At 64.0% G+C, this 114,147-nt stretch carries 105 protein-coding genes and 1 other RNA gene (1 of these 106 only partly in view); 72 read left to right on the top strand and 34 right to left on the bottom strand.

Translation table 11 applies throughout. The features are described 5' to 3' along the window. The 5 genes from VGL01_RS12940 to VGL01_RS12920 all read right to left on the bottom strand — a co-directional run. A protein-coding gene (locus VGL01_RS12940; RefSeq protein WP_331569863.1) for a glycosyltransferase crosses the window boundary here: on the bottom strand, positions 1–1,018 show its 5' portion. It extends 20 nt beyond the left edge of the window; the window shows 1,018 of its 1,038 coding nt (coding positions 1–1,018); the start codon lies at positions 1,016–1,018; its stop codon lies off the left edge, out of view. A 6-nt stretch (positions 1,019–1,024) separates the two neighbouring features. Further along, complete coding sequence (locus VGL01_RS12935) at positions 1,025–2,179, bottom strand: DegT/DnrJ/EryC1/StrS aminotransferase family protein (protein WP_331569861.1); 1,155 nt, start codon at positions 2,177–2,179, stop codon at positions 1,025–1,027. Positions 2,180–2,229: 50 nt separating this feature from the next. Then, a complete protein-coding gene (locus tag VGL01_RS12930) occupies positions 2,230–2,601 on the bottom strand; it encodes an SMR family transporter (protein WP_331569859.1) in 372 nt (123 codons plus the stop codon). Between the two features lie 64 nt (positions 2,602–2,665). Further along, positions 2,666–4,414 carry a glycosyltransferase family 39 protein gene (locus VGL01_RS12925; protein ID WP_331569857.1) on the bottom strand — a complete coding sequence of 583 codons (1,749 nt, stop codon included), beginning with the start codon at positions 4,412–4,414 and terminating at the stop codon, positions 2,666–2,668. Positions 4,415–4,565: 151 nt separating this feature from the next. Next, positions 4,566–4,940, bottom strand: coding sequence for an Mth938-like domain-containing protein (locus tag VGL01_RS12920; RefSeq protein WP_331569855.1), 375 nt, complete (start codon positions 4,938–4,940; stop codon positions 4,566–4,568). A gap of 297 nt (positions 4,941–5,237) precedes the next feature. Between VGL01_RS12920 and VGL01_RS12915 the strand changes: the two genes are divergently transcribed. The 6 genes from VGL01_RS12915 to moaE all read left to right on the top strand — a co-directional run bounded on the left by VGL01_RS12915 (position 5,238) and on the right by moaE (position 11,572). Then, positions 5,238–6,476: a pyridoxal phosphate-dependent aminotransferase gene (locus VGL01_RS12915; protein ID WP_331569853.1), complete on the top strand. Its 1,239-nt coding sequence runs from the start codon at positions 5,238–5,240 to the stop codon at positions 6,474–6,476. Positions 6,477–6,541: 65 nt separating this feature from the next. Beyond that, a complete protein-coding gene (locus tag VGL01_RS12910; protein WP_331569851.1) occupies positions 6,542–7,867 on the top strand; it encodes a homoserine dehydrogenase in 1,326 nt (441 codons plus the stop codon). An 18-nt stretch (positions 7,868–7,885) separates the two neighbouring features. Beyond that, a complete protein-coding gene (thrC, locus tag VGL01_RS12905; protein ID WP_331569849.1) occupies positions 7,886–9,337 on the top strand; it encodes a threonine synthase in 1,452 nt (483 codons plus the stop codon). Between the two features lie 98 nt (positions 9,338–9,435). Continuing rightward, a complete protein-coding gene (gene glp, locus VGL01_RS12900; protein ID WP_331569847.1) occupies positions 9,436–10,728 on the top strand; it encodes a gephyrin-like molybdotransferase Glp in 1,293 nt (430 codons plus the stop codon). 31 nt (positions 10,729–10,759) lie between these two features. Then, the gene (gene moaD, locus VGL01_RS12895) at positions 10,760–11,017 is read left to right on the top strand and encodes a molybdopterin converting factor subunit 1 (RefSeq protein ID WP_331569845.1); all 258 of its coding nucleotides are present in this window, start codon (positions 10,760–10,762) and stop codon (positions 11,015–11,017) included. A gap of 27 nt (positions 11,018–11,044) precedes the next feature. After that, complete coding sequence (moaE, locus tag VGL01_RS12890; RefSeq protein WP_331569843.1) at positions 11,045–11,572, top strand: molybdopterin synthase catalytic subunit MoaE; 528 nt, start codon at positions 11,045–11,047, stop codon at positions 11,570–11,572. Here the strand turns inward: moaE and VGL01_RS12885 are convergent. Then, positions 11,569–12,150 carry a group III truncated hemoglobin gene (locus VGL01_RS12885; RefSeq protein WP_331569841.1) on the bottom strand — a complete coding sequence of 194 codons (582 nt, stop codon included), beginning with the start codon at positions 12,148–12,150 and terminating at the stop codon, positions 11,569–11,571. The two genes, moaE and VGL01_RS12885, sit on opposite strands and share 4 nt — an antisense overlap. Positions 12,151–12,359: 209 nt before the next feature. On the opposite strand from VGL01_RS12885, the gene VGL01_RS12880 reads away from it, so the two are divergent. The 4 genes from VGL01_RS12880 (at position 12,360) to VGL01_RS12865 (ending at position 16,529) form a co-directional block, all read left to right on the top strand. Then, positions 12,360–12,872, top strand: coding sequence for an Rrf2 family transcriptional regulator (locus tag VGL01_RS12880; RefSeq protein ID WP_331569839.1), 513 nt, complete (start codon positions 12,360–12,362; stop codon positions 12,870–12,872). 71 nt (positions 12,873–12,943) lie between these two features. Continuing rightward, positions 12,944–15,541, top strand: a complete 2,598-nt coding sequence (gene clpB / locus VGL01_RS12875; RefSeq protein ID WP_331569837.1) for an ATP-dependent chaperone ClpB — start codon at positions 12,944–12,946, stop codon at positions 15,539–15,541. Between the two features lie 125 nt (positions 15,542–15,666). Beyond that, positions 15,667–16,167 (top strand): MerR family transcriptional regulator, encoded by a 501-nt coding sequence (locus VGL01_RS12870; RefSeq protein WP_331569835.1) that lies wholly within the window; start codon positions 15,667–15,669, stop codon positions 16,165–16,167. Next, a complete protein-coding gene (locus VGL01_RS12865; protein WP_331569832.1) occupies positions 16,101–16,529 on the top strand; it encodes a carboxymuconolactone decarboxylase family protein in 429 nt (142 codons plus the stop codon). The genes VGL01_RS12870 and VGL01_RS12865 overlap by 67 nt, the downstream gene beginning before the upstream one ends. On the opposite strand, the gene VGL01_RS12860 is transcribed toward VGL01_RS12865, so the two are convergent. The 6 genes from VGL01_RS12860 to trxA all read right to left on the bottom strand — a co-directional run bounded on the left by VGL01_RS12860 (position 16,496) and on the right by trxA (position 23,032). Then, positions 16,496–17,878 carry an MATE family efflux transporter gene (locus VGL01_RS12860; RefSeq protein ID WP_331569830.1) on the bottom strand — a complete coding sequence of 461 codons (1,383 nt, stop codon included), beginning with the start codon at positions 17,876–17,878 and terminating at the stop codon, positions 16,496–16,498. The two genes, VGL01_RS12865 and VGL01_RS12860, sit on opposite strands and share 34 nt — an antisense overlap. A gap of 2 nt (positions 17,879–17,880) precedes the next feature. Then, positions 17,881–19,635, bottom strand: coding sequence for a glycosyltransferase family 39 protein (locus tag VGL01_RS12855; protein ID WP_331569828.1), 1,755 nt, complete (start codon positions 19,633–19,635; stop codon positions 17,881–17,883). 198 nt (positions 19,636–19,833) lie between these two features. Further along, positions 19,834–20,100 carry a type B 50S ribosomal protein L31 gene (locus VGL01_RS12850; protein WP_331569826.1) on the bottom strand — a complete coding sequence of 89 codons (267 nt, stop codon included), beginning with the start codon at positions 20,098–20,100 and terminating at the stop codon, positions 19,834–19,836. Positions 20,101–20,285: 185 nt separating this feature from the next. Next, entirely contained in the window at positions 20,286–21,134 is an 849-nt protein-coding gene (locus tag VGL01_RS12845; protein ID WP_331569824.1) for a M90 family metallopeptidase, read from the bottom strand. 118 nt (positions 21,135–21,252) lie between these two features. Then, positions 21,253–22,515, bottom strand: coding sequence for a transcription termination factor Rho (gene rho / locus VGL01_RS12840; protein WP_331569822.1), 1,263 nt, complete (start codon positions 22,513–22,515; stop codon positions 21,253–21,255). Between the two features lie 190 nt (positions 22,516–22,705). Continuing rightward, a complete protein-coding gene (gene trxA / locus VGL01_RS12835; protein WP_173257202.1) occupies positions 22,706–23,032 on the bottom strand; it encodes a thioredoxin TrxA in 327 nt (108 codons plus the stop codon). A gap of 369 nt (positions 23,033–23,401) precedes the next feature. Here trxA and ffs point away from each other — a divergent pair. The 10 genes from ffs (at position 23,402) to VGL01_RS12785 (ending at position 32,689) form a co-directional block, all read left to right on the top strand. Further along, positions 23,402–23,500: signal recognition particle sRNA small type (gene ffs, locus VGL01_RS12830), an RNA gene on the top strand. 122 nt (positions 23,501–23,622) lie between these two features. Then, positions 23,623–25,845 (top strand): DNA polymerase III subunit gamma/tau, encoded by a 2,223-nt coding sequence (locus tag VGL01_RS12825; protein ID WP_331569820.1) that lies wholly within the window; start codon positions 23,623–23,625, stop codon positions 25,843–25,845. Positions 25,846–25,930: 85 nt separating this feature from the next. Continuing rightward, positions 25,931–26,257 (top strand): YbaB/EbfC family nucleoid-associated protein, encoded by a 327-nt coding sequence (locus VGL01_RS12820; protein ID WP_331569818.1) that lies wholly within the window; start codon positions 25,931–25,933, stop codon positions 26,255–26,257. 49 nt (positions 26,258–26,306) lie between these two features. Continuing rightward, on the top strand, positions 26,307–26,903 hold the full coding sequence (recR, locus tag VGL01_RS12815) for a recombination mediator RecR (RefSeq protein ID WP_331569816.1): 597 nt from the start codon (positions 26,307–26,309) through the stop codon (positions 26,901–26,903). A 36-nt stretch (positions 26,904–26,939) separates the two neighbouring features. Then, entirely contained in the window at positions 26,940–28,145 is a 1,206-nt protein-coding gene (locus VGL01_RS12810) for a CaiB/BaiF CoA-transferase family protein (RefSeq protein ID WP_331569814.1), read from the top strand. A gap of 78 nt (positions 28,146–28,223) precedes the next feature. Then, positions 28,224–28,982 (top strand): 5'/3'-nucleotidase SurE, encoded by a 759-nt coding sequence (gene surE, locus VGL01_RS12805; RefSeq protein WP_331569812.1) that lies wholly within the window; start codon positions 28,224–28,226, stop codon positions 28,980–28,982. Further along, the gene (locus tag VGL01_RS12800) at positions 28,979–29,809 is read left to right on the top strand and encodes a protein-L-isoaspartate(D-aspartate) O-methyltransferase (RefSeq protein WP_331569810.1); all 831 of its coding nucleotides are present in this window, start codon (positions 28,979–28,981) and stop codon (positions 29,807–29,809) included. Before surE ends, VGL01_RS12800 begins: the two co-directional genes overlap by 4 nt. Before the next feature lie 5 nt (positions 29,810–29,814). Beyond that, on the top strand, positions 29,815–30,780 hold the full coding sequence (locus VGL01_RS12795; protein ID WP_331569808.1) for a peptidoglycan DD-metalloendopeptidase family protein: 966 nt from the start codon (positions 29,815–29,817) through the stop codon (positions 30,778–30,780). A gap of 11 nt (positions 30,781–30,791) precedes the next feature. Further along, positions 30,792–31,892 (top strand): RNA polymerase sigma factor RpoS, encoded by a 1,101-nt coding sequence (rpoS, locus tag VGL01_RS12790; RefSeq protein ID WP_331569806.1) that lies wholly within the window; start codon positions 30,792–30,794, stop codon positions 31,890–31,892. A gap of 17 nt (positions 31,893–31,909) precedes the next feature. After that, complete coding sequence (locus tag VGL01_RS12785) at positions 31,910–32,689, top strand: 3'-5' exonuclease (RefSeq protein WP_331569804.1); 780 nt, start codon at positions 31,910–31,912, stop codon at positions 32,687–32,689. A gap of 30 nt (positions 32,690–32,719) precedes the next feature. Here the strand turns inward: VGL01_RS12785 and VGL01_RS12780 are convergent, their stop codons facing one another. Beyond that, entirely contained in the window at positions 32,720–33,574 is an 855-nt protein-coding gene (locus tag VGL01_RS12780) for an endonuclease/exonuclease/phosphatase family protein (protein ID WP_331569926.1), read from the bottom strand. Positions 33,575–33,681: 107 nt separating this feature from the next. On the opposite strand from VGL01_RS12780, the gene rlmD reads away from it, so the two are divergent. Beyond that, positions 33,682–35,061 (top strand): 23S rRNA (uracil(1939)-C(5))-methyltransferase RlmD, encoded by a 1,380-nt coding sequence (gene rlmD, locus VGL01_RS12775; protein ID WP_414720246.1) that lies wholly within the window; start codon positions 33,682–33,684, stop codon positions 35,059–35,061. Positions 35,062–35,127: 66 nt separating this feature from the next. Here the strand turns inward: rlmD and VGL01_RS12770 are convergent, their stop codons facing one another. After that, on the bottom strand, positions 35,128–35,826 hold the full coding sequence (locus tag VGL01_RS12770; protein ID WP_331569802.1) for a Bax inhibitor-1/YccA family protein: 699 nt from the start codon (positions 35,824–35,826) through the stop codon (positions 35,128–35,130). Positions 35,827–36,072: 246 nt separating this feature from the next. Here VGL01_RS12770 and ndk point away from each other — a divergent pair, with 246 nt between their 5' ends. The 17 genes from ndk (at position 36,073) to VGL01_RS12685 (ending at position 54,957) form a co-directional block, all read left to right on the top strand. Next, positions 36,073–36,498 (top strand): nucleoside-diphosphate kinase, encoded by a 426-nt coding sequence (gene ndk / locus VGL01_RS12765; RefSeq protein WP_331569800.1) that lies wholly within the window; start codon positions 36,073–36,075, stop codon positions 36,496–36,498. A 113-nt stretch (positions 36,499–36,611) separates the two neighbouring features. Continuing rightward, a complete protein-coding gene (gene rlmN / locus VGL01_RS12760) occupies positions 36,612–37,748 on the top strand; it encodes a 23S rRNA (adenine(2503)-C(2))-methyltransferase RlmN (RefSeq protein WP_331569798.1) in 1,137 nt (378 codons plus the stop codon). A gap of 243 nt (positions 37,749–37,991) precedes the next feature. Further along, positions 37,992–39,137, top strand: coding sequence for a RodZ domain-containing protein (locus VGL01_RS12755; protein WP_331569796.1), 1,146 nt, complete (start codon positions 37,992–37,994; stop codon positions 39,135–39,137). A 99-nt stretch (positions 39,138–39,236) separates the two neighbouring features. Continuing rightward, on the top strand, positions 39,237–40,541 hold the full coding sequence (gene ispG / locus VGL01_RS12750) for a flavodoxin-dependent (E)-4-hydroxy-3-methylbut-2-enyl-diphosphate synthase (protein WP_331569794.1): 1,305 nt from the start codon (positions 39,237–39,239) through the stop codon (positions 40,539–40,541). A 25-nt stretch (positions 40,542–40,566) separates the two neighbouring features. Continuing rightward, a complete protein-coding gene (hisS, locus tag VGL01_RS12745) occupies positions 40,567–41,907 on the top strand; it encodes a histidine--tRNA ligase (RefSeq protein WP_331569792.1) in 1,341 nt (446 codons plus the stop codon). 71 nt (positions 41,908–41,978) lie between these two features. Further along, on the top strand, positions 41,979–42,608 hold the full coding sequence (locus VGL01_RS12740; protein ID WP_331569790.1) for a tetratricopeptide repeat protein: 630 nt from the start codon (positions 41,979–41,981) through the stop codon (positions 42,606–42,608). Positions 42,609–42,707: 99 nt separating this feature from the next. Further along, a complete protein-coding gene (bamB, locus tag VGL01_RS12735) occupies positions 42,708–43,853 on the top strand; it encodes an outer membrane protein assembly factor BamB (RefSeq protein WP_331569788.1) in 1,146 nt (381 codons plus the stop codon). A gap of 274 nt (positions 43,854–44,127) precedes the next feature. Continuing rightward, the gene (gene der, locus VGL01_RS12730; protein ID WP_331569786.1) at positions 44,128–45,465 is read left to right on the top strand and encodes a ribosome biogenesis GTPase Der; all 1,338 of its coding nucleotides are present in this window, start codon (positions 44,128–44,130) and stop codon (positions 45,463–45,465) included. 142 nt (positions 45,466–45,607) lie between these two features. Further along, positions 45,608–45,844: an RNA chaperone Hfq gene (gene hfq, locus VGL01_RS12725; RefSeq protein WP_035930711.1), complete on the top strand. Its 237-nt coding sequence runs from the start codon at positions 45,608–45,610 to the stop codon at positions 45,842–45,844. 76 nt (positions 45,845–45,920) lie between these two features. Further along, the gene (hflX, locus tag VGL01_RS12720) at positions 45,921–47,123 is read left to right on the top strand and encodes a GTPase HflX (protein WP_331569923.1); all 1,203 of its coding nucleotides are present in this window, start codon (positions 45,921–45,923) and stop codon (positions 47,121–47,123) included. 32 nt (positions 47,124–47,155) lie between these two features. After that, on the top strand, positions 47,156–48,511 hold the full coding sequence (hflK, locus tag VGL01_RS12715) for an FtsH protease activity modulator HflK (protein WP_331569784.1): 1,356 nt from the start codon (positions 47,156–47,158) through the stop codon (positions 48,509–48,511). Positions 48,512–48,524: 13 nt separating this feature from the next. Then, positions 48,525–49,433, top strand: coding sequence for a protease modulator HflC (gene hflC, locus VGL01_RS12710; protein WP_331569782.1), 909 nt, complete (start codon positions 48,525–48,527; stop codon positions 49,431–49,433). Positions 49,434–49,475: 42 nt separating this feature from the next. Next, entirely contained in the window at positions 49,476–49,667 is a 192-nt protein-coding gene (locus VGL01_RS12705) for a DUF2065 domain-containing protein (protein ID WP_331569780.1), read from the top strand. A 39-nt stretch (positions 49,668–49,706) separates the two neighbouring features. Continuing rightward, positions 49,707–50,861: an ATP phosphoribosyltransferase regulatory subunit gene (locus VGL01_RS12700; protein WP_331569778.1), complete on the top strand. Its 1,155-nt coding sequence runs from the start codon at positions 49,707–49,709 to the stop codon at positions 50,859–50,861. A 123-nt stretch (positions 50,862–50,984) separates the two neighbouring features. After that, on the top strand, positions 50,985–52,331 hold the full coding sequence (locus VGL01_RS12695; RefSeq protein WP_331569776.1) for an adenylosuccinate synthase: 1,347 nt from the start codon (positions 50,985–50,987) through the stop codon (positions 52,329–52,331). A gap of 15 nt (positions 52,332–52,346) precedes the next feature. Next, positions 52,347–52,919 (top strand): phosphoribosyltransferase, encoded by a 573-nt coding sequence (locus tag VGL01_RS12690; RefSeq protein WP_331569774.1) that lies wholly within the window; start codon positions 52,347–52,349, stop codon positions 52,917–52,919. Positions 52,920–53,064: 145 nt separating this feature from the next. Next, positions 53,065–54,957, top strand: coding sequence for a potassium transporter Kup (locus tag VGL01_RS12685; RefSeq protein WP_331569772.1), 1,893 nt, complete (start codon positions 53,065–53,067; stop codon positions 54,955–54,957). A 122-nt stretch (positions 54,958–55,079) separates the two neighbouring features. On the opposite strand, the gene VGL01_RS12680 is transcribed toward VGL01_RS12685, so the two are convergent. Beyond that, positions 55,080–57,422: a Tex family protein gene (locus tag VGL01_RS12680; protein ID WP_331569770.1), complete on the bottom strand. Its 2,343-nt coding sequence runs from the start codon at positions 57,420–57,422 to the stop codon at positions 55,080–55,082. A gap of 164 nt (positions 57,423–57,586) precedes the next feature. On the opposite strand from VGL01_RS12680, the gene VGL01_RS12675 reads away from it, so the two are divergent. The 3 genes from VGL01_RS12675 to VGL01_RS12665 all read left to right on the top strand — a co-directional run bounded on the left by VGL01_RS12675 (position 57,587) and on the right by VGL01_RS12665 (position 61,052). Next, entirely contained in the window at positions 57,587–58,432 is an 846-nt protein-coding gene (locus tag VGL01_RS12675) for a colicin transporter (protein WP_331569768.1), read from the top strand. 83 nt (positions 58,433–58,515) lie between these two features. Then, a complete protein-coding gene (locus tag VGL01_RS12670) occupies positions 58,516–58,731 on the top strand; it encodes a DUF465 domain-containing protein (protein ID WP_331569766.1) in 216 nt (71 codons plus the stop codon). A 62-nt stretch (positions 58,732–58,793) separates the two neighbouring features. Then, a complete protein-coding gene (locus VGL01_RS12665) occupies positions 58,794–61,052 on the top strand; it encodes an ATP-dependent DNA helicase (RefSeq protein ID WP_414720241.1) in 2,259 nt (752 codons plus the stop codon). 110 nt (positions 61,053–61,162) lie between these two features. Here VGL01_RS12665 and VGL01_RS12660 read toward each other — a convergent pair whose 3' ends face one another. Further along, positions 61,163–62,023, bottom strand: a complete 861-nt coding sequence (locus VGL01_RS12660; protein ID WP_414720245.1) for an outer membrane protein assembly factor BamD — start codon at positions 62,021–62,023, stop codon at positions 61,163–61,165. A 71-nt stretch (positions 62,024–62,094) separates the two neighbouring features. Here VGL01_RS12660 and VGL01_RS12655 point away from each other — a divergent pair, with 71 nt between their 5' ends. The 6 genes from VGL01_RS12655 (at position 62,095) to phaR (ending at position 69,238) form a co-directional block, all read left to right on the top strand. After that, the gene (locus VGL01_RS12655; protein ID WP_331569762.1) at positions 62,095–63,291 is read left to right on the top strand and encodes an RluA family pseudouridine synthase; all 1,197 of its coding nucleotides are present in this window, start codon (positions 62,095–62,097) and stop codon (positions 63,289–63,291) included. Between the two features lie 49 nt (positions 63,292–63,340). Further along, on the top strand, positions 63,341–64,165 hold the full coding sequence (pgeF, locus tag VGL01_RS12650) for a peptidoglycan editing factor PgeF (RefSeq protein ID WP_331569760.1): 825 nt from the start codon (positions 63,341–63,343) through the stop codon (positions 64,163–64,165). 339 nt (positions 64,166–64,504) lie between these two features. After that, a complete protein-coding gene (phaC, locus tag VGL01_RS12645; protein WP_331569758.1) occupies positions 64,505–66,391 on the top strand; it encodes a class I poly(R)-hydroxyalkanoic acid synthase in 1,887 nt (628 codons plus the stop codon). A 98-nt stretch (positions 66,392–66,489) separates the two neighbouring features. Further along, entirely contained in the window at positions 66,490–67,671 is a 1,182-nt protein-coding gene (locus tag VGL01_RS12640) for an acetyl-CoA C-acetyltransferase (protein WP_331569756.1), read from the top strand. Between the two features lie 101 nt (positions 67,672–67,772). Beyond that, on the top strand, positions 67,773–68,513 hold the full coding sequence (locus tag VGL01_RS12635) for a 3-ketoacyl-ACP reductase (protein WP_331569754.1): 741 nt from the start codon (positions 67,773–67,775) through the stop codon (positions 68,511–68,513). A 152-nt stretch (positions 68,514–68,665) separates the two neighbouring features. After that, entirely contained in the window at positions 68,666–69,238 is a 573-nt protein-coding gene (gene phaR, locus VGL01_RS12630; protein ID WP_331569752.1) for a polyhydroxyalkanoate synthesis repressor PhaR, read from the top strand. Positions 69,239–69,270: 32 nt separating this feature from the next. On the opposite strand, the gene VGL01_RS12625 is transcribed toward phaR, so the two are convergent. After that, positions 69,271–70,164 carry an alpha/beta hydrolase gene (locus VGL01_RS12625; RefSeq protein ID WP_331569750.1) on the bottom strand — a complete coding sequence of 298 codons (894 nt, stop codon included), beginning with the start codon at positions 70,162–70,164 and terminating at the stop codon, positions 69,271–69,273. 229 nt (positions 70,165–70,393) lie between these two features. Between VGL01_RS12625 and rimO the strand changes: the two genes are divergently transcribed. The 3 genes from rimO to VGL01_RS12610 all read left to right on the top strand — a co-directional run bounded on the left by rimO (position 70,394) and on the right by VGL01_RS12610 (position 74,299). Beyond that, entirely contained in the window at positions 70,394–71,791 is a 1,398-nt protein-coding gene (rimO, locus tag VGL01_RS12620; RefSeq protein WP_331569748.1) for a 30S ribosomal protein S12 methylthiotransferase RimO, read from the top strand. Positions 71,792–71,883: 92 nt separating this feature from the next. Beyond that, positions 71,884–73,068 carry a beta-ketothiolase BktB gene (gene bktB / locus VGL01_RS12615; RefSeq protein ID WP_331569746.1) on the top strand — a complete coding sequence of 395 codons (1,185 nt, stop codon included), beginning with the start codon at positions 71,884–71,886 and terminating at the stop codon, positions 73,066–73,068. Positions 73,069–73,111: 43 nt separating this feature from the next. Further along, complete coding sequence (locus tag VGL01_RS12610; protein ID WP_331569744.1) at positions 73,112–74,299, top strand: cystathionine beta-lyase; 1,188 nt, start codon at positions 73,112–73,114, stop codon at positions 74,297–74,299. A gap of 39 nt (positions 74,300–74,338) precedes the next feature. On the opposite strand, the gene serB is transcribed toward VGL01_RS12610, so the two are convergent. Then, positions 74,339–75,190: a phosphoserine phosphatase SerB gene (serB, locus tag VGL01_RS12605; protein ID WP_331569742.1), complete on the bottom strand. Its 852-nt coding sequence runs from the start codon at positions 75,188–75,190 to the stop codon at positions 74,339–74,341. Between the two features lie 264 nt (positions 75,191–75,454). Here serB and VGL01_RS12600 point away from each other — a divergent pair, with 264 nt between their 5' ends. Then, on the top strand, positions 75,455–76,021 hold the full coding sequence (locus VGL01_RS12600; RefSeq protein ID WP_331569740.1) for a DUF6013 family protein: 567 nt from the start codon (positions 75,455–75,457) through the stop codon (positions 76,019–76,021). 29 nt (positions 76,022–76,050) lie between these two features. Here VGL01_RS12600 and VGL01_RS12595 read toward each other — a convergent pair whose 3' ends face one another. Both VGL01_RS12595 and VGL01_RS12590 read right to left on the bottom strand, forming a co-directional pair. Next, positions 76,051–76,857: an ABC transporter permease gene (locus VGL01_RS12595; RefSeq protein ID WP_331569738.1), complete on the bottom strand. Its 807-nt coding sequence runs from the start codon at positions 76,855–76,857 to the stop codon at positions 76,051–76,053. Continuing rightward, positions 76,854–77,546, bottom strand: coding sequence for an ABC transporter ATP-binding protein (locus VGL01_RS12590; RefSeq protein WP_331569736.1), 693 nt, complete (start codon positions 77,544–77,546; stop codon positions 76,854–76,856). The genes VGL01_RS12595 and VGL01_RS12590 overlap by 4 nt, the downstream gene beginning before the upstream one ends. Positions 77,547–77,756: 210 nt before the next feature. Between VGL01_RS12590 and VGL01_RS12585 the strand changes: the two genes are divergently transcribed. From VGL01_RS12585 to VGL01_RS12575, 3 genes are all read left to right on the top strand, one after another. Then, positions 77,757–80,057, top strand: a complete 2,301-nt coding sequence (locus VGL01_RS12585) for an AsmA family protein (RefSeq protein WP_331569734.1) — start codon at positions 77,757–77,759, stop codon at positions 80,055–80,057. Positions 80,058–80,118: 61 nt separating this feature from the next. Beyond that, entirely contained in the window at positions 80,119–81,711 is a 1,593-nt protein-coding gene (locus tag VGL01_RS12580; protein WP_331569732.1) for an ABC-F family ATPase, read from the top strand. Between the two features lie 110 nt (positions 81,712–81,821). Beyond that, positions 81,822–83,261, top strand: coding sequence for an aldehyde dehydrogenase family protein (locus VGL01_RS12575; protein ID WP_331569730.1), 1,440 nt, complete (start codon positions 81,822–81,824; stop codon positions 83,259–83,261). An 84-nt stretch (positions 83,262–83,345) separates the two neighbouring features. On the opposite strand, the gene VGL01_RS12570 is transcribed toward VGL01_RS12575, so the two are convergent. Then, a complete protein-coding gene (locus VGL01_RS12570) occupies positions 83,346–83,549 on the bottom strand; it encodes a DUF1289 domain-containing protein (protein WP_331569728.1) in 204 nt (67 codons plus the stop codon). A 115-nt stretch (positions 83,550–83,664) separates the two neighbouring features. Here VGL01_RS12570 and VGL01_RS12565 point away from each other — a divergent pair, with 115 nt between their 5' ends. The 5 genes from VGL01_RS12565 to VGL01_RS12545 all read left to right on the top strand — a co-directional run bounded on the left by VGL01_RS12565 (position 83,665) and on the right by VGL01_RS12545 (position 88,026). Continuing rightward, the gene (locus VGL01_RS12565; protein WP_331569726.1) at positions 83,665–83,844 is read left to right on the top strand and encodes a hypothetical protein; all 180 of its coding nucleotides are present in this window, start codon (positions 83,665–83,667) and stop codon (positions 83,842–83,844) included. Positions 83,845–83,939: 95 nt separating this feature from the next. Further along, the gene (locus VGL01_RS12560) at positions 83,940–85,037 is read left to right on the top strand and encodes a polyamine ABC transporter substrate-binding protein (protein ID WP_331569724.1); all 1,098 of its coding nucleotides are present in this window, start codon (positions 83,940–83,942) and stop codon (positions 85,035–85,037) included. Between the two features lie 90 nt (positions 85,038–85,127). Continuing rightward, on the top strand, positions 85,128–86,282 hold the full coding sequence (locus tag VGL01_RS12555; RefSeq protein WP_331569722.1) for an ABC transporter ATP-binding protein: 1,155 nt from the start codon (positions 85,128–85,130) through the stop codon (positions 86,280–86,282). Beyond that, the gene (locus tag VGL01_RS12550) at positions 86,279–87,208 is read left to right on the top strand and encodes an ABC transporter permease subunit (protein WP_331569720.1); all 930 of its coding nucleotides are present in this window, start codon (positions 86,279–86,281) and stop codon (positions 87,206–87,208) included. Before VGL01_RS12555 ends, VGL01_RS12550 begins: the two co-directional genes overlap by 4 nt. Continuing rightward, positions 87,208–88,026 carry an ABC transporter permease subunit gene (locus VGL01_RS12545; RefSeq protein WP_331569920.1) on the top strand — a complete coding sequence of 273 codons (819 nt, stop codon included), beginning with the start codon at positions 87,208–87,210 and terminating at the stop codon, positions 88,024–88,026. The genes VGL01_RS12550 and VGL01_RS12545 overlap by 1 nt, the downstream gene beginning before the upstream one ends. A gap of 31 nt (positions 88,027–88,057) precedes the next feature. On the opposite strand, the gene VGL01_RS12540 is transcribed toward VGL01_RS12545, so the two are convergent. The 3 genes from VGL01_RS12540 to VGL01_RS12530 are packed head-to-tail and all read right to left on the bottom strand — an operon-like array spanning position 88,058 to position 93,839. Then, the gene (locus tag VGL01_RS12540) at positions 88,058–89,506 is read right to left on the bottom strand and encodes an efflux transporter outer membrane subunit (RefSeq protein WP_331569718.1); all 1,449 of its coding nucleotides are present in this window, start codon (positions 89,504–89,506) and stop codon (positions 88,058–88,060) included. 2 nt (positions 89,507–89,508) lie between these two features. Further along, complete coding sequence (locus VGL01_RS12535) at positions 89,509–92,661, bottom strand: efflux RND transporter permease subunit (protein ID WP_331569918.1); 3,153 nt, start codon at positions 92,659–92,661, stop codon at positions 89,509–89,511. 41 nt (positions 92,662–92,702) lie between these two features. Then, entirely contained in the window at positions 92,703–93,839 is a 1,137-nt protein-coding gene (locus VGL01_RS12530) for an efflux RND transporter periplasmic adaptor subunit (RefSeq protein ID WP_414720244.1), read from the bottom strand. Positions 93,840–94,048: 209 nt separating this feature from the next. Here VGL01_RS12530 and VGL01_RS12525 point away from each other — a divergent pair, with 209 nt between their 5' ends. Next, the gene (locus VGL01_RS12525; protein ID WP_331569716.1) at positions 94,049–94,657 is read left to right on the top strand and encodes a TetR/AcrR family transcriptional regulator; all 609 of its coding nucleotides are present in this window, start codon (positions 94,049–94,051) and stop codon (positions 94,655–94,657) included. A gap of 121 nt (positions 94,658–94,778) precedes the next feature. After that, positions 94,779–95,852: a hypothetical protein gene (locus tag VGL01_RS12520; protein ID WP_331569714.1), complete on the top strand. Its 1,074-nt coding sequence runs from the start codon at positions 94,779–94,781 to the stop codon at positions 95,850–95,852. A gap of 36 nt (positions 95,853–95,888) precedes the next feature. Here VGL01_RS12520 and VGL01_RS12515 read toward each other — a convergent pair whose 3' ends face one another. The 6 genes from VGL01_RS12515 to VGL01_RS12490 all read right to left on the bottom strand — a co-directional run bounded on the left by VGL01_RS12515 (position 95,889) and on the right by VGL01_RS12490 (position 101,773). Further along, positions 95,889–96,119, bottom strand: a complete 231-nt coding sequence (locus VGL01_RS12515; protein ID WP_331569712.1) for a DUF2795 domain-containing protein — start codon at positions 96,117–96,119, stop codon at positions 95,889–95,891. Between the two features lie 101 nt (positions 96,120–96,220). Further along, on the bottom strand, positions 96,221–96,484 hold the full coding sequence (locus VGL01_RS12510) for a hypothetical protein (protein WP_331569711.1): 264 nt from the start codon (positions 96,482–96,484) through the stop codon (positions 96,221–96,223). Between the two features lie 92 nt (positions 96,485–96,576). After that, positions 96,577–97,914, bottom strand: a complete 1,338-nt coding sequence (locus tag VGL01_RS12505) for a C45 family peptidase (protein WP_331569709.1) — start codon at positions 97,912–97,914, stop codon at positions 96,577–96,579. A 144-nt stretch (positions 97,915–98,058) separates the two neighbouring features. Continuing rightward, the gene (locus tag VGL01_RS12500) at positions 98,059–99,792 is read right to left on the bottom strand and encodes a ClcB-like voltage-gated chloride channel protein (RefSeq protein WP_331569914.1); all 1,734 of its coding nucleotides are present in this window, start codon (positions 99,790–99,792) and stop codon (positions 98,059–98,061) included. Positions 99,793–99,890: 98 nt separating this feature from the next. Further along, positions 99,891–100,625, bottom strand: a complete 735-nt coding sequence (locus VGL01_RS12495; protein ID WP_331569707.1) for a glutathione S-transferase — start codon at positions 100,623–100,625, stop codon at positions 99,891–99,893. Positions 100,626–100,696: 71 nt separating this feature from the next. Further along, positions 100,697–101,773 carry a YeiH family protein gene (locus tag VGL01_RS12490; RefSeq protein ID WP_331569705.1) on the bottom strand — a complete coding sequence of 359 codons (1,077 nt, stop codon included), beginning with the start codon at positions 101,771–101,773 and terminating at the stop codon, positions 100,697–100,699. 110 nt (positions 101,774–101,883) lie between these two features. Between VGL01_RS12490 and VGL01_RS12485 the strand changes: the two genes are divergently transcribed. From VGL01_RS12485 to VGL01_RS12455, 7 genes are all read left to right on the top strand, one after another. Next, positions 101,884–102,801 (top strand): LysR substrate-binding domain-containing protein, encoded by a 918-nt coding sequence (locus VGL01_RS12485; RefSeq protein ID WP_331569703.1) that lies wholly within the window; start codon positions 101,884–101,886, stop codon positions 102,799–102,801. A gap of 119 nt (positions 102,802–102,920) precedes the next feature. Then, positions 102,921–103,682 (top strand): TIM barrel protein, encoded by a 762-nt coding sequence (locus VGL01_RS12480; RefSeq protein ID WP_331569912.1) that lies wholly within the window; start codon positions 102,921–102,923, stop codon positions 103,680–103,682. Between the two features lie 26 nt (positions 103,683–103,708). Further along, positions 103,709–104,668, top strand: coding sequence for a sugar kinase (locus VGL01_RS12475; RefSeq protein ID WP_331569701.1), 960 nt, complete (start codon positions 103,709–103,711; stop codon positions 104,666–104,668). 56 nt (positions 104,669–104,724) lie between these two features. Beyond that, positions 104,725–106,011: an MFS transporter gene (locus VGL01_RS12470; RefSeq protein WP_331569699.1), complete on the top strand. Its 1,287-nt coding sequence runs from the start codon at positions 104,725–104,727 to the stop codon at positions 106,009–106,011. 4 nt (positions 106,012–106,015) lie between these two features. Next, entirely contained in the window at positions 106,016–107,014 is a 999-nt protein-coding gene (locus VGL01_RS12465) for a D-glycerate dehydrogenase (RefSeq protein WP_331569697.1), read from the top strand. A 287-nt stretch (positions 107,015–107,301) separates the two neighbouring features. Continuing rightward, positions 107,302–108,354: a LacI family DNA-binding transcriptional regulator gene (locus VGL01_RS12460; RefSeq protein ID WP_331569695.1), complete on the top strand. Its 1,053-nt coding sequence runs from the start codon at positions 107,302–107,304 to the stop codon at positions 108,352–108,354. An 89-nt stretch (positions 108,355–108,443) separates the two neighbouring features. Beyond that, positions 108,444–108,809, top strand: coding sequence for a DUF3022 domain-containing protein (locus VGL01_RS12455; protein WP_331569693.1), 366 nt, complete (start codon positions 108,444–108,446; stop codon positions 108,807–108,809). A 37-nt stretch (positions 108,810–108,846) separates the two neighbouring features. On the opposite strand, the gene VGL01_RS12450 is transcribed toward VGL01_RS12455, so the two are convergent. Beyond that, entirely contained in the window at positions 108,847–109,281 is a 435-nt protein-coding gene (locus tag VGL01_RS12450) for a PGDYG domain-containing protein (RefSeq protein WP_331569691.1), read from the bottom strand. A 73-nt stretch (positions 109,282–109,354) separates the two neighbouring features. Next, positions 109,355–109,843: a Spy/CpxP family protein refolding chaperone gene (locus VGL01_RS12445; protein WP_331569689.1), complete on the bottom strand. Its 489-nt coding sequence runs from the start codon at positions 109,841–109,843 to the stop codon at positions 109,355–109,357. A gap of 205 nt (positions 109,844–110,048) precedes the next feature. Between VGL01_RS12445 and VGL01_RS12440 the strand changes: the two genes are divergently transcribed. Together VGL01_RS12440 and VGL01_RS12435 are read left to right on the top strand one after the other, a co-directional pair. Then, complete coding sequence (locus tag VGL01_RS12440) at positions 110,049–110,510, top strand: Lrp/AsnC family transcriptional regulator (RefSeq protein ID WP_331569687.1); 462 nt, start codon at positions 110,049–110,051, stop codon at positions 110,508–110,510. A 184-nt stretch (positions 110,511–110,694) separates the two neighbouring features. Beyond that, positions 110,695–111,798, top strand: a complete 1,104-nt coding sequence (locus tag VGL01_RS12435; protein WP_331569685.1) for a saccharopine dehydrogenase family protein — start codon at positions 110,695–110,697, stop codon at positions 111,796–111,798. 38 nt (positions 111,799–111,836) lie between these two features. Here the strand turns inward: VGL01_RS12435 and VGL01_RS12430 are convergent, their stop codons facing one another. After that, a complete protein-coding gene (locus VGL01_RS12430) occupies positions 111,837–112,433 on the bottom strand; it encodes an ATP-binding protein (RefSeq protein WP_331569683.1) in 597 nt (198 codons plus the stop codon). Between the two features lie 120 nt (positions 112,434–112,553). On the opposite strand from VGL01_RS12430, the gene VGL01_RS12425 reads away from it, so the two are divergent. Continuing rightward, positions 112,554–113,111, top strand: a complete 558-nt coding sequence (locus VGL01_RS12425; RefSeq protein ID WP_331569681.1) for a cupin domain-containing protein — start codon at positions 112,554–112,556, stop codon at positions 113,109–113,111. A gap of 16 nt (positions 113,112–113,127) precedes the next feature. Here the strand turns inward: VGL01_RS12425 and VGL01_RS12420 are convergent, their stop codons facing one another. Further along, positions 113,128–113,424, bottom strand: coding sequence for a YciI-like protein (locus VGL01_RS12420; protein WP_331569679.1), 297 nt, complete (start codon positions 113,422–113,424; stop codon positions 113,128–113,130). Between the two features lie 354 nt (positions 113,425–113,778). Here VGL01_RS12420 and VGL01_RS12415 point away from each other — a divergent pair. Next, the coding region (locus VGL01_RS12415) for an acetyl-coenzyme A synthetase N-terminal domain-containing protein (protein WP_331569677.1) at positions 113,779–114,147 on the top strand (369 nt) is incomplete at its 3' end.

Below are 114,147 nucleotides of genomic sequence, written 5' to 3'. Positions count from 1 at the left end.
GCGCGATGTGTTCGCCCGAGGGAGCGGGCGTCGTGACCGCTGCGAAGGGCGTCGGCAGTGCCTCTCGTGCCTCGAGCACGGTCTGGATCAGATAGCGCGGGCGGTCGCGCACCTGCTGGTAGATCCGGCCGATATACTCGCCGAGCAGCCCTAGCGCGAAGATGATGACGCCGAGCATGAAGAACGTGATGGCGAACAGCGTGAACACACCCTGGACTTCCGCACCGATGACGAAGCGGCGAATGACGAGCAGCAGGAACAGCCCGGCCGAACCCATCGAAAGGATCACACCGATGAACGACAGCCACTGCAGCGGGACGACCGAAAAGCCCGTTACAAGGTCGAAATTCAGCCGGATGAGGCTGTAAAACGAGTACTTCGATTCGCCCGCAAAGCGTTCCTCGTGAGCGACTTCGATTTCGATCGGGTTTTGCGCGAATGTATAGGCGAGCGCGGGAATGAACGTGTTGACCTCGCCGCAGCGGTTGATCGTATCGATGATCTGCCGGCTGTAGGCGCGCAGCATGCAGCCTTGGTCGGTCATGCGGATGTGCGTGATCCGTTCGCGCAGGCGGTTCATCGCACGAGAAGCCTTGCGCCGCCAGAGCGTATCTTGCCGCTCGCGCCGGATCGAGCCGACGTAGTCATAGCCCTCGCGCATCTTCTCCACGAGCTTGCCGATCTCCTCGGGCGGATTTTGCAAATCGGCATCGAGCGTCAGCACGATCGCCCCGCGCGATTGCTCGAAACCCGCGAGAATCGCCATGTGCTGCCCGTAATTGCCGTTCAACAGAACGACGCGCGTGGTATCGGGGCGCGCACGAAACTGCTCGGCGAGCATTGCCGCCGATTTGTCGCGGCTGCCGTCATTGACGAAGATGACTTCATAGGTTGTGCGCAGCGCGTCGAGCGCGGGATACAGACGCGCGAAAAGCGCCTTGAGGCCGGCTTCTTCGTTGTAGACCGGGATGATCACCGACACTTCAGGATGCGTCGAACGATATTCCGTATAAGTCATGTCCGCTTATTTCCCGTGATGTTCGCAGATTTCATTGACGGCGGCGGTGACGCGAGCCACATCGGCTTCGGTCATTTGCGTGAAAAGCGGCAGCGTGAGCGTAGACGCGCCGTAGCGCTCGGCGTGCGGGAACATGCCCGGTGCGAAGCCGCGCGCGCGATAAAGCGTGAACAGATGGATGGCGGGGTAATGCACGCCTGTGCCAATGCCATAGGTGTCATGCATCTTCTGCATGAAGCCGGCGCGATCGATCGTGAGCCGCGCGAGCGGTAGGGCGATCTGGAACATGTGCCAATTGCCGTTTTCGAAGTCGCGCACGGGCAGCCCGGTACCGAGCGCGCTCGCGGCGCCGTTTTCGAACCCTTCGAAATATGCCCGCGCCAGCGTCTTGCGTTGCGCGACGAAGCGCTCGAGCCGCGCCAATTGCCCGAGCCCCACGCGCGCCGCCACGTCGGTCAGGTTGTACTTGCCGCCAAGCAGATCGCAGTCCATGCCGTCGTAGCCCGTGCGGGTGATGCCTTGCAACCGGTACTTGCGCGCGAGTTCGGCTTCGTGTTCGTCGTTGAGCACGAGCGCGCCCCCTTCGATGGAGGTCAGATTCTTGTTCGCGTGAAAGCTGAACGAGACGAGGTCACCGAGCTTGCCGATGCGCTCGCCGCCCCAGGTGGCGCCGATCGCCTGCGCTGCGTCCTCGACGACACGCAGCTTGTAGGCGCGCGCGATCTCGTAGAGCCGGTCCATGTCGACGGGCAGCCCCGCAAGATAGACCGGAATGATCGCCTTCGTGCGCGGCGTGATGGCCTGTTCGATGAGATTCAGATCGAGATTGCGGGTGAGCGGATCGATATCGACGAAAACCGGTGTCGCCCCGACCTCGAGGATGACGTTCGCTGTCGCGACCCATGAAATGGGCGACGTGATGACCTCGTCGCCGGGGCCGACCCCCGCGATGCGCAAGCCGATTTCGAGCGTGGCCGTGCCCGAATTGAACGTGCGCACGGGACGGCCCCCACAGAACTCGGACAATTGTTTCTCGAAAGCCGTGTTCTGAGGGCCGGTGGTGATCCAGCCGGAGCGCAGCACGTCGGCTACGCCCTGAATCGTGTCCTCGTCGATCTCGGGCCGCACGAACGGCAAAAAGGGGAGGGCTTGCTGGGTCATGAATGATGAATGCTGTGCATGGATAAAAAGAACGGGGCAGCCGGTGAGGCTCAGCTGCGCGCGAGGACCACGACGCCGACCAGAATAATGGCAATGCCTGCCAGCCGGTGTACCGACAGCGCTTCGCCGAACAAATACCAGGCTGCAAATGCGTTGACGACGTAGCCGAGCGAAAGCATCGGATAGGCAACCGACACGTCGACGCGCGATAGCCCGACGACCCAGACAGCCACGCTGACGACGTAGCAGGCCAGACCGCCGACGATCGGCACCTGGGTGGCGAGTTTCAGGCCAATGGGCACAATGTTCGCACGGGTGAATTCGAAGTGTCCAACGGCGTTCACGCCGGCCTTGAGCAGCAACTGCGCGCCGGCGTTCAGTGTCACGCCAGCCAGAATGCAAAATAGCGAAATTGGGTTCATTGGAAATCGCGGAGGCGCCGCACGCGCGGCGCCGACAGGTTCGGGTTCGGATTCAGATGCAGCTTCATGGGGCGCCGGGTTTCTCCACGACCACGCGGCGCGTGTCACGAGCAATGACGCGCATCGGCACATGGGCGGCCGCCAGTTCGTCGTAGCGCGAGAGGGTCATGACCGCCAGCCCGTACGGCGCGGCCTTCCAGCGCTCGATCCATTCGGCGATGGTCGGGACCCATTTTTGCGGTTCCTGGTGGACGCCGAACGTCAGTTCGTTCGCGTCCTGGACCATGATCGTCGTATGGCCGACGTAAAACGGCAACGTGTGATCGAGCAGGCCGACGGAGTAGAACGGTGCGTCGGCCGGCAGCCGCGCAAGTGCCGCTTTGACGGCCGGTGCGAGAAGCGCACCGGAACTATACCGGCCGAATGCTTCGTGGCCCGTGCCCGCGATGGTCGCCAGCATCAGCCACGCCGCGGCGAATGCGGTTGCCGAAGGCAGCACCGAAGCCTGCGCGCGCCGGTTGATCCAGAGCGCCAGCAGCGTGAGCGCGGCGGCGACGCCCACCGCCGCGAACACCCAGTTGCGAAATTCCAGATAAAGCGCGTTCGGCGTGCGGGCATCGCCGAAGCGGCCGATGAAGATGGCCCCGACGGCGACGATCGCCAGCAGGGCGAGATAGCCGAGCAGATGGCGGCGCCATGCATCGCGCGAAACATGCGGCAAATAGGCGCCGATGACGAGGGCCAGCGCAGGGGCGATCGGCAGCACATACGAAACGAGCTTCGAATGCGATACGCTGAAAAAGACGAAGATGAAGGCCGTCCAGACGAACAGCAGCATCGCGGGCCTGAAGCCGTTCGCCTCGCGCGGCGCGCGTGCCGCGTGACGCAGGCTTTGCGCCGCGATCGACAGCCACGGCAGGAAACCGACGAGGACGACCCAGACGAAATAATGGATTGGCCCAGGGCGGTGCTGGTCGGGCGTGAGGTAGCGCTCGAATTGCTGGACGACGAAGAAAAAATTGAAGAATTCCGGGTTGCGCAGTTGAACGAGCACGAACCAGGGCGCGGCGATGGCGAAGAAGACGACGAGCCCGCTCGCGAGATGAAGGCGCTTCCAGATGGCCCAGTCGCGCTCGATCAGCGTGTAAAAGACGAGCGTGGCGCCGGGCAGGATGAGCCCGACGAGCCCTTTCGAGAGTACCGCCAGCGCCATGGCCGCCCAGCATGCCCACATCCACGCGCGGCGCTCGCGCTTGGCGGCGTCGGCGCGCTGGGCGAGCAGCAACGTGCACAGCGCGCATTCCATCCAGAACGAGAGGCCCATGTCGAGCGTGTCGAAGTGCCCCATCAGGTTCCAGTAGGGCGCGCTCGCCAGCACCAGCGCCGTGGCGAAACCCGCGGCGGGGCTCACGAGCCGCCGGGCCGTGAAGCCGGCCAGCAATACGCCGGCGAAGCCTGTCAATGCCGTGTAGAGCCGGGCTTGCCACTCGCCGATGCCGAACCAGGCGAACGTCAGGGCGTTGGCCCAGGTCTGCAGCGGCGGCTTTTCGAAGTATTTGTAGCCGTTGTAGCGCGGCGTGATCCAGTCGCCCGTGACGAGCATCTCGCGGGCCATTTCGGCGTAGCGGCCTTCGTCGCTCGGCACGAGATGCCGCAAGCCGAGCGGCGCGAACCAGATGATGGCCAGCGCAAGGACGAGCAAGGCGATGGCGACGCGGCCCGCCGGCAACTGCTGCGCGAGGCCCGCGCCGTACGGGGCATGGCCGTCTGCCGGACTGGCGCCGGCGGAGCGGGAGTAACGTTGAAGCGGCATGAGTCGGAATCCGTTTAGCGAAGCCGCGGAAGCGGCCAATGGGTATGGACGGCACGGCGCGCCGCCGGCGCACGGCCGGCTCCTCGTACCGCTGAGAGCGCCGCCGCTACGACTGCGCTCCCGGACGCGGCACGGCACGCGCGGCGAACCGTCATCGCTCGATGAGCAGCGCCGCGGCGACCCGGCGGCCTTCGGCCATCAGAATGTTGTAAGTCCGGCAGGCGGCCATGAAATCCATCGATTCGACGCCAATGCGTCGCGCCGTGAGCGCGGCCGTCAGACGCGGATGTGCAAACCGCAGGCGTGCGCCCGTGCCGAAGACGACCACCTCCGGCTCGGTGGCCAGCACGATCTCGAAGTGTTCCACGCTCAGCATGTCGAACGACGAGACGGGCCAGTCGACGACGGGCGCGTCCGGCACCACGACGACGCTGCTTTCGTGGCGCTGGAGATTGATCTCCACATAGTGGGCGCCGTAACCGGTGACCGTGTTCAGGGCGCCGCTCGAATCCTGGTGTAATTTCAAATCCGTTTTTTCCGTAGTTTCCCGGCTGGCTTTCGGCTCCTAGCGATTGTGCATTGCGAAAGTTGGCCGAAATCCGCTAAATTATAACTTTTTAGCCGCCTGGCGGCGCCCTTTGCATCGCGATTGCCGCGCGGGGAGTCTGGCAACGAGCGCCAAAAGCGCTGACGCGTTGGCCCGCCTCGCGTGCTCCCCCACCCGGTGAATTCGCCGCCGCGCCCGGCACCGTCCTGGCGCGTCCGGCGCCTCGGCTGCCAGCGCTTTCGCCCCTTCAGGCCTTTCCCGAGGAACAGTGTCGCCGTGAAACCGATTCTCAAATCGAACAAGCTGTTGAATGTCTGCTACGACATCCGCGGGCCCGTGCTCGAGCACGCCAAGCGCCTCGAGGACGAAGGCCACAAGATCATCAAGCTCAACATCGGCAATCTCGCCCCGTTCGGCTTCGATGCGCCCGAGGAAATCGTCCAGGACATGATCCGCAATCTGCCCGCTTCGTCGGGTTATTCGGATTCGAAGGGCGTGTTCGCGGCGCGCAAGGCGATCATGCACTACACGCAGCAAAAGGGCGTGGCGGGGGTCGAGCTCGACGACATTTACATCGGCAACGGCGCGTCCGAACTGATCGTGATGGCCATGCAGGGCTTGCTCAACGACGGCGATGAAGTCCTGCTGCCGGCGCCCGACTATCCGTTGTGGACGGCCGCGGTGAGTCTGTCCGGCGGCACGCCCGTGCACTATCTGTGCGACGAATCGAACGGCTGGATGCCCGATCTCGACGATGTGCGCGCGAAAATCACGCCGAACACGCGTGCGCTCATCATCATCAACCCGAACAATCCGACGGGTGCGCTCTACTCGGACGAATTGCTGCTCGATTTGCTTGAGATCGCGCGCCAGCACGGCCTCGTCATTTTCGCCGACGAGGTCTACGACAAGATCGTCTACGACGGCAAGAAGCACACGTCGGTCGCCGCATTGTCCGAGGACGTGCTGACGGTTACCTTCAACAGCCTCTCGAAGAGCTACCGTTCGTGCGGCTACCGCGCCGGCTGGATGTACGTCTCGGGGTTGACAGGCGAGAACCGCCGGCGTGCAAAAGACTACTTCGAGGGGCTCGGCATCCTCGCCTCGATGCGCCTTTGCCCCAATGTGCCGGGACAGTACGCCATTCAGACCGCGCTGGGCGGCTATCAGAGCATCGACGATCTCATCATGCCGGGCGGGCGGCTGCACAAGCAGCGCCAGATTGCCTACGAGATGCTCAATGCGATCCCGGGCGTCAGCTGCGTGAAGCCCGAGGCCGCGCTGTACATGTTTCCGCGGCTCGACCCGAAGGTCTATCCGATCCAGGACGATCAGCAGTTCGTGCTCGATCTGCTGCTCGAAGAGCGTGTGTTGCTCGTGCAAGGCACGGGTTTCAACTGGCCGAGTCCCGATCACTTCCGGGTCGTGTTCCTGCCGAACGCCGACGATCTGACCGATTCGATCAACCGCATCGCGCGGTTTCTCGAGGGCTACCGCAAACGTCACAGCATGTGACGCTACGCGAGGCGCGGGCGCAGGACACACTCATCAACGCATTATCCAATCGACTCAGACGCTGCATGGAACCGATCAAAGTTGGCCTGTTGGGCTTCGGCACGGTAGGAAGCGGCACCTTCACGGTGCTGCGGCGCAATCAGGAAGAAATCAAACGCCGCGCCGGACGCGGCATCGAAATCGCTCGCATCGCCGTGCGCAACCCGGCCAAGGCGCTTGCCGCCCTGGGCGAGGCCGCGAGCGATGTGCAAGTCGGTGCCGATTTCAACGCCGTCGTGGACGATCCGGCGATCGGCATCGTGGCCGAGATGATCGGCGGCAGCGGTATCGCACGCGAACTCGTGCTGCGTGCCATCGCCAACGGCAAACATGTCGTCACTGCGAACAAGGCGCTCCTGGCCGTGCATGGCACCGAGATTTTCGCGGCGGCGCGCGAGAAAGGCGTCATGGTGGCGTTCGAGGCGGCGGTGGCGGGCGGTATTCCGATCATCAAGGCACTGCGCGAGGGCCTGACGGCCAATCGCATTCAGTACATTGCGGGCATCATCAACGGAACGACGAATTACATTCTTTCGGAGATGCGCGAACGCGGGGTCGACTTCGCGACAGCGCTTGCGGGCGCGCAGGCACTCGGCTATGCCGAAGCGGACCCGACCTTCGATGTGGAAGGCATCGACGCCGCGCATAAACTCACGATCATGAGCGCCATCGCGTTCGGCGTGCCGATGCAATTCGATCGCGCCTACGTCGAAGGCATCTCGAAGCTCGATGCCACCGATCTCAAGTACGCCGAAGACCTCGGTTATCGCATCAAGCTGCTTGGCATCACGCGGCGCACGGCGCGCGGCATCGAGTTGCGCGTGCACCCTACGCTCATTCCGGCCAAGCGCCTCATCGCGAGCGTCGAAGGCGCCATGAACGCGGTCGAAGTGCATGGCGATGCTGTCGGCGCGACGCTTTACTACGGCAAGGGCGCGGGCGCGGAACCGACGGCATCGGCCGTCGTCGCCGATCTCGTCGATGTGACCCGCCTGCATACGGCGGATCCCGAGCATCGCGTGCCGCACCTCGCGTTCCAGCCGCAAAGCCTGTCGGACACGCCGGTGCTGCCGATCGAAGAGGTCACGAGCGGCTATTACCTGCGCCTGCGCGTGGCGGATGTGACAGGCGTGCTTGCCGATGTCACGCGCCTGCTTGCCGACGCGGGCATCTCCATCGATGCCATGCTGCAACGCGAAGCGGAGCAGGTCGCCGGGGACGGGCAGACGGACGTCGTCATCATCACGCACGAGACGCTCGAGAAAAACGTCAATGCGGCCATCGCTCGGATCGAGGCGCTCGCGACCGTCGTCTCGAACGTCACGAAACTGCGCATCGAAGCGCTTGCCTGAGCCGAAGAGAGATTCCTTATGAACTACATTTCGACGCGTGGCGCCGGCATCGGCGAGCGCCATACGTTCTCCGACATCTTGCTGGGTGGTCTCGCGAAGGACGGCGGTCTGTACCTGCCGGCTGAATACCCTCGTGTCTCGACCGAGGAACTCGCGCGCTGGCGCGCTCTGCCTTATGCCGACCTCGCCTTCGAAGTCCTGTCGAAGTTCACCGACGACATCCCGGCCGACGATCTGCGCGCGCTGACGCGGCGCACCTACCGCGCCGACGTCTATTGCAACGCGCGCTCGGGCGACGACGCCGAGGCGATCACGCCAGTGAGGCAGCTCGGGGTGGAGAACGGCGCGCCGCTCGCACTCGTCGAGCTGTCGAACGGTCCGACGCTTGCGTTCAAGGACATGGCGATGCAACTGCTCGGCAATCTGTTCGAGTATGCGCTCGCGAAGCATGGGCAGACGCTGAACATCCTCGGCGCCACATCGGGCGACACGGGCAGCGCGGCTGAATATGCGATGCGAGGCAAGGCCGGCGTGCGCGTTTTCATGCTTTCGCCGCATCGCAAGATGAGTGCGTTCCAGACGGCGCAGATGTACAGCCTGCAAGAGCCGAACATCTTCAACATTGCCGTCGAAGGCGTCTTCGACGACTGTCAGGACATCGTGAAGGCGGTGTCGAACGATCACGCGTTCAAATCGCGGCAGCATATCGGCACGGTCAATTCGATCAACTGGGCGCGCGTGGTGGCTCAGGTCGTCTATTACTTCAAGGGTTATTTCGCGGCGACACGCTCGAACGACGAGCGCGTGTCGTTCACGGTGCCCTCCGGCAACTTCGGCAATGTCTGCGCGGGGCACATCGCACGCATGATGGGGTTGCCGATCGCCAAACTCGTCGTCGCCACCAACGAAAACGACGTACTCGACGAATTCTTCCGCACCGGCGTCTATCGCGTGCGCGGCGCGGCTCAGACGTTCCATACGAGCAGCCCGAGCATGGACATCTCGAAGGCGTCGAATTTCGAGCGTTTCGTCTTCGATCTGCTGGGCCGCGATCCGTCGCGTGTACTGCAGCTCTTTCGCGACGTCGAGGAAAAGGGCGGCTTCGATCTGGCCGCGAGCGGCGATTTTGCCCGCGTGCGCGAATTCGGCTTCGTTTCGGGACGCAGCACGCATGCGGACCGTGTCGCGACGATCCGCGATGTCTTCTCCCGCTACGGCACGATGATCGACACGCATACCGCCGACGGCGTCAAGGTGGCCCGAGAGCATCTCGAGCCCGGCGTGCCGATGGTCGTGCTGGAGACGGCGCAGCCCATCAAGTTCGGCGAAACGATTCGCGAGGCGCTCGGACGCGACCCCGAACGGCCGGCCGGGTTCGAGGGGATCGAGTCGCTGCCGCAGCGCTTCGAGGTGCTGCCGGCCGATGCGGGCCGCGTGAAGGAGTTCATCACGACCCATACCGGGCTTTGAGGCCGGCGTCCCGGCGAGCTGTCGGCAACGGCGGCGCACCGTACGCGGCGCACGTCGCTACAATGAGAGTCTCGCCTTCAGACTCGCCCGTCAGACCGATGTCCACGCCAAGCGCAACATCAACCCGCCCACCGCTCATGTCGACGGCCGACGCGCTCGCCGCGCTGCTCGCGGCCGCACGGCCCGTCTCCGGCACCGAAACAGTGCCGACCGTCGAGGCGCTCGGGCGCGTCCTGGCCGCCGACGTGGTGTCCGCCATCGACGTTCCGCCCATGAACACGAGCGCAATGGACGGCTACGCCGTTCGCAGCGCGGAGTTGCTCCATGGAGAACGGGCGCTGCCGGTTTCGCAGCGGATTGCCGCCGGTCAACAGGCTGCTCCGCTTGCGGCCGGGACCGCGGCGCGCATCTTCACGGGCGCCCCGGTTCCGCCGGGCGCCGATGCGGTGGTTATGCAGGAGCAGACCGAGGCGTCGGGCGATAGCGTGCAAATTTTGCATACCCCGCGGCCGGGCGAGTGGATCACGATGCAGGGCGCCGATATCCGGCGCGGCGCGGTGATATTGCCGGCCGGCACCCGCTTGACACCGCAGGCGCTGGGCCTCGCGGCCTCCATCGGGTGCGCCGCGCTGACGGTGACGCGCCGGGTGAAGGTCGCGGTGTTTTTCACGGGCGACGAGTTGACGATGCCGGGCGAGCCGCTCGCGCCCGGGCGAATCTACAACTCGAACCGGTTCACGTTGCGCGGGCTGCTGGAGCGGCTCGGTTGCACCGTCACCGACTATGGCATCGTACCGGATCGGCTCGACGCCACCCGCGAGGCGCTGGCCACGGCCGCGCGGGAGCATGATCTGATTCTGACGTCCGGCGGCGTATCCGTCGGCGAAGAAGATCACGTCAGACCTGCGCTCGAAGCGCTGGGCCGCCTTTCCCTCTGGCAGATCGCGATGAAGCCCGGCAAGCCGCTCGCGTTCGGTGCGGTGCGCAGCCAGGCGGCGAGCCGCGCTCAGGCGTCCGCTCCGAGCGAAGGTTCGTCCGCGATGGAGGCTGAGACCTTTTTCGTCGGTCTGCCCGGCAACCCGGTTTCCAGCTTCGTGACCTTTTTGCTGTTCGTCCGTCCGTTCCTGCTGCGGCTCGGGGGCGCTCACGACGTGGCGCCGCGCGCCATATCGCTGCGCGCGGACTTTACGCAAGCAAAGGCCGATCGTCGCAACGAGTTCCTGCGCGCGCGCATCAATGCGGCAGGCGGGCTCGAGCTCTTCCCGAATCAGAGTTCGGCCGTGCTGACCTCGACCGTATGGGGGGATGGCCTCATCGACAATCCGCCCAATCACGCGATCAGCGCGGGGGAGACCGTACGTTTTCTTCCTTTTTCGGAGCTGCTCGGCTGACGGGCGGTACCGAACGGCGAATTGGCATCGAATGAAAATCGAACTGAGGTATTTCGCAAGCGTGCGGGAATCGCTGGGCCTCGCGCACGAGTCGGTCGAATTGCCCGAGGGCATCAGCACCATCGGCGACCTGCGAGCGTGGCTGCGCGCGCGCGGCGGCGCCTGGAGCGAGGCGCTCGCCGAGGGGCGCGCCTTGCGCATGGCCTGCAATCAGACGATGACCGATGCGGCCGCGCGGCTGACCGACGGCTGCGAAGTCGCGTTTTTTCCGCCTGTGACGGGTGGGTGAGCGCGAGCCGCGAACGAGGAGGGGCTTATGACTGTGCGTGTTCAGACCGCCGACTTCGATTTGAGCACCGAGGTGGCTGCGCTGCGTGCGCATAACCCCAAAGTGGGCGCGGTGGCGTGCTTCGTCGGAACGGTACGCGATATGAACGACGGCGACGACGTCGTCGCCATGGAGCTCGAGCATTACCCGGGCATGACCGAAAAAGCGCTGGAGTCGATCGTCGACGAAGCCCGGCGGCGTTGGCCCGGCTCGGACGTGCTCATCGTGCACCGCGTGGGCAAGCTGTATCCGCTCGATCAGATCGTACTGGCGGCCGCCACGGCGGCTCACCGTGGCGACGCGTTCTCGGCGTGCGAGTTCGTGATGGACTACCTCAAGACTCAGGCGCCATTCTGGAAGAAGGAGACGACGCCGGCCGGTTCGCGTTGGGTGGATGCGCGCGTGACCGACGACGCCGCACTGGCGCGCTGGGGTATCGAGGCCACCAATGCCACCAACGCCCCCAATGCCACCATTGCGTCGAGCGACGCAGGCACGGAGCCCGGAGACCGCTAGGAAACCTCGTCGTTGCCGCGGCCGATGATTTTGGCCGGAAATGGCTCCGCCGGTGCGCGCCGTCTGCCGTTGGGCGAAACCGCCGATGTATCTTCGGCGGGCCGCCTCGGCGCGATGCGCTCGAGCAGAGCTTGCTGTTCCGGCGGGACCTCGTAGTCCCAACCGAAGCGCGAGAGCTGCAAGCTTTGCGCAATGCGCAGCGCGGGCTCCATGAATCGTACGGCCGCCGCGGGCTCGTAGCGATCGCAGACGGTATCGAGAAAAAGGTGCAGCCAGCGGCTGAAATGCCCGGGTTCGAGCCCCTCGATCGGTTGGTGCGCCGACTGGACGTTGCCGCGGTAGCGCTTGTCGCCAAGCACCAGCGCGCCCCAGAAGAGGCACATCTTCGGCAGGTGCTCGTCCCAGCGGCCGTGCAGTACGGCATCGAAAACCGGCCCGAGCAGCGCATCGGCCCGTACGCGGTCGTAAAACGCGTAGACGAGCTCGCGGATGTTCGCTTCGGTCGGTGCGCTCTCGCGAGCGGGGGCTGCGGGGCAGGCGCCGGGCGTCTGTCCGCCGGGACGGGGTGGGGTAGTCATCGCAATTTCCGAGGGAGCGCGCTGGCATGCGGCGAAACGGCGCGCCATACTTCATTCCTTATCGAGATGGGCAATTCCGATGCCGCACTGCGTGAACCCATCCCGGCAACGCATGTTATGGTCAACACGCCGTGTAGACAACCCTTCGCTGGACACGGTTTTTGCCCGCCCGGGCGCTCGTACCCCCAAATGCCGATGCGAACCAAGCCATGAGATTGACCGACTACACCGACTACGCGTTGCGCGTGATGCTGTATCTGGCCGTCCGCCGCGACGGCCTGTCGACGATTCAGGACATCTCGGATGCCTATGGAATCTCGAAGAACCATTTGATGAAGGTCGTGCAGCAGCTCGGCGAGCGCGGGTGGATCGACACGATACGGGGCCGCCATGGCGGCCTGCGGCTCAATGACCGGTCGCTTGCGCTGACGATCGGCGAGGTGGTCCGGGCGACCGAGACCGATTTTGCGCTCGTCGGTTGTTTCGAACGCGGCGGCGGCGAGGCCCGACAGTGCGTCATCGAGCCGCAATGCCGGCTCAGACACATTTTCGAGGCAGCGCGTGGCGCATTCCTTGCGGAGCTGGACCGGCACACGCTCGCCGATCTCGTCGGACAGGGGGCGCCGCTTGCCGCACTGCTCGGCGTGCCGCTCGTCGCGGCACCCGATGCCGGCGGAAGGACGATCGTACCAATCGCCGTCGCCGATGGCGGCGACACCTGATTTGATCGGGCACGCTTGAAACGCGCGGCTCGCCCCTCATGTTGGTGGTAGTCAAAATTGGAGGTCTCTTCATGAGAATCGACAAGTTCACCACCAAATTTCAGGAAGCGCTGGCCGACGCGCAAAGCATTGCCGTCGGCCGAGGCAACCAGTATCTCGAGCCCGTACACGTCCTGGCGGCCCTGATCGCGCAGGAAGACGGCTCCTCGCGCTCGCTGCTCTCCCGTGCCGGCGTGCATATCCAGGCTTTGCAAACGGCTGTCAACGAAGCGATTGCGCGCCTGCCGCAGGTGCAGGGAACCGATGGCAACATCCAGCTGAGCCGCGAGCTCAACGGTCTTTTGAATCAGGCCGACAAGGAAGCGCAGCAACTGAGCGATACGTTCATCGCGAGCGAGATGTTCCTGCTTGCCGTGGCCGACGACAAGGGCGAGGCCGGCAAGCTGCTGCGCGAGCATGGTCTGACGCGCCGCGCGCTCGAGACGGCGATCGCCGCTGTGCGCGGTGGAGCCCAGGTGCATAGCGCCGAGGCCGAGAGCCAGCGCGAGGCGCTCAAAAAGTACACGATCGACCTGACCGAGCGCGCGCGCGCCGGCAAGCTCGACCCGGTGATCGGGCGCGACGACGAAATTCGCCGTTCCATCCAGATTCTTCAGCGCCGCACCAAGAACAACCCGGTACTGATCGGCGAGCCCGGCGTCGGGAAGACCGCGATCGTCGAAGGGCTTGCGCAGCGCATCGTCAACGGCGAGGTGCCGGAATCGCTCAAGAACAAGCGCGTTCTATCGCTCGACATGGCCGGCCTGCTTGCCGGCGCCAAATACCGAGGCGAGTTCGAGGAGCGCCTAAAGGCGGTGTTGCACGATATCGCGCGCGATGAAGGGCAGACGATCGTCTTCATCGACGAAATCCATACGATGGTGGGCGCCGGCAAGGCGGAAGGTGCGATCGACGCGGGCAACATGCTCAAGCCGGCGCTCTCGCGAGGCGAGTTGCACTGCATCGGCGCGACGACGCTCGACGAGTATCGCAAGTACATCGAAAAAGATGCCGCGCTCGAGCGGCGCTTTCAGAAAGTGCTCGTCGAGGAACCCTCCGTCGAGGCGACGATCGCGATATTGCGGGGTCTGCAGGAACGCTACGAGCTCCACCACGGCGTGGAGATCACGGATCCCGCGATCGTGGCCGCGGCCGAGTTGTCGCACCGCTATATCACCGATCGCTTCCTGCCTGACAAGGCCATCGACCTCATCGACGAAGCCGCTTCGAAGATCAAGATGGAAATCGATTCGAAGCCCGAAGCGATGGACCGTCTCGACCGGCGGCTGATTCAGCTCAAGATCGAGCGCGAGGCAGTGAAAAAGGAAAAGGACGAGGCATCGCAAAAGCGGCTGCAATTGATCGAGGAGGAGATCGAGCGGCTCAACCGCGAGTACTCGGACCTCGAGCAGATCTGGACGGCCGAAAAGGCGGCCGTTCAAGGTAGCGCGCAGCTGAAGGAAGAGATCGAGAAAACGCGCGCCGAAATCACGCGATTGCAGCGCGAGGGCAAGCTCGAAAAGGTCGCGGAGCTGCAATACGGCAAGCTGCCGGAGCTCGAGGCGCGCTTGAAGCAAGTCACGCAGGCCGAGGCGAAGGAGCAGCACAATCCCGAGCGTCCGCGTCTGTTGCGCACGCAAGTGGGCGCCGAGGAAATCGCCGAAGTGGTATCGCGTGCAACGGGCATTCCGGTGTCGCGCATGATGCAAGGCGAGCGGGAAAAACTGTTGCAGATCGAGGGCAAGCTGCACGAGCGTGTCGTGGGTCAGGACGAGGCAATCAGCGCCGTGGCGGACGCGATTCGCCGCTCGCGCGCGGGGCTCGCGGATCCGAACCGGCCATACGGCTCGTTCCTGTTCCTGGGCCCGACGGGGGTCGGCAAGACCGAACTGTGCAAGGCGCTCGCGTCGTTCTTGTTCGATTCGGAGGAGCACCTCATTCGCATCGATATGAGCGAGTTCATGGAAAAGCACAGCGTCGCCCGTCTCATCGGCGCGCCGCCCGGCTATATAGGCTATGAAGAGGGCGGCTATCTGACCGAGGCCGTGCGTCGCAAGCCGTACAGTGTCATCTTGCTCGATGAAATCGAAAAGGCGCACCCCGATGTCTTCAATGTGCTGTTGCAGGTGCTCGACGACGGCCGCATGACCGACGGTCAGGGACGTACCGTGGACTTCAAGAATACGGTGATCGTCATGACGTCGAATCTCGGCTCGCAAATGATTCAAGCGATGTCGGGCGAGCCGCAGGAAGCGATCAAGGATGCGGTGTGGACCGAGGTCAAGCAGCACTTCCGTCCCGAGTTCCTGAATCGGATCGACGAGGTCGTCGTGTTCCATGCGCTCGATCGCAAGAACATCGAATCGATCGCGAAGATCCAGCTGGAGCGGTTGCACGACCGGCTCGCGAAGCTCGAAATGCAGCTCGTCGTTTCCGATGAAGCGCTGGAGCAGATCGGGAAGGTTGGATACGACCCGCTCTTCGGGGCGCGGCCATTGAAGCGCGCGATCCAGCAGGAGATCGAGAACCCGGTCGCCAAGCTGATTCTCGCGGGCAGGTTCGGCCCGAAGGACGTGATTCCTGTGGACCTGCAAGACGGCAAGTTCGTGTTCGAGCGTGTCGTTCACTGATTCGCCGCAGATCATGCGGCGCAGCGGCGGCCGAGCCCATGATGCTCGGCCGTTTTTTTTATTGTGTTTCGGTGTAACGGGTGCTTGACTTCGTGTGCACTCGAAGTCTTAACGTTGAGGATGTCATGTCAGAAGCGCTCACGATCGGACGCATGGCCGCCGAGCTCGGCGTATCGACGCATACGCTGCGCTACTACGAGCAGGCCGGCCTGCTGTTGCCGGTCTCGCGTACCGACGCGGGTCACAGGCTTTATGCGCGCACCGATATGGACTGGCTGCGATTCGTGATGCGACTGAAGGCGACCGGCATGTCGATTGCCGGCATGCAGGCTTTTGCGGCATTGCGTGCCCGCGGCGACGAAACGGCGCAAGAGCGGCTCGCGCTGCTGATCGAGCATCGCCAGAGCGTGCTCGATCAGCTTGCACAGTTGCAGACGAACCTCACGGCGATCGACGAGAAGATTCGCCACTACGAGGTACTCGCGCACGACATGACGCGGATCCGGTCGGCCGACGATGCCAGCCGGGCCATGACGACTCAACGACGAAAGGACTTGCCATGCAAAACACCGAAACGAACGCCCCGGCCGCCGAACAACGCTACGCGCGGGGATGGAACAAGCTGAGGGAAATCGACGGGCAAGCCGGTGAGCGCGTGATTGCCGCGCTGGCGCCGATCGCGCCTGACTTCGCGCGTCTCTTGATCGAATTCCCGTTCGGCGATATCTATAGCCGCCCGGGGCTCGATCTGAAGTCGCGGGAGATTGCGACCATCGCGGCGCTTGCGGCGCTCGGCAATGCGACGGCGCAATTGAAAGTACACATCGAAGGCGCGCTCAATGTCGGTGTGACCCAGACCGAGATCGTCGAAGTCTTCATGCAGATGGCGGTCTATGCCGGTTTTCCAGCGGCGCTCAACGCGCTCTTCGCGGCCCGGGAGGTGTTCGAGGGCCGTCAGGACCCGGTCGATGCGCCTGAGGTGGCCTGAGCATTACGCGCGAGGCGCGCGCTGACCGAGCGCCAATGGACGAAGAGGCCCGCGCCGGCCGCCGCGAGACTCGCGGCATTGGCCGCCCAGAATCCGCGCGCGCCTCTCAGCCATTCGGGTACGGCGCCGCCGATATCGAAGCCGAGCAGATAACCGCCGCCGAGTCCAACCCCCCAAAGCGCCACGGCGTAGATCACGGTTGGTACAACGGCAACCTTATAGGCTCGCAGCACGAACGCCGTGGCCGTCTGAAAGGTATCGAAGATGTGGTAGACGAGCATGATCGGCAAAAGCGGCATGGCCGCAGCGATGACGGCCGCGTCGGGCGTGTAGCCCGCGAGGATCAACGGGCGGAGCAGCCAGGAGACAGCGGCGTAGCCGCATCCGATCGCGCAGGCCAGGGCGATGCCGTGCCGTGCGAGCGCCCGCGCGGCATCATGGCGCCCGCCGCCGAGTGCATGGGCCACGAGCGTGGAGGTGGCGATGCCGATCGACATCGGTGTCATGTAGAGCACCGCGCCGAAGTTGCCGACGATCTGATGCCCGGCGAGGGTGGTCGTGCCGAAGCGCGCGATAAAAAGCGCCATGAACGTGTATGAGGTGACCTCGATCAGATACGAGAGCCCCATGGGCAGCCCCAGCTTGAGGAGCGCCGCGAGCCGCTGGACGCTGGGCCAGCAAAAGCGCGCGAAGATTCCGAACGGGGCGAAAAGCTCCAGCCTGGCGAGCAAGGTCAGAGCAATGCCCGCGAGCGCGAAGTTGATCAGTGTGCTGGCGAGTGCGCAGCCCGGGCCGCCCAACGGCGGGAGCCCCAAGCCGCCGAAGATGAACCAGAGGTTCAACGCGACTTTCGCCAGGAGCGCTGCGACTTGCAGCATCATGACGAGCCGTGGCTTGCCCACCGCGTTGGCGAGTGCCGAATAGACGCGAAAGGCGAGGCTGGCTGGCAGACCGAACGCGGCGATGCGCAGGTAAAGCTCGGTTCGTTCGTAGAGCGCCGCGGGAACGCGCGCAATGGCGAGCAACGGCGCGGGGAAGTACATGACCGCGAAGCCGAGCACGGCAAGTCCCGCCGCAAGCCAGAGTGCCTGGCGAACCTCCTCGCCGATTTCGGCGTGACGGCGCGCGCCGAAAAGCTGACCGGCGATGGGCTGCAGCGCGAGCACGACGCCCGTCAGACCGACGTAGACCGACACATAGATGGATGAGCCGAGTCCGAGCGCGGCAAGATCGACCGCGGAGAAGCGGCCCACCATGGCGGTATCGATGACTCCGAATGCGATGATGGCGAGTTGCCCGACGAGCACCGGCCATGCGAGCCCCGCGATATTGCGGATGTCCGCGAACATGGCTACCGCCGGTGAATCGGATGCTTGCGCCGCGGTGCGGGCGGCGTCGGACGATCGACGCGCACATAGAGGCGGAAGCGTTCGTCACGGTCCGCTGCGCGGCGGCCTTCCCATACGAGCTTCCAAACGTAGCTCGGCATCGGGCTCGGCGCGATGAAGTCTTGCGCATCCTGGCGCAGCAACACGTCGCAGTCCCCGCTGAACGAGAATTGCATGTCGCCAAAGTAAGCGAACGATGCGAGCTGTGCGTCGCCGAGGCGAACCGGCGAAATGCAGCGGTAGTCGTCGGGCAGATGCTCGGCGATCTGCATCGCGACATCGCGATAGGTCCGGCTGTAGTTGACGATCGGCAGCCACAGCGTCATCAGCAGCACCCACATCAACGTCGTGCCGGCGCTAGAGAGCACCACACTGCGCCAGAGCACGTTCGGATGCCGTGCCAGACGCCAGCGCGCGAGCGCAAGCCAGCACGCGGTGACGCCGATGGCGCAGACGAAGGAGAGCACATCGAAATGCGGCACGAAGCCCGGCACGAGCCGCGCGAGGTTGCGCGCGAGCGGGGCGGGGAAACCCGTTTGCGACGCCAGCCAGACCAGCCAGACGAATGTGCCGAGAATCGTGAAGCTGAGCAGCGCGAACCAGTCGATCGCGTTGATGGCGCCACGTTTGAGCGTCGGTAAGGCGAACGTTGCCAGCACGGCGAGCGGCGGCAACAGCAGCATGTAAAGCCGGTTCGTTTGGTGGCTTTGCAACACGACGAGGACCAGCACAGGAGCGACGACCGAAAGCGGCACTGCAATATGCGGCTTGCGGCGCAGACCGCCCCAACTGAGCCAGGCCCACACCGCCAGGGGCCACGCGGGCCAAGTGAAAAGCGGCAGGTTCTTGAAGGCGTAACGCACGACGTGCCCCGGCGGCGCCGAAAAACGATTGATGCTGCCGTTGACCCACTGTTGGATGAACCACCGCGCGTCGTCGCCGTAGAGTTTGAGCACCGCGAGCGGCCACGCCACCGACAACGCCGCCGCGATCGGCATGCCGACGACGAGCAGCCAGATCGAGCGCGCTTCCGGTACCAGCGCCAGCAGAACGAGCGTACCGGCGAAGAGGGCGGCAACCAGCAGCGGATTGCCGCTCAGCGCGACGAGTCCGAGCCCGAGGCCCCAACAGACGGCCCCTTGCAATGGCTTGTCGAGCGTGCGCACGAGTCCGTACACGATGAGCGCGATGCTCATCAACTGGCCGAGCTGGGGTGTCGTTTCGTGGCCTCGCTCGGCGAGTCCGAACGACGCGAGCAAAATCAGCAAGGCGCCGTCGCCGAGCACGCGTCCGTAGTCGCGCGGCGCGGGTTCGCCGCCGAAGGCATACTTGAACGGTTGAACTTCGGCACGGCGCCCGAGCAGATAGGCCGTATACCAGACCAACGCACAGGTCACGCAAAAGAGTATGCCGGTCGACAGCCGCGACGCATCGGCCGCATCGACCCATGGTGCGAGCAGCCGGATGCACCCCGCGCCGAGCCAGTAGCCGAGCGGGCCGGTGTCAGTGACGTACTTGCCGACGAGGTTCGGCAGCAGCCAATCCCGGGCGTCGCCACCAGCCATCGTCCACATGACGCCGAATCCAGCCGCATCTTCGTTCTTCCACGGGTCGCGGCCGAACAGGCCGAACGCCGCATAGACGATGCAGATCGTCAGCAGCAGCCAGCGGGGCAGCGCACGCGTGGCGGAGGCGGTGAGTCGGACGACGGGTCTCATGCGGATGAACGGCGATCGTTATCGTTATTCGGCTAATGGCGGGGGCGATCGCCATCGCAGCGATTCGGCATTGTAGCCGCGCTCATGCGGCGCGTGACGCCACGCCGCTGGCCGATCGGCATGACGATGAAAAAAGGGCAGCGCGGGCTGCCCTTTTTCTTGCAGTACCTTTGCACGCTCGTACAAAGGCGCGGCGACTTACTTTGCGGCGGCCTTGCCGGCTGCGCGTGCACCGAACTTCTTGTTGAACTTCTCGACACGACCCGCCGTGTCCATGATCTTTTGCTGACCCGTATAGAACGGGTGCGACTCCGACGACACTTCGATCTTGGCGAGCGGGTACGACTTGCCCTCGAAATCGATGGTTTCGCGCGTCTGGATCGTCGAGCGCGTTACAAATGTGAAGCCGTTCGACACGTCTTGAAAAACGACTTCGCGGTAATTGGGGTGAGTATTTTCCTTCATGGTGCTTCCTTTAATGTGGCGGTAGCCAGCCCGCTGCGATGCCGATACGGCCGCCGCCGTAGTCGCGACGCCATCGAACCGCGAGCCACTTGCCCAAGGTCGAAAGACGGCGATTATGCCAGAAAATCATGCTGTTGGCGAAAAGATTTGCTCGTCGTCGGGCCGCGCCAATCGCCAATCGCCAATCAATCGGGCCCGCCGCTCTGCGTTTCGAGGAGTACGCCCGTGCGCGCAGGATCCTGGCGGTAATAACGCGCGAGCAGACGATAGAGTTCCGGATATTCGGCCTCGAATGCACGCGGCTGGACGAAGAGCGCCTCGCTGCAGACCGCGAAAAATTCGGATGGATGGTCTGCCGCATAGGGATCGATCAGCGATTCGCGTTCGAAACGCGCCCAGCGCCGCGTCGGCACGGCATCGACCTGCGCACAGAACCGGTCGTAGGCGGAATCGAAGACGCTGGCCCATTCGTCGGCGGTGAGCGGCGCGTGCCAGCGCTTGAAGAGCGGCGGGTGGCCATCGGTTTCGCCGCTCAGCATGTCGATCTTGTGGGCGAATTCGTGGATGACGACGTTGTAGGCGTCACGCGCATCGGTCATCTGCGCATCTTCCCACGAGAGGATGACGGGGCCGCCCTCCCAGGCTTCGCCGCTCGCGTCGTGCTCCACTTCGTGCACTACGCCGTCTTCATCCTCGACGGTTTTGCGAATGACGAATTCGCCGGGGTAGACGACGATGCCGACCCATCCGCGATACAGCTCGAGGCCCAAATTGAGCACCGGCAGCGAGGCTTGCACGGCGATGCCGGCGATCATCCCATCGGTCAACTCGAGGCCGTGGGCCGTGGAGAACGATTTTTGAGCGATGAAGAGGCTAGCGGTTTCTCGCAGGCGAGCGAGATCCGCCGCATCGAGATAACCGAGGAACGGCAGGCCGTCGAGCGTCGCCTGCCAGACATCGTCGGCAATACCGTACTCACGCAGTGCGCGTTCGCGGCGGCGCGTGTCGAGCCAGCGGGAGAGCTTCGTGAGCATGATGCAGTGCCCGGTTGGGCGGGGGCGGGACGGATTGGCGCCGGGACCGATCCGCGCCGGCATCGGCTGCCGGCGCGCCCTGTCGGCGCGCTTTGCGCAACGTTATACCAACCTGAGCTCAGCCGCCGCGTCGCATCATATCGAAGAACTCGGAATTGCTCTTCGTCTGGCGGACCTTGTCGAGCAGGAATTCCATCGCTTCGACTTCATCCATATCGTGGATGAACTTGCGCAGTACCCAGACTTTCTGAAGGATCTCGGGCTTGATGAGCAACTCTTCGCGCCGGGTACCCGACTTGTTCAGATTGAGGGACGGATAGACCCGCTTTTCAGCCAGACGGCGTTCCAGGTGCACTTCCATATTGCCGGTGCCCTTGAACTCTTCGTAGATCACGTCGTCCATGCGGCTACCCGTTTCGATCAGGGCTGTGCCGATGATCGTAAGCGAGCCACCTTCCTCGATATTGCGCGCCGCGCCGAAAAAGCGCTTCGGACGTTGCAGCGCATTGGCGTCCACGCCGCCCGTCAACACCTTGCCCGACGCGGGAATGACGGTGTTGTAAGCGCGCGCGAGACGCGTGATCGAATCGAGCAGGATGACGACGTCGTGCTTCATCTCCACGAGGCGTTTGGCCTTTTCGATCACCATCTCGGCCACCTGCACGTGGCGCGTGGCCGGCTCGTCGAACGTCGAGGCGACGACTTCGCCTGCGACCGAGCGCTGCATTTCCGTCACTTCTTCGGGACGCTCGTCGATGAGCAGCACGAAGAGGACGACATCGGGATGGTTCTGCTTGATCGCATGCGCGATGTGTTGAAGCATCACCGTTTTGCCCGACTTCGGCGATGCGACGAGCAGGCCCCGCTGGCCCTTGCCGATCGGCGCGATCATGTCGATGATGCGGCCCGTGACGTTTTCCTCGCCGCGCATTTCACGTTCGAGCAACAGCGGCTTGTTCGGGTGCAGCGGCGTGAGGTTCTCGAACATGATCTTGTGTTTCGAGGCCTCGGGCGGCTGCCCGTTGACTTTGTCGACCTTCACGAGTGCGAAGTACCGCTCCCCGTCTTTCGGCGTGCGGACTTCGCCTTCGATCGTGTCGCCCGTGTGCAGATTGAAACGCCGGATCTGCGAGGGGCTGATGTAAATGTCATCCGTGCTCGCGAGATACGACATTTCCGGCGAGCGCAGGAAGCCGAATCCGTCGGGCAGGACTTCGAGCGTGCCGTCGCCGAAAATGGTCTCGCCGGTTTTGGCGCGCTTCTTGAGGATGGCGAACATCAGTTCCTGCTTGCGCAGGCGGTTCGCGCTTTCGATCTCGAGGCCGTTGGCCATTTCGATCAATTGAGAAACGTGCAGAGACTTGAGCTCGGATAAATGCATACGGAAATCCCGCCGGGGAAGAGAAGGTGCGACGAAAGAATCTGGGAGGAGGATGAGCGGAACCGCTCAAGGACTTATACGTTTTCTTGACGTCTTGTCATTCTAGCATAGCACACGCCAGCTACCGTTCAGCGGACGCTCGCGCGGCTGAAAGGCCTGTTGCACGAGGACAACAGGCCTGGTATGACGATCACAGGTTGCTGTCGAGGAATGCGGTCAGTTGCGACTTCGACAGTGCGCCGACCTTCTGCGCGGACACAGCGCCATTCTTGAACAGGATCAGCGTGGGAATGCCGCGCACGCCGAACTTCGTCGGGGTAGCCTGGTTTTCATCGACGTTGATCTTCGCGATCTGCAGACGGTCGCCGTAATCCTTGGCCACTTCGTCGAGGATGGGGGCAATCATCTTGCAGGGGCCGCACCATTCGGCCCAGAAATCGAGCAATACGGGCTTGTCGGACTTCACGACATCCTGCTCGAACGATGCGTCACTGATGTGCTTGATTTGTTCGCTCATTTAGATTTACCTCATCGGGTTCCGGGACCCGAGCCTCAATTGCCCGCCACGATACACCAAAACGGGGAAACGCACTGTTGGTGCCGATGCGCAAATGCGGCTGGCGCGATGCGCTGCGTCCACTGCATGCAACTAGTCGAGCGAGCCGCACGGATCGCATGAGCCAGGTGCGGCAGCGCTTTCGGCGGCGAGTCGTCCGAATGCCATATTAGCCCAAATCGCTATCTGTCGTACGAGGCCGATAGCCAAGCGGTCACGGGCGTTCGGCCCGGCACCGCGGCCCCCGTTCGATCGCCGCGGCGGGACAAGAAGAAGAGTGGGGCGCAAGAAGGGTCGCGCCGTGCGCGCGACGATGATAGAATGCGCCGTGACGGGCCTCCTCGCATGGAGGGGCGGTCAACCTGGTCAGGTCGGGAACGAAGCAGCCACAGCCGTTTTCCGCCAGTGCCGAGGGTCAGGCTCGTCACCTTCCTTTTGTTCTCGTTGTTCTCGTTGTTCTCTTTCTCTCCCCCGCCAAGCGGTTTCGTGTAGTCGCTCCGCGCCGCTACTCGCCTCGTCTTGCGCCGCATCGTTGCTGATACAATTTGGCGATGACCTATCAAGTTCTCGCACGCAAGTGGCGGCCGAAGGATTTCGCTTCGCTCGTCGGCCAGGAGCACGTCGTGCGTGCTCTCACGCACGCGCTCGACGGCGCACGTCTGCACCACGCCTACCTGTTCACCGGTACGCGCGGGGTCGGCAAGACCACGCTTTCGCGCATCTTCGCCAAGGCCCTGAACTGCGAGACCGGCATCACGGCGACGCCTTGCGGCGTGTGCCGTGCATGCCGCGAAATCGATGAGGGGCGCTTCATCGACTATGTCGAAATGGATGCCGCGAGCAACCGCGGCGTCGACGAAATGGCGGCGTTGCTCGAACGCGCCGTCTATGCGCCGGTCGACGCCCGCTTCAAGGTGTACATGATCGACGAAGTGCACATGCTCACGAACCATGCGTTCAACGCGATGTTGAAAACGCTGGAAGAGCCGCCGCCACACGTCAAGTTCATCCTCGCGACGACCGATCCTCAGAAAATCCCGGTGACGGTGCTCTCGCGCTGTCTCCAATTCAATCTGAAGCAGATGCCGGCGGGCCACATCGTCGGGCACCTCGAGCGCATTCTCGGCGCGGAAGGCGTTGCGTTCGAGCCGCAGGCATTGCGGCTTTTGGCGCGCGCGGCGGACGGCAGCATGCGCGATGCGCTGTCGCTGACCGATCAGGCGATCGCCTATTCGGCCAATCAGGTGTCCGAGGAGGCGGTGCGCGGCATGCTGGGCGCGCTCGACCAGAGCTATCTGATCCGGCTCGTCGATGCGCTCGTTGCCGGTGACGGCGCGCAAGTGCTCGAAATCGCCGACGAAATGGCGCTGCGCAGTCTCTCGTTCTCGACGGCGCTGCAAGACCTGGCGAGCCTCATGCACCGCATCGCCTGGGCGCAGTTCGCGCCGGCCTCGGTGCTCGACGATTGGCCCGAAGCGAACGACGTGCGGCGTTTCGCCGATGCCCTCACGCCGGAAGAAGTCCAGCTTTTCTATCAGATCGCAACGATCGGACGCAACGAACTCGGCCTCGCGCCGGACGAGTATGCCGGCTTCACGATGACGCTGCTTCGCATGCTGGCATTCGAGCCGACGGTTCGGGGCGCCGGCGGTGCGCCCGGCCCCGGCGAGCGTTCGGCTGCGCCCCCCGCATCGGCGGGGAGCCGGCGCGCAACGGCCGGCATTCTGGCTCGCACCGACGCGACTGCGCAGGACAGCGCGGTGATGAAAGAGGCGCCGCCCGAACGTGAAACGCAAGCTATTAGCGGCGAGCCGGCACCGCATCGCGAAGCATTTGCGGCGCCCGCCCGCCCGCCCGCCCCGTTGGAGGCTTCGCCGCCAGACCGTTCTCCGCCCGTCGCGCGCGAGAGCGCTGCGTCGGCGCGTGGCGCGCCACCACGATCGGCGCCCGAGCCGGCTGCCCAGTCTCGCGCCACGGGCGCGAGCGCCGCGCTCGAAGTGCTGCGCGGCGCGGGGTTGCGCGTATCGGCGGATCGCAATCGCCCGGCCGGGGCGGCAAAGTCTTCGACGCCCACGCCGGCGGCGAAACCGGCCGCACCACGCACACCGGTCGTCGTCCCGGTGCCGCGTGCCCGCGGTGCGGTCGCCAGCGCGGCAAGCGCGCCGGCGACCGAATCGCCGCCCTGGGATGACGCACCGCTTGCCGACGCACCGTTCGACGATGGCGCGCCCTTTTGCGCCGAAGACGCGTATTTCGCCGCGGAGCGTTTCGACGATGCGCAAGCCGATACCCGCAATGGGAGCCAAGCGGCGCCGGAAGCTGCGCCCGCCATCGATCTCGCCTCGCTGCCGCCGCCCGTCATGCTCGACGCGCTCGGTTATGCCGGCGATTGGCCGGCGCTTGCCGCCGAGCTTCCGCTCAAAGGCGTGGCGCACCAGCTCGCATTCAATAGCGAATTGACGATGCTCGACGGCGAGACCCTGAAGCTGGTCGTGCCGGTGCCGCAATATGCCGACACCGCGCAGGTCGCGAAGCTGAAGTCCGCCCTGCACGAGCGGTTGGGCAGGCCTGTCGACGTGCGCGTCGAGGTCGGCCCCGCGCGGCGTACCGCTGCGGCAATCGAAGCGGCCGCACGCGCGCAACGTCAGCGCGACGCGGAACGGGAAATTGGCGCCGATCCGTTCGTGCGCTCGCTGATTCGCGATTTCGGCGCGAGCATCGTACCCGGCTCGATCAGGCCCATCGCGCCCGACGCGGGGGCGACGGTCCACTGAGCGCATCCCGGGCAGCCACGCACATCGACGACGCCCGGCTGAGCCGCACGTCGTCCACCTATCCACACGATCAAGGAGCATGTCCATGATGAAAGGCCAACTCGCCGGGCTGATGAAGCAAGCCCAGCAGATGCAGGAAAACATGAAGAAGATGCAGGAGCAACTCGCCCAGATGGAAGTGGAAGGGCAGTCCGGCGCCGGTCTCGTCAAGGTCACGATGACTTGCAAGAACGAGGTCCGTCGCGTGGCGATCGACCCGAGCCTGCTCGCCGACGACAAGGACATGCTCGAGGACCTCGTTGCCGCCGCATTCAACGATGCGGTCCGCAAGGCGGAGGCCACGGCGCAGGAGAAAATGAGTGGTATGACATCCGGCTTGCCGTTGCCGCCGGGTTTCAAGCTGCCGTTCTGAGGCCGGAGCCGTTCATGCACATGCCGAGCGCACGACTCGCGCTATCGCCATGAAACAGCCTTCCGCGCTCGTCGCGCTCGTGGAGGCGCTGCGCGCGTTGCCCGGCATCGGTCCGAAGTCGGCGCAGCGCATGGCGTACCACCTGATGCAGCACGATCGGCAGGGCGCCGAGCGGCTCGGACGCTCGCTGCTGTTCGCGGTGGAGCATCTGCAACACTGCGAAAAGTGCAATACATTCACCGAGGCTCGCATCTGCGACGTATGCAGCGACGAAGCGCGCGACCCGACGCTGCTGTGCGTCGTCGAAACGCCCGCCGATCAGATCATGCTCGAGCAGACGATGACGTATCGCGGTCTTTACTTCGTCCTCATGGGGCGCTTGAGTCCGCTCGACGGAATCGGTCCGAAAGAGATCCATTTCGACCGTCTCGTGAAACGCGCCTCGGATGGGGTCGTCAAGGAGGTCGTGCTGGCCACGAACTTCACGAACGAGGGAGAAGCCACGGCACACTACCTTGCGCAAATGCTCAAGGCGCGCCAGCTTGCGGTCACGCGGCTCGCGCGCGGCGTGCCGGTCGGCGGCGAACTCGAATATGTCGATGCCGGAACGATCGCCCGTGCCATGCTCGACCGGCGCTCGCTTTGACCGGGCGGCGCTCGCCGCCTTTCTGAAAGGAACGCTATGACCGCAACTCCTGGCCCGCTTGCGGGCATCAAGGTGCTCGAACTCGGCACCCTGATCGCTGGCCCGTTTGCCGCCCGGTTTCTCGGCGAATTCGGCGCCGAGGTCATCAAAGTGGAAGACCCGAACGGGGGCGATCCGCTGCGCAAGTGGCGCATGCTCTACCCCGAAGCGGGCGGTACCTCGCTATGGTGGGCAGTGCAGGCGCGCAACAAGAAATCGGTGACGGTCAACCTGAAGGCACCGGAAGGCAAAAAAATCGTCTGCGAGCTTGCGCGCGAAGCCGATATCGTCGTCGAGAATTTTCGGCCCGGCCTGCTCGAGAAGCTCGGGCTCGGCTACGACGTGCTGAGCGCCGAGAACCCGGGCCTCGTCATGGTCCGCCTTTCCGGCTATGGGCAAACCGGTCCATACCGTGACCGGCCGGGCTTTGGCTCGATCGCCGAAGCCATGGGAGGCTTGCGGCACATCACGGGTTTTCCCGATCTTCCCCCACCACGGATCGGTATTTCGATCGGCGATTCCATCGCGGCGCTGCATGCGGTCATCGGTGCAATGATGGCGCTGCATCATCGGCAGGCATCGGGCGGTAAAGGGCAGGTCGTCGACGTCGCGCTTTACGAAGCGGTTTTCAACATGATGGAAAGCGTCGTGCCGGAGTATGGCGTATATGGCGCCGTGCGCGAGCGCACCGGGGCTGCGCTGCCGGGCATCGTGCCCTCGAACACCTATGCATGCAGGGACGGCCAGATCGTGATCGGCGGCAACAGCGATCCGATCTTCAAGCGCCTCATGACGGCCATCGGGCGCAGCGACTTGGCGAACGATCCCGCGCTTGCGCAAAACGACGGCCGGGTTCCGCGCACACAGGAAATCGACGAGGCGATCGGCGCGTGGCTGGCCGGGCGCACGATCGACGAAGCGCTCGAGGTGCTCAATGCGGCCGACGTGCCCGTCGGCCGGATATACAGCGTGGCCGACATGTTCGACGATCCGCAATACGCGGCGCGAGAGATGATTCAGCGTTTCAAGTGGCAAGGGGAGCTCGACATCGCTTTGCCGAACGTGACGCCCAAACTCTCGGTTACACCGGGCGGCACGCGCTGGCTCGGCCCCGAGCTCGGGGAACACACGGATGAAGTGCTGCACGGGCTCGGCTATGACGACGAAGCGATTGCGAGCCTGCGTGAGCGTAAGATCGTCTAACGGCGTGACGTGGGAATTGGGCGCGAATACGCCGGCCCAGGCGATCAGCGGCGCGGACTCCTCGGTTACAATCGCCGCATGCGAATCTTACTGAGCAACGACGACGGCTATCTGGCGCCGGGTCTCGCCGCGCTTTATGGCGCCCTGAAGCCGCTCGGCGACATCACCGTGATGGCACCCGAGCAAAATTGCAGCGGCGCATCAAATTCTCTTACGCTGGCGCGTCCGCTGTCCGTGCTGCGCTCGGCTAACGGTTTTTACTACGTGAACGGAACGCCGACCGATTCGGTGCATATCGCGCTCACCGGCATGCTCGACGACAAGCCCGACCTGGTGGTCTCGGGCATCAACAATGGCCAGAACGTGGGCGAAGACACGCTCTATTCGGGTACGGTGGCGGCCGCGACGGAGGGCGTGATGTTCGGGGTGCCGGCGATTGCGTTCTCGCTCGTCGACAAAGGCTGGGCTCACCTCGACGATGCCGCGCGTGTCGCGTTCGATATCGTCGAGCACTTCCTGTCGAATCCGCTTCCCGGCCATCCGCTGCTGAACGTGAACATTCCCAATCTGCCCTACGACGAGATGCGCGGATGGGAGGTGACCCGGCTCGGCAAGCGTCACCCGTCGCAGCCGGTGATTCGGCAAACGAATCCCCGAGGCGAGCCGATTTATTGGATCGGTCCGTCCGGCGAGGCGCTCGATGCGAGCGAGGGCACGGACTTTTACGCGCTTGCCAATGGGCGCGTCTCCATTACGCCGCTGCAACTCGATCTCACGCATACTCAGATGCTCGCCGCCACGCGCGAATGGTCGCTTGCGGGGCGCGGCGCCTCATGACGAGCGAGCGCGCCAGGCGTTTTCCGCTCGGGCTCGCCGATCTCGAGCGCAAGCCGCGCGCGCGCGCCGACGGCAAGGCGCCGCTGCGTTCGACCGAGCCGGGTGCCCGGCGCACTGACACGCAGCCGTCGCAAGGTGTCGACAAAATGGGCGCGCCCAATGTGCCGTTTTCGGGCGCGCACGCGCTGACTTCGGAACGGGTGCGCGAGCGCATGGTCGAACGCCTTCGAACGAACGGAATCCGCGATGCGCGCGTGCTCAATGCGATGGCGGCGGTTCCGCGCCACCTGTTCGTGGATCCGGGGCTGGCGCCTCAGGCTTACGAAGATGCGGCGCTGCCGATCGGTCATCAGCAGACGATTTCGAAACCATCGGTGGTGGCTCGCATGCTCGAGCTCGCCGCGGCCGGGCGAACGCTCGACCGGGTGCTCGAGATTGGAACGGGGTGCGGTTACCAGGCAACGGTGCTGAGCCAGATCGCGCGCGACGTCTATTCGATCGAACGGGTCAAGCCGCTTTATGAGCGCGCCAAGCAGAATCTACGGCCGCTACGGGTACCGAATATCCGCCTGCATTATGGCGACGGCCGACTCGGCTTGCCGGCGGCCGCGCCTTTCGATGCGATCGTGATCGCCGCGGCCGGCTTCGACGTGCCGCAGGCGCTCGCCGAGCAACTTGCGGTCGGCGGACGCCTCGTCGCGCCTGTCGCCGCGCTGGGCGGGCACTCGCAGGTGCTCACGCTCGTCGAGCGGGTCGGTCCGAGCCAATGGCGGGAGTCGCAGCTTGATAGCGTTTTCTTTGTCCCCTTAAAATCCGGAGTGATTTGACACCGATGTTTACGTTGAGCGCGATGCGAACAATCAACAGAAACGGCGGGCTGGTTGCCGCCCAACGCGTGATGTGTGCGGTGGCCCTTGCGTCGCTTGCAGCCTGCGCGACAAGGATGGATCAGGCACCGGTCGTCGACCGTTCCGGCACGCTCGCTACTCAATCATCGGCGCAGGCAGCGCAACCGGCCGTGCCGCTCGGGCCGCCGCCGCCCGGCTACTACCGCGTGAAGCCGGGCGATACGCTTTACCGTATCGCGCTCGAAAACGGCCAAAACTACCGCGATATAGCGGCCTGGAACAATCTCGCGAATCCGAGCCAGATCGAAGTCGATCAACTGCTGCGTGTCGTGCCGCCGGGCGCCAATGCCGCGGCCGTCACGCCGGGCGTCGCGACGGCACCGATCACGGGCGGGGCGGTTCAGGCCGCACCGCTTTCGAGCAATCCGCCGTCGCCGGCCAACCCGAACACGCCGAGCGGAGGCAATGGCGCAAGTGCCGGCGGCGCGATGCCGCCGATGGTCGGAGGCGCCTCGGCGGCCACGACGATCCCGCCGCAGCCGGCCGCGCCGAGTTCTTCGAGCGTTCCCGCACCCGCCGGCGGTGCAATCAGTTTCGCATGGCCCGTGAAGGGGCCCGTCATCGCGTCGTTCAACGATTCGACCAACAAGGGCATCAATATCAGCGGTGCCGCGGGCGATCCGGTCAGGGCCGCTGCCGACGGTCGCGTGGTTTATGCAGGAAATGGGCTGCGCGGATACGGCAATCTCATTATCATCAAGCACGACGCAACGTATTTGACCGCATATGCACACAACCGCGCTTTGATGGTAAAAGAGGGGGACTCGGTGACCAGAGGCCAGAAGATCGCCGAGATGGGCTCGACCGATGCACCCCGAGTCATGCTTCACTTCGAAGTCCGCCAGCAAGGCAAACCTGTTGACCCGATGAAATACTTGCCGCCGCAATAAGCGATACGACCATGCCGAAATCGAAGCGCCGCAAGCAACAAGCCGAGACGGAAACGCTTACCCGTATCGCGGAGGAAGTAGCACCGGAGACGGGCGCTTCGACGAGCGAGCCGGATGACGACACCCCCGAAGCCGAAGCGGAATTCGAGGCGCAGGGAGCGGCGGGCGAGGGCGAGGCGGACGATGCCGAACCCGAGGCGCGGGAGGGGGCGGCCGCCCCCGACCCCGATGATTTCCGTGCGTTGCTGCAGGCCGAGCTGACGGCCGATACCATTCAGCATTACCTGAATCGCATCAGCGTCAAGCCGCTTCTCACGGTGGAGGAGGAGCAGCGCTACTCGAGGCTCGCGAAGGCGGGGGAGTTCGAAGCGCGGCAGGTCATGATCGAGCGCAATTTGCGGCTCGTCGTCAGCATTGCCAAGGGCTATCTGAATCGCGGCGTGCCGCTGCTGGATCTGATCGAGGAAGGCAATCTGGGCTTGATGCATGCGATCGAGAAATTCGATCCCACGCGCGGGTTCCGTTTCTCCACCTACGCGACGTGGTGGATCAGGCAAAGCATCGAACGCGCGATCATGAATCAAGCGCGCACGGTGCGCTTACCGGTGCACGTGATCCGCGAATTGAATCAGGTGCTGCGCGCGAAGCGCCATCTGGAAAAAAATTCGATGAATTCGGGCGACGCGAGCGAGCGGCGCGACGCGAGCATCGACGATATCGCCTATCTGACCGGAAAGACGACCGACGAAGTCACCGACATTCTGGCGTTGAACGAGCATACGGCATCCCTCGATGCTCCGCTCGACCTCGACCCCGCCAGCAGCTTGCTCGATCTGCTCTCGGACGAACAGAGCCAGTCTCCCGACGCGGAAGTTCAGCACCGGGAACTCGAAACGCTGACCCGCGCCTGGCTTTCTCGTCTGTCCGACAAGCACCGGCACGTCATCGAGCGCCGTTTCGGACTCAACCACATCGAACCCGCCACGCTCGAAGAACTGGCCGACGAAATGGGACTCACGCGGGAACGCGTCCGACAGATCCAGCAAGAGGCGCTCGTCAGGCTCAAACGCTTTTTCGCTTCCAACGGCGTGCGCAAGGACGCCGTGCTCTAGACAAGACTCAGACCTGGATGACACCGATTCTCGTTTTCGACATCGAGACCATTCCCGATGTCGCCGGCATTCGCCGGCTCGATGGCCTTCCCGAGTCGATGAGCGACGTCGAGGTGGCGGAGCACGCCTTTGCAGCCCGCCGCGAAAAAACCGGCACCGATTTCCTCCCGCACTACCTCCAGCGTGTCGCGGCGATCTCCTGCGTGTTTCGCGACCGCGGCGGTTTTCGGGTGCGCTCGCTCGGTACGCCCGAGGACGGCGAAGCCGCGTTGGTTCAGTCCTTCTATCGCGTCATCGAAAAGTACACGCCGCAACTCGTTTCATGGAACGGCGGAGGCTTCGATCTGCCGGTCCTGCACTATCGCGCACTCGTGCACGGCGTCTCGGCTCCGCGCTATTGGGATCTGGGCGAAGACGATCGCGAGTTCAAATGGAATAACTACATCAGCCGCTACCACGCGCGTCACACCGATTTGATGGACGTGCTCGCAATGTATCAGGCCCGCGCGAATGCACCGCTCGACGCGCTCGCCAAGCTGTGCGGATTCCCGGGCAAGCTCGGGATGGACGGTGCTCAGGTCTGGACGGCCTTCCGTGACGGGCGTATCGAGGAGATCCGCCAATATTGCGAGACGGATGTGGTCAACACCTACCTGCTTTATTGCCGCTTTCAATTGATGCGCGGCGCATTTTCGGCTGACGAGTACGCCGACGAGATCGCATTCGTCAAGAATGCGCTCGCGCAGGAACCGGGCGCGCAGTGGCCCGAGTACCTGGCGGCATTCGAAAGCACCTAGTCCGCGGTTTGGCCGTTCATGGCGCGGCGCCTAGCGCAGCTCGAGAACGATCGGCTGATGATCCGAAGCCTGCGTAGCGCCATCGATCTCGCATCGCACGAGGCGATCGCACAGATCGGCGGTCACGAATACGAAGTCGCAGGGAATCGCGCCCGAAGACCACTGCGCTTTGTCATAGACACCCGCCGTGGGCGGCGGCGTACGGCCGGGATGAAGAAACGTCCATGCATCGACGAAGCCCGGTCCGTCATCGATCGGTTCGATGAAGCGCCGATACGCGGGCGATCCGAATTCGCTGTTGAAGTCGCCGCAGACGATCGCGCTGACTGGCCGGCCTGAGGGAGCGAACGGACCGGTGGCATTTTCGGCCGGTGCCGGATGGCGTGCATGGTCGGCCGCTTCGCGCTGCAGGCGTCGCAGTTCGTCGACTTGGGCGAGGCGTTGACTGAGCGAATAGAATTCAAGATGCGTGACGATAACGCGCAACGGGCCGCGCGGTGCCTGCAACACGGCCTCGAGCGCGACGCGCTGCATCGACGGTGCGCTCGCGTCGGCCGGCCACGGCAAGCTGTGGCGAATGACCTTTTCGACGGGCAAGCGGGTGGCCAGCGCGTTTCCGAATTGACGACGGGGAAGGCCCTCGGCGGTGGGCGGCAGGTCTGCGCCGATCGCATCGAGCACGGTAAAACCGGGCAGTGCGGCCGCGAGTTCGGCGAATTGATCGTCCGAAGGGCCGCCTGGTAAGGCGCGAAAGCCGCGCGTGACCTCCTGGAGGGCAAGGATGTCGAAATCCGCGAGCTTGCGGGCTTCATCGACGGTGCGCGCAAGATCGACCACGCCGTGTGCGTCGCGTCCCCATTGAATGTTCCAGCTGAGTAACCGCATCATGGACTCCTTCGGTGTGCCGTTCGCCCCCGTCGTTCGTCTACAATCTCGCCTTTCATTCGATTTCCGCCAGGAAAAAGCCGGTGTCTGAATCTTCCCGCCCCATCGTGCCGCGCATCAAGTCTGCCAGACCGGATACTGTTTCTGCTCCCGCCCCAATGATCGAGATCGACTCGCTCGACATGGATGCGCGAGGCGTCGGACGCCTCGTCGATGAGAACGGCGAGCCCGGGAAAGTTATTTTTGTCGAAGGGGCCTTGCCTGGCGAGCGTGTCACCTACTCGAGCTATCGGAGAAAGCCGAGCTACGAGCAGGCCCAGGTCGTCGACGTTCTGCGCGAAAGCGTGATGCGTACCTCGCCGCGCTGCGCGTTTTTCGGCACCTGCGGTGGCTGCTCGATGCAGCACCTCGATGCCCGCGCGCAGGTGGCCGTGAAGCAACGCGTACTCGAGGACAATCTATGGCATCTGGCGAAGCTTCGCCCGGAAACGGTGTTCCGGCCGATCCACGGGCCGACGTGGGGCTACCGCTACCGGGCGCGCCTCACGGTGCGCCATGTGGTGAAAAAGGGCGGGGTGCTCGTCGGTTTCCATGAAAGAAAAAGCAGCTATGTCGCCGATATGACGAGCTGCGAAGTGCTGCCCCCGCACGTCTCGGCGCTGCTCGTGCCGCTGCGTCGGCTCGTCGAAAGCCTGTCGATTCGCGAGCGGCTGCCGCAGATCGAAGTGGCCGTGGGCTCGAGCGTGACCGCACTCGTGCTACGCGTGCTCGAACCGATGAATGCCGAGGACGAAGCGCAGGTGCGGCAGTTCGCGGATCAGCATGGTGTCCAGTTCTGGGTGCAGCCGAAAGGTCCGGACACCGCCGTGCCGTTTTACCCGCTCGACGTCGCGCTCGATTACACGCTCCCCGAGTTCGGCATCCGCATGCCGTTCAAGCCGACGGACTTCACTCAGGTCAATCATGCGATCAATCGCGTGCTCGTCGGTCGTGCGGTACGTTTGCTCGCGCCGTCACCGAGCGATCGCGTGCTCGATCTCTTTTGCGGACTCGGCAATTTCACGCTGCCGCTGGCACGTCGCGCACGCGAAGTCGTGGGCATCGAGGGCAGCGAGACGCTGACGGCCCGAGCGCTCGAGAACGCGCGCTCGAACGGCGTCGATGCCCATACGTCATTCGCCTGCCGTAACCTCTTCGAGATCACTGCCGATGATCTGCGCGTGCTCGGGCCATTCGACAAATTCCTCGTCGACCCGCCGCGCGAGGGCGCGCTGGCTGTTGCGAAGGGGCTCGCCGAGATTGCGCAAAGCGGACAAGGACCGCTGCCGAGCCGGATCGTCTACGTGTCCTGCAACCCGGCGACGCTCGCGCGCGATGCGGGGCTCCTCGTGCATGAAGCAGGGTATCGGCTCAAGGGCGCCGGCGTCGTCAACATGTTTCCGCACACTTCGCACGTCGAATCGATCGCGCTTTTCGAGCGGGACTGAGCCCGAATAGACCAGGCGAAAAAAAACCGGCCGAGGGCCGGTTTTTTTGTGGCTGGCAGCGCTCGATCAGTTGCGGTTACCGCCGAAAATTCCGAGCAGCGAGAGCAGGTTGACGAACACGTTGTAAAGATCCAGGTAGATCGCCAGCGTGGCCGTGATGTAATTCGTCTCGCCGCCGTTCACGACGCGCTGCACATCGAACAGCATGTAGGCCGAAAAGATCGCGATGGCGAGCACCGAGACGGTCAGCATCAGTGCGGGCAGGTGCAGGAACATGTTCGCGACCATTGCGAGCAACAAGACGATCACGCCCATGAAGAGCCACTTGCCCAGGCCGGAGAAATCGCGCTTGCTGACCGTGGCGATCGTTGCCATGGCCGTAAAGATGATGCCGGTACCGCCGAAGGCCAGCATGATCAGCGAAGGGCCGTTCGAGAAGCCGAGGATGAAGCTCAGCAGCCGCGACAGCATGAGGCCCATGAAAAACGTGAAGCCGAGCAGCACGACAACGCCGACGCCGCTGTTTTTCGTCCGCTCGATCGCGAACATGAAGCCGAATGCGATCGCGAAAAACGCGAGCAGGCTCATGGCGGGGCTCGTCGCGGCAAAGAGCGAGAAGCCCGACACGACGCCGACCCAAGCCCCGAGCACCGTCGGCACCATCGACAGCGCGAGCAGCCAATAAGTGTTCCGTAGCACGCGGTTGCGGGTTTCCGCCGTGGCGATGGCGCCGCCGCGGCCGAAGTTGTACGGATAGTCGTTCATGCTTTCTCCTTGCGTAAGACGCAGTGACGTTGGGCAGGCTCGAACACGCGACAGGGCGTTTTTCCAGGCCATCCCGACACTAAGATAGGTACGGGCGCCGCGAGTTTCAACGGCCGCGCATGCGCCCCGCATCCTATTCATTCGAACCTTTCACCCTCGTAAGGGTTCAATCGCAATCATACACCGGAACATGCTACAATTGCAGATTCGTTAGAAATCGTAACCCCTTAATTTTTTGGAGTTTTTATGGCGATCGAGCGTACCCTGTCGATTATCAAGCCTGACGCAGTGGCAAAAAACGTGATCGGGCAGATCTACAGCCGCTTTGAGAATGCGGGCCTCAAGATCGTGGCGGCCCGGATGGCGCAGCTTTCGCGCGCCGATGCTGAGAAATTCTACGCCGTGCACGCCGCGCGTCCCTTTTTCAAGGATCTCGTGGAATTCATGATTTCGGGCCCCGTCATGGTGCAAGTGCTCGAAGGCGAAGACGCGATTCTCAAGAACCGCGATCTGATGGGCGCAACGGATCCGAAGAAGGCCGACAAGGGAACGATTCGCGCGGACTTCGCCGACAGCATCGACGCCAATGCGGTGCACGGCTCGGATGCGGCGGAAACCGCTCGCGTGGAAATCGGTTTCTTCTTCCCCGAGATCAACGTTTATTCGCGCTGACGAGCGCGCTCGGGCGCAATGCCCGATAGGGCGCGAACGGCACCGGTCGGCTTCGCACGCGATGCGGGCGCTGGCACGACCGGTGCTGACGCAGTGAAACAGCAGGATTCGATATGACGAGCAGTTCATCCGTCAACCTTCTCGATCTCGACGCCGAGGGTCTCGTCGCCTATTGCGGCAGCCTGGGCGAGAAGGCGTTTCGCGCCAAGCAGTTGCAGCGTTGGATCCATCAATACAACGCCGCCGACTTCGACGGCATGACCGACCTCGCGAAGTCGCTGCGCGAAAAGCTCAAGGGCCGTGCGACGATTACGATGCCGGCCGTCGTCAGCGATCACGTCTCGGCCGACGGCACGCGCAAATGGCTCGTCGACGTCGGCAACGGGAACGCGGTAGAGACCGTTTTCATTCCGGAGGAAACGCGCGGCACGCTGTGCGTGTCGTCACAGGCGGGGTGCGCCGTCAACTGCCGTTTTTGTTCCACAGGGAAACAGGGCTTTTCGCGTAATCTGACGACAGGCGAGATCATCGGGCAGTTGCGCATGGCCGAGTTCGCGTTGCGCGCGGCTTCGGGCGGCGCGGAAACGGGCAAGGGCGAGCGCGTCATCACCAATGTGGTCATGATGGGCATGGGCGAGCCGCTGCTCAATTACGATGCGCTCGTGCCGGCGCTGCGGCTGATGCTCGACGATAACGCCTACGGGTTGTCGCGCCGGCGCGTCACGGTCTCCACTTCGGGAGTCGTGCCGATGATGGACCGGCTCGGCGCCGATGTGCCGGTGGCGCTCGCTGTGTCGTTGCACGCACCGAACGACGCATTGCGCGACGAACTGGTGCCGCTGAACAAGAAATACCCGCTCGCCGAGTTGATGGCTGCGTGCCGGCGCTATCTGACCGTGGCGCCGCGCGATTTCATCACATTCGAGTACTGCATGCTGGACGGCGTCAACGACAGCGAGACCCACGCAAGGGAGCTCCTCGCGCTGACCGCCGACGTGCCGTGCAAGTTCAACCTCATTCCGTTCAATCCGTTTCCGGAGTCGGGGCTCCTGCGCTCGAAAGCCGAGCGCATCAAACGGTTCGCTCAGATTCTCATCGATGCGGGGGTCGTGACGACCGTGCGCAAGACGCGCGGAGACGACATCGATGCCGCCTGCGGTCAGCTCGCGGGGGCCGTCAAGGATCGCACGCGCGTAGCCGAGCGGATGGGGCGGTCAAGCCGGGTCATCGAGCTGCGGCGCGCTCAGTGAATGCCCGTATCGGGCGCATGCGAGCGGAGGGGGGAGCGGCGGCGATACGGGGCGGCAATACGAAGCGGCAACACCCCTGTCGGCACGACGGGCCACGAAGTGTCAAGAAGCGGCAGAAAGCAGCAAGAAGCACGGAAGCGATACGTGGTGCAGCGCATTTTGTTATAAACGGTCTGCGAATCCGGCGGACGAAAAGTCGAACCGGGGCGCACAGGTGAAAAAGAATCGACGCGAGGATCAAGGATGAGTGAGCCGCAGCATCCGCATACAGAGGGCACTCAGACGGGCGAGGGACAATCGGGGCCGGTTTCGACCGGGCATCGTGCCGCGTCACAATCGGGGCACGCGGCAATCGCGGCCTCGTTCGGCTCGCTTGCAGCGGCGGGGGCATGCCTCGCGCAACTGCGCGAGGCGAAGGGATGGTCGATCGACGATGTGTCGGCACGGTTGAAGGTACCGCCGGCCAAGATGCGGGCGCTCGAGTCGGGCGACGTCAGCCATTTTCCGGGCACGACGTTCGCGCTCGGGGTCGTGCGCAGCTACGCCAAGATGCTGGGCGTAGACGCGGCGCCGTTCGTGCAGGCGTTGCGCCGCGAGAAAGGCGAGCCGGAGCCCGATCTTTCGATGCCGGCATCGACGGGCACCGATTTGCCGCGCGGTCGCGTCTCGGTTTCGTTGGGCGGCACGCCGAGGCACCGCTCGTGGTGGTGGGGTGTTGCCGCTGTCGTCGTCGGGCTCGTTGCGCTCGTCATGTGGCATAGCGGCGGTCAACCGCCGGCCTGGCTCGCGCGCCTGAAAGCGAGCGCGAACGGTGCGGCGGCGAATTCGAGCGGTCCGTCGACGACGACCGCGCAAGGACAGACGATCGCTTCGGGTACCGCGGCCGCCGCGGATACGGGATTCGCGCCGGCCAGCGCGCCGGCCGCGGTTGCCGGCGCGGCAAGCGAAGGACAGGCGCTCACGCCCACCCCGCTTGCATCGCTTTCCGCCGCCACTCCGGCTTCGGCGCAGCAGCAGCCCTTGCCGCCGGGGGAGGCGCCGGCTTCGGCTGCCGCGGTAACACCGGCACCGGCCGCGCAAGCGCCAGCGCTCGCCGCGGCGAGCGCGGCAACGCCGGCCGAGGCGTCGGCCGTTCCGGCGGGTGCCACGACGCTTTCGTTCGCCGTGACGCAGGACAGCTGGTTCAGCGTACGCGACAAGGCAGGCAAGGAAGTGTTCTCGGGTATCGTGCACGCTGGCGATACCAAACAAGTGACGGGCCAAGCGCCTTTGAAGGTGATCGCGGGCAATCGGGCGGGCCTTCAGTCCGTCACGGTTGACGGCAAGCCCGTCGAGGCCGCGAAGTACGGTCCGATTAAAGGCAATGTCGCGCGCTTCACGCTGCCGTGAGTATGAGCGTGGGCGCCGGCGCCGCCGCCACTGTGGCGCCTCTTACATGGGTGAACCGCCGCTCATGAGCGCGCGGAGCACGTAGCGTAATCAGCAACAATGGGTCTTTCGATGCAATCCGACAGCAGCAGCCAGATTTGTTCGTCCGAGCCGATTTTCGGCGGCCCCGCTCCGCGCCGCGTCTCGCATGCCGTGGACGTCCGGTGGGGCGGTCAGCTGGTGACGATCGGCGGGGATGCTCCCGTGCGCATTCAATCGATGACGAACACGGATACGGCCGACGCGATCGGCACGGCAATCCAGGTGAAAGAGCTGGCGCAGGCCGGCTCCGAACTCGTCCGTATCACCGTGAATACGCCGGAAGCCGCACGGGAGGTACCGGCCATTCGCGAGCAGCTCGATCGCATGGGTGTGTTCGTGCCGCTCGTCGGCGATTTCCATTACAACGGCCATTTGTTGCTGCGTGACTATCCGGGCTGCGCCCAGGCGCTGTCGAAATATCGGATCAACCCCGGCAACGTCGGGCAGGGCGCCAAGCGCGACACGCAGTTCGCGCAGATGATCGAGGCCGCGATCCGTTACGACAAGCCCGTGCGCATCGGCGTCAATTGGGGCAGCCTCGACCAGGATCTGCTCGCGCGGATGATGGATGAAAACGCGGCGCGCAGCTCACCCTGGGATGCGCAAAGCGTCATGTACGAGGCGCTGATCCAATCGGCCATCGGCTCCGCGGAGCGCGCCGTGGAACTTGGCCTCGCGCGCGAGAAAATCATTCTGTCGTGCAAAGTGAGCGGCGTGCAGGATCTGATCGCCGTCTATCGCGAGCTTGCGCGCCGCTGTCGTTTCGCGCTGCATCTCGGGCTGACGGAGGCCGGGATGGGTTCGAAAGGCATCGTCGCTTCGACAGCCGCGCTGGGCGTGCTGCTGCAGCAAGGCATCGGCGATACGATCCGCATCTCGCTCACGCCCGAGCCCGGTGCGTCGCGTACCGGCGAAGTCATCGTGGGCCAGGAGATTCTGCAGACCATGGGACTGCGTTCGTTCACGCCGATGGTCATCGCGTGCCCGGGGTGCGGACGTACAACGAGCACGCTGTTCCAGGAACTGGCCGCGCAAATCCAGTCCTATCTGCGCGCGCAGATGCCCGTTTGGCGCGAGCAGTACCCCGGCGTCGAGAAGATGCATGTCGCCGTGATGGGATGCATCGTCAACGGTCCGGGCGAATCGAAGCAGGCGAATATCGGCATCAGCCTGCCGGGCTCGGGCGAAAACCCCGCCGCGCCTGTCTTCATCGACGGGGAAAAGGTCAAGACGCTGCGCGGAGAGCGCATCGCCGAGGAATTCCAGCAAATCGTGAGCGACTACGTCGAGCGCCGGTATGGCCGCGCTGCCGTCGCGAACTGAGCGTCAATCGCCAACACAATACAGAATGACTGAACCGAAAAAGAAGCTCGAGAAACTGACCGGCGTGAAAGGCATGAACGACATCCTCCCGCAGGATGCCGCGCTCTGGGAGTTTTTCGAGTCCACCGTGAAGTCGATGCTGCGTGCGTACGGCTATCAGAACATCCGTACCCCCATCGTCGAGCACACGCAGCTGTTCACACGCGGTATCGGCGAGGTGACCGATATCGTCGAGAAGGAGATGTACAGCTTCGTCGACGCGCTGAACGGCGAAAATCTGACGCTGCGCCCGGAAAACACCGCGGCCGTCGTGCGCGCCTGCATCGAGCACAATCTGCTTTACGACGGTCCGAAGCGGCTTTGGTACGTCGGTCCGATGTTTCGTCACGAGCGGCCTCAGCGCGGGCGTTACCGGCAGTTTCACCAGGTCGGCGTGGAAGCGCTGGGCTTCGTGGGCCCCGACACCGATGCCGAGATCATCCTCATGTGCCAGCGCTTGTGGGATGACCTCGGCTTGACCGGCATCCGGCTGGAAATCAATTCGCTCGGCCTGGCCGAAGAGCGTGCCGCGCATCGCGTCGAACTGATCCGGTATCTCGAACAGCATGTCGATGCGCTCGATGAGGACGCGAAACGCCGCCTCTACACGAACCCGCTGCGCGTGCTCGATACGAAGAACCCCGCGCTGCAGGAAATCGCGCAAAATGCGCCGAAGCTCATCGACTTCCTCGGCGAGGGCTCGCGTGCGCACTTCGAAGGACTGCAGCGGCTCTTGAAGGCCAACAACCTGCCGTTCTCGATCAATCCGCGGCTCGTACGCGGGCTCGACTATTACAACCTGACCGTATTCGAGTGGGTCACCGACAAGCTCGGCGCGCAAGGCACCGTGGCCGCCGGTGGCCGCTACGATCCGCTCATCGAGCAACTGGGCGGCAAGCCGACGGCAGCGTGCGGATGGGCGATGGGCGTGGAGCGCATTCTCGAGCTGCTGAAAGAAGACGGACTCGTGCCGCAGGAAGAAGGTTGCGATGTCTATGTCGTCCACCAGGGCGACGCCGCGCGCGAGCAGGCGTTCGTGATCGCCGAGCGCTTGCGCGATACGGGCCTCGACGTAGTCTTGCACTGCAGCGCCGACGGCGCGTCGGCGAGCTTCAAATCGCAGATGAAACGCGCCGATGCGAGCGGAGCCGCGTTCGCCGTCATCCTCGGCGAGGACGAGGTCGCGAGCGGGACGGTGGCGGTCAAGCCGTTGCGCGAAACGGGCGCTGCGGGCGAGAAAAGCGAACAACGCAGCGTTCAGGTCGAAAACTTGACCGAATTTCTAATCAATGCGATGGTTGCAACCGCCGAAGACGGCGAGGATTGATGCACGCCCCGTGCGGCGCATGACGGCGACCCGACAATCACAAGACGCAGGAAAGAAGGAATCGCTTGGCGATGAGTTATCACGACGAACAAGAATCGATAGAGAGCTTCAAGGCCTGGTGGGCGCAGTGGGGTAACGCGGCGACCTGGATCGTCCTCGTTGCGCTCCTTGCCGCTGCCGCCTGGAACGGTTGGAATTTCTGGCAACGCCGCGAGGCGGCTCAAGCGGCCGTGTTGTACGAGCAAGTTCAGCAGGCGGTTTCCTCGAAGAACAAGGCGAACGTGGTGCGGGATGCCGCCGACATGGAATCGCGGTACGACGGCACGGCGTATGCCCAAATGACCGCGCTCGCCGCGGCCAAGGCGTTGTACGAGGCCGGCGATATCGCGGCGGCAAAAACCCAGCTGCAATGGGCGATCGACCACGCGAAGGACGACGAATACAAGGAAATCGCGAAGCTGCGGCTCGCGGGCGTCCTGCTCGACGAGAAGTCGTACGATGCGGGGCTTGCATTACTGGCCGGCACGCCACCCGAGGGGTTCAAGGGCGTCGTAGCCGACCGTCGCGGCGATCTGCTGGCCGCTGGCGGCAAACGCGACGACGCGCGTGCCGCCTATCAGGTCGCACTCGATTCACTGGCGAAGAGCGACACGTCCGCGCGTCAGCTGATTCAATTCAAGCTCGACGCGCTGGGCAGCTGAGCCGGCTCAGCGATGGCGCCGGTTCGCCGTCGGGCGGTTGCCGCATAGGCAGCGCCGCTCGCCTCGATTGATCAACCCTAGACGATGCTTCGCCCTCCAATGAATTTGCTGAAACGTTTCGCCGTGCCCGTTGCTTGTGCGATGACCGTCCTCGCGATGACAGCCTGTTCGTCTTCCAAGGACGAGCGTCGCGTGCCGACACCGCTCACGGAGTTCAAGCCCGCCCTCACGGTCGAGCGCGTCTGGCGCGCGAGCGTCGGCAAGGCGGGGCGCTACCTGTTTTCTCCGATTGCGGTCGGCGACGCGGTCTATGCGGCTGGCGCGGGCGGCGCCGTGGCGAAGATCGATGCCAAGACGGGCAAGGAAATCTGGCACACCAAGCTTCACACCGATCTGACGGCCGGCGTCGGCAGCGACGGCACCTTGACGGCGGTCGGCGCGGTGCGCGGCGGCGTCTATGTGCTCGATGCGAACGGCAAGCAACTCTGGAAATCCGATGTACCGGGCGAGGTCATCTCGCCGCCGCTCGTCGGCAACGGGCTCGTGCTCGTGCGCACGATCGACGGACAGATCAATGCGTTCAATGCGCAGACCGGCGAGCTCAAGTGGGTCTATCACAACCGGGCGGTGCCGCTCAATCTGCGCGTGTCGGCCGGAATGACCTTCGCGGGCGACGCGGCGGTGCTGGCCGGATTCCCGGGCGGCGGGCTGGCCGCGATCGACTTGAAGACGGGCGACGATTACTGGCAGGCGCCCGTGTCGTTCCCGAAGGGCGTCACCGAAGTCGAGCGGATCAACGACGTGACGGGCGCGCCGGTTCTCGTGGGCGCCGAAGCTTGCGCCGCGACGTTCCAGGGGCGCATCGGCTGCTTCGATGCGAATTCGGGACGGCCGATTTGGGAACAGCCGTTCTCGAGCACGACCGGGGTGGCGCAAGACGGCACCACGGTGATCTCGAGCGACGATTGGTCCGTCGCGGAGGCATTCGGCGCCAGCGACGGCCACGTGCTCTGGCGTAACGACAAGCTCAAGAATCGCGATCTGAGCGCACCGCTGTTGCTCGGGCCGTCGGCCGTCTTTGGCGATTACAAGGGCTTTGTGCATTTCCTCTCGCGCGACGACGGCTCGTTCGTGGCGCGCGTACCGACCGACGGCAGTCGTATCAGCGCGCCGCCCGTGGTAGCGGGCGATACGCTGGTCGTTCAGACGAAGGACGGCAACTTATTCGGTTTCCGCCCGCGCTGAGCGCAAAAGCGGGCGGCGCCTGGCTAGCCGCCCTGGGCCGCTCCGTGTCGGCCTTTCCCTATCGATGAGGCAGCCGCCGGTTTCGCACGGCGCGGCCCGTCGGTCGCGCCCCGCATGGGCGTCATGACGCGATCGTGATAACGTGCGGCAAGACGACAGGCCTTTTACGGCGCGCGCCGTGCGAAGCCGCGCTGCCCGGGCGCCGGCGCTTCAGGCAACGCGCGCGCCATCCGGTGCCGATCACGGCACCGGCGCTTTACTTTGATGACATCTCATGAAACCCGTTATTGCCCTCGTTGGGCGCCCCAATGTGGGGAAATCCACGCTGTTCAATCGGCTCACTCGCTCGCGGGACGCTCTCGTCGCCGACTTGCCGGGTCTCACGCGCGATCGCCATTACGGTGAAGGGCGCGCGGGCGACAGACCTTATCTCGTCGTCGACACCGGAGGCTTCGAGCCCGTGGCGAAGGACGGCATCCTTCACGAGATGGCTCGCCAGACGCGGCAAGCGGTCGAGGAATCCGACGTCGTGGTTTTCATCGTCGACGGCCGCAACGGCCTGGCACCGCAGGACAAGTCGATCGCCGAATACCTGCGCAAGACGGGGCGGCCGATCATGCTCGTCGTCAACAAGGCGGAAGGCATGAAGTACACCGCCGTCGCGGCGGATTTCTACGAGCTCGGACTCGGCGATCCGCGGGCGATTTCGTCCGCGCACGGCGACGGTGTCACCGAAATGATCAACGATGCGCTCGAGATCGCGTATTCGGGCCATCCTGACGAAGCGGAGGCGGACCAGGCTGCGCACGGCGTCAAGATCGCCATCGTCGGGCGCCCGAACGTGGGCAAGTCCACCCTGGTCAATGCACTGATCGGGGAGGATCGCGTCATTGCGTTCGACATGCCTGGCACGACGCGCGATTCGATCTATGTGGACTTCGAGCGACAGGGCCGCCACTACACGCTCATCGACACGGCTGGGTTACGCCGTCGGGGCAAGGTATTCGAGGCCGTCGAGAAGTTCTCGGTCGTCAAGACACTGCAATCGATTGCCGATGCAAACGTCGTCATTTTGCTGCTCGATGCGCGTCAGGATATCTCCGATCAGGACGCGCATATTGCGGGATTCGTCGTCGAGCAGGGGCGCGCGCTCGTGGTCGGTGTCAACAAATGGGACGGACTCGACGAACACGTGCGCGAACGCACGAAGGCCGATCTGAAGCGCAAGCTGAAGTTCCTGGAATTCGCCAAATTCCATTTCGTTTCCGCCACGGAGAAGTCCGGCATTGGCGCGTTGATGCGCTCCGTCGACGCGGCGTATGCCGCGGCCATGGCAAAACTGCCGACGCCGAAGCTCACGCGTGCGCTCATCGAAGCGGTCGAGTTCCAGCAGCCGCGGCGTCGCGGACCTGTGCGCCCGAAACTGCGTTACGCGCACCAGGGGGGGCAGAATCCCCCGATCATCGTGATTCACGGTAATGCGCTCGATGCGGTGACGGATACCTATAAACGGTACCTCGAGAACCGCTTCAGAGAAACTTTCTCGCTGACCGGAACTCCATTGCGCATAGAGTTTCGCTCATCGGCGAACCCCTACGCGGACAAGAGCTGACCGGCTCCGACGAAGGATCGGCCGGACGGCCGGGCACCGCGTGCGCCAACGAAAATCGGCTATAGTGTAGCGATTGACGCCGGATCTCTTTTTCTTCGGCGTCGATGTGGATCCAACCTGCAAAAAAACGACGGAGTTTGCTATGAGCAACAAAGGGCAATTGTTACAAGACCCGTTTTTGAACGCACTGCGCAAAGAGCACGTGCCTGTCTCGATTTATCTGGTCAACGGCATCAAGCTGCAAGGGAACATCGAATCGTTCGACCAGTACGTCGTGTTGCTCCGGAATACCGTTACTCAGATGGTTTACAAGCACGCTATTTCGACGGTCGTTCCCGCCCGTCCGGTCAATTTCCATCCGGACGCCGAGACGTCCTGAACCCATCATTTAGGCCGGCATGGCGGCGTTTGCACCGCGCCGCCGTGCCGGCCCCTCCAATTTGACGTCCACCAATTTGATCAACGCAGCGCTCGTCGGCATCGATTTCGGCAAGATCGACTTCGAAGCCAGTCTCGAAGAACTCAGCCTGCTCGCGCAAAGCGCGGGCGCCCATCCCGCCGTGATGTTGACGGGGCGCAGGTCCAGCCCCGATGCCGCGCTGTTCGTCGGCAGCGGCAAGGCCGAGGAGTTGCGCCTCGCCTGCGAGGCGAACGATATCGAAATCGTCATCTTCAACCATTCGCTCGCACCGGCACAGCAACGCAATCTGGAGCGGGCGCTTAATCGGCGCGTGATCGACCGGACAAGCCTGATTCTCGACATCTTCGCCCAGCGCGCCCGCAGCCACGAGGGCAAGCTCCAAGTGGAGCTTGCTCAGTTGCAGTACATCGCAACGCGGCTCGTGCGCGCCTGGACTCACCTCGAGCGGCAAAAAGGCGGTATCGGCCTGCGCGGGCCCGGCGAAACGCAGCTCGAGACGGACCGGCGGCTCATCGGCGACCGTATCAAGATGCTCAAGACGCGCCTCGCGAAGCTGCAGCGCCAGCATGGCACGCAGCGCCGCCAGCGCCAGCGTAACCGCACGCTGTCGGTCTCGCTCGTGGGCTACACGAACGCAGGCAAATCCACGCTCTTCAATGCGTTGACGAAGGCGCAAGCGTATGCGGCCGATCAGCTGTTCGCCACGCTCGATACGACATCGCGGCGCGTGTTCCTCGGCGACGAGGCCGGCCAGGTCGTGGTGTCCGATACGGTCGGCTTCATTCGCGAGTTGCCGCACCAACTCGTGGCTGCGTTTCGCGCGACGCTGGAGGAGACGATCCATGCGGATGTGCTGCTGCATGTCGTCGACGCGTCGAGCGGCGTGCGGCTCGATCAGATCGATCAAGTGAACGAGGTCTTGCGCGAGATCGGCGCGGATACCGTGCGGCAAGTCCTCGTCTTCAACAAGATCGATGCGGTGCCGGAACTCGAGGCTCGCAAGGACGCGGTCGAGCGCGACGAGTATGGTAATATCTCGCGCGTCTTTTTGAGCGCGCGCACTGGGCAAGGACTCGATTCGCTGCGCGCAGCCATCGCCGAGATCGCCACCTCAGAACATCTCCCAGACACCGGGCGGGCGCTGCCGGAACCCCAGGCAGCGGCGGACGAGCACAAAGATTTCGACGTACCGCGGCTGGACGGAATGGCGGTTGTGCGCCGTTCCGATCTGCATTGACCGGCTCTCCCAACTCGAGCGAACGAACACAGGTGAACGAATACAACGAGCGGAGTTTCTGGATGCGTGCGCGCGCCATTCTTTCCATCAACGATCCGCGTTGGGGGCGCAGCGACGGCAACGGCGACCGGCAGCGTCCGAACGAGCCGAACCGTGGGCGCGGCAACGGCGAAGGGCCGCCGGATCTCGACGAGATGTGGCGCGAATTCAATCGGCGTCTTTCGCGGCTTTTCGGTGGCAAGGGCGGCGGCCCCGGGCCGGGCGAACGCCGGCCCGATAATGGGCGTGCAGCGCGCGTGGGTGTCGGCATCGTCATCGGCGTACTGGTGGCGATCTACATCGGCAGTGGCGTTTTCGTCGTACAAGACGGCCAAACCGGCGTCGTGCTGCAGTTCGGGAAATTGCGCAGGACGGTGGGGCCTGGTGTCCATCTGCGCTCGCCGTATCCGTTCGAGACGAGCGAAATCGTCAACGTATCGGAGATCCGCTCGGTCGAAGTGGGCCGGCGCAATGCCGTGAACGACGGCAACCTGATGGATGCCTCGATGCTCACGCGGGATGGCGACATCCTCAACGTGCGCTTCAGTGTGCAATACCAGGTCAAATCGCCGACCGACTACCTCTTTCACGCGGTCGACCCCGATCGCAGCGTGACGCAGGCCGCTCAGGCGGCGGCGCGCGCGATTGTCGGCGCGAGCGGCACGCAGGCCCTGCTCGATCAGAATCGCGATCAGCTGAGCCAGCAATTGGCCACCGCGATTCAGCGCTCGCTCGACCTGTATCGCGCGGGGCTGACCGTTGCCGGCGTGACGATTCAGAGCATCGAGCCGCCACAGCAGGTGCAAGCGGCGTTCGACGACGCGATTCGGGCGAAAGACGACCGTGAGCGCATGAAGCGCGAAGCGCAGGCGTACGCGAACGAAATTCTGCCGCGCGCGCAAGCCGATGCCGCCCGCTCGATCGACGATGCGAAGGCTTATGCCGAGCGCGTGGTGACGCAGGCCCAAGGCGACGCGGATCGTTTCTCTCAGGTTTATGCCCAGTACGCCAAGGCGCCCGCCATCGTGCGCGAGCGAATGTATCTCGATACCATGCGTGACATCTATTCGAACACGACCAAGGTTTTCGTCGACACGAAAGCGGGGTCGAGCGTCGTCCAGTTGCAGCTCGACAAGCTGATCGAGGCGAAGGGACGTGGCGCGGGCGATGCTCAGGCAGCGCCGGGAGCGCCAGCCCCCGCATCGTCTGCCGCGGCGCCCACGCAGGGCGCTTCGGCGGCCGCCCCGGCCGTCGCCTCTCCCGCAAGCCGCGCGGCCGCCGCGAGCGACGCGGTACGTTCACGCGACGGGTTCCGAAGCCGCTCGCGCGAAGACGATTTGCAGCAATGAGGGGCGCCTGATCATGAACCGTATCGTTGCGCTCGTCATCGTCGTCGTCTTGCTGCTGTTCGCGGGCGCATCCACGCTCGTGGTCGTCGATCAGCGGCATGTCGCCATCGTCTATTCGCGCGGCCACGCGGACCCGACGGTCGTCGGCCCAGGCCTGCATTTCAAGCTGCCCACCCCCCTTCAAGCGGCGGCGCGCATGGATATGCGCATCCAGACTGTCGATGCCGGCAATCCCGATCGCTACACGACGTCGGACAAAAGCGATCTGCTCGTCAGCCCGCTCCTGAAGTATCGCGTCGTCGAACCGCTCAAGCTGTTTGCGGCGACCGGGGGCGACCTGCAAAGCGCACCCGAGCGTCTGAGCGCGCTCGCGCGCGAGGCGCTCGCTGATGCGCTCGGCAAGCGCACGCTGACCGATACCCTTTCGCATCAGACTCAGATTGCGGCGAGTGCCCGCGAGGCGATGGCGAACGGTGCCCGTTCGCTCGGTATCGATGTCGTCGATCTGCAACTCGTGCGCGTCGATTTCGCTGGGAACATGTCCGACACCGTCTACAAACGCATGGCGGCGGAGCGCGAGCAGGCGGCGAGCGCGGCACGCGCGGACGGTGCCGCGCAGGCGGAGGCGATCAAGGCGGACGCCGACCGGCAGCGCCAGACCGTGCTGGCCGACGCCTACAAACAGGCCCAGACGATCAAGGGTCAAGGCGATGCAAAAGCCGCGGAAATCGCTGCGGACGCGTTCAGCCGGGACCCGGGTTTCTATCAGTTTTATCAGAGCATGCAGGCCTACCGGGCGGTGTTCAAGCCGAACGACGTGATCGTCGTCGATCCGGACAGCCAGTTTTTCCGCTTCATGCGCAGCTCCGGCGGCAATGCCGATACGGCCACCCGCGCCGAGGCTGCGCCGAAAAAACACTGACAAGAGGGGACGCCGCGCTCATCGGGCCGCGGCTGAAAGCGTATGGACATGGCTGGCTCGTTACTGCTTGCGGTCGCGTTGATGCTCATTATCGAGGGCATGTTCCCCTTCGTATTCCCGACCGCGTGGCGGGAGACGTTCCGTAAAATTGCGGCACGCCCGACGCATCATATTCGCGTCGGCGGGCTCATCGTCATGGCGTTGGGTCTCGTGTTGCTTCTCGTGGCCACATGAGGCCGTGCGTTATCCATTAATGTCGTAGGACTCACCTGAATGTCGACCTGGCTGCTTCCCGAGAATATTGCCGATGTGCTGCCGTCGGAAGCGCGAAAGATCGAGGAGTTGCGCCGCGCGCTGCTCGATCGCTTTCGCGCCTACGGCTATGAGCTGGTGATGCCGCCGCTGCTGGAATATCTCGAATCGCTTCTCACGAGCGGCGGCGCGGACCTCAATCTGCGCACGTTCAAGCTTGTCGACCAGTTATCGGGTCGCACGCTGGGACTCAGAGCCGATACGACACCCCAGGTGGCGCGCATCGATGCGCATCTGCTGAATCGGCAGGGCGTTACGCGGCTTTGTTACGCGGGCAGTGTGTTGCATACCCGGCCGCGCGGACTCCACGCGACGCGCGAGCAGATTCAGGTCGGTGCCGAGCTCTACGGCCACGCGGGGTTGGAAGCCGATGTCGAAGTTCAGCAGTTGATGCTCGATGCCATGCGGCTGGCCGGGTTCGACAAGGTCCGGCTCGATCTTTGCCATGCCGGCGTACTCGCCGCGTTGTTCGCGCGCGAACCGGCCGCGGCGGCCATGGGCGAGACGCTTTACGAGGCGCTCGCGGGCAAGGACGTCGCGCGCCTCGACGAACTCACGCAAGGGCTCGACGCACCCATCCGCGACGCGCTGCGGCTGTTGCCTTCGCTCTATGGCGACGCATCGGTGCTCGAGCTAGCGCGGCAGCGTCTGCCGCAATGGCCCGATATCGCGCAGGCGCTCGACGACCTGACGTTCCTCGCGGCGCAAGTCGAGGGAGCCGAAGTGACGATCGATCTGGCCGATCTGCGTGGCTATGCCTATCACAGCGGTGTCATGTTTTCCGCCTACGTGGATGGCGTATCGAATGCCGTTGCGCGGGGCGGGCGCTACGACCATGTCGGTCAGGCGTATGGGCGCGCCCGCGCGGCCACCGGTTTTTCGCTCGATCTGCGCGAGCTTGCCCGGATTTTGCCGGCCCAGGCGCGCAGCAGTGCGATCCTGGCACCGTGGCGGCATGACGACGCGTTACGTGCCAGCGTCGCCGCTCTGCGCGATGCGGGAGAAATCGTCATTCAGGCGTTGCCGGGCCACGATCACGACCTCGACGAATTCGCCTGCGATCGCGTGCTCATCGAGCGCGACGGCGCGTGGGTAGTCGAGGTGCGACGGCCGTAAGTCGCGCGCACCGCGACCGGTGCCGCATCGTCCAGGAATCCCATGCCGTTGACGCGAAACGAAAAAGTCGGAACGCCCGGCGAACATGGGTAGAATACGTTTTTAACCAGCTCAAGAATCAACATGTCTGCCAGTGCAGTGAACGCAGCCCAGGGACGCAACGTCGTCGTCGTCGGGACTCAATGGGGTGATGAAGGCAAAGGCAAGATCGTCGACTGGCTGACGGACCACGCGCAAGGCGTCGTGCGTTTCCAGGGCGGTCACAACGCCGGCCATACGCTCATCATCGGTGGCAAAAAAACCATCCTGCGTCTGATCCCGTCGGGCATCATGCGTGCGGACGTGGCCTGCTATATCGGCAACGGTGTCGTGCTCTCGCCGGAGGCGCTCTTCAAGGAAATCGAAGAGCTCGAAGCAGTCGGCCTCGATGTGCGGCGGCGCCTCTTCATCTCCGAAGCCGCCACCCTGATCCTGCCGTACCACGTTGCCATCGACCAGGGGCGCGAAGCGCGCCGAGGCGCCGGCAAGATCGGCACGACGGGCCGTGGCATCGGCCCCGCGTACGAAGACAAGGTGGGCCGGCGCGCGTTGCGCGTTCAAGATTTGTTCGCCCCGGCGGCTTTCGCCGAACGTCTGCGGGACAACCTCGATTTCCATAATTTCGTGCTGACCCAGTATCTGGGTGCTCAGGCGGTCGATTTCCAGCAAACGCTCGATACGATGCTCGGCTACGCCGAACGCATCGGGCCCATGGTTACCGACGTATCGCGTCGCTTGTACGACGAAAACGCCGCGGGGCGCAACCTGCTGTTCGAGGGTGCGCAAGGCACGTTGCTCGACATCGATCACGGTACTTATCCGTTCGTGACATCGAGCAATTGCGTGGCCGGTGCCGCCGCCGCTGGCGCAGGTGTCGGGCCGCAAAAGCTTCATTACATCCTCGGGATCACGAAAGCGTACTGCACGCGCGTCGGCGCGGGGCCATTCCCGAGCGAACTCTACGATGCGGACAATCCGAATCGGCAGGAGACGGTCGGTCTGACGCTCGCGAACGTCGGCAAGGAATTCGGCTCGGTGACGGGACGGCCGCGTCGCACCGGCTGGCTGGACGCCGCCGCGCTGCGCCGCTCGATCCAGATCAACGGCGTGTCGGGGCTGTGCATGACGAAGCTCGATGTGCTCGACGGGCTTGACGAAGTGAAGTTGTGTGTCGGCTACAAGATCGACGGCAAGGATGTCGATCTGCTTCCGCGGGGTGCCGCCGAGGTGGCGCGCTGCGAGCCGGTCTACGAGACGTTCGGCGGCTGGAAGGAGAGCACGATCGGGATCACGCAGTGGAGCGAGCTGCCGGCGACCGCGCAGGCGTATCTGACGCGTGTTCAGGAAGTGGCGGGCGTGCCGATCGATATGGTCTCGACGGGTCCGGACCGCGACGAAACGATCCTGCTGCGTCATCCGTTCAAGGTGTAACGGGCGGTGCGGGACATGACGACATTCTCGATGGCGGATGCGCGCAACGACGAGAAGAACCTTTGGGTCAGCTGGGACGAATACCACCGGCTGATCGAGATGCTCGCGCTCGCGGTGCACGATTCAGGATGGACATTCGACAAGATTCTGTGTCTCGCGCGTGGCGGCTTGCGTGTGGGCGATCAGCTCTCCCGCATCTACGATTTGCCGCTGGCCATTCTTGCGACGAGCTCGTACCGCGAGGCAGCGGGTACGCAGCAAGGCGAACTCGACATCGCGCAGTACATCACGATGACGCGCGGCGAATTGTCGGGCAACGTGCTGCTCGTTGACGATCTCGTCGATTCGGGCGTGACGCTTGCCCGGGTTCAGCAACACCTGAAAGAGCGGTATCCCGCCGTGGCCGCCGTGCGCTCGGCTGTGCTCTGGTACAAGGGCTGCTCGCAGGTGAAGCCCGATTACTTCGTGCAGTACCTGCCAACGAACCCGTGGATCCATCAGCCGTTCGAGGAGTGGGACACCGTGCGCCCCCATAATCTTGCCGCGTGGATCAAACGCGGCACGGCCGGGTCGCCATCCGGCACATAACGTGCCCGGCGGCGAAAAATCGCGGATGCGGACGAGTCGCATGGCGGCGGAGTCGACCGACTCCGCTTTTTTGTATGTGCGCGCCGTGCAAGCACCGCTAGAATAGCGCTCGCTGCCCGCTGATCCGCTCTACATTTCTTCGCCTATGACTGATAACGGCCACGATCATATCCGCCAGCACTCCCTACCTGCGCTTGCTCTGGCCGCCATTGGCGTCGTATTTGGCGACATCGGCACGAGCCCGCTGTATGCGCTCAAAGAAGCATTCAGCGAGTCGCATGGCATTCCATTGACCGATGCGTCGATTCTTGGCGTTATTTCGCTGCTTTTCTGGGCGATAGTCGTTGTCGTCTCGATCAAATACGTCCTGTTCGTCATGCGGGCCGATAACAACGGCGAGGGCGGTGTGCTCGCGCTGATGGCGCTCTCGCTTCGCCCGTTTACGAGCAAGGGACGGACATCGTCCACCTTGTTGATGCTCGGCATCTTCGGCGCTTGCATGTTCTATGGCGATGCGGTCATCACGCCGGCTATTTCGGTCATGTCCGCGGTCGAAGGCCTCGAGGTTGCCACACCGCAGCTTTCGCATCTCGTCATACCGATCACGATCGTGATCCTCATCGCACTCTTCTGGATTCAGCGGCACGGCACCTCGCTGGTCGGCAAGCTCTTCGGGCCGATCATGATCGTTTGGTTCATCACGCTTGCCGTGCTCGGTGTGGCGCATGTGATTCGCGAACCCGGCATCATCGCCGCGCTCAATCCGTACTACGCGATGACATTCATGAGCCGCCATCTTCTGCAGGCCTATGTGGTGCTCGGCTCGGTGTTTCTCGTGCTGACGGGTGCCGAGGCACTGTATGCCGATATGGGCCATTTCGGCGCGAAGCCGATCCGCGTGGGCTGGTATTGCATCGTCATGCCTTCGCTCGTACTGAACTACTTTGGGCAGGGCGCGCTGCTCATGCACGATCATAGTGCGCTCGCGAATCCGTTCTTTCTCATGGCGCCCGACTGGGCCACGCTGCCGCTCGTCGTACTCTCCACCATCGCAACGGTCATTGCTTCGCAGGCAGTCATTTCAGGTGCTTATTCGCTCACGAGCCAGGCTATTCAGCTCGGCTACGTTCCTCGCATGAAGATCCTCCATACTTCGGATCTTGCGATCGGTCAGATTTATGTTCCCGTCGTGAACTGGATGCTGCTCTTCGTGATTCTGATGATCGTCATCGGGTTCAAGAGCTCCGATAATCTCGCGGCGGCATACGGTATCGCCGTCACGACGACGATGGTCATTACGACGGTGCTGGCTTGCGTCGTGATGGTCAAAGTGTGGAACTGGAACAAGCTGCTCGTTGCGCTCATCATCGCAACCTTCATCGTGGTCGACCTCGCGTTTTTCGGTGCGAACCTGCTGAAGGTGGCAGAGGGCGGCTGGCTGCCGCTCGGCATCGGCGCATTGCTCTTCTTCCTGCTGATGACCTGGCACAAGGGGCGGTTGCTCGTCAAGGAGCGTACCGCCGCGGACGGCATCCCGCTCGCGCCGTTCCTGCAGGGCTTGCTTGCGCACCCGCCGCATCGGGTCTCGGGCACGGCGATCTACTTGACGGGCAGCGATACGCTCGTGCCCGTCAGCCTGCTGCACAACCTCAAGCACAACAAGGTGCTGCATGAGCGCACGCTGTTTCTGACATTCGTCACGCGCGACATCCCATACGTCAAGGACGACGAGCGCGTCGCGATCAAAGACGAGGGCGGCGGCTTGTTCTTGGTGAAGGCCGCTTACGGGTTCAACGAAACGCCCGACGTGAAAGCGGTGCTGTCGGAAATCAGCAGGCTGTATGGAATGACGTTCGAACTCATGGATACGTCGTTTTTCCTCGCCCGTGAAACGGTTGTGCCGACACAGTTGCCCGGTATGTCGATTCTGCGCGAGCGCGTGTTCGCCTGGATGCACCAGAACGCGGCCAAGCCCACGGACTTCTTCAGTATTCCGGCCAATCGGGTCGTCGAATTGGGCACGAAGATCGAGATTTGAGCGGTGGCTTGCCCGACGCCGAAGGCGGTGCGGGCTCGTCATGCAAAAATGCCCGTGTCTGGCTTCGACACGGGCATTTTCCGTTAGGCGCCGCGCGGGACGCGGCGCTTTTCCTGAGCGCGTCAGCGCGGCTTCAATTTCGCGAATGCGGCCGCCATCGCGCCGGCCGGTTGCTCGTCGCGCGTACGCTGGCCACGCACGCCCGCGTTGCGTCCGTTGCCGTTCGCCTGGCCTGCGCCGCGCTCGCCGCTCGGGCCGCCGCTGCGCACGGGAGCCGCATTGTCGGCCAGCCGCATCGTCAGCGCGATGCGCTGACGCTTCACATCCACATCGAGGACCTTGACCTTCACGACCTGGCCGGCTTTTACGACTTCGTGCGGATCCTTCACGAATCTGGTCGACAGGGCCGAGACGTGCACGAGGCCGTCCTGATGCACGCCGATGTCGACGAACGCCCCAAACGCCGCGACGTTCGTCACGACGCCTTCGAGGACCATGCCCGGTGCGAGATCGGAGATCTTCTCGACGCCTTCGCGGAAGGTGGCGGTCTTGAATTCGGGACGCGGGTCGCGGCCGGGCTTCTCGAGCTCAGCGAGGATATCGCGTATGGTCGGCAAGCCGAAGCGCTCGTCGACGAACTCGGTCGGGCTTAGACCGGCGAGGGCCTCGCGATTGCCGAGCACCACGTCGATGTCCTTGCGAATCTTCGCCAAAATCCGTTCGACGACGGGGTAGGCCTCGGGGTGCACCGACGATCGATCGAGCGGATTTTCGCCACCGTTGATACGCAGAAAACCGGCTGCCAGCTCGTAGGTCTTGTCGCCAAGACGCGGAACCTTGCGCAGATGCTCTCGCGATGCAAAGGGACCGTTGGCATCGCGGAACTCGACGATGTTGCGAGCGAGCGTGGCATTCAGGCCCGAGACACGAGCGAGCAGGGCGATCGAGGCGGTATTCGCATCGACCCCGACCGCGTTCACGCAGTCTTCGACAACGGCATCGAGCGAGCGGGCGAGTTCGCGCTGATTGACGTCATGCTGGTATTGGCCGACTCCGATCGCTTTCGGCTCGATCTTGACGAGTTCGGCGAGCGGATCCTGCAGACGGCGGGCAATCGAGACGGCACCGCGCAGCGAGACGTCGAGATCGGGGAATTCCTTGGCCGCCAGCTCCGAGGCCGAGTAGACCGACGCACCCGCCTCGGATACGACGATTTTCTGAAGCTTCAGCTCGGGATGACGGCTGATGAGCTCGCTCGCCAATTTATCGGTCTCGCGCGACGCCGTGCCATTTCCGATGCTGATCAGCTCCGCTTGCGTTTGGGCGGCAAGGCGCGCAAGTTTCGCGAGCGAGCCGTCCCAGTCCCGGCGCGGCTCGTGCGGGTAGATCGTATCCGTTGCGAGCACCTTGCCGGTCCGGTCGACGACCGCGACTTTCACGCCCGTACGCAGACCCGGATCGAGCCCGATCACGGCCTTGGGGCCGGCCGGCGCGGCCAGCAACAGGTCTTTGAGATTGCGGGCGAAAACGCGAATGGCTTCATGCTCCGCGGTTTCGCGCAGCTGGGTCAGCAGTTCGTTCTCGAGATGGGGCTGGACTTTCACGCGCCAGCACCAGCGGCAGACATCGGCGAGCCATTTGTCGGCCGCACGCCCCTGGTTCGCGATGCCGACGTGACGCGCGATCATGGCTTCGCATGGATGTGGCACTTCGGCGTCGAGTTCAGCGCCGAGCCCGAGCTTGACCATCAGGATGCCGGCGTTGCGCCCGCGGAAAAGCGCCAGCGCGCGGTGCGACGGCACAGTTTTCAGCGTCTCGGAGTAGTCGTAGTAGTCGCGGAACTTCTCGCCTTCTTCGTTCTCCTTGCCGGCGACGACCGTCGACGAAACGATGCCGCGCTCTTGCAGGTATTCACGCAGCCTGCCGAGCAGCTCGGCGCGCTCTCCGAACTGCTCGGACAGAATGTCGCGCGCGCCGTCGAGTGCGGCCTTGACGTCCGCCACGCCTTTTTCGGCATCGACATACCGGGCGGCTTCCTGTTGCGGATCGAGCCGCGGGTCCTCGAGCAGCGCCTGCGCGAGCGGCTCCAGCCCGGCTTCGCGCGCAATTTGCGCGCGCGTGCGGCGCTTCGGCTTATAGGGCAGATACAGGTCTTCGAGCGCTTGCTTGCTGTCGGCCGCGACGATCGCGGTGTGCAACTCGTCGGTCAGCTTGCCTTGCTCTTCGATGCTCGCGAGGATGGTGGCGCGGCGCTCTTCCATCTCGCGCAGGTAAAGCAGCCGCTCTTCGAGGTGACGAAGCTGCGTATCGTCGAGATTGCCGGTGACTTCCTTGCGGTAGCGCGCGATGAACGGGACGGTTGCGCCTTCGTCGAGCAGTTGTACGGCAGCCGCGACCTGGCGCGGCTGAACAGTCAATTCGGTGGCGATGCGCTGTACGATCTTGAGTGCTACGGTGTCCGTCATAGAGGCGTTGGGCTGCAGGGCCGTGCGCGCCGCGCCGAGCCGCGTGAAACGGGGCCGAAATAGGTCCGAAGCAGCTGCGAGGCGGATGCGAAGCCGGGTTGCTGGAGCGGCGCATTTTGCCATAAATGATCGGCGGCGAATCCCCGAGTGTTAGAATTTCGCTCATGTTCCAGTCCCTGTCCAACACGTTGCAGACCTCCCGTTTTCCCGCCTTCGTGCGCGCTGCCGGATTGGCCGCGGCGATCGTCGTTTGTCCGCTGGCGCTGGCGGCGCAACCGTCGGTGGCCGAAGGGCCTTCCGCGGGTGCTTCGGCGCAACGCGTCGATGGGACGGCAGGCAAGCCCGAGGCGCAAGCCTCCGCGAATGCCGCGGCCACGAGCGATTTCGACGCGCGTCAGAAGGCGCTCGATGAACGCGGGGCTCAGAACGATTACGCGTACGGCGTGGCCGTGCACGATTGCTATTCGAAATTCTTCGTGAACGCGTGCCTCGGGCGCGCGCGCGACAAGATGCGTGCCGTGCAGGCCCGCATCCAGGCCGAGCAGCTCGCGCTCAACGGCGAGCGGCGCGCGGCGCACGCGCAGGAGCGGGATCAGCGCGAGGCCTTGAAGGCAGCGAGCGACGCCGCCGACGCGCCGCAACGGGCCGCGGCGGATGCGCGCAATGCGCAGGCGTTCGAGGAAAGGCAGCGCCAGCATGCGCTCGACGAGGCGCGCCGCGGAGCGCAGGCGCCGGAGCGCACCGCGAATCAGGCTGCCTACGATCGCAAACAGGCCGACTATCAGCGCAAGCTCGACGATGCGCGGCGTCAGGCGGCGCAAGATGCGCGCGAGCGCGCCGAGCGCGCGCAGCGCTTCGAACAGAAGCAGACGGATGCCGCGCAGCACAAGGCGGACGTCGAGGCGCGCCAGAAGCAGGCGGCGCAAAAAGCGCAGGAAAAACAGCAGGAGCAGTTGCAGCAGCAGGAGCAGCAAAAGCAGTTGCAAAAGGAGCAGCAGGAGAGCGACTGACGCGACGCGTTTTTGCTGGACGGCAACCTCAGGTGAAGACCGCCGCGAGGCGGGCGAGCGCCTATCGACCGAGGAGGCGGACCATGCGCGGCCATCACGCGATCACCACGAACGCTTTACGCGACCGCATCGTGCAGTTGGAGTGGGAGCATAGTGAACTCGATCGCATGATCGACAGACTGTCGGACTCATCGGATATTTCGGACCTCGAGCTGCGGCGCCTGAAAAAGCGCAAGCTCAAGGTCAAAGACAACATCATGCTGCTGCAATTGCAGCTTGAACCGGACAAGCACGCATGAGCGACCGTCGGGCGGGCGCCGGCGCTGCGACTTGACGCCGGACGGAGCAGGAATCGCTTGCCTTGAATTCATCGCCGGATCAATCTTCGAACGCCGCGGGGCGCACCGGTGCACCGCAGCGAGACACTTCCATCGCATTGAGCGCGAAGCGCGGGACCGAGCTGGACGCGATTTTCGCGGCCGACGGTGTGCTCGCCCGCGCCATCGACGGCTATAGGCCGCGAGCATCCCAGATCGAAATGGCGCGCGCCGTGGCGGCGACGATGGAAGCATCGGCTCGCGCGTTGCCCGAGCCGGCGATGTTCGAGTTGCAGCGCCGGCCGGCGAGGCGGCTCTCGGGCGAGGGCTACCAGCAAGGCCAAGACCCAGGCAAAGTCGACGAGACCGGCAGCGTTTCGCACGGAGAAGACAGCGGCGAGAATACGCTGATCGTCGAGGCGGGCACGGGTACGGGGAAGACCTTTGCCTACCTCGTCCCCGCGATGCTCTGGGGCGGCAAGGTCGTCATTTCGACCGGTACGAAGCACTTGCAAGACCAGCTCTTCGCGCGCGACATTCCGACCGTCCGCGACGCGCTCGCGGTACCGGTCAGCGTCGCCATGCTCAAGGGGCGCGCCAACTACCTGTGCCACTACTACCTGCAGCGTACCGCCGATAACGGGCGGCTGCCTTCGCGGCAGGAGACGACCTATTTGCAGGACATCGTCCGCTTCGCGAAGATCACGAAGTCCGGCGACAAGGCGGAGCTCGCGAGCGTGCCGGAGACGGCCCAGGTCTGGTCGATGGTGACTTCCACGCGCGAAAACTGCCTCGGGCAGGAGTGTCCGAATTACAAGGACTGCTTCGTCATGCAGGCGCGCCGCGAGGCGCAGCAGGCCGATATCGTCGTCGTGAACCACCATCTGTTTTTCGCCGACATCATGTTGCGCGATACCGGCATGGCCGAGCTGTTGCCGACAGCCAATACGATCGTCTTCGACGAAGCGCATCAATTGCCGGAGACGGCCACCTTGTTTTTCGGCGAAACGCTTTCCACGGCGCAATTGCTCGAGCTCGCGCGCGACACGGTCGCCGAAGGGCTCGTCCATGCGCGCGATGCCGTGGAATGGGTCAAGCTCGGCGCCGCACTCGAGCGCGCAGCGCGCGACGTCCGGCTAACCTTCAGGGAAGATTCGCTGCGAGTCTCGGCAGCCCAGCTCGGCGAGAGCCATCCGCTTTATGCGGCGCTCGATGCACTGGACGCGGCGCTCGAGACGCTGGCTCAGGCGCTGGCTGCACAGGCCGAGCGCGCCGAATCGCTCGGTGCCTGCCTGCGGCGCGCCCGTGAATTGCAGGATCAATTGGCGCGCTGGATCGCGGCGCCGAGGCCTGCAGCCGACGCCGAACGAGCCGCTTCGGCGAGCCCTGAGCCGAGAGCCGCGTCCGAGAATACCGACGATCGTATTCACTGGGTCGAGGTGTTCTCGCACAGCGTTCAATTGCACGAGACCCCGCTTTCGGTTGCGCCCATTTTCGCGAAGCAGCGCGCAGGGGTGCCGAGGGCATGGATCTTTACGTCGGCGACGCTTTCCGTACGCGGCGATTTCACCCACTATGCGGCGCAGATGGGTCTCGATGCCAAGCGCTCGATGACGTTGCCGAGTCCGTTCGACTACGGCACGCAAGGGCTGCTTTATGTGCCGCGCAATTTGCCGCAACCGTCGTCGCCGGCGTTTACCGATGCCGTCTTCGATGCGGCGCTGCCAGCCATCGAAGCGGCCGGCGGCGGCGTCTTCGTGCTTTGCACGACGCTGCGCGCCGTAGATCGCATCGCGGCGAAGCTGCGCGACGTCATCGAGACACGTGGCTGGTCGACGCCGCTATTGACTCAGGGGGATGCGAGCCGTACGGAACTGCTCGACCGTTTCCGTGCGTACGGCAATGCGATTCTCGTGGGAAGTCAAAGCTTCTGGGAGGGCGTCGATGTGCGCGGCGATGCGCTGTCGCTCGTCGTCATCGATAAGTTGCCTTTCGCGCCACCCGACGATCCGGTGTTGTCGGCGCGGCTCGATGTCCTGACGAAGAAAGGTTTGAGCCCGTTCGCGGTCCATCAGGTACCGCAGGCCGTGATTACCCTGAAGCAAGGGGCGGGGCGGCTCATTCGGGCGGAAACCGATCGGGGCGTGTTGATGATCTGCGACACGCGCCTCGTCGAGAAGCCCTATGGCAAACGCATCTGGCAGAGTCTTCCGCCGTTCAAGCGTACGCGTGAAATCGAAGTCGTGCGGGAGTTCTTTGCCGAGCGAACGCAGGATGCCGTACGCGACGCCGAAGCGTCATAGCTCTGCCGGCATTGCCGGATCGCTCGGTTGCATCCATCCGATATACGCAGGGGAGCGCGCCGCGTTGAGTCGGCGGGCGCGGCGGCGCTCGTTTCATCCCCGCGTGAATCTCACCAGATTTGCCACCAGGCCTTCTTCGTACCCGGACGCGGGCGACCCGTGATGTAGGGGCTGTCGGGGAACGTTGCCGCCAGCACCCGGCGCGAATCTTCGGCGAGCTGCGGCTCATTGAGCTTGGTGTACGACAGCATCATCAAATGCAGCGCATCTTCGATCGCCGGCGCGTTCTTGTATTCCTTGATCGCCCGCTGAGCACGGTTGATCGAAGCGACATAGGCGCCGCGCCGGTAGTAGTAGTCGGCCGCATGGACTTCGTACGAGGCGAGCGCATTGACGATATAACGCATGCGCGCCGCCGCATCGGGGGCGTATTTGCTATCCGGATATTTGTCGACGACGATCTTGAACGCGTCATACGACTCGCGCAGCGATTTCGGATCGCGCTCGCTCATGTCCTGCCCGGAGAATCGTCCGAAGAGGCCGAGATCGTCATTGAAGTGGATCATCCCTTTCAGGTAGTACGCGTAGGCGATATCGGGATGATCGGGGTGCAGCTTGATGAAGCGGTCGATGGCCTGATCGGCCGCCGCCGCTTCGTTGTCCTTCCAGTTGCAGTACGCAACGTTGATCTGAGCTTGTTGCGCGAAGTGGCCGAACGGATCGCGGCCTTGCAGCGCTTCGAAGTATTTCGCGCACTTGCCCCAGTCGCCACCCGTGAGGGCGTCTTGCGCCTCCGAGTATAATTTGTTGTTCGACCAGGTCACCGTCTCGTCGGTCTTTTGGGGCAGGCCGTGGCAACCTGTCACGATCAATGCGGCAGCCGCCAGCGAGAGGCTCGCTGCCGCGGGCCGGACGACGCGCCGGGCGGTGCTTTCGAGTGCGTGCCCGGCCGCGCGAATGGCCGATCGCATCATGGTGTTCGAGGCTTGCCGCATTTCTCCATGCTTCCTAGCTATCAGTCTCACTCAGTGACCCAGTTTTAATGACCCGCAAAAGTCCTTCAGGCGCCGAGCCCGGCTCCAAAGATCGAAGCGCCGATTATAGCCGAAGCATTGACCGCGCCGACGCCCTCGGCGGCGCGCTCACCGACGGCGAGCGCACGCAGCCGATGGCGAGCGTCGCCGCGCCGGCCCCGCGCAGCGCCTGTGTGCCGGCCGCGCTTGCCGGCGAACGGCTCGATAAAGTGCTCGCCCGGGTATTCCCCGAGTTTTCCCGCAGCCGGTTGCAAACGTGGGTGGAGGCCGGTCGCGTACGCGTGAACGGAATGCCGTCGAAGGTGCGCCAAGCGGTGCCGCTCGATGCGGTGATCGAGCTCGAGCCCGATCTGCTGCCCGAGCAACTGGCTTTTGCGCCCGAGCCGCTCGAACTCGATATCGTCTACGAGGACGATGCGCTCGTCGTCATCGACAAACCGGCTGGACTCGTCGTTCATCCGGCCGCCGGCAATTGGAGCGGCACGATCCTGAACGGATTGCTGCATCGCTACGGCGAGGCCGCGGCCGGGCTGCCCCGGGCGGGGATCGTGCACCGGCTCGACAAGGACACCTCGGGACTGATGGTCGTCGCGCGCACGCTCGAAGCGCAGACCGACCTCGTTCGCCAACTGCAGGCGCGCACGGTCAAGCGGCGTTACGTCGCGTTGGTCTGGGGCGCAACCCCGGACGAAGGTACGATCGACGCGCCGATCGGACGCGATCCGCGCGAGCGTACGCGTATGGCCGTGGTTGCGGGTGCGGCGGGCAAGCCCGCGCGCACGCATTTTCGCCGCATCGATGAAACGCTCTGGAACCGGCAGCCCATCTCCGCGGTGCATTGCGATCTCGAGACGGGGCGCACACATCAGATTCGCGTGCATTGCGCGCATATCGGGCATCCGCTGCTGGGCGATCCGATTTACGGCAACGCGCGCGGCAGGCGTTCGACCATTCCGTTGCCGGGTGGTTTTGCGCGCCAGGCGCTGCATGCGTGGCGTCTCGGGCTCATTCATCCGGCAACAGGGCGCGCAATGCAGTGGCGCGCCGAAGTGCCGGCCGATATGGCGGAGCTCGCACGGGAACTGGGATTCGGCGCCGAGGCCGAGGTGCCGCTCGATGCAACGGACGCCGGATTCGACGAGGCCTGGCAAGCGGGCGAGTCCGGCGCGTTCGAGTTCGATGACGCCGACGATGACCTCGAGTGAGGTCCCGCCATGCGCAATCGCTAACGAAAACGACAAGGGAAGGCTCACAATGAATCGCGCGGAATTGACGCAGGCCGATTGCGTGGTGCCCTCGTGGCAAGTATCTCCGCGTGTGCGGGCACTCGTGACGACGCGCGCGGGCGGCGTCAGTCTGCCGCCCTATGGACGCTTCGCCGAAGGCGTCGAGCAGCCTGGCGGCCTCAACCTTGGGTTGCATACCGGCGACGATCCGGCGCGGGTCGCGGAAAATCGCGCGCGGCTGGCGGCGCTGACCGGCGCGCGCGTGGCCTGGCTCGATCAGGTCCACGGCGATGCGGTGGCGAGCGCGCAGGACGCGGTGGCAGCGGCGCAGCCCTTGCGCGCCGATGCGTGCGTCACGGCTGCGACGGGGCTGGCGTGTACGGTGATGGTGGCCGATTGTCTGCCGGTGCTGCTTTGCGATCCGGCAGGCCGCGCGGTCGGTGCGGCACACGCGGGGTGGCGGGGTCTGGCGGCCGGTGTAGTCGAAAAGGCGGCTGAGCGCGTGGCCCAGCTGGCCGGGGTTCCCACGGCTTCGCTGCAGGCCTGGCTCGGTCCGGCCATCGGCCCGCGGGCTTTCGAGGTTGGCGCCGAGGTGCGCGACGCGTTCATGCAGGGTGCCGGCGATGCCCGAGACGCGGAGGCCACGGTGCGAGCGTTCGTACCCCGCGAGAACGCGCCGGGCAAGTATTGGGCGGATCTTTATGCGTTGGCGCGCTTACGGCTGGCCCGGCTCGGTCTGGCGCAAGTGGGCGGCGGCGGGGCGTGCACGGTCAACGAGCGCGAGCGGTTCTACTCGTTTCGCCGCGACGGCAGGACGGGGCGCATGGCCGCGTTGATCTGGCTTGCCGATTGAGCGGAACGGCTGCAGCAATGCGCTGCACAAAGATGTAGCGCACAAACGCCGCTGGCGGTCCGTGCGCTGGCGGACGCCCGGCGACGGCCGGGAGCGGCCGACGCATGCAACGCCAAGCCGGGCCGGAGGCTCGGCCCGATCAATCGATATCGGGAAAACGATAATAAAAAACTTATCGCGGTGCGGCAAAATCGGCCCAAGCATTGACATATTTTGCGCCTGGGAGACAGAATGGCCGCTCGCAAGGGTGAGCGCATGAAGGTCATGAGGGTTCGCCCCGACCGCGCTTCACACCCGCCTTTCAACCAGTCTTCCGAGACTCACCGGTCATAAGCGGGTATGTCTGCATCAAAACGTCCATCAGCTTCCTCTCATCCCGATACCTCCTCGACGAGCGAGCAGCAGGCCGGAACCGGCCCCGCCGAGGCCCAGCGAATGTTCGATGCATGGATGAACGCGTGGCGCGCGTTCGCCGAGAAGATGCCGCGGCCGGGCGCGGGCCCAGCGGGCGCGGCCATGAACGGCACCGCGATGCCGTTCCCGTTCATGATGCCGCCGATGCCTGGGGCGGCGCCCGGAATGGGCAGTGCGGCCGCGCCGGCATTCGATACGCTGAAGGTGCCTGTCGCTTCGGTGCCGCCGGAGCGATTGCAGCAACTGCAGGCCGACTATTCGCGCGAGTGCCTCGAACTCATGAAGCAATTCGGCGCGCCCGGTCTGGCCGCGCCCGAATTGCCCGATCGGCGCTTTTCGTCCGACGCATGGAAATCGTCGCCGGCGTTCGCGTACATGGCTGCCTGGTATTTGCTCAACGCACGCTATCTGCAGGAGCTTGCCGAGGCGCTCGATACCGATCCGAAGACCCGCGAGCGCATTCGCTTCGCAGTCCAGCAGTGGACCGCGGCCACCTCGCCGAGCAACTTTCTCGCGCTCAATCCCGAAGCACAAAAGACGCTGCTCGAAAGCCACGGCGAGAGCCTTCGCCAGGGCGTGATGAACCTGTTGTCCGATCTGCGGCGCGGGAAGATCTCGCAAAGCGACGAATCGCGCTTCGTGGTCGGCAAGAATCTCGCCTCGACGGAAGGTGCCGTCATCTTCGAAAACGAGCTGATGCAGCTCATCCAGTACAAGCCGCGTACCGAGAGCGTTTTCGAGCGGCCGCTCCTGATGGTGCCGCCTTGCATCAACAAGTACTACATCCTCGATCTGCAGCCCGAGAGTTCGCTCGTGGCTCATGCGCTGGAGTGTGGGCACCAGGTCTATATGATCTCGTGGCGCAATCCGGATACGACGCTCGCGGCAAAGACCTGGGACGACTACATGACGGACGGCGTGCTCGCCGCGATCGAGGTGGTGAAGGCCGTCAGCGGGCGCGAGCAGATCAATACGTTCGGTTTTTGCATCGGCGGGACGATGATTGCGTCCGCGCTCGCCGTGCTGGCGGCACGCGGCGAGCACCCCGCGGCGTCGATGACGCTGCTCACGGCGATGCTCGATTTCTGCGACACGGGCGTGCTCGACGTCTTCGTCGACGAAGCGCATGTGCGCATGCGCGAGCAGACGATCGGCGGGGCGAACGGCACGCCGCCGGGCCTGATGCGCGGCATCGAGTTTGCCAACGCATTCTCGTTTCTGCGGCCGAACGACCTGGTCTGGAACTATGTCGTCGATAACTATCTGAAGGGCCGCACGCCGACCTCGTTCGATCTGCTTTATTGGAACAGCGACTCGACGAATTTGCCGGGGCCGATGTATGTCTGGTACCTGCGCAACACGTATCTGGAAAACAAGATGCGCGAGCCCGGGGCGCTGACCGTATGCGGCGAGGCGCTCGATCTGTCGCGCATCGACGTACCCACGTTCATTTACGGTTCGCGAGACGACCATATCGTGCCGTGGCGGACCGCTTATGCGTCCGCGCCGCTGCTCACGGGTCCGAAGCGGTTCGTGCTCGGTGCGTCGGGCCACATCGCCGGTGTCATCAATCCGCCCGCGAAGGGCAAGCGCAGCTACTGGGCGCACGAGACGAAGGAGCGCGAGCTCGATGCCGATCCCGATGCATGGCTCGGTGCCGCCGTCGAAAAGCCCGGTAGTTGGTGGCCGGAATGGATCTCCTGGCTCGATCAATACGGCGGCAAGAAAGTGAAGCCCCGTGCGCAGCTCGGCTCGGCCGGTTATCCGGTCATCGAGCCGGCGCCGGGGCGCTATGTGCAACAGCGCGACTGACGCGCACTCGACGACGGGTATCGCGTCATGTTCGGCGCGATCGTTTTCAACTGGACGAGGTGCGGTTCTTGGAGCCGCCTCGCTCGAAGGAGCTTCAAATGACAGACGTAGTGATCGTATCGGCTGCCCGCACGGCGGTCGGCAAATTCGGCGGCTCGTTGGCGCGCATCGCGGCGCCGGAGCTCGGCGCAACGGTGATCCGCGCGGTGCTGGAGCGCGCGGGGGTGAAGCCGGAGCAGATCAGCGAAGTGATCATGGGGCAGGTACTGGCGGCTGGCTCGGGTCAAAACCCGGCGCGCCAGTCGCTCATCAAGGCGGGACTACCCTCCGCGGTGCCCGGCATGACGATCAACAAGGTCTGCGGCTCGGGACTCAAGGCGGTGATGCTCGCCGCCAACGCGGTCATCGCGGGCGACGCGGACATCGTTGTGGCCGGCGGCCAGGAAAACATGAGTGCCGCGCCGCATGTGCTGCCGGGCTCGCGCGACGGTTTTCGCATGGGCGATGCGAAGCTCGTGGATTCCATGATCGTCGACGGCCTCTGGGACGTGTATAACCAGTACCACATGGGTGTCACCGCGGAGAATGTCGCCAAGGAACACGGGATCACGCGTGAGGAGCAGGACAAGTTCGCGGCGCTCTCGCAAAACAAGGCCGAGGCGGCCCAGAAGGCGGGTCGGTTCGACGACGAGATCGTGCCGGTCGACATCCCTCAGCGTAAGGGCGAGCCCGTGCGTTTCGCGACCGACGAGTTCGTGCGTCACGGCGTCACGGCGGAGTCGCTCGCGGGCCTGAAGCCGGCGTTTTCGAAGGAAGGCACGGTGACGGCCGCGAATGCATCGGGCCTGAACGACGGCGCGGCCGCGGTGCTCGTCATGTCGGCCAAAAAAGCCGAGGCGCTCGGGCTCACGCCGCTTGCGCGCATCAAGGCCTATGCCAACGCGGGCGTGGATCCGAAGGTAATGGGCATGGGTCCGGTGCCGGCATCGCGTCGGTGCCTCGAGCGCGCCGGCTGGTCGGTCGGCGATCTCGACCTCATGGAGATCAACGAGGCATTCGCGGCTCAGGCGCTTGCGGTTCACAAGCAAATGGGCTGGGATACGTCGAAGATCAATGTGAACGGCGGTGCGATCGCGATCGGTCACCCGATCGGAGCGTCCGGCTGCCGAATTCTCGTCACGCTGCTGCACGAGATGAAAAAGCGTGACGCGAAGCGGGGCCTCGCGTCGCTGTGTATCGGTGGTGGAATGGGCGTCGCGCTGGCCGTCGAGCGAGTCTGACGCCGGGCGGCATGAGGGCCGCCGGCGCGCCGCGCCTGGGCGGGCGGCGAAGACGAGGGGCTCGCATGGGCCCCGCAGAAAACGAAAATGGAGCGTGATTCATGAGTCAGCGAATTGCATACGTAACCGGCGGAATGGGTGGCATCGGCACCGGTATTTGTCAGCGCCTTCACAAACAGGGCTTCAAGGTGGTCGCCGGCTGCGGGCCGAACTCGCCGCGCCGCGTGACATGGCTCGAGCAGCAAAAGGCGCTCGGCTTCGAGTTCGTCGCCTCGGAGGGCAATGTCGGCGATTGGGAATCGACCAAGGATGCGTTCGACAAGGTCAAGGCCGAAGTCGGCGAAGTCGACATCCTCGTCAACAATGCGGGCATTACGCGCGATGTCGTGTTTCGCAAGATGACGCATGAAGACTGGACCGCGGTCATCGACACGAACCTCACGAGCCTTTTCAACGTGACGAAGCAGGTCATCGACGGAATGGTCGAGCGCGGATTCGGGCGTGTCATCAACATTTCGTCGGTCAACGGCCAGAAAGGGCAGTTCGGCCAGACCAACTATTCGACGGCGAAGGCCGGCATCCACGGCTTTACGATGGCGCTCGCGCAGGAAGTGGCGACCAAGGGCGTGACTGTCAATACGGTTTCGCCGGGCTATATCGGAACGGATATGGTCAAGTCGATTCGCTCGGACGTGCTCGAGAAGATCATTGCGACGATTCCCGTGCGCCGGCTCGGCACGCCGGACGAGATCGCGTCGATCGTGGCGTGGCTCGCATCGGACGAGTCCGGCTTTGCCACGGGTGCCGACTTCTCGTTGAATGGCGGTTTGCACATGGGCTGACGCGGGGGCGGCTGGCAGGCTTTCATGCCCCGGCCGCTTTTCGCATCAGAGCGTTTCGGTTTCGGGGGTCCGGCCTGCCCGCGTTGCGCGGGCAGGCGCGCGGGCGCCATTACAGCGCTGCGTTTGCGTTTGCGTTCATAAAGAAGGCGTACATGTCGACTACAAAGAAAACAGCCGAGCGATTCATCAAAAAATATCCGAACCGCCGGCTCTATGACACGGAGACGAGCACCTACATCACGTTGAGTGACGTGAAGCAACTCGTGCTCGAGCAGGAGGAGTTCAAGGTCATCGACGCCAAGACCAACGAAGATCTGACGCGCAGCATTTTGCTGCAGATCATCCTCGAGGAGGAAAGCGGCGGCGTACCGATGTTCTCGTCATCGATGCTCTCGCAGATCATCCGTTTTTACGGGCACGCGATGCAGGGCATGATGGGGACCTACCTGGAAAAGAACATCCAGGCCTTCATCGACATTCAGAACAAGCTCACCGAGCAATCGAAAAACCTTTACGAAGGCAACGCGCTCAACCCCGAAGTCTGGTCCCAGTTCATGAACATGCAGGCGCCGATGATGCAGGGCATGATGACGAGCTATATCGAACAGTCGAAGAACATGTTCGTCCAGCTGCAAGAGCAGATGCAGAACCAGGCGAAGACCATGTTCAGCACCTTTCCGTTCAACAAGCCGGGCAGCGCCGGGCCCGAGCCCGAGAAAAAGTAACCCGCGCTCGACGCCCGAACGTCCGGCCAGCCTCAGCCCAGATGTCCCAGGAGTGCATCGGCGACGGCTTCGGGCGCTTCGCGCGGCGGAAAATGCCCGACTCCGTCGAGCACGAGGCGTCGGTAGCCCCCTGTGAAATGGCGCTCCTGGCCGGCGGAAAGCTCCGGTTCGTCGCACCCGTCCGCGCCGCCCTGGATCATCAGCGTAGGTGTCGACAGCGTTTCGATTGCATGCAGCCGCAACCGTAGCGGCTCGTAATCGGGGTCGGTCAGGTCGCCCGTGCACCAGCGCGTGCGGTAGCCGTTGAGCGTGATTTCCGCCCAGTCGGGATTGTCGAAGGCGCGTGCGGTCGCCTCGAATTCCGCATCGTCGAACCAGCCCGGCGGGGACCACGTTTCCCACTGGATCCGGGCGAAGCCTTTCGGGTCCCGTCGCACCGCGGCCGGGCCATCGTCGAGCGTCATGAACCATTGATACCAGAAGCGGCGCGCCTGAGCGAACGTGTCCGGCAGCTCGAAAGCGCCTTTCGGCTGAAAGGCCAGGGCGATTGCCGCGATACGCTTCACGCGTTCCGGAAGGAGCGCCGCGAGCGTGTAGGCCACGCGAGCGCCCCAATCGTGGCCGATCACATCGAAACGCGCGATACCGAGCGCGTCGGCCAGATCGATGGCGTCCTGTGCCAATGCGACGCCAGTGCCGTCGCGCATCGTGTCGTTGCGCAGGAAACGCGTCGCGCCGAACCCGCGTAATTCGGGCACGATGGTGCGCCATCCCGCGGCGTTGAGCCGCGGGGCGATGCCGAGCCAGGCGCGCGCGGAATCGGGCCAGCCGTGCAGCAGCAGAACCGGCGGACCGTCGGTCGGGCCCGTGTCCGTGTAGGCGATATCGAGTTTGGCGGTTCGAACGTGACGTGGATGATCGAGCATCGCTTTTCTCCGCGGAAAATCGTGCAGGATGGGGCGGGCCGGGGCCGCGCAGTTCAGAAAGGTTACCGCAGAGCGCGCATGAGTGCCTTGCGTCGGGCCGAGCCGGCGCCGGTGCGACGCGGTACAATACGCGGTTTTCCGTCATATCGGACAACGGGCCGGAACGCGCGTCGTTCGCAGCCTTTCCCCGCTACGCGCCATTCGTTCCTGTTATCGCTGGATCCATCACATGCCCCAGAGTTCTTCTCCCGTCGCGGCTATGCCTACGCCTGCGGCCCCCAAGGTCGGTTTCGTCTCGCTCGGCTGCCCGAAGGCCCTCGTCGACTCCGAGCAGATCATTACGCAGCTGCGGGCGGAGGGCTACGAGATTTCCGGCACCTACGACGGAGCCGATCTCGTAGTAGTCAACACCTGCGGTTTCATCGACGAGGCGGTGCAGGAAAGCCTCGACGCCATCGGCGAAGCGCTGACGGAAAACGGTAAGGTCATCGTGACCGGTTGCCTCGGCGCGAAAAAGAGCGCGAGCGGCTCCGGCCTCATCGAAGAGGTTCATCCGAAAGTCCTGGCCGTGACGGGACCGCACGCGCTGGGCGAGGTCATGCAGGCGGTGCACAGCCATTTGCCGAAACCGCACGATCCGTTCGTCGACCTCGTTCCGCCGGCCGGTATCAAGCTGACACCGCGGCACTATGCCTATCTGAAGATTTCCGAAGGCTGCAATCATCGCTGCAGCTTTTGCATCATCCCGTCGATGCGCGGCGACCTGGTATCGCGTCCGGTCGCCGAAGTCATGCTCGAGGCCGAAAATCTCTTCAAGTCGGGAGTGAAGGAGCTGCTTGTCATCTCGCAGGACACGAGCGCCTACGGGGTCGACGTCAAATTCCGCACGGGCTTCTGGAACGGCCGCCCCCTCAAGACGCGCATGACCGAGCTCGTCGGCGCCCTCGGCGAACTGGCCGCACAGTACGGCGCCTGGGTGCGTCTGCACTACGTCTACCCGTACCCGCATGTCGACGAGATCATTCCGATGATGGCCGAGGGGCCCTACCAGGGCCATTTGCTGCCCTACCTCGATGTGCCGTTCCAGCATGCCGATCCGCAGGTGCTCAAGCGCATGAAGCGCCCCGCCAACGCCGAGCGCACATTGGAGCGTGTGGCGGCCTGGCGACGCATGTGCCCCGATCTCACGATCCGCAGCACGTTCATCGCAGGATTCCCCGGCGAGACGGAAGCGCAATTCGAGACGCTCCTCGAATTCATTCGGGCCGCGGAGCTCGATCGCGTCGGCTGCTTCGCGTACTCTCCTGTCGAGGGTGCAAGTGCGAACGAGCTCGATGGCGCGCTGCCCGACGAAGTCCGCGAGGCGCGCCGCGCGCGTTTCATGGAAGTGGCCGAGGAAGTGTCGGCCAAGCGCATGACGCGCAAGGTCGGCAAGACGGTCAAGGTGCTCATCGACGAAGTTCATGCCGAAGGCGGGATCGGCCGTACGGCTGCCGACGCGCCGGAGATCGACGGCGTCGTCTACGTCGCGCCGGCTACGAAGGCGTCGAAGCGCTACAAGGTCGGCGAGTTCGTGTCGGTCCGGATCACGGGCGCCGACAGCCACGATCTATGGGGAGAGGTCTGAGCGGCGGCTCCCCGCCGATCCCCGACATTCGCCGCACTTCGCTGCCTTGATGTATCGGCATCGTACCGACAACCTCGACTACGGAGACAGCAATGCAACGTGAAGTGGTGATAGTGAGCGGTGTACGCACGGCGATCGGCGATTTCGGTGGCAGCCTCAAGGACTTTGCGCCGACCGAGCTCGGCGCGCGCGTCGTCAAGGAAGCGCTTCGCCGTGCGGGAGTATCGGGCGAGGACGTTGGACACGTCGTTTTCGGCAACGTGATTCAAACCGAGCCGAAGGACATGTATCTCGCGCGCGTGGCGGCGCTCAACGCCGGTGTGGCGCAGCATGCACCGGCCATGACGGTCAACCGGCTATGCGGTTCGGGCCTGCAGGCGATCGTATCCGCCGCGCAAAGCATCTTGCTCGGCGACGCCGAGATTGCCGTTGCAGGCGGCGCCGAAAGCATGAGCCGGGCGCCCTATATCGCGCCGGCTGCCCGCTTCGGACAGCGCATGGGCGACGCGCGCTTCGTCGACATGATGCTCGGCGCGCTGCACGATCCGTTCGAGTCGTTTCATATGGGTGTGACCGCCGAAAACGTGGCCCGCCGGTACGGCATCACGCGTGAAATGCAGGACGCGCTCGCGGTCGAATCGCACCGGCGCGCTTCGCGCGCCATCCGCGAAGGCTACTTCCGCGATCAAATCCTGCCCATCGCATCGCAGGGCAAGAAAGGCGAAACGATCTTCGATACGGACGAGCACGTCCGTCATGACACGTCGGCCGCCGATCTCGCGCGCCTGAAGCCCGTCTATCAGAAGGAGGGCGGAACGGTGACGGCCGGCAACGCATCGGGTATCAATGATGGCGCCGGCGCGCTCGTGCTGATGGAGCATGGTACAGCCAAGGCGCGCGGGATCGCGCCGCTCGCGCGGCTCGTCGCGTACGGGCACGCGGGTGTCGACCCCGCCTACATGGGCATCGGACCTGTGCCGGCCACACGCCAGGCGCTCGAGCGGGCCGGGCTGCAAGTGAGCGATCTCGATGTGATCGAAGCAAACGAGGCGTTCGCGGCACAGGCCTGCGCGGTGTCGGCCGAGCTCGGCTTCGATCCGACCAAGGTCAACCCGAACGGCTCGGGCATTTCGCTCGGGCATCCGATCGGCGCAACCGGTGCCATCATCGCGGTCAAGACGATCTACGAACTGGCTCGCAGCGGCGGGCGCTACGGCCTCGCGACGATGTGCATCGGCGGCGGCCAGGGTATCGCCGCGATCTTCGAGCGGATTTGAAGGGCGAGGGGCCGCTTCTTTACTCTTCCAACATCAACCGAACATGACCGATTCGAAATCTAAGCGCGCGCCGCAAACGCGCGTCGTCCATCCCGACATCGAGCTCGCACCCGGCTTTGCGTCGTTCGCCGCGCCGGTCATGCGGGCGTCGACCGTCGTTTTTCCCGATCTGGCGGCCGTGCGCGCGGCCGATTGGCGCGACGAATCGCAATGGCGTTACGGGCTGCATGCCACGCCGACCTCGGCGGCGCTCGCCCAGCGCATTGCCGCGATCGAGGGCGGGCAATACGCACTGCTGCAACCGTCGGGTCTGGCCGCCATTTCGAACGTCTACTTCGGGATCGTGAAGGCTGGAGACGACGTGCTCATTCCCGATAACGTCTATTCGCCCAATCGCGACCATGGACAATGGCTCGCGCGCGATTTCGGTGTGACGGTCCGCTACTACGATCCGCTCGTGGGCGCAGGGATTGCCGATCTGATTCAGCCCAATACACGGCTCATCTGGATCGAGGCGCCGGGTTCGGTGACGATGGAAGTACCGGACGTGCGGGCGATCGTGTCGGCCGCGCGCGAGCGTAACGTCGTGACCGCCATCGACAACACCTACTCGGCGGGCCTCGCCTTCCGTCCGTTGGAACTGGGCGTCGACATCTCGGTCCAGGCATTGACCAAGTATCAGTCGGGCGGCAGCGATGTGCTCATGGGGGCGACGATCACGATCGATCGCGACTTGCATTTGAAGCTCAAGCAAGCGCGCATGCGTCTCGGCGTCGGTGTCTCGGCCGACGACTGTTCGCTCGTTTTGCGCAGTCTGCCGAGCATGAAGGCGCGCTTCGAAACGCATGACCGCACGGCGCTTGCGCTAGCGCGCTGGCTCGAGACGCGAGGCGAGATTGCGGCAGTGCTGCACCCGGCCTTCGAGGATTGCCCGGGGCACGACGTGTTCATGCGCGAGTTCACGGGCGCGGGCGGGCTGTTCTCGGTCGTCTTCGATGCGCGCTACAGCCCGGCGCAAATCGACGCGTTCGTCGAGGCACTCGAACTCTTTGCAATCGGCTGGAGTTGGGGCGGGGCGCACAGCCTCGCCATGCCGTACGACGTGGCGAAGATGCGGACTGCCTCGCAATGGCCGCATCGCGGCACGCTGGTACGCTTTTATGCAGGTCTAGAAGACGAGTCGGACCTTCGAGCCGACATCGAGCGGGCGATGGCGTCGGCCCTCGGCTGACAGTGGTATCGATGACGGGCGTGCGCCGTCATCGTCGCATCAGGCCGTGGGTTCGAGCAGGCGCAAGAGCCCATCGAGTCCCACGTGATTGAACGCCACGTCCGCAGCGGCACGCACGACAGGCTTGGCGCGAAACGCGACGGACAACCCCGCCTCCGCCATCATCTCCAGGTCGTTCGAGCCGTCGCCGAGGACGATCGCCCGCGAGGTGGGAATGCCGAGTTTGTCGCAGGTTTCCCGAACGGTCCGTGCCTTGACGCTCGCGTTCACGATTTCCCCGATCACCTTGCCCGTCAGCTTGCCGTCCACGATTTCGAGCGAATTGGCTCGTGTGAAATCGAGGCTCAGGCGTGATTTCAATCGATCGGTAAAAAAGGTGAACCCGCCCGAGACCAGCAACGTACGCATGCCCGCGGCCTGCGCCGCTGCAAGCATCGTTTGCGCGCCAGGAGAAAGCTGTAACCGTTGCGCATAAACCTGGTCGAGCGCGCTGGCATCGAGCCCCTCGAGCAGCGCTACGCGGGCGATCAGGCTTTCGTTGAAGTTCTTGATCTCGCCGCGCATCGCTGCCTCCGTGATGGCGGACACCTCGGCCTTCAGGCCGCAGAAATCGGCGATTTCGTCGATGCATTCGATCGTGATCAGCGTCGAATCCATATCCATGGCGACGAGCCCGAAATCGCGCCAGCCCAGGCCCGGCCGAACGAACGCATAATCGAGAGCGTGCGTTTCGCAGTAAGCCTCGATATCGCCGCGTTGAGCTTCATCGGCCTCGACGATGCGCACGGCGCGGGCATCGATCGGCTCGGCGTGCTTGCCGTGGGCGAGAGCAACGAGCGGTTTGAGATGGGCGGCCGGGAGCGGCTCGGTGCTCTGGATGACGAGGTTCATGGCGATGCAAAGAGGGGAGTTGCCGGGCCGCGCGATGCGAGCCTTTCGAAAATCCGCCTATTGTAGCGGTAGCCGCGCGGCCGAGCATCACATTGCCGTCCAAGCTTAGCTGGGCGAGGAATACAAGCGGGACAAGCCCCGATCGCTTTCGTCCAACGATGTGCCGCGGTTGGCGTTAGACTGGCATCGCATCGTCCAGCGGTCACTGAAATCGCATCGTTGCATGACACGCCGTCGTGCGCAGCTCGAAAAGGAGGTGCCAGCATGAGTGTTCACCGCAGATCGTTTATTGAATCGTCTGCCGCTTGGGCTCGCGTCGCCGTATGCGCCGCGGCTCTCTCGAGTGTCGCCGCATACGCCGCGCCGCCCATCACGGTGACGTCGAAGGCACCCGCCGACGGGCCGACTAAATACACGGTCAAGGTTGCGTCGAAGGTCTTCGGCAACGTTCAGGAAACGCGCACGATCAGTTCGGGGCAGACCGACGACTACAACTGGAAGACGGCACCGCCCGGCGGCGCCGTTGCAGTCCCGGAGAATTGTCCGAATCGCTCCGAGATGACGCTCGATCCCAACGGCGCGGCGATGCGCTCGCTCAGCATCCGGCTCGCGCCAGTCGTGGCGGCTGACGGTACAGCCACCGTGCAGATGAGCGTGCAGGGCACGGCACCCAAAGGCAAGGCGGCGATGAAGGCGGGCGGTAAGACGTTGCAGTGTCCGCAACTCGCGACCCTCAGTCAGATCGTGCGCTTCACGATGCCGACCAACGGCAGCGCGAAGATGGTTGCTCTGAGCGACGGCTCGAAGGTGACCGTCTCGGCGCAACGCTGACCGGCCCGCATAGGCCCGCATAGGCCGCATCAGGCCGCCTCACGCTCGCTCAGATGTGCGGCAAGAAAGCGGTGCTCGGGGGAGAAAAGACGCCTGTACGTCAGCAGGACCGCGCCCAGGGTGCCGAGCGCGGATGAGGCCGCAATCAGAAACATGATGACGATCTGATACCGGACTGCCTGCAGCGGAGGTTGCCCCGCGAGCACTTGTCCGGTCATCATGCCGGGCAGGCTCACGACGCCGACCACGCTCATCTGGTTCAGCGTTGGGATCATGCCTGCGCGCACGGCCTCGCGGGCCGGCGCCCGCGCAGCCTCCCAGCGCGTCGCGCCGAGCGCCAGCGCCATTTCCACGCGATCGCGCCGCGCGGTCAATGCCTCCGTCATGCGCTCGATCGCGAGCGATACACCGGTCAGCGTATTGCCGAGAATCATGCCGAGGATCGGAATCGCATACTGCGGTGCATACCAGGGATGAATGCGGATCACGGCGAAAAGACCGATTGCCGCGACGAGCCAGGCGCTGAGCCAGATCGATACGACGCTGTCCACGCGCTGGCCGCGATAGCTGTGCGTGCCGCGGGATGCCCCCGCGAACCCGGCGACGAGCGTCATCAATGCCATGAGCGGCAAGACCACGTACCAGCGGTCGAATCGGAAGACCCAGCCGAGCACGTAACCGATCGCGAGCAACTGCACGACGGTCCGTATGGCCGCGAGCGCGAGCTTGCGACCCAAGCCGAGCGAGAGCGCGGCGGACACCGCGCCGTTGACGACGATGAGCAGCGTCGCGATGGCCACATCGGCGAGGCTCAACGCTTGAAGCGGGGCGTTCATCGATGGATCTCCTCACAGGCGTTCAAGCGCCCCGCCTGCATCGTGAGCCGGCTCGTGCCGACGCGGCCTGCCTGCGCCGGGTCGTGCGAGACCCACATCGACGCACGCGCGTGTTCGCCGGCCCAAAACCAGTCGTCGACGAGCGCCTCGACGGCCTGTGTCGTTTGGGGATCGAGCGAGGCGGTCGGTTCGTCGAGGAGCAGGACCTCGGGATCGAGCTGCAGGACACGGATCAATGCCGTGAGCTGGGCTTCGCCGCCGGAGAGTTCGCTCGCGCGTTTATCGAGAAAACCGACCGTGCGACCCGCGCGCTTGGCGAGGTATGCGGCTCGCGCGCGATCGAATCGCCGATCGCGGTACACGCCGAGCAGATACGGGTAGCGCAGGTTGTCTTCGACGGTGCCGTCGACAAGGGCGGGCCGTTGCTTCACATAGGCGATGCTCGAGCGATAGCGCGGGATGGCTTTTCGGTCGACATCGCGGCCATGCCAGCAGATGCGCCCGGCCTCGAGCGGATCGAGCAGCGCCAGTGCGCGCAGCAAGACGCTTTTTCCGGCTCCAGATGGGCCGCTTACGGCGATGCGCTCGCCGGCCGCCAATGCGAAGTCGGTCGAAAAGAGCAATGTCTCCGCGGTGCGCGCATCGCGGCGAACGATGCCGAACGCCTGCACGAGGGGAAGGGCGGACATCGGAGAAAATTCGTCAAGTGGGGATGAAATGCGATGCGGACCGGCGCCGGTGCCGCCTGACCGCCATGCTGCTGCGACATGATAGACGATCGGGGCGGCCTGCGCGGCCGCCATTTTCGCGCGGCACACTCCTTGCTGAATTTCGGGTCATGATGGTCGCGCATCGGGCGGCTGCCGAGTTCGTCGCCGTTCGCGTACGCCGGAGTCCTTATGCCGATTCGATCCGTTCCGCGTACTGCCGGCAAAGTGCTTGCCTGGACACTTGCCGTTATCGTCGTGCTGATCGCCGTGCTTGCGGTGGCGCTCGTCACATTCGACTGGAACCGCGCGCGGCCGTGGGTGGACGATAAGGTTTCGCAAGCCATCGGCCGCCCGTTCGCGATCAACGGCGATCTGCGCGTCTCCTGGCAGCGGCCTGCCGGCGAGCACGGATGGCGGGCGTGGGTGCCGTGGCCGCGATTTTCGGCCCATCGCGTGAGCATCGGCAATCCCGACTGGACACACGCGCCGCAGTTCGCGACGGCCGACGAGATTTCATTCACGGTCGAGATGCTGCCGCTTCTCGCTCATACGATCTCGGTGCCGACGATCGATCTCGTGAGCCCGTCGATCGACCTCGAGCGCCTGGCCGACGGGCGCGAGAACTGGACCTTCACGCTGCCCAAATCGAAGAATCCGACGCGCTGGACGGTACGCCTTGCCAATCTCGGCTTCTCGAAGGGCGAGATCGCGCTGAATGACGCGCTCAAGAAAATCGATCTCGCAATCGGTGTGGATACGCTGGGCAAACCGCTCGCGATAGGCGATGTGCTCAAGCAGCAAGAGGCGGCCTCGCGCGAAAGCGCAGCGCATACCGTTGGGCAGGGAGGCGCTCGCAAGCTGGCGGCGCAAAAGAAGGGCCCCGCGGTTGCGTCCGAAGCGTCGGCCGCGGCGGCGTCGGCAGCCTCCGCGGTGCCGACGAGCGAGGCGCAGGAAGTGTCGAAGCCCGCTCCCAATCCGCGCGATCTTTACGCGTTGGGATTTACGGCAAAGGGGCACTATCGGACGACCGCGGTCGAGGGCAGCGGCAAGCTGGGCAGCGTGCTGTCGCTGCGCGACGCGCATCGACCTTTCCCCTTGCAAGTCGATGTCAAGGTGGGCGACACGCGGCTCGCGCTCGTCGGAACGCTGACCGATCCGCTGCATCTGGCCGCGCTCGATGTGCGGCTGTGGTTGCAAGGTGCGAGTTTGTCGCACCTTTACCCAATCCTCGGAGTGACGCTACCGGACACGCCGCCTTACGCGACGGATGGGCGGCTCGCGGGGCACATCAGGACCGGCGACACGGTGCTGACCTATAGCGGCTTCACCGGACGCGTCGGCGAGAGCGATCTGGAGGGAACGCTGAGCTATAGCGGGCGCGACTCACGGCCGCTGTTGACCGGCAACGTGGAGTCGCGTCTGCTGCGTTTTGCAGACCTCGCGCCCGTCGTGGGCGCCGATACGAACGCCAGCAAGGCGCGCCGCGGGGCGGCCGTGAAACAGCCGGCCGATCGGGCTTTGCCGGTCGAGTCGTTCAAGACCGACCGGTGGCATGCGATCGATGCCAACGTGACGTTCACGGGCAAACGCATCATCAGGAATCCCGATCTTCCCGTGACCGATCTCTATACGCACGTGCTGCTGAAAGGCGGCGCGCTGACATTCGCTCCGCTGCGTTTCGGCGTGGCCGGCGGCACGCTGGCGTCGGAGCTGCATCTGGATGGCAGTGCGGTCCCGCTGAAGGCCCGCATGTCGCTGTCGGCGCGCCATTTGAAGCTCAAGCAGTTGTTCCCGAAGCAAAAGAGCATGGAGTCGGCCTTGGGCGAGGTGAATGGCGATGCGGCGCTGTCGGCCACCGGCAATTCCCCGGCGGCGCTGGCTGCGACGATCGACGGGGAAACGAAAGTGCTCGTCACGGATGGGACCGTGAGCCAGTTGCTGATGGAAGAGGCGGGACTCAACGTCGCCAATATCGTCTATGAAAAGCTTTTCGGACACCGTAACGTCAATATCCGCTGCGGCGCGGCGGATTTCACGGCAACCAACGGCGTGCTCGAATCGAAGACTTTCGCCATCGACACGGACGACGCGTTGATCTCCATGAACGGTCACATCGATTTGCGCAACGAAACGATGGATCTCACGATTCATCCGCATACGAAGGGGTTGCGGGTGGTTTCGCTGCGTTCGCCGCTCTACGTGAAGGGTACGTTCAAACATCCCGACGTCGGCGTGAGCAAGGGGGCGCTGATCTTGCGCGCAGGCGCCGCAGTGGGGCTGGGGCTCATCAATCCGTTCGCCGCGCTGATCCCGCTCATCGCGCCGAGCCACAACAAGGACGTGCCGTGTGCCGCGCTGATGGCGAACATGCGGGAGGCCCCGAGCGCGCCGCCGCCCGGCGCGAAAACGGCCAGCCCGGCGCCGCGTGCGGCCAGCGCACCCGGCGGCGCGGCGGTTCAACCGGAAGCGCAAGCGCAGCACGGTGGGTGATGTCGCCGAAACTTGTTAAAATTACGAGTTTTTCGTCGAACACCACTCTGAGGGCCTCGCCGTGCTGTCTACCGCCAATATCACCATGCAATTCGGGCCGAAGCCGCTCTTCGAGAACATCTCCGTCAAGTTCGGCGAAGGCAACCGGTATGGCCTCATTGGCGCGAACGGCTGCGGGAAATCGACGTTCATGAAGATATTGGGCAGCGATCTCGAGCCGAGCTCGGGCACCGTCATGCTCGAGCCGAACGTGCGGCTGGGCAAGCTGCGCCAGGATCAGTTCGCGTATGAGGAAATGCGCGTTCTCGATGTCGTCATGATGGGCCATACCGAAATGTGGGCCGCGATGACCGAACGCGATGCGATCTACGCCAACCCGGAGGCGACGGACGACGACTACATGCACGCGGCGGAGCTCGAGGCGAAGTTCGCCGAATATGGCGGCTACACCGCCGAAGCGCGGGCCGGCGAGCTGCTGCTCGGCATCGGCATTCATATCGACGATCACAACGGACCGATGAGCAACATCGCGCCGGGCTGGAAACTGCGCGTGCTGTTGGCGCAGGCGTTGTTTTCGAATCCGGACGTACTGCTGCTCGACGAGCCGACCAACAACCTCGACATCAATTCGATCCGCTGGCTCGAGAATGTGCTCAACGAGTACAACTCGACGATGATCATCATCTCGCACGATCGCCACTTCCTGAACCAGGTCTGCACCCATATGGCGGACATGGATTACGGCACGCTGAAGGTTTATCCCGGCAATTACGACGACTACATGCTGGCGTCGGCGCAAGCCCGCGAGCGGCAGGCGGCCGCGAATGCCAAGGCGAAGGAGCGCATTGCCGATCTGCAGGACTTCGTGCGGCGCTTTTCGGCCAACAAGTCGAAAGCGAGACAAGCCACGAGCCGCCTCAAGCAGATCGACAAGATCAAGATCGAGGAATTCAAACCGTCGTCACGGCAGAACCCGTTCATCCGCTTCGAGTACGAAAAGAAGCTGCACAACATCGCGGTGGTGGCCGAAGGCATCACCAAGCGCTACGACCGGACGATTTTCGAGAACTTCAGCATCAGCGTGCAGCCTGCTGAACGTATCGCGATCATCGGCGAGAACGGTGCCGGCAAAACGACGTTGCTGCGCGCCCTACATGGCAACCTGGCGCTCGACGGCGGTCGCGTCAAATGGGCCGAAAACGCCAATATCGGCTATATGCCTCAGGATACGTACGAGGAATTTCCGGACGACGTGACGCTGACCGAGTGGATCGATGCCTACCGCAAGGAGGGCGACGACGATCAAATGGTGCGCGGCACGCTCGGGCGGTTGCTTTTCAATGCGGATGACATCAGGAAGTCGGTGAAGGTGCTCTCGGGCGGTGAAAAGGGGCGCATGATCTGGGGCAAGCTGATGCTGGGCCGGCACAACGTGCTGCTGATGGACGAGCCGACGAACCATATGGATATGGAATCGATCGAATCGTTGCAGGTCGCACTCGATAAATTCGACGGCACGCTGATCTTCGTTTCACACGATCGGGAGTTCGTGAGCGGCCTTGCGAACCGCATCATCGAGGTGCGAACCGATGGCACGCTGTATGACTTCGGCGGCAATTACGAGGACTTCCTGGCCAGTCAGGGTGTCGAGTAACCGTTCGCGTATGCCTTTCGTGAGTGCCTCGCGCTCGGATGGCGTACTGACGTCGTCGCGCCGCCGCCGCGCGTAGAATGCTCTGATCGCCTCGCGAGACGGGATTCGACATGAAAACGTACGAGCACCTATATATCGGCGGCAAGTGGCTGAAGCCGTCGTCAAGCGGCACGATCGACGTAATCGATTCAGGCACCGAAGCGGTCATGGGCCGCATTCCCGAGGGCGCGGCGGCCGATGCCGAGGCGGCCGTCGAGGCTGCGAAGCTCGCGTTCGAATCATGGGCCGCCACGCCCGCCGCTACGCGGGCCGAGTATCTGCAAAAGATTGCCGATGGGCTGAAAGCCCGCACCGAGGAACTCACGCAACTGATCTGCGGCGAGGTCGGCATGCCCATCAAGCTCGTACGCGCGATCCAGGTTGGCTCGCCCGTCTATCACTGGAACGCGTACGCGAAACTGGCTCGAGAATTCGCATTCGAAGAACGCGTGGGCAACTCGCTCGTGGTGCGCGAGCCGGTCGGCGTGGTCGCTGCCATCACGCCCTGGAACTATCCGCTCAACCAGATCACGCTCAAAGTGGCCGCGGCGCTTGCCGCAGGCTGCACCGTTGTCCTGAAACCCTCCGAAATCGCGCCCCTCAACGCATTCGTGCTGGCCGAAGTCATTCACGATGCAGGATTGCCGGCGGGCGTGTTCAACCTCGTGAGCGGCTACGGGGCGGTCGTCGGCGAGATCATCGCAAGCCATCCCTTCGTGGACATGGTCTCGTTTACCGGGTCCACGCGCGCGGGTAAGCGCGTTGCCGAACTCGCCGCGGCAACCGTGAAACGCGTCGCGCTCGAACTCGGCGGGAAATCGGCTTCGCTGATTCTCGACGACGCGGACTTTCCCACAGCCGTCAAGGCTACCGTTTCAGACAGCTTCCTGAATGCAGGCCAGACCTGCTCCGCGCATACGCGCATGCTCGTGCCCGAGTCGCGCTACGAGGAGGTACGTGAACTCGCGAAGCGGGCGGCCGAAGCCTATGTGCCGGGCGACCCGCGCAGCGAAACGACGCGCCTGGGCGCGCTGGCTTCGGCTGCGCAGCAGGCCCGCGTGCGCGCCTATATCGAGCGTGGCATGGAAGAGGGCGCGGAACTGGTGACGGGCGGCCCCGGCATGCCCGAAGGGTTGTCGAAAGGCTTTTTCGTCAAGCCGACCGTCTTCGGCCGCGTCCATCCGAAGGCGACCATCGCGCAGGAGGAAATCTTCGGCCCCGTACTCTCGATCCTGACTTACAAGGACGAGGAAGAGGCCGTTCGGATCGCCAACGATTCGCCCTACGGCCTTGCCGGTGCGGTCTGGGGGGGCGACGACGAGCGGGCGCATCGTGTCGCGCGGCGCATTCGGACGGGGCAGATCGACATCAATGGCGGCGACTGGAACATGCAAGCGCCTTTCGGTGGCTTCAAACAGTCGGGCTACGGTCGGGAAAACGGTACGTTCGGCCTCGAAGAGTACCTCGAGTACAAGTCGCTGCAATTCAAGCAGCCGAAGCCGGCCGGCTGACCAGGCTGACCAATCAGGCTGACCAATCGGCATCGGCTCGGCGCGCAGTTCGTGCACGGCTCGCTCGGGCCGAGCCGGGCGCACCTATAGCTTGTCGTACTGAAAGCGCATGGCGGTGCCTTCCTTCTCGATGCGCACCCAGACGGCACGCTTTTCCTCGTTGCTCATGAAAACCCAGTTCGAGACCTCGGTTGCCGTGCGTCCGCAGCCCTTGCAGATGTCGTCGAAAAGCGTCGAACACACGCCGATGCACGGGCTGTCCGGGACATCATGGAGATTGGAGGCCATTTGAAACCTTGGTAATAGACAGATCAGGCGCTATGGTAGCCCATACGCGCGGCACGCTTTTCCGTTCGCGCTGTCTCCCGAATGGGTATCGGAGGTCGCGGACAAGACCGGCCGAATGGCCGATCCGGTATTTTTTCCGCTGGACACCGCCGTGCAACGGGATAAAATTGCGCCCGTTTTCATCAGTCGCCGACGCCCGTCCATTCATGCGCAGCGGCGCGTCCAGCCGCTGTACCCTTTGCGCGACAGCCGGGCCGAATGCCGCGGTTTTTTTTTGGTCTTGCCTGGCGATTGATGATAGGTTTCGGGTTTTTCAGCGCGCGGCGCGTATCGCGCCGCGATATCGGAACGGGTTGGCACCGGCGCTGGCCGGATGGACCGGAGAGTGGAATGAAAAAACGGGTTCTGGGTGGACTGGCCGTGCTTGCGTTGTGCGCGGCACCGTGGACTGCGTCGATCGCAAAAGACACGCAACTGAATGTCTATAACTGGTCCGACTACATCGCCAAGGACACGATCCCGAACTTCGAGAAACAAACCGGCATCAAGGTCAAATACGACAACTACGATAGCGACGACACGCTGCAAGCCAAGCTGCTCACGGGCAACTCGGGCTACGACATCGTCGTGCCGACGAGCAACTACGCCGGCAAACAGATCGCGGCCGGCATCTTCGCCCCGCTCGACAAATCGAAACTGCCGAACCTCAAGTATCTCGACCCGCAACTGATGGCCCTCGTGGCCGGTGCCGATCCGGGCAACAAGTATGTGGTGCCCTGGGCCTATGGCACGACGGGCCTTGGCTACAACGTCGACAAGGCAACCAAGATTCTCGGCAAGGTACCGCTCGATAACTGGGACGTCCTCTTCAAGCCCGAGAACATTTCCAAACTCAAGGCGTGCGGCGTGTCGGTGCTCGATGCGCCGGATCAGGTCTTCGCGGCTGCGCTCCACTATATCGGCAAGGATCCGATGAGCACGAACCCGGCTGACTACCAGGCGGCGATGACCATGCTCAAGAAGATCCGCCCGTACATCACGCAGTTCAACTCGTCGGGCTATATCAACGATATGGTCGGCGGCGATATCTGCTTCGCCTACGGCTGGTCCGGTGACGTCGTGATCGCCAAGCATCGCACGCAGGAGGCGAAGAAGCCTTACAAGATCGAGTACTACATTCCGAAGGGCGGGGCACCGATCTGGTTCGACGTGATGGCGATTCCGAAAGACGCGAAACACAAGGAAGCGGCGCTCGAGTGGATCAATTACATCGAAGATCCGAAGGTGCATGCGGCGATTACGAACGCGGTGTATTACCCGAGCGCCAATGCCGAAGCGCGCAAGTACGTGGACAAGAGCATCGCCGACGATCCGGCGGTTTATCCGCCCGCCGATGTGGTCAAGACACTGTTCCTCTTGAAACCGTTGCCCGCCGATATCCAGCGTCTGCAAACGCGGCTCTGGACGGAGTTCAAGTCGGGCCGGTAAGAGAATATTTAGCCGGCATGTAATCTCGAAAGCCCCCGGACCGGAGCCGGGGGCTTTGTACGTCAAACGATTCGAATCAAGCGGAAGACCATGAGCGATCAGCCGAGCTCGCAGGCCCCAAGCGGCGCGCGGGCCCCATCGTCAGTAACGGCCTCGGCCGAGGACTTCGTCCAGATCGTGGATGTCGTCAAGAACTTCGGCGAGACCGTTGCGGTGCGCAACGTCAGCTTGTCGGTCGCGAAGGGCGAACTCTTTGCGCTACTCGGCAGTTCGGGGTGTGGCAAGTCGACGCTGCTGAGAATGCTGGCGGGGCTCGAGACCGTCACGTCGGGAAAGATTTTGATCGACGGCGAAGATCTGGCGCTGATGCCGCCGTACCGGCGCCCAGTCAACATGATGTTCCAGTCGTATGCGCTTTTTCCGCATATGACGGTCGAATCGAACGTCGCATTCGGTCTCAAGCAGGAGGGCGTGCCGAAGGCCGAATTGAAGGAGCGGGTGCAAGCGGCGCTCGATCTCGTTCAAATGGGCCGTTTCGCCAAGCGCAAGCCGCATCAGCTGTCGGGCGGCCAGCAACAGCGCGTGGCGCTCGCGCGCTCGCTCGTGAAACGGCCGAAGCTGCTGTTGCTCGATGAGCCGATGTCGGCGCTCGACAAGCAGATTCGCCAGCGCACGCAAATCGAGCTCGTCAATATCCTCGAGCGCGTTGGGGTGACCTGCATCATGGTCACGCACGATCAGGAGGAAGCGATGACGATGGCGGGCCGGCTCGCCGTCATGAGCGAAGGTAGGATCGTGCAACTGGGTACGCCCAACGAGGTCTACGAGTATCCCAATACGCGCTTTTCCGCGGAATTCATCGGGTCGACGAATCTTTTCGACGGGCACGTCGTCGAGGACGAGCCCGATCACATATTCGTCGAGACCTCCGAACTGCCGTGCCGGATGTACGTCAACCACGGCATTACAGGCCCGCTCGGCATGCCGGTCACCATTTCGGTGCGTCCCGAACGTGTCGCGCTCACGCGCAAACCGCCCGAGGGTGCCTACAACTGGGGGCGCGGCGTGGTGTCGAATATTGCTTATCTCGGCGGCTACTCGCTCTATCACGTGAAGCTCGATTCGGGCAAGACGGTCATCGCGAACGTCACGAGCCTTGCGCTTTCGGAGATCGATACGCCCACCTGGGGCGACGAGATCTATGTGCGCTGGAGCGCTTCGGCCGGGGTGGTGCTGACAGCATGAAAAACGCTCTGACTTCGTTGGCCACATGGCCGGCGCGGCGCTTGCGGCTCACAGGCAGTACGGCGGTCGTCGCCGGGCCGTTCATCTGGCTGCTGCTTTTTTTCTTCGTGCCGTTTCTGCTCGTCGTCAAGATCAGCTTCGCGGAGCTGCAGCTCGGTATTCCGCCTTACTCCGAACTCGTGGCGTTCAAGGAAGGTGTCATCCAGATATCGTTGAACATCGCGCATTACGCGTTTCTGTTCAGCGACAGCCTTTATTTCGCGACCTACGTCAACTCGGTGGTCGTAGCCGCGGTCACAACGCTGTTGTGCCTGCTGCTCGGCTACCCGATGGCGTATTACATCGCCCGCTCCGCCCCCGGGGCGCGCAATCTGCTGATGATGGCCGTCATGCTGCCGTTCTGGACGTCGTTCCTGATTCGCGTCTACGCGTGGGTCGGCATTCTCAAGAACAACGGGCTGCTCAACAACTTTTTGATGACGATCGGTCTCATCCACACGCCGATCGAGCTTTATCGGACAAACGTCGCCGTCTATATCGGCATGGTCTATTCGTATCTGCCGTTTCTCGTGATGCCGCTCTATGCGCATCTCGTGAAGATGGACCTGACGCTGCTGGAGGCGGCATACGATCTTGGCGCGAAGCCATGGAGAGCGTTCGTCCAGATCACCCTGCCGCTATCGAAGAACGGCATCATCGCCGGATGCCTGCTCGTGTTCATCCCCGCGGTGGGCGAGTACGTGATCCCCGAGCTCCTCGGCGGCGCGAATACGTTGATGATCGGCCGCGTCATGTGGAACGAATTCTTCAATAACGCCGATTGGCCCATGGCATCGGCGGTGACCTGCGCGATGGTGCTGCTGCTTCTCGTTCCGATGGCGATGTTCCAGCACTATCAGGCCAAACAACTCGAAGCGCACCGATGATCAAACCGAATCGCACGTTGCAGCTGATCGCGCTCGGCATCGGCTTCGCGTTTCTTTACATTCCGATCCTGAGCCTCGTCGTCTATTCGTTCAACGAGTCTCAGCTCGTCACCGTCTGGACGCGTTTTTCGACGCGCTGGTACGCCGCGCTCGTACAGGATGACGAACTGATCGCGTCGTTCTGGCTTTCGCTGCGCATTGCGTTGCTGACGGCATTCGCTTCGGTTTTCATCGGTACCTGGGCGGGCTTCGTGCTGGCGCGCATGGGCCGCTTTCGCGGCTTCACGCTCTTTACCGGGATGATCAATGCGCCGCTCGTCATCCCCGAGGTCATTCAGGGCATTTCGCTGCTGCTGCTGTTCATCGAAATGGGCAAGTGGCTCGGTTGGCCCGAAGGGCGCGGTCTCGTCACGATCTGGATCGGCCATGTCATGCTCTGCATGTCCTATGTCGCCATCATCGTGCAGTCGCGCGTGCGCGATCTGAACCCCTCGCTCGAAGAGGCGGCGCTCGACCTCGGCGCGACGCCGTTGAAGGTGTTTTTCACGATCACGCTGCCGCTCATCTCGCAGGCGCTCATGGCCGGCTGGCTGCTGTCGTTCACGCTCTCGATCGACGATCTCGTGCTGTCGGCGTTTCTTTCGGGGCCCGGATCGACGACGCTGCCCCTCGTCGTTTTCTCGCGGGTCCGGCTCGGGCTCAATCCCGAAATGAACGCGCTCGCAACGCTTTTCATCGCCGTCGTCACGATCGGCGTGATCGTCATCAACTACTTCATGTCGAGGGCCGAGAGGCGGCGCCTTGAAGGCGTCGCCTGATCGGCGTGCGCCGGATTGCCCGGTTCGCGTGTCAGGAGCGCTCGTCCGCCGGCACTTCGCCCATTGCCTGAAAGAGGCTTGCGGTATCGGTCAGGCGCCGGCTGGTCGCGCGAATCGCATCGAGCTCCGCGTTCAGATATTGCTGTTCGCTCGCACGTTCGGCCGAGGGCGGTAACGCCCCGAGTCGGTGCCGCGCGGCAGTCTCCTCGAAGCCGGTGCGCGAGGCCCCGGCAGCCGTATCGGCCGATGCGAGCGTTTCCGCATCATGCTCGAGTGCCGCGAGCGTGTCGGCTACGTTCTGGAAAGCCGAGAGCACGGTCGCTTTGTACTGCAGCACGGCTGCGTCGTAGTTGTCGATCGCGGCTCGGCGCTGCGCGCGCAGTGCCCCGCCGTGAAAAATCGGCTGAGAAAGCCCGGCGCCGATGCTCCACACGGCGCCGGCGCCCGACAGCGCTTTGGCCCACGAGAAGCCGCTTTGCCCCATGCTTGCCGAGAGCGACACGCTGGGGAACAGTTGCGCCGTTGCCACTCCGACATCCGCCGCGGCCGCCTTGAGTGTGGCATCGGCGGCGCGGATGTCCGGACGCGAGCGTAACAGCTCGGACGGCAGCACCACGGGTACGCGCTCGGGCAACGCGAAGCTCTCCAGCGCCGGCACGGGGGGCGCGGCGTCGGGCGTGCGGCCCAACAGTACGGCGAGGGCATGCGCGGCCGCGGCGCGCTGCTGACGCAACCCGGGCAAATTGGCCGCGAGCGACGCGGCGCTTTGCTTCGACGTCAGCGCCTGTGCATGCGAGACGGCGCCCAGCGCATAGCGGCGTTCATCCTCGCGCGCCGTGTCGTTGGCGAGTGCCACCAGCCGCTCCGTCACCGCGATTTGACGGTCGAGCGCGGCGACGTTGATGACGGAGCCGACGATATTGGCCGCAAGCGCACGCCGTGCCGCATCGAGCTGAAACGCCTGCTGGTTCACCCGCGCACGCAATTCCGCATTTGCGTAGCGCACGGCGCCGAAAAGATCGAACGTATAGCTCGCTTCCACCTGCCCCACGAACACGTTGTAGAGGACGGTATTCGGTCCGGCGGTGGGAATGCCGAGCGCCCGTTCGCGTGTTGCCTGTGCGCCGGCGTCAACGTGCGGCAGCAATGACGAACCGATCTGTGCGCGCAGTTGCTCGTGCGCGGCGGCGAGCGATTTTTCGGCTGCGGCAAGCGTCTGACTGTTGCGCAGACCCTCATCGACGAGCGCGTCGAGCGCATCCGAGCGATAAAGCCGCCACCATTGGGGCACCGGTTCAGCGCCCATCTCGAACTGCTGGGCAACACCGCCAGCCGTCGCTGTGCGCGGCGGTTGCGGTGCCGCGCCATATTGGGCAGGCGATGGCATCGCGGGCGGTGCGCCGTTCGGACCGAAGGAACAGCCGGCCAGTGCGGATGCGATGGCCGCGGTGAGAACAACGCGACTCGAGGCGGAATTCATCGTCAGTTCCCCGTATGCTCAGTACCGGACGGCAGAGGATCGCGCTCGTCGCGCCGCACCCTGAACCACGCCGCGTAAAGCGCCGGCAAATAGAAAAGTGTCAGGATCGTCGCGCTCGTGATGCCGCCCATCAAGGCGGTGGCCATTGGCCCGAAAAAATTCGAGCGCAGCAACGGAATCAGCGCGAGCACCGCGGCCGCCGCGGTCAGTGTGATCGGACGGAAGCGGCGGACGGTGGCGCCGATAATGGCATCGACGCGCCGATGCCCGGCCGCGATATCCTGCTCGATCTGGTCGACGAGGATGACCGAGTTGCGCATGATGATGCCGAACATCGCAATAACCCCGAGCGTGGCCACGAAACCGAACGGCTTGCCGAACAGCAGCAGCGTCGCGACGACACCGATCAGCCCCAACGGCGCGGTCAGCACGACCATCAGGACGCGCGCGAAGCTCTGCAGCTGAATCATCAGCAGCGTCAATACGGCGATCGCCATCAGCGGCATTTGCGCGTTGATCGACGACTGGCCCTTCGCGCTTTCCTCCACCGATCCACCGACCTCGATCCGGTAGCCGAGCGGCAACTGGGCGCGCTCGGCACTCAGCGCGCGATCGATGGCGTTCGTGACGTCGATGCCTTGCGCGTTGCCGCGCACGTCGGCCTGGACGGTGATGGTCGGCTGACGGTCGCGCTCCCAGATGACGCCGTATTCGAGCGTCGCGCGCATATGGCCAAGCGACGCGAGCGGCACCGGTCCGTTCGGAGTCGGCATCGCGAGGCTCGTCAGCCTTGCGGGGTCGATGCGTTCGCTCTTGGGCGCGCGCAGTTCGACGCCGATCAGCTTGTCGCGCTCGCGATACTGCGTGACGGTATAGCCCGAGAGCGTCATCGCAAGAAAATTCGATACGTCTTGCGACGTCACGCCGAGTTCATGCGCTTTCATCTGGTCGATCTCGAACGACAGAGACCGTTCCGCGGGCTCGTCCCAATCGAATTGCACATTGCGCGTGCGCGTGTCGGCACGGACCATGGAGGCGACCCTCTCGGCAATGGAGCGCACCGTCGCGATGTCATCGCCGCTCACGCGGAACTGGATCGGAAAGCCCACCGGCGGCCCGTTCTCGAGCCGCGACAAGCGCGTGCGCACGCCGGGAAATTGGTTTTCGAGCTGCGTATCGAGCCAGCGCGCGAGCTTCTCGCGGTCCTCGACGGATTTGGCAGTCACCACGAATTGCGCGAAGTTCGGCTGCTGCAGTTGTTGATCGAGCGGGAGATAAAAGCGCGGGGCACCCGTGCCGACGAAGTCCACGAAGTGGTCGATTTCAGGGCGCCCATCGAGCGTCTTCTCGAGGCGCTTGGCCTCGCGCAACGTCGCCTCGAACGACGCGCCTTCCGGCAGCCGCATATCGACGAGCAGCTCGGGGCGATCCGAACTCGGAAAGAATTGCTGCGGCACGAGCGAGAACCCGGCCAGCGCGATGACGAAGAGCAAGACGGTGATGCTCAGCACGATCGCGCGCCGCTCGACGCACCACGCGACCCAGACGGACAACCGGCGATAAAAGCGCGTGTCGTAGATATCCACGTGATGCGCGTCGTCCGCCGCGGCGCCGTCGCCGCCCGCGTCCGTGCCATGCGGGTTGCGCTTGCGCTCGGTCAGCAGGTGATAGCCGAGCAGCGGAATCAGCACCACGGCGGCGAACCACGATGCGATCAGCGCGATCGCCGAGACTTCGAAGATCGAGCGGGTATATTCGCCGGTACTCGATTTGGCGAGCGCGATCGGCAAGAAGCCCGAAACGGTGACGAGGGTACCCGTCAACATCGGAAATGCGGTGCTCGTATAGGCGTACGCTGCGGAGCGCGTCCGATTCCAGCCCTGTTCGAGCTTCACGGCCATCATCTCGACGGCGATGATCGCATCGTCGACGAGCAGCCCGAGTGCCAGCACGAGCGTGCCGAGCGAAACCTTGTGCAGGCCGATATCGAAGAGGGACATGAACAGCGCCGTGACGGCCAGCACGATCGGAATCGAAATGGCGACCACCATCCCGGTTCGCAGGCCCAGCGAGATCAGGCTCACGATCAACACGATCGCGACGGCTTCGCCGACCGCTTCCAGAAAGTCGTTCACCGAATGCGATACCGCATGCGGCATGCTCGATACCTCGGTTAGCTCGAGCCCGGCCGGCAGATGCATGCGCAACTCGTCGCGCTTGGCATCGAGCGCTTTTCCGAGGCGAATCACGTCGCCGCCCGGCTGCATCGTGATGCCGATGCCGAGTACCGCCTGGTGGTTGCCGCGCATCTGCGTCACGGGCGGGTCGTCGTAACCGCGCGTGATCTTGGCGATATCGCCGAGGCGGAATGTGCGCTGGTTGATCGTGATGAGCGTATTGGCGAGCGCCTCGACATCGCGGAATTGTCCGCTCGGGCGGACGAACACGCGGTCGACACCCGTCGTGACGGTGCCGGCCGGCGAAACGGCGTTTTGGGCGTTGATGGCCTCGGCCAGCTGTTGTGGCGAGATGTTCAAACGGGTGAGCTGTGCGTTCGATATCTCGATGAAGACGTGCTGATCCGGGTCCCCGAAATAGTCGACTTTCGCCACGCCGGGCACGCGCAGCAGGACCGTGCGCAATTGATCGGCGTAGTCATGCAACTGGGCCGGCGTGAAGCCGTCGCCTTGGAGCGTATAGACGTTCGTGTAAACATCGCCGAACTCGTCATTGAAGAACGGGCCGACGGTCCCCGGGGGTAGCGTGGCGGCAATGTCGCCCACCTTCTTGCGAATCTGATACCAGGTCTCCGGCACGTCCTTGACCGGAGCGGAGTCCTTCATCGTGAAAAAAATCATCGACTCGCCGGGGCGAGAGTAACTGCGCTGGAAGTCGATGTGCGGCTCTTCCTGCAGCTTGCGACCGATGCGGTCTGTGATCTGCTCTTGCACCTGCCGAGCCGTCGCACCGGGCCAGAGCGTACGAATCACCATCACGCGGAACGTGAACGGCGGATCTTCGGATTGTGCGAGCCGGGTGTAGGCGAGGATGCCTGCCAGCGTCGCGAGCGTGATGAGGAAGATCACGAGCGCCTGATGGCGAAGCGCCCATGCGGACAAGTTGAAACGGTCTTCCTGCGGGGACGGGGTCGGCATCGATTGCGGCAGGCCGTCGGAATCGTTGGGGCGATCGACGCTCATGACGCAAAATCCTCGGGATGCAACGGCGCGACCGCGCGGACGTGTTCGCCCGCGCTGACGGCGTGGACGCCTTGCAGCACCACGCGCTCGCCATCGCGAAGTCCCGAGGCGACGGAGATCGTGCGTTCGTCGTAGCGCACGACTTGTATCGGACGAAGCTCGAGCGTATCGCTGCCCGCGCGCACGACCCATACGGCCGGCCGCTCGCCGATGTGAAAGAGCGCGGTGGCGGGCAGGGTGAACGGATGCGCGACCGACGTATCGCCGGACGTTTCGAACGCGACGTTCGCGGTCATGCCGAGCCTGAGCGCGGGCGTCGGCGCCTGCAGCGTGAGCTTGACGCGGTAAGTGCGGCTTTGCGGATCGGCGGCCGGCGAGACTTCGCGCACCCGTGCCGCAAACGTCTGGCCCGGCAAAGCCGGCAGACTCACCCGCGCCGTGTGGCCGACGGCAAGCGAGGGCAGCAAGCGTTCGGGCGCATCGCAGACGACATCGATTTCGCCGCTCCATGCCAGTTGGTAGACAGCCTGACCCACCGACACGTTTTGGCCCGTATCGGCGTTTTCAGCCGTGATGACGCCGGCATGATCGGCCGTGAGCGTGGCATATCGGAGCTGATCGGCAGCCAGCGCACGTTGGGCTTGCGCGGCATCGCGCTGCGCCGCGGCCGCCGCATAAGCGTCTTGCGTTTGTTCGAGCTGCGCGGGCGCGATGAGGTTTTCGTGCGCCTGGGCGCGATCGCGATCGAGCTGCTGTTTCGCATAGACGAGCCGGTGCTGCGCCGCGTCGAGCTGCGCTTGCGCGTTCGCGACGTTCTTTTGCACGTCCGCCGGATCCAGGCTCGCCAATACTTGCCCGGGCTTGACCGTATCGCCGAGACGCGCGCGTCGCTCGACGATCTTGCCCGCGACGCGGAATGAAAGCGGCGTGCTGTAGCGTGCCTGCACCTGGCCGGGCAGCGAGGCGACCGGTGCGCGACCGTCCGGATGCACCGCAATCGCCACGACGGGCTTGATCGGGGGCACGGCGGCTTCCCGCGGATGGCAGCCGGCGAGCGCCAAGGCGCAGCATACCGATGCCAGAACGCTATATCGGCGCGGGGACGAAGCGGCGCGACGCAACGACGCGCGCACGCCATTCGGTGCGCCATGATCGGAACGATCCACGAATCCCTCGAAAGCAGATGAAAGGTGAAGAAAAAGCGCCGCAGCGTGGACCGCGCAAGCGCGGCCGGTCAGCCGCACCGGGGAGGTCATCTCGAATTTGCGAGTGCATTCTAATACAGGTGTGTATTGGAATGCAAAGGCGGATTTTCCGGTGTGGCAGTGCTACACTGTGGGACATGAAACGAAAACGCCTGACCCGCGAGCAGAGCAAGGACCAGACGCGCGAGCGCTTGATCGACTCGGCGCGCACGATGTTTATCAAAAAGGGGTATGTCGCAACGAGCGTCGAGGACATCGCGTCAGCGGCCGGCTATACGCGCGGCGCCTTCTATTCGAACTTCGACGGCAAGGCCGAGTTGCTGATCGAACTGCTGCGCCGCGACCACGACCGGATGGATGCCGATTTCCAAGCGATCATGCAAGACGGCGGCACGAAAGCGGAGATCGAAACGCGCGTCACGACCTACTACAGCCAGATGATCCGGGACGACCGTTGCTTCCCGCTCTGGGTCGAGGCGAAATTGCTGGCGGGCCGCGACGCCAAATTCCGCACCCGCTTCAACGCGTTCAGAAACGAGAAGCTCGAGCAGATCGCAGCGTACATCCGCGCTTTTTCGGAGCAGGTGGGCAGCGAGCTGCCGTTGCCGGCCGAAACGCTGGCGCTCGGGCTCGTGAGCCTTTGCGACGGCTTGCAGTTCTTTCGCATGTGCGATCCCCAGCAGTTCACCGATGAGGTAACCGAATCGGTCCTCGCGGGCTTCTTCCAAAGGGTCCTGGTTGGCTGAAAGAGCCTCGAGTCTGCAATATCGAGATATTTCTCAGAGATTTGCGCGTCGGCGATGACTAAAACTAGGCGAGTGAAAACGAGCGAATGCGCTCGCTTCGCCAACGTTAAAGGAGTCGACGATGGGACAAGAAGACAGGTATGAGGACGCCAGGCGACGACTGCGGCTGATGATGGACGCCCGGACGCCCTCGCCACACACCGGGAATCTGCATCGGGATCTCGAGATTCTGCAGGCGATGTTGCTACTGCTCAAAGGCGCGCAAGACATTCGCGCGATGCAGTCCGGGTTGGGCACCAGCTACGAAGAATCCAAGCAGCTCGTCTATACCCTGATCGAGACGAAACCGAAGTTCACGCGAGCCAAAGCGGGCGCGCTCGCCGATACCGTTGGGCAGCTCGTGACCTCGGCCGTGCCGACGGCGATCAATGCAGCGGGACAGCTCGTCGCGAGAGCCACCGGCAGCGAGACGGTCGGCAAGGTCTTCGAAGGGGTCAAACAAGTCCACGATGTGACCGACGCCACCATCAGCGCGGTAGGAACGTTTGTCGCGGTTCAGCCGATGGTCAGCACCGTAATGAGCACGACCAACAGCTCGCTTGTGCAACAGTGCATGACGTGGTGGATGAGCGCCAACGCCGCTGCGAATGCGACAACGCTCGCAAACGGTTATCTCAGCGTTCTCAGCCATATCACGACCGTCATCTCGGTGCTCGTGACGGGCAGCAAGCTCGATCCCCTGCTGGCACTCCAGGACCGCTACCGCGGTACGTGCAGTTGCTGCGCCGAGGCGGCAAATATTGCGCAGGAATGGATGAAGGGGGCGTCGTCGTCGGCCGCCGGCCTGCATCCGCTCGTGGGGCTCCCGCTGGCGACTTACGGTGCGCTCGACAAAGGCGGCCATTATGTTGCAAAAAAGCTCGCTGCGAGGAAAGGCAAGGAACGCCACCGGGACGGGTACTACAGTGCTTGCGCGCTCTGGGGCGCCGCGCAGTCGAACCCGACGGAGCACGAGGTGTTCAAATACCGCTTCCCCCATGTCCTGGGCCAGGATGGCCGCTGCCCGATTGCCATGCTCATTCTCGCGACCTTGTTCGGACGAGGAAACCTTCAGGAAGGTGCGGCGAAGGCGGTTGCCGCGATCGTCTCGAACCGGGCGAGCGCAGTCGAGAAGATCAAAGGCCTGATAGGCTAGACGGCACCGGACATCGCCGGCCGGGGCGGCTCGCCGTCAAACGCTGACGCCGGGCCCGTAGTTGCTGCCGATCAGCCGCGTGACCGCATCGACGTCGGCGTAGTCCTGCTCAGGCAGCCCGTCGAGAATCGCCAGCAGTTCATTGCTCGCGCCGGCATCGCGAGCAATGTCGACGATCTCGTCCTTGTTCGCGGGAAAGGACACCGCATGCAGTACATCCGCGATCTGAAGATCGATGGGTTCGTCCGGGACCGCGGGTGTCGACATGATGAGCATGCTCCTTTGGCAGTATGGGGCGCCGCCCGCCGACATGCGGCGGCGGCTCTGTTGCGGCTCGATTGCGGTCCTCCGGGCTTCGGGGGCCGTCTTCAGGTTTGCGCCTGTCGCTCGTGCGGACCGAAGCGGGCCGCGAGGCCGTGCGGTTTCGGCAATTCGATGCGGCTCCAATGCTGGGGTCCCGGCCCGGTGCCGGCCAGCACATGCGGCGCGGGCGGTGCCACGGGCGGCGCGTTGATCCGCGCCGCGGCGAGCGCGGCGCGTGCCGTCAGGCTGTCGAGCGCCGCCGTATGGTTGGGTGCGGCGAAGCACGATGCCGAAAGCAATGCCATGGTCGTCAGTGTCGAGACTTTCATGACTCGACCTCCTTCTCGATGCGACATGCAGCCTTTGAGTCGTCTTCCGACCGGCAAATGCAGCATGCCGCGTGCCCGGGGCAGGGCGTGCCCTAGCGCAGCACTTCGAAGCGCGTCCAGGGCCACGAGGGCCTGTCGCGCATGTAACCGTTGAGCCAATTCCACTGCGGGTGGCGTTTCATGAACGCCTGTGCATCGAACGGGCGGCCGCAGGGATGCCCCCAGCGCGCCCAGAACGCGAGATCGCGCGCCATTTCGCTGTCGACGACTTTGCCATCGTTCGCCCCCCAAGGATTGAACGGCCCGTGGTCGTGACCGGCGAAGCGCGCGTCGTCGAGTTCGAGATGCCCGCAGATGGTGCGCGAGCAAGGATTGTCGTCGCGGTCGAGATAGACATCGTGATGATCGGCGATCATTTCCTTTGCGAGCTCGGCGTCGATCTTGCCGTGATGGATGTCGGCCAACTGCATGAAACGCAGGCGGCGCGCTCCGTTTTTACGAACGTCGGTATAGTCTTCGCCCTCGCCAATGCACTCCTGATTGCGAATTTTCAAATTCGTGGCGGTATTGCAACCACTATAGAAGCCGTCCTTGGTGCTTTCGAACCCGCGGGCGTGCAGCCCGAGTTCGAAGCGAGCGATTTCGCCTGTTTTCAAATCGCCCAGCAACCAGCTGTTCGCATAGCCACCGTTGTTCGACAGCGCGAACATGTCGCACCACTCGCCGATCGAGTTGGCGTATTGCGTCGCACGCCGCGAACGGTAGAACTCCGGCGCGCCCGATGGGTTGTACCCGGCGAAGTTCGAGATCGTCGTTTCGGTCACCATGAGACCGGCCGACGTCAGCCAGAAGTCCGTCAGACTCGAAATGCAGCCGGGCAGGCCCTGCATCAGAATGCGGTGTCCCGCGTCGGGGACGATATCGAATACCACGTTGAATGCGTCGCCCGCCGCGTAGCGGTCCCACGAGTTGTGGGCCATGACGATGCGGCCATCGCGCGTTGCGCTGCCGGTCGCAATGAATGCGCTGCAGTGATGCCCCCGCCGGCCGCGCCAGGGCTTGATGCCGGCCGAAGGATCCCGCGCCGCCGCCTGGGTCGGCCACCAGCTTTGCAGCAGGTCCATATAGCCGTTCCATGCGAGCACGTCGGCGAACGGCAACTTTGCACCGTCGGCGATGCCCTGAATTTCGTCCAGATATTCGGTATCGAGCTTGCGCGAAAACTGTTCGACGGCAGCACGCGTGAACGTTTCGAATTCTTCCCCGGTATCCCAGCGGGCGAGATATTTGGCGGTGCGGATCGCGTTGTGGATTTCCGCGGCCAACACTTTGCCGTGCTGCTCGCCACGGTCGTACGGCTCGCCTTCAATATGGACGAAAATCCATCCCGCGTGGTCGCGGCGCACGGCATCGAGGAACGGCTCGCTCATCTTCGCTCCGGATCGACGAATCGGCCAGGAGAACGCTCACCCGGTGCGTTGCGCACGGTACCGCGTCGTTGCCCAGCTTCCGTTTCATTGTAGAGAAATTGCCGAGCTTTGCCATCCGGGCCATCACGCGCGGCCCATGCTCCATCAGATTGCCGGATTCATCCGACGGTACGCGTCGAGCAAGGCGGTTTTGTAGACCGCCCCCATCAAGGTAGGCTCCTCCGCGCTCGCGACGACGGGCAGCCGTTCGCCCTGAAAGGCCAGAAAACGCTGCAATGCAACGCTGATCGGCATATCGGGCGTCAGCGTTGCAAATTCGGGCTGCAAATAATCGGCCGCGGTGCGCGACGCGGTGTCGCGCTTCTCGAGTAGATCGGAGGTGATGTGCTTCAGCGCGACCACGCCAAGGAAACGGCCCTCCGCATCGACGACGTAGAGATACTTGACGGGATATTCGAGGAAGATTCGCGTCATCTCGCGCACGCTGGCGGTAAGCGGCACGACGGTATCCGCGGGCTGGATGAGCTCGCGCATCTGCGTTGCCCGCAGGCGCATCCGTTCTTGTTCGTCCGCGTGGCGGCGCAGCGTGATGTCGTACATCGATGCGTTGCCGATGGCACGGGCGACGAAATACGCCACGACGCAAGACAGCATCAGCGGCAATACGACCTGATAGCTGAGCGTCATCTCGAAGATCATGAGGATCGCCATCAGCGGAGCCTGCGTCGCACCGGCCAGAAACGCGCCCATGCCGACCATCGCGTAGGCGAACGCGCCCGAGGTGCCGTGCGGCCAAAGCGCATGTACGCCAAGTCCGAACAGCGAGCCCAGTGTCGCGCCGACGAACAGCGTCGGCGTGAATACGCCGCCGATCGCGCCGGAGCCCACCGTCGCCGCCGTGGCTACGAGCTTGCAGGCGAGGACGACGACGAGCGCCGTCCAGGTCCAGGGCGAGTGCAGAATCGAATTGACGACGCTGTACCCATTGCCCCAGACCTCGGGGACCCAGACGGAGATGAGTCCGACGACGAGTCCGCCGAGGGCGAGCCGCAACGGCAGGGATACGGGCAGCCTGCGAAACTGTGTGCGTGCGAGATCGATGAGCCGCAGGAACTGCGGCGCCGCCGCACCGCACAGAAAGCCCAGCGCAACGAAAAGCAGCACCTCGAGACCGGCGATGGGCGGGAATTCCGGCATTTCATAAGGCGGCCGATAGCCCGCGAACTCGCGCATCGTAATGTTCGCGACGACGGAGGCCACCACCACGGGGCCGAAGTTCTCCATCGCGATCGACCCGAGTACGATTTCGGTGACGAAGAACGCGCCCGCGATCGGTGCGTTATACGCTGAAGTGATGCCGGCCGCCGCGCCGCAGGCGACGAGCAGACGCAAGCGCTGCGAATCGAAATGGACGAGGCGGCCGATGATCGAGCCGGCGAGGGCGGCCAACTGAACCATCGGGCCTTCCCGGCCGATCGAGCCGCCGAAGCCGATGGTGAAAAGCGCCGAAACGCTGCGCCACGCGCTCTGCCAGACCGGCACGACACCATCGCCGATCGCGATCGCTTCCATATAGTCCGAATTCGCCGGCCCGCTGGCCCGACGCTGCGAGAGCATCAGGATGCTGCCCGCGATCAGACCGCCGGCCGCGGGCAGCCAGAGCCGAACGGTCCACGGCAGCGCGCGCGCCATTTCGACTAAGCCGCTGGCCCGCCCGGAGATCGCCCATTGGAGCAGATCGATGCAGCGCCGAAAGGCGATCGTGGCGAAGGCGCCGAGCAAACCCGTGGCGACGGCCCACAACAACATCGTATGGGCCTCGGACAGGCGAAACACGGCTTGAGCGCGGGTACGCAGGCGGAGCAGGAATGAAAGCACGGCGGCGGTGGCGGATTGCGTCGAGCGCAAGGATAGCATCGCCTTTTCGGCGCGCGCGTCGCCATTTCGCACCGCAGCCTTGTCGGAAGACGACATCGTCAGCGCACGTCCTTGTCGAGTTCGGGGTAATGCCTGAAGATGCCGGTCTCGTTGAACGGCAGGCGTCGTTCGGAGGCGAGATAAGCGGCGATGTTCGGGCGCTCGGCGACGGCGTCATGCAACGCGGCGAGGCCGGGATAGCGGGCCGAGAACCGCTTCATCGCACGTGGAAACGCGTAGCGCAGCCCCTCGATCAGCTGGAACATCGACAAATCGACGTAGGTCAGGCTGTCGCCCACCATATATCGGCCGCCGTTGGGGTTTTGTGCCAGAACGCGCTGGAAGTACCCCATGAACTTCGGCAGGCGGTGCTCGATGAAATCGGCCGCGCGGGCACGGGCGGCATCCTTTTGCTCCTCGTAATAGCGCCCGGTGGCAATCGGATGATGAGTATCGTGGACCTCGGTGACCATATCGGCGATCGTCAGCTGCAGGCCGTGCACGACGTAGCGAAGCTCGTCCTTCGGCGCGAGATGAAGCTTCGGCCCGAGATAGAGCAGGATATTGGCGGTGTGCGGCACGATCAGATCGCCGTCTTTGAGAAAAGGCGGGGCGAACGGAACGTGCGGCTCGGTTTTGCTCGACATGACCTCCAGCATGGCGCTCTCGCCATACCCCTCCTCGGCACGGCCGCGGGCGACATCGATATAGGGCGCGCGCGACTCCTCGAGCGCCAGGCGGACGAACTCGCCGCGGCCTTGCAAGCCGTTCCAGTAATGCAGCTCATAAGCCATCGATTTCTCCTTTGAAACGAGCGGTGGCGCCAGGGCGCCGATGGCTTTGATCGCTCCGCGAGGCGGTTCGTTCAGCCCAGGTACCGTTGGACGCCCCAGGTGATGGCCAGTCCCGCGACGCTCAGCCATAGATAGAGGACGAGACCCGTTGCCAGCGCACGCGGGCCCGCACGGCGGACGTGCACGAGCCGCGTTTCGATTCCGAGCGCGGTCATGGCTATCGTCAGTGCGAAGGTATCGAGCGCGTTGGCTGCCTGAACGACGCCATGCGGCAACGCATGCAGGGAATTGGCGAGCACGCAGGCCAGAAAGCCCAACGCGAACCAGGGGACCGCCAGCCTGGCCGCGCGCGGCCGATCGGCATGGGTGCGCGCGTCCGAGCGCATGAGCCAGGCACTGACCATGAGGAGAACGGGTACGAGCAGCATCACGCGCGTCATCTTGACGATCGTCGCCACATGCGTCGCCGCCGGGCTGACATCGCTCGCAGCGCCGACTACTTGCGCGACTTCATGGATCGTACCGCCGAAATACAGTCCCACCCCGGTCGTATCGAGATGCAGCCAGCCCGCGCGGTACGCCAACGGATAAAGGAGCATGGAAAGCGTGCCGAACAGCACCACGCTCCCCACGGCGACGGCGCTTTTCTCGGGCTTCGACTGCAGTGTCGATTCGAACGCGAGCACCGCGGCCGCCCCGCAAATCGCACTACCGGCGGCGGTCAGCATCGCGGTGTCGCGGTCGAGCTTGAATAGCCGCATACCGATCCAGGTTCCCACAGCCAGTGTGCTGAGCACCACCAGGACAGACACGGCGAGGCCAGGCAGGCCCACCTGAGCAATTTCTTGCAGGCTCACCCGTAGCCCGAAGAACGCAACCGCGATTCTCAGCAGGCGGCGCGCAGCGAAGTTGACTCCACTGGCCCAATGGGCAGGCATCCCGGCCCGCAGTGTGTTGCCGTAGATGGCGCCAGCCACGATGCCGACGATCAACGGACTCACGCCCAACGCGGCGAGCGACGGCAAAGCGGCAAGCCGTGTTACGGCGGCGGCGAACAGTGCAACGAAAAGGAGACCATTCAGATGGCCCTGTTTGTCGGACCCCCCATGCGTTGCGGCAGGAAGAGAAAATTGGGAGGAGTGAGACATCGAGGTGCCTTCAGCGGGAAGAGGAACAGGGTTTATGGTATTTCCACCATATCGATATGGAAAATTGTCATTTGCGACGTAATATATCGGCTATACCGATATTGTCGCCAATGACCCCTGACCAACTGATAACCTTCGCCGCCGTCGCCGAGCATCTGAATATCAGCCATGCCGCGGGCGCACTTCATTTGTCGCAGCCCGCCGTCTCGGGCCAACTGAGGCAATTGCAGGACGAGTTCGGCGAGCCGCTTTACCGGCGGCACGGCAGGGGCATACAGCTGACACCTGCCGGTCAGCAGCTTGCCGAGTACGCGCAGCACGTGAGCGACGCATACCGGCAGGCCCACGCCTATCGCGACGCATTGCGAGGTCTCGCGCGTGGGAGCCTGCGCGTGGGCGCGAGCACCACCCTTGCAAGCTATTTGTTGCCGTACCTGATCGCCGCGTTTCAGCGACGTTTTCCCGATGTGACCGTGATGACGTCGGGGGGCAACACCGCGGACATCGTCGCCGCGCTGCAGACGCTCGACGTCGCAATGGTCGAGGGCCCGCCGGGGGCGGGCCTGCCGCCGGGAACCGGGCTTCGCGGCTGGGGCGAGGACGAGATCGTGGCCATCGTGCCGGCGGATCACCCGCTTGCCGGGTCGTCCGACGGGGCGGTTGGCACGGTCAGTTTCGGTGCGTTGAGCGCTTTTCCCATCGTGTTGCGTGAAGAGGGCTCCGGCGTGCGGCAGATCGTCGAGCAGGCATTCGCAGCGGCCGGCGTGCCGATGCACGTGGCGCTCAGGGTAGCGGGCGTCGAAGGTGTTAAAGAAGCGGTGCGGGCCGGCATGGGCGTCGGTTTCGTATCGGCGCTGGCGATGCGCCACGAGGATGGGGCGCTACGAGCGCTTTCGCTGGCACCGCGGCCGCTGACACGTCGGTTTTCGATTCTCGTGCCACATGAAGGCGCCCAATCCCGCGTCGCCACGGCGTTCATCGATATGTGCCTGTCCGAGGCGACACCTGGAGCTAAGGGCTTTCCATAATGGCGAGAAACCCGGGTGTGCGGGCATCATTCCGAAGTCGGGCCGTCGGTGCCCGTTTTTTTGGATTGCTGATGGAACCGGTTCCAAACGATCTCGCAACGCATCAAAATGGGTGTCCGATGACCGAGATCGTGATCGTTGCGAATGCGTTCGGTGCGGATCCGGTCTGGCGCAGCGGACATTCCCCCTGGCTGGGCGTCGCGGCGGACGCAGGCGCTCACGGCTTCGAAGTGCGGCGGGAGCTTTTTGCGAGCGACGCCGATGCCAGCCACGAAGCGCTCGCCAGGCTGGGCGCCGAGGCGCGCAAACGTGGCCTGTGGTGTGTCTACTCGACGCCGGCGTGCCTGTATATCGAAGGGCGGCTCGATCACCACGCGTTGGCGACAGCGCAGGCCGAGGCGGACGCGCTGGGGGCCCGATACTTCAAACTGCAGCTGGGCACATTCACCGGGCGGGCGAATGCCGCCGCCATTGCGCGCATCTGCGATCAGGGGCGCGCGCGCCTTCTCGTCGAGAACGGTCAACGCGCAATCGACGACACACTCGCGCGCTTCGTGGCATTGTTCGATGCGCTCGCTGAAGAGGGGGCACCCGATGTACTCGGCATGACCTTCGACATCGGCAACTGGCAGTGGGCTGGCGAAGCACCGCTCGCGGCGGCCCAGGCCCTCGCCGAACATGTCGAGTACATCCATTGCAAAGGGGTCACGGGAAGTGGAGCGCGCCGTTTTGCGTGCGCGCCCGCGGCCGACGATCCGTTTTTCCCCTCGATTTTCGCGATCCTGCCGCGGCGCGTGCCGCGAGCGATCGAATTTCCGCTCGCCGAGCAAGGCGTGGCCGACGACGCGCGCCGACGCGTTGCATGGTTGGCCGCTACCTGAACACAGTCATGACCTGGGAGTCTTCGATGTCCTTTTCTCTCGATGTCCTCACCTACGGCGAAGCGATGGCGCTTTTCGTCGCGGATGAGCCGGGGCCGCTCGCGCAGGTGAACCGGTTCACGAAGCGAATCGCCGGGGCGGATCTGAACGTGGCCATCGGCCTGGCCCGGCTCGGCTTCAAGGTAGGCTGGATGAGCCGCGTCGGCGACGATTCTTTCGGCCGCTATGTGCTCGATACCCTCGCCAAGGAGGGCATCGACGCGGGCCGCGTGAGCGTGGACGGACGGTACCCGACCGGATTCCAATTGAAATCGAAGCAGGATGACGGCCGCGATCCGGCTGTCGAATACTTCCGCAGGGGATCGGCCGCGAGCCACTTGTCGATCGACGACTATTCGCCCGAGTACGCGTTGGCGGCACGGCACTTGCACCTGACGGGCGTCGCGCCCGCCATTTCCGCCTCGTCGCACGAACTTGCGTTTCACCTCGCACGCGAAATGCGGGAGGCGGGCAAGTCGATCTCGTTCGATCCGAATCTGCGGCCGACGTTGTGGCCCTCGCGCGAAGCCATGGTGACATCGCTGAACCGGCTGGCCACGCTTGCCGATTGGGTGCTGCCGGGACTCGAGGAGGGCACGGTTCTGACGGGCTTCACGAAACCCGAAGACATTGCGGCCTGCTACCTCGATGCGGGCGCGCGCGGCGTCGTCGTCAAGCTGGGCGCGCGCGGCGCCTATTACCGCACTGCCGAATATTCGGGGTACGCCGCGGCCGCACCGGTGGCGCAAGTCGTCGATACCGTCGGCGCGGGCGACGGGTTCGCCGTGGGCGTCATCAGTGCGTTGCTCGAAGGCCGGGCGTTGCCCGAAGCGGTGGCGCGCGGCAATCGCATCGGTGCGCTGGCGGTCCAGGTGATCGGCGATTCGGAAGGATTTCCGACGCGCGGCGAGCTCGACCGGATCGAACGGATCGCTGCCCCGGCATGACGTAACGAAGGCTCGGCGCGCCCCGCGCCAAGCCTGTTCACATGGAGGAGACACCTATGCCCGCAAACCTGGCCCCCCGCCGCTGGTGGGCGATCATGCCGATCGTCTTCATCACCTACAGCCTCGCTTATCTCGATCGCGCGAACTACGGCTTCGCGTCGGCCGCCGGCATCAACAAGGATCTCGGCGTCAGCGCGGGATTGTCTTCGCTGATCGGCGCGCTCTTTTTTCTCGGCTATTTTTTCTTCCAGATTCCGGGCGCCATCTATGCCGAGCGGCGTAGCGTGCGCAAGCTCGTTTTCGTCAGCCTGATTCTGTGGGGCGCGTGCGCGGCGCTGACCGGTGTCGTCGCCAACGTTCCTTCGCTCATCGCCATTCGCTTCCTGCTCGGTGTCGTCGAAGCCGCGGTCATGCCGGCCATGCTGATCTTCATCAGCAACTGGTTCACGCGGGCCGAGCGATCGCGCGCCAACACGTTCCTCATCCTCGGCAATCCCGTCACGGTGCTCTGGATGTCGGTCGTATCGGGCTACCTCGTGCATGCGTTCGGGTGGCGCGAAATGTTCATCGCGGAGGGCTTTCCCGCCGTTATCTGGGCGTTTTGCTGGTGGGCGCTTGCGCGCGACACCCCGCGCGAGGTGAAGTGGCTGAGCGCCGAAGACAAGCGCGGCATCGACGCGGCGCTCGCGGCCGAGCAAGCGACGATCAAACCCGTGCGCAATTACGCCGAAGCGTTTCGCTCGCCCGCCGTCGTCAAGCTCTGCGCGCAGTATTTCTGCTGGAGCATCGGCGTCTACGGATTCGTCCTTTGGCTGCCGTCGATCCTGAAAAACGGCTTGGCACTCGGCATGGTGGCAACGGGCTGGCTGTCGGCGCTGCCGTATCTGATGGCGACCATCGCGATGCTCGTCGTTTCGTGGGCATCGGACAAGCTGCGCGTGCGCAAGGCGTTCGTGTGGCCGAGCCTGCTCATCGGCGCAGCGGCGTTCGCGGCATCCTATGCGCTCGGCAGCACGCATTTCTGGCTCTCGTATGCGATGCTCGTCATCGCGGGCGCGGCGATGTATGCGCCCTATGGGCCGTTTTTCGCCATCGTTCCCGAGCTGCTGCCGAAGAACGTGGCGGGTGGCGCGATGGCCCTCATCAACAGCATGGGCGCGCTCGGCTCGTTCGTCGGCTCGTATTTCGTCGGCTATCTGAATGGCGCGACGGGCTCGCCGGCTGCGTCGTATGCCTTCATGAGCGCGGCGCTCGTCGCGTCGGTGCTGCTGACACTTGCGGTCAAGGCTCAGCCTGAAGCCAGCGCAGCGCTTGGCGCACATGCCCATGCGTCGGGAAAGTGAACCGATGAAACCCCGTGTCGTCGTTTATAAGCCATTGCCCGCGGATGTGCTCGCCAGTTTGCGCGAGCGCGCCGAGGTCGAACTCTTCGATCCAGCCGCGTTTGCGAGCGCCGAGGCGCGCGCCTCTGCGCTCGCGGACGCGCTGGCTGCCGTCGACGGCGCCGTGGGTGCAAGCGTGCCGATCACGCCCGCAATGCTCGAGGGCGCGCAGCGGCTGCGCGTGTTGTCCACGATTTCAGTCGGCATCGATCACTTCGATGTGCCCGATCTGAACCGGCGCGGCATCGTCCTTGCGCATACGCCGGACGTGCTGACCGAGTCGACGGCCGATACCGTATTCGCGCTGATTCTTGCGACGGCACGACGCGTCGTCGAACTCGCGGAGTGGGTCAAGGCCGGACACTGGCGCGGCAGCATCGGGCCGCAGCAATACGGCGTCGAGGTTCAGGGCAAGACGATCGGCATCGTCGGGCTCGGGCGCATCGGTTCGGCTGTCGCACGCCGCGCCGCGCTCGGTTTCAATATGCGCGTGCTTTATGCCAATCGGCATCCCAACCAGGCGGCCGAGCAGGCCTTCGGTGCGCGCCGCGCAGAACTCGATACGCTGCTGGGCGAGGCCGATTTCGTTTGTCTGCAAACACCGCTCACACCTGAAACGGAGGGGCTCATCGGTGCGCGAGAGCTCGCCGTCATGAAGCGCGGTGCAATCCTGATCAACGCATCGCGCGGGCCCATCGTCGACGAACGCGCGTTGATCGAGGCACTACGAAACGGCACGATCGCCGGTGCCGGGCTAGACGTCTTCGAGCACGAACCGCTCGCCGGCGACTCGCCGCTGTTGCGCATGCCGCAGGTCGTCGCGCTGCCGCACATCGGCTCGGCTACACACGAGACGCGCCACGCGATGGCTTCCTGCGCGGTACAAAATCTTCTCGATGCGCTCGACGGCAAACTCGTCGGTAACGTTGCCAACCGCGAGGTTCTTGGGCGGCAAGCGCGATGAGATGCGAACGCACCTCCTAGATTGCGTAGGCGAATTGGCGGCGTGACGGGTGGTGCGGCGTGCCTTGCTGCGCTATGATGCGGCCACCGTACGAGTCGGGAAGCGCGCCACGGCGCGCTTTTTTTGCGACGCGAGGCAGCGCGTCGGATGCCGCGCCGCAGCGGCACCCGCGCCAGTCCTACGCAGAGCACCGGCTCGTCCCTTTGGCGATCGCCACTGTTTCCCACGAGGAGATTTTCGTTGGCACTTGCATTCGAGCACGCATTTCGCGGAGGAGAGGGCGCGCGATGAACGTTCGGCCTTCTGGGGTACCGCGTCGCGCGACGATCAGCGATGTCGCGCGCGAAGCCGGCACGGGCAAGACCAGCGTCTCGCGATTCCTGAACGGCGAGACGAATGTCCTCTCCGCCGAGTTGCGCTCACGTATCGAAACCGCGATCAAGCGCCTCGACTATCGGCCCAACCAGATGGCGCGCGGGCTGAAACGCGGGCGCAATCGGCTGATCGGCATGCTCGTCGCCGATATCACGAATCCTTACACCGTCGAGGTGTTGCGCGGCGTCGAGGCCGCGTGTCACGCACTCGGGCTGATGCCGCTCGTATGTAACGCGGCAAACGAACTCGAGATGGAGCGGCGCTACGTACAGCTGATGACGACATATCGCGTCGAAGGCGTGATCGTCAACGCGCTCGGTGTCAGCGAAGAGACGCTGCAGCCGATTCACGCCGAAGGTACGCCGGCAGTGCTCGTCGATCGTACCGTCGAAGGGGTCGCGGCCGATATGGTCGGCCTCGACAACGATGCCGCGGTGCGCTTGGGCATGCAGCATCTGTTCGAGCAGGGTTTCGACGATATCTGCTTTGTCGTCCAGCCCTATGAGCGCATCAGCTCGCGCCGCCTGCGCGAAGCAGCGTTCAGGGCCGCATTCGCGCAAGCGAAGCACGCCGTCATGGGACGTACGATCGTGGCCGACCTCGGCGATACGCACGCGGTGAATCGAGCCTATGCCGAGATCGATGCGCATCTGGCCAACGCTTCGGCCGAAGGGCGCAAGCGAGTGGCCTTGTTCGCGGCCAATGGCCCGGTTGCGCTTTCCTTGGCGCTGCATCTGCATGCGCGCTACGGCGTACACTGGCAAGAGCACGCGGCGCTGATTGCGATCGATGATTCGGAGTGGGCCGAGCTCGTCGGCGTCACGACGATCCGTCAGCCGACTTATGCGATCGGCTACCGGGCCGTCGAGTTTTTACACGAGCGCATAGAAGGTGCGACCGATCCGGTACGCGAAGCGATGCTGCCGGGCGAACTGATCGCGCGGTCGTCCACCGGGCCAGTGTGACCGGTATGACAGGTTCGCCGCGCGCGGCGAGCTTCAGGGCATCCGCAGGCGCATACGCGTCGTCGACATAAAAGAGAGAGTGCCCCACGATGGAAGCTTATCGCTACGAATGTGCGAACGCGCACTTGGAAGCGCTCGCGCGCGTCATCAGCGACCTCTTTCCCGAGCAGACAGTGTTTTCGGATCGGCCGGCGGAGAACGGCACGCCCGGACTCGCCGTTCAATGGGTCGCGATGCGCTTCGGGGCGACCGCGCGGCGCATGACGTTGACCGTCCGTCTCTCCGCGCCCGCCTATGCGCGCTACGTAGCACTGCCGGCGCGGATGCGCTCGCGCAGTTTTGCGGTCCTGCGCGCCTATGTCGAAGCGGCGCTGGGCTCGCTGGAGGAGCAGTATGCCAACGGTGAGGCCGTGCCACGCGAGGTCGATATCGAATTGGGAGACGAATTCGCATGAGCCGCGGCCATGACGGACACGCCGTCGGAACGGCTCGTCAATCGGCTCGACGGTAGACGGCCGCGAAACGTTGAGCCTTCACGACGCCGTAGTCACCGGGCGCGTACTGCATGAGCCAATCTCCAGCGGCACCGGTGAGCGTGTCGCCATTGGCCGTGCGCGCGATCGAAAACGGTTGCGTCATTCGCTTCGCGAGCACGACGACCGGCCGATTGCGGTAGGCACCCGCTTCACCGTGGGCGACGCCCGCGGCGGCAGGGAGATATTTGGCATCGAAGCGCGCGCGCTCGACGACCCATCTGGCGCCGCCCGTTCCGGTGACGAGCGCGTCGCCGGGCTCGTAACGATTGGGGCCTTCGAGGCTCATCAACGTGCCGGGGCTCTGCGCGAAGGCAACACTGACGGTCTCGTCCTTCACGTATCGATCCGCGGCGGGATCGCGGCTCAAATCGACATCTTTCAGTTCGTTCATCGAAGCGGCGTCAAGACAAAGGCGTGAGCGTAGCCCGAAGCCGGCCATCGCGCACGCCTTTTCAGCGCAAGCGTTATTGCTGCGAAGGCTTCGGCATTTTCGGGATGGGCGCGCCGCGGTGCTTGTGCCGGCCCATGTTCTCCCGGAAGGTGGTATCGGCCAGCTTCTTCTGTTCTGCCGAGAGGCTCGAGTAAAGCGGCTCGAATGCCGCCGCGAGCTTCTTCGCGCCATCGGCATGCGCCTGCGTGAGCTGTGCGTATTCGTGCATGTTGTCGAGCGCCGTCTCGGATTCGATGCCCTTCATGCGCTGCTCGTACAGCTTACCCATCGTCTCGCCGTCCTCGCGCATGGCATCGGCGAATGCCTTCCACTGCGTCTCCTGCGCGGGCGTGATCTTCAACTGACCGTGCAGATAGGCGATACGCTGCTCGATACGAGCTTCGTGCTTCTCGGCGGGCGTGGCGGTCGAGGAGGCCGCCGACGCAGGCGCCTGTGAGGCGGTTTGCGCGAACGCCCCGTTGACCGCGAGCGCGCACGCGAGGATGACAAACGTTTTTTTCATTGGAACTCCTTCGTTCGTTCGAACAAACAGCCGGCGCGCAGTGAGGTGCGCCAAGCAAAGTCGATTTGTACCACTGCGCTGCGGCGTTCGTCCGCCTTGAGACATGCGCTTACAAATGAAACCGCCCGGTAAGCTCACCCGTGAGCAAGCGCGATGAGCGATAATGCGGCGCTTGTCATTCAGCCGGGCGCCCCGCCTTTCACCGATGAGACCGCCACGCCTCGATCAACTCGACGAACTCGACCGCAACCTGGTGGCATTGCTACAGGCCAACGCGCGCGAGAGCGTCGCCAATCTGGCCCGCCGCCTCGGCGTGGCCCGCACCACGGTCCTGGCTCGCATCGAGCGGCTCGAGCGCACGCAGGTCATCGCCGGCTATGGCGTACGGCTCGGACAGGACGTTCTGGACGCCAGTATCAATGCCTATGTCGGCATCATTCTCGCGCCGAAGTACGGTCCGGACGTTCAAAAGCGGCTCGCGAAGATGCCGGAAGTGCAATTGCTCTGCGCCGTCAGCGGCGAATACGACTACGTCGCATGGCTGCGAGCCGATTCCCCCGAGCGGCTCAATGAGTTGCTCGACCAGATCGGCGCGCTGGAAGGCGTCGAACGCACGACGACCTCGATCATCCTCGCTCGAAAAATCGATCGCGGCACGCTCACGTAGGCGCGTTTCGTCGAAGTGTCGGTTGGAGTCGTCTTTTCGACGAAACCGGCCGCAGCCCACGGCACTTTGCGCCTGTTTTCCGGTTTTGCGCATCCTTAAACTGTTTTGAAGCGCTGACTGCGCTCGCCTTGTCCCGCGCGGCGGGAGGGGCGCACCCACCAAACAGAACGCCAAGGAGAAGCGCATGAAAGTAGCCATCGTCGGAGCAGGTCTCATCGGCCACACCATCGCCCGCATGCTGGGGGGAACCGGCGATTACGAAGTGGCCGCGTTCGATCGCGATCCAGTCGTACTCGAGAAGCTCGCGGCGCAAGGCATCTCCACGTACCGCGTCGACTCTGCCGATGCGAATGCGCTGAAGGCGGCTTTGAACGGATTCGACGCGCTCGTCAACGCATTGCCGTATTACCTAGCCGTCAACGTGGCTGCGGCGGCCAAGGCGGCCGGCGTTCATTACTTCGATTTGACCGAGGACGTGCGGGCGACCCATGCGATCCGCAGCCTGGCCGACGGTGCCGCGCACGCGTTCATGCCGCAATGCGGTCTCGCGCCGGGGTTCATCGGCATTGCCGCTCACGAACTGGCAAACCGCTTTTCGCAGGTTCGCGACGTGAAGATGCGGGTCGGCGCGCTGCCGCAGTTTCCCACCAACGCGCTCAAATACAATCTGACCTGGAGTGTCGACGGGCTCATCAACGAATACTGCCAACCTTGCGAAGCGATCCGCGACTCGCGTAAGCAATGGGTGCAGCCGCTCGAAGGGCTCGAGCACTTCTCCCTCGACGGCACCGAGTACGAGGCATTCAATACCTCGGGCGGCCTGGGTACGCTGTGCGAGACGCTCTCGGGCCGTGTCGAGACGCTCGATTACAAGTCCGTGCGCTATCCCGGGCATCGAGACCTCATGCAGTTTCTGCTCGAGGATATGCGGCTTGCGAGCGACCGCGATACGCTCAAATCGATGATGCGGCGCGCGGTACCGTCCACTGCGCAAGACGTCGTGCTCATTTTCGTCACCGTCACCGGTATGCGCGACGGGCAACTCGTGCAGGAGGTGTTCACGCGCAAGGTTTTCGCAAAGCATGTCTGCGGCGTGGCGATGAGCGCGATCGAAATCACCACTGCGGGCGCTATGTGCGCGGTCCTCGATCTTTTCCGCGAGAACAGGCTGCCGCGCAGCGGGTTCATTCGGCAGGAGCAGGTATCGATGCGAGAATTTCTCGCGAACCGCTTCGGGCGTCTCTACGATGGCGCGACGTTGGAAGCGGAGGCGGCCGTGTCCGTCTGAACGCGCGGCGAACACTCGGGGCGAGGGGGGAGGCACGTTCAAGCCAGGGGACCCGGGGCGGCAACGATAGCCCGGAGCAGGGCGTCGAAATCGGTCTGCCGGGGCGACGTATTGTCGAACATGATCAGCCCCTCGCGCGCGCCGCCATCGGGTACGAAGCGGCGCTGCCGATACTCGTCCCAATGCGTGAGCTTATAAGCATCGTTGGGATTGCGCCGTCCCACGATGCGGGCGTGCGCCGTGTCCTCCGACGTCGATACCCAGACGATGCGAATGACGACGTCGTCGCCGATGCCGAGCCAGCTGCGATCGAACAGGCGCCGATCGCGGACTTCGCGGGAAAGCGGGCCGATCACCACCGTGCTGATGCCCAGTTCGAGGTTTTCGCGCGCGGTATCGAGCAGTCCGCGATACTCCGGGTCTCGCAGATGCTGAAGATAGAGCGGGCTGTCACGATCGTTCGGATCGCCGGTCAGTGCCCGCATGGCCGCCGCGCTGTAGCCGCCGTAGAGCGTGTCTTTGTCGAGCAGGCAAAACGCTTCGCCCGTCTCGCGCATGAGGGGGCCGATCAGGCGTTTGGCAATCGTGGTTTTGCCGGTGCCCGAATGACCGCAGAAGAAAACGAGGTGCGTCACGGATCGATGTCCTTCAAAGTCGACGCGCTCAAGTGTAGCGGTTCGGCTGGCTGTAGCAACGGCGCATTCGCGGCTAAACTGCGTCGCTGTTCCCACCATTTCCGACAGGAGAGGCTACCGATGAGCGTATCGAACGCCGCCGCGCGCGCATTGATCGATCGGCTCGGGCTTGCGCCGCACCCGGAGGGAGGCTATTACCGGGAAACCCACCGCGACGGCGCCCGCGTCGTGCGGTTGGCTTCGGCGGACAGAGCAAACGCGCCGCAGGGGCCCGTACGCGCCGCATCGACTGCCATCTATTACCTGCTTTGCGATGGCGCCTATTCCGCGTGGCATCGCATCGATGCCGACGAGGTGTGGCATTTTTACGCAGGCGATCCGCTCGATATCCACATGATCGACGAGGCAGGTGTTTTGACGACGCGACGGCTTGCTGACGCCCTCAGCCACGAAGGCGCCGCCTATCAGGTGGTGGTGCCCGCAGGCTGCTGGTTCGCGGCTGAGTGCGTGCCGACGGACAACGATGCAAGCTTCGCACTGGTGGGATGTACTGTGGCACCAGGCTTCGAGTTTTCCGCGTTCGAACTCGCCGACACGCTAGCGCTTCTCGCGCGCTATCCCCAACACGCCGCGCTGTTGCGCCGACTCGGCCCGGGCGCAAGCGCGCGGCGCGGCTGAAACCGGGTAGGCAGGCTCAGCGGATCGGGTTGTCGGCACCTTCGCCGACGACGGTCGTCCACGGCCTGATTTTCCAGCCGGTGACGATGTGCTCCCGTACATAGGGGTCGTTGCGCGCAAAGGCATCGACAGTCTCGGCATCCTTGCATTGAAACAGCAAGATCGATTGATCCACCGGATCGGCGAGCGCCCCGCCCAGCAGGAGCTCGCCGCGTTCGACGGCCTGCCATGCATGTTTCAGGTGCTCGTTTCGAAAAAGCGGGCGCCGTTCGAGATAGTCGGGCGCAAGTTCGTAAAACAACAGGTAGTGCATGGCGATTCTCCCGTGAAAGGACCTCGGTCGCGAGATCGCCATCTTAGCAGCGCAGCCGCGGAGGGGCCGCGTGGCCATGCCCCTGCAGGGCGAGGGCAGGCTGCATGGCGCGCCGGCTCGCCCGCGACTGCCGTTCGGCGGCGGCCGGCCGCAGTGTCAGCCCTGATCCTTGCGGGTCGCGGGTTCGGGTATGCCCGCATAAACGGGGCCGAGTAAGTTTTGGGTAAGAGAAGAGCGGTAGCGTAGGGAATCGAGGCCGCACGCGAAAGCCGGGCTCGAGCGGATGCTTGCACACCCGACAGCAACTCGGCGCGTCGTTCCGATGCTCGCGTGCTCAACCCTATGGAGGAGACAGTGAGTGTCATCGAATCGGTCCTGCGCGAGGGCCGCATCTACGAGCCCAGCGCTCAAACAGTTGCCAATGCATCGATTCCCGGAATAGACGCGTACCGCGCGCTGATGGAGCACGCGGAGCACGACTACGAAGGATTCTGGGCGAAGCTCGCTCGCGAGACGTTGTCGTGGCACAAGCCGTTCACGAAGGTGCTCGACGAATCGAATGCGCCGTTTTACACCTGGTATGAAGACGGCGAGCTGAATGCGTCGTACAACTGCCTGGATCGGCAAATCGAGCTCGGCAACGCCGAGAAAACGGCGATCGTGTTCGAAGCCGACGACGGTACGGTGACGAACGTGACCTACCGCGAGCTGCTGCAGCGCGTG

This window comes from Trinickia sp. (assembly GCF_036503415.1).
Taxonomy (GTDB): Bacteria; Pseudomonadota; Gammaproteobacteria; order Burkholderiales; family Burkholderiaceae; genus Trinickia.
This window is presented reverse-complemented; position numbering and strand designations above follow the sequence as displayed.

Bases quoted from the DNA above. Each gene is read 5' to 3' on its own strand.
- VGL01_RS12640 (WP_331569756.1), top strand. From the start codon at position 66,490: ATGACAGACGTAGTGATCGTATCGGCTGCCCGCACGGCGGTCGGCAAA.
- VGL01_RS12470 (WP_331569699.1), top strand. From the start codon at position 104,725: ATGCCCGCAAACCTGGCCCCCCGCCGCTGGTGGGCGATCATGCCGATC.
- surE (WP_331569812.1), top strand. From the start codon at position 28,224: ATGCGAATCTTACTGAGCAACGACGACGGCTATCTGGCGCCGGGTCTC.
- VGL01_RS12685 (WP_331569772.1), top strand. From the start codon at position 53,065: ATGACTGATAACGGCCACGATCATATCCGCCAGCACTCCCTACCTGCG.
- VGL01_RS12565 (WP_331569726.1), top strand. From the start codon at position 83,665: ATGGCCGATCCGGTATTTTTTCCGCTGGACACCGCCGTGCAACGGGAT.
- VGL01_RS12810 (WP_331569814.1), top strand. From the start codon at position 26,940: ATGACCGCAACTCCTGGCCCGCTTGCGGGCATCAAGGTGCTCGAACTC.
- VGL01_RS12455 (WP_331569693.1), top strand. From the start codon at position 108,444: ATGGAAGCTTATCGCTACGAATGTGCGAACGCGCACTTGGAAGCGCTC.
- clpB (WP_331569837.1), top strand. From the start codon at position 12,944: ATGAGAATCGACAAGTTCACCACCAAATTTCAGGAAGCGCTGGCCGAC.
- VGL01_RS12435 (WP_331569685.1), top strand. From the start codon at position 110,695: ATGAAAGTAGCCATCGTCGGAGCAGGTCTCATCGGCCACACCATCGCC.
- VGL01_RS12625 (WP_331569750.1), bottom strand. From the start codon at position 70,164: ATGCTCGATCATCCACGTCACGTTCGAACCGCCAAACTCGATATCGCC.
- phaC (WP_331569758.1), top strand. From the start codon at position 64,505: ATGTCTGCATCAAAACGTCCATCAGCTTCCTCTCATCCCGATACCTCC.
- VGL01_RS12700 (WP_331569778.1), top strand. From the start codon at position 49,707: ATGTCGACCTGGCTGCTTCCCGAGAATATTGCCGATGTGCTGCCGTCG.
- VGL01_RS12930 (WP_331569859.1), bottom strand. From the start codon at position 2,601: ATGAACCCAATTTCGCTATTTTGCATTCTGGCTGGCGTGACACTGAAC.
- VGL01_RS12670 (WP_331569766.1), top strand. From the start codon at position 58,516: ATGCGCGGCCATCACGCGATCACCACGAACGCTTTACGCGACCGCATC.
- rlmN (WP_331569798.1), top strand. From the start codon at position 36,612: ATGACGAGCAGTTCATCCGTCAACCTTCTCGATCTCGACGCCGAGGGT.
- VGL01_RS12660 (WP_414720245.1), bottom strand. From the start codon at position 62,023: ATGCGATCGGCCATTCGCGCGGCCGGGCACGCACTCGAAAGCACCGCC.
- thrC (WP_331569849.1), top strand. From the start codon at position 7,886: ATGAACTACATTTCGACGCGTGGCGCCGGCATCGGCGAGCGCCATACG.
- der (WP_331569786.1), top strand. From the start codon at position 44,128: ATGAAACCCGTTATTGCCCTCGTTGGGCGCCCCAATGTGGGGAAATCC.
- recR (WP_331569816.1), top strand. From the start codon at position 26,307: ATGAAACAGCCTTCCGCGCTCGTCGCGCTCGTGGAGGCGCTGCGCGCG.
- moaE (WP_331569843.1), top strand. From the start codon at position 11,045: ATGACTGTGCGTGTTCAGACCGCCGACTTCGATTTGAGCACCGAGGTG.
- VGL01_RS12880 (WP_331569839.1), top strand. From the start codon at position 12,360: ATGAGATTGACCGACTACACCGACTACGCGTTGCGCGTGATGCTGTAT.
- moaD (WP_331569845.1), top strand. From the start codon at position 10,760: ATGAAAATCGAACTGAGGTATTTCGCAAGCGTGCGGGAATCGCTGGGC.
- VGL01_RS12495 (WP_331569707.1), bottom strand. From the start codon at position 100,625: ATGGCTTATGAGCTGCATTACTGGAACGGCTTGCAAGGCCGCGGCGAG.
- VGL01_RS12865 (WP_331569832.1), top strand. From the start codon at position 16,101: ATGCAAAACACCGAAACGAACGCCCCGGCCGCCGAACAACGCTACGCG.
- VGL01_RS12510 (WP_331569711.1), bottom strand. From the start codon at position 96,484: ATGAAAGTCTCGACACTGACGACCATGGCATTGCTTTCGGCATCGTGC.
- ndk (WP_331569800.1), top strand. From the start codon at position 36,073: ATGGCGATCGAGCGTACCCTGTCGATTATCAAGCCTGACGCAGTGGCA.
- VGL01_RS12595 (WP_331569738.1), bottom strand. From the start codon at position 76,857: ATGAACGCCCCGCTTCAAGCGTTGAGCCTCGCCGATGTGGCCATCGCG.
- VGL01_RS12800 (WP_331569810.1), top strand. From the start codon at position 28,979: ATGACGAGCGAGCGCGCCAGGCGTTTTCCGCTCGGGCTCGCCGATCTC.
- VGL01_RS12855 (WP_331569828.1), bottom strand. From the start codon at position 19,635: ATGAGACCCGTCGTCCGACTCACCGCCTCCGCCACGCGTGCGCTGCCC.
- VGL01_RS12490 (WP_331569705.1), bottom strand. From the start codon at position 101,773: ATGTCTCACTCCTCCCAATTTTCTCTTCCTGCCGCAACGCATGGGGGG.
- VGL01_RS12520 (WP_331569714.1), top strand. From the start codon at position 94,779: ATGGGACAAGAAGACAGGTATGAGGACGCCAGGCGACGACTGCGGCTG.
- VGL01_RS12535 (WP_331569918.1), bottom strand. From the start codon at position 92,661: ATGCCGACCCCGTCCCCGCAGGAAGACCGTTTCAACTTGTCCGCATGG.
- VGL01_RS12450 (WP_331569691.1), bottom strand. From the start codon at position 109,281: ATGAACGAACTGAAAGATGTCGATTTGAGCCGCGATCCCGCCGCGGAT.
- VGL01_RS12655 (WP_331569762.1), top strand. From the start codon at position 62,095: ATGACCCGCAAAAGTCCTTCAGGCGCCGAGCCCGGCTCCAAAGATCGA.
- VGL01_RS12590 (WP_331569736.1), bottom strand. From the start codon at position 77,546: ATGTCCGCCCTTCCCCTCGTGCAGGCGTTCGGCATCGTTCGCCGCGAT.
- VGL01_RS12610 (WP_331569744.1), top strand. From the start codon at position 73,112: ATGACCGATTCGAAATCTAAGCGCGCGCCGCAAACGCGCGTCGTCCAT.
- bktB (WP_331569746.1), top strand. From the start codon at position 71,884: ATGCAACGTGAAGTGGTGATAGTGAGCGGTGTACGCACGGCGATCGGC.
- VGL01_RS12475 (WP_331569701.1), top strand. From the start codon at position 103,709: ATGTCCTTTTCTCTCGATGTCCTCACCTACGGCGAAGCGATGGCGCTT.
- VGL01_RS12740 (WP_331569790.1), top strand. From the start codon at position 41,979: ATGAGTTATCACGACGAACAAGAATCGATAGAGAGCTTCAAGGCCTGG.
- VGL01_RS12585 (WP_331569734.1), top strand. From the start codon at position 77,757: ATGCCGATTCGATCCGTTCCGCGTACTGCCGGCAAAGTGCTTGCCTGG.
- VGL01_RS12525 (WP_331569716.1), top strand. From the start codon at position 94,049: ATGAAACGAAAACGCCTGACCCGCGAGCAGAGCAAGGACCAGACGCGC.
- phaR (WP_331569752.1), top strand. From the start codon at position 68,666: ATGTCGACTACAAAGAAAACAGCCGAGCGATTCATCAAAAAATATCCG.
- VGL01_RS12935 (WP_331569861.1), bottom strand. From the start codon at position 2,179: ATGACCCAGCAAGCCCTCCCCTTTTTGCCGTTCGTGCGGCCCGAGATC.
- VGL01_RS12635 (WP_331569754.1), top strand. From the start codon at position 67,773: ATGAGTCAGCGAATTGCATACGTAACCGGCGGAATGGGTGGCATCGGC.
- VGL01_RS12860 (WP_331569830.1), bottom strand. From the start codon at position 17,878: ATGTTCGCGGACATCCGCAATATCGCGGGGCTCGCATGGCCGGTGCTC.
- VGL01_RS12570 (WP_331569728.1), bottom strand. From the start codon at position 83,549: ATGGCCTCCAATCTCCATGATGTCCCGGACAGCCCGTGCATCGGCGTG.
- VGL01_RS12460 (WP_331569695.1), top strand. From the start codon at position 107,302: ATGAACGTTCGGCCTTCTGGGGTACCGCGTCGCGCGACGATCAGCGAT.
- VGL01_RS12845 (WP_331569824.1), bottom strand. From the start codon at position 21,134: ATGCTCACGAAGCTCTCCCGCTGGCTCGACACGCGCCGCCGCGAACGC.
- VGL01_RS12420 (WP_331569679.1), bottom strand. From the start codon at position 113,424: ATGCACTACCTGTTGTTTTACGAACTTGCGCCCGACTATCTCGAACGG.
- glp (WP_331569847.1), top strand. From the start codon at position 9,436: ATGTCCACGCCAAGCGCAACATCAACCCGCCCACCGCTCATGTCGACG.
- rho (WP_331569822.1), bottom strand. From the start codon at position 22,515: ATGCATTTATCCGAGCTCAAGTCTCTGCACGTTTCTCAATTGATCGAA.
- VGL01_RS12695 (WP_331569776.1), top strand. From the start codon at position 50,985: ATGTCTGCCAGTGCAGTGAACGCAGCCCAGGGACGCAACGTCGTCGTC.
- VGL01_RS12780 (WP_331569926.1), bottom strand. From the start codon at position 33,574: ATGCGGTTACTCAGCTGGAACATTCAATGGGGACGCGACGCACACGGC.
- pgeF (WP_331569760.1), top strand. From the start codon at position 63,341: ATGAATCGCGCGGAATTGACGCAGGCCGATTGCGTGGTGCCCTCGTGG.
- VGL01_RS12440 (WP_331569687.1), top strand. From the start codon at position 110,049: ATGAGACCGCCACGCCTCGATCAACTCGACGAACTCGACCGCAACCTG.
- VGL01_RS12770 (WP_331569802.1), bottom strand. From the start codon at position 35,826: ATGAACGACTATCCGTACAACTTCGGCCGCGGCGGCGCCATCGCCACG.
- VGL01_RS12925 (WP_331569857.1), bottom strand. From the start codon at position 4,414: ATGCCGCTTCAACGTTACTCCCGCTCCGCCGGCGCCAGTCCGGCAGAC.
- VGL01_RS12795 (WP_331569808.1), top strand. From the start codon at position 29,815: ATGTTTACGTTGAGCGCGATGCGAACAATCAACAGAAACGGCGGGCTG.
- VGL01_RS12425 (WP_331569681.1), top strand. From the start codon at position 112,554: ATGAGCGTATCGAACGCCGCCGCGCGCGCATTGATCGATCGGCTCGGG.
- VGL01_RS12465 (WP_331569697.1), top strand. From the start codon at position 106,016: ATGAAACCCCGTGTCGTCGTTTATAAGCCATTGCCCGCGGATGTGCTC.
- VGL01_RS12550 (WP_331569720.1), top strand. From the start codon at position 86,279: ATGAAAAACGCTCTGACTTCGTTGGCCACATGGCCGGCGCGGCGCTTG.
- hflC (WP_331569782.1), top strand. From the start codon at position 48,525: ATGAACCGTATCGTTGCGCTCGTCATCGTCGTCGTCTTGCTGCTGTTC.
- hisS (WP_331569792.1), top strand. From the start codon at position 40,567: ATGACTGAACCGAAAAAGAAGCTCGAGAAACTGACCGGCGTGAAAGGC.
- VGL01_RS12515 (WP_331569712.1), bottom strand. From the start codon at position 96,119: ATGTCGACACCCGCGGTCCCGGACGAACCCATCGATCTTCAGATCGCG.
- VGL01_RS12755 (WP_331569796.1), top strand. From the start codon at position 37,992: ATGAGTGAGCCGCAGCATCCGCATACAGAGGGCACTCAGACGGGCGAG.
- VGL01_RS12870 (WP_331569835.1), top strand. From the start codon at position 15,667: ATGTCAGAAGCGCTCACGATCGGACGCATGGCCGCCGAGCTCGGCGTA.
- VGL01_RS12485 (WP_331569703.1), top strand. From the start codon at position 101,884: ATGACCCCTGACCAACTGATAACCTTCGCCGCCGTCGCCGAGCATCTG.
- VGL01_RS12600 (WP_331569740.1), top strand. From the start codon at position 75,455: ATGAGTGTTCACCGCAGATCGTTTATTGAATCGTCTGCCGCTTGGGCT.
- VGL01_RS12445 (WP_331569689.1), bottom strand. From the start codon at position 109,843: ATGAAAAAAACGTTTGTCATCCTCGCGTGCGCGCTCGCGGTCAACGGG.
- VGL01_RS12820 (WP_331569818.1), top strand. From the start codon at position 25,931: ATGATGAAAGGCCAACTCGCCGGGCTGATGAAGCAAGCCCAGCAGATG.
- VGL01_RS12480 (WP_331569912.1), top strand. From the start codon at position 102,921: ATGACCGAGATCGTGATCGTTGCGAATGCGTTCGGTGCGGATCCGGTC.
- VGL01_RS12910 (WP_331569851.1), top strand. From the start codon at position 6,542: ATGGAACCGATCAAAGTTGGCCTGTTGGGCTTCGGCACGGTAGGAAGC.
- trxA (WP_173257202.1), bottom strand. From the start codon at position 23,032: ATGAGCGAACAAATCAAGCACATCAGTGACGCATCGTTCGAGCAGGAT.
- VGL01_RS12675 (WP_331569768.1), top strand. From the start codon at position 57,587: ATGTTCCAGTCCCTGTCCAACACGTTGCAGACCTCCCGTTTTCCCGCC.
- rpoS (WP_331569806.1), top strand. From the start codon at position 30,792: ATGCCGAAATCGAAGCGCCGCAAGCAACAAGCCGAGACGGAAACGCTT.
- VGL01_RS12850 (WP_331569826.1), bottom strand. From the start codon at position 20,100: ATGAAGGAAAATACTCACCCCAATTACCGCGAAGTCGTTTTTCAAGAC.
- VGL01_RS12705 (WP_331569780.1), top strand. From the start codon at position 49,476: ATGGACATGGCTGGCTCGTTACTGCTTGCGGTCGCGTTGATGCTCATT.
- VGL01_RS12505 (WP_331569709.1), bottom strand. From the start codon at position 97,914: ATGAGCGAGCCGTTCCTCGATGCCGTGCGCCGCGACCACGCGGGATGG.
- bamB (WP_331569788.1), top strand. From the start codon at position 42,708: ATGAATTTGCTGAAACGTTTCGCCGTGCCCGTTGCTTGTGCGATGACC.
- serB (WP_331569742.1), bottom strand. From the start codon at position 75,190: ATGAACCTCGTCATCCAGAGCACCGAGCCGCTCCCGGCCGCCCATCTC.
- VGL01_RS12540 (WP_331569718.1), bottom strand. From the start codon at position 89,506: ATGAATTCCGCCTCGAGTCGCGTTGTTCTCACCGCGGCCATCGCATCC.
- VGL01_RS12785 (WP_331569804.1), top strand. From the start codon at position 31,910: ATGACACCGATTCTCGTTTTCGACATCGAGACCATTCCCGATGTCGCC.
- hfq (WP_035930711.1), top strand. From the start codon at position 45,608: ATGAGCAACAAAGGGCAATTGTTACAAGACCCGTTTTTGAACGCACTG.
- VGL01_RS12560 (WP_331569724.1), top strand. From the start codon at position 83,940: ATGAAAAAACGGGTTCTGGGTGGACTGGCCGTGCTTGCGTTGTGCGCG.
- VGL01_RS12690 (WP_331569774.1), top strand. From the start codon at position 52,347: ATGACGACATTCTCGATGGCGGATGCGCGCAACGACGAGAAGAACCTT.
- VGL01_RS12555 (WP_331569722.1), top strand. From the start codon at position 85,128: ATGAGCGATCAGCCGAGCTCGCAGGCCCCAAGCGGCGCGCGGGCCCCA.
- VGL01_RS12680 (WP_331569770.1), bottom strand. From the start codon at position 57,422: ATGACGGACACCGTAGCACTCAAGATCGTACAGCGCATCGCCACCGAA.
- rimO (WP_331569748.1), top strand. From the start codon at position 70,394: ATGCCCCAGAGTTCTTCTCCCGTCGCGGCTATGCCTACGCCTGCGGCC.
- ispG (WP_331569794.1), top strand. From the start codon at position 39,237: ATGGGTCTTTCGATGCAATCCGACAGCAGCAGCCAGATTTGTTCGTCC.
- VGL01_RS12885 (WP_331569841.1), bottom strand. From the start codon at position 12,150: ATGACTACCCCACCCCGTCCCGGCGGACAGACGCCCGGCGCCTGCCCC.
- VGL01_RS12825 (WP_331569820.1), top strand. From the start codon at position 23,623: ATGACCTATCAAGTTCTCGCACGCAAGTGGCGGCCGAAGGATTTCGCT.
- VGL01_RS12575 (WP_331569730.1), top strand. From the start codon at position 81,822: ATGAAAACGTACGAGCACCTATATATCGGCGGCAAGTGGCTGAAGCCG.